Source organism: Xanthocytophaga agilis, assembly GCF_030068605.1.
Lineage (GTDB): Bacteria > Bacteroidota > Bacteroidia > Cytophagales > 172606-1 > Xanthocytophaga > Xanthocytophaga agilis.
Genome location: NZ_JASJOU010000015.1, coordinates 115,343 through 230,685 on the forward strand (window position 1 = coordinate 115,343; position 115,343 = coordinate 230,685).

The window sequence follows — 115,343 nt, forward strand, 5'->3', positions numbered from 1 at the left end:
TAGTATCATCTACCGGAACACAATATCCGATAGCACTTACCGCACTGACTGGTAATTCTGCATCGGGTACAGCCATACATGCACAACTTGACACCGGAAACTATTCTATAAAACTGGTTACAGGGTATCGTTCAGTTACCAGCAATGCCATGGTCCATATTACCTCGCCAGTAACCAATCCCTACTTTGACCCTTTTATTGAATCTGGTACAAGGGTTAAAAGAGGAAGTTCACTGACCCTAAAAACACACAATCTGGAAGGATATACAATCACACAAATACGTCTGGGCACTCTGACAACAAGAGTACCATTCGAACAAACCGGAGAGGATGAGTTGACTTTGCAGATTCCGGAAAGTTATCCAATCGGATCATACAATCGCTTTCGAATTTACTACTCAGGATCTGCATCGGCAGGAAATTATTATTCCTTTCTGCTTTATCCAATTACTATAACAGAGTAGTATGTTACAGAGTAGTCTGGTATCAAGCAGCCTGCAAATAAGAAACGTGCAGACAGAATCATTCAGGCAAAAGCAAATCATTCAGGCAAAAGCAGAAAGAGAACGCATTTTCATTCGCATTTTATTTAGAGTCAGTATCATACATCAAAGGAAAAAGAAAAGGAGATTCATTATGGAACCTCCCATCTTTAATCAAGTGAATAACCCGGCAAACTCCGATATCCCGGCAAAAGAATACTTGGAGTGAACCAAAACCTAATCACATAATTCATTTACAATTTTATGAAAAAAACAAATAACATACTAGGATTTGCCCTTTCAATGGGCCTTATGGTACTTTTTTCAGCTTGTCAGAAAGATTCAGCTGTAGTACCAGAAACTTCATTAAAACCGAATGGTACAACAGCTGTAGTTATCTCTCCAGGACAAACTAAGTCATTGGTTGGACCTAACACGAAAGGTACACTTACACTGACTACAGGCAATCTATATCAGCTGCGTAACTTCACTCAGGGGACAGTTACTGCACCAGCAGATAGCACACAATGGGCAAATGTAGCCAGCACCTATTACTACAGCTTCGCTAACAACGATGGCAGCAGTTCATCTGGTGCATATGACTTCATTTTTACAGGAAGTGCAAATGGTAACCTGACAGTAAATACAACCAATTATACACTGTATTATATTGATCAGGCATTTGACAATGTAACCTCTTTTAGTGTCAGCAGTGCAACTACTGTTTCTAGTGGGGTACTAGGTTACAATCGTACAGGTACTCCTGGCTGGTATAACTACAACATCACAACACATATAGTTACACCAGTTACCAACCGTACTATCATCATTGAAAATAATACAACCGGAACAACATATAAACTCCGTATCAACAGCATCTACAAAGATGGTTCACCGGATACTACTTTTGCCCCTACGGACTATCCGTATTACAGCATCGATTATAAACTGTTGTAATACATACTACTAATTCCTTTTGGTGATACTGACGTTCATAAATAAAATAAAAACTCTGGTCCTGCTGGGATCGGAGTTTTTTTATAACACATAGCAGAAAAACATGATACAATTTTTCACGCCCTACTCATCCTCATCCCTATTGAGATCGGGATTCAGTCTTCTCTTGCTTATAATCTTGCTAACAGCCTGTCAGAAAGACAAGGATGTATTTGTCATTCCGGTCACTGATAACAGGCAAGAACAAACCCTGGATTCTATCTTTTTATATGCCCGTGAAACATATCTCTGGAATGAGAGTTTGCCCGAGTATTCAGTATTTAATCCCAGAAAATACACCCAATACTCAGAAACACCTCTCTTTAGTTTTGAAAAAGAAATCTTCGACATTACCCAATATGCCATCAATCCGGCTACTGGTAAATCCTATGAATATGTCTCCGCTATCTCAACCCATCCCAAATATTCTTTCTTACAATCGGATAGTGAAAGCGGGAGTATGCGAATAACTTCCTCGCTAAATACATCCTCACTCAATGGAACAGAAAACGGATTTGGATTTGCATTATCCACATGGGCTGACAATGATCTTCGGATTAAGTATGTATTACCCTACTCTCCTGCAGCTGGGAAAGGACTGATACGTGGAGATCGCCTGCTTACAATCAATGAAACAAGTGTATCAACCCTATCCGATTCAGAAATACAACAAGCATTGAATCAGGATAGCATTACACTCAGGATTCAGAAAGCGAATGATACACTGTCAGTTATGCTAACGAAAACAGCCTATACAACCAGTCCGGTAATCTATTATTCAGTCATCCAGACAGAGACCAAAAAAGCTGGATATCTGGTATACCATCAGTTTACAGATCCCGCTCACTCACAATCATTTCTTGACAATGTCTTTACAACCTTTGCGTCTGCACAGATTACAGACTTGATTATCGACCTGCGTTACAATGGTGGAGGATATGTTGAAACAGCCGAATATCTGCTGAATCTAATTGCACCTTCATCGCTTACGGGAAAAATAATGTTTAGTGAACGATTTAATGCACTTCTGCAAGGTGGGAAAGCAACTATACTTTCGAATCAATCCTATCTGGATAAAAATAATCAACCCGTTTACATCAACGGACGGAGGGCTACCTATGCTGATGTCGATTTTACAGAAGCAGGCAATACCTATCTTTTTCAAAAAAAAGGTAAGCTGGAAAATATTCGTTCAGTTATCTTTATTGTCAGTGGCGCTACAGCCTCAGCCAGTGAGTTGGTCATTAATGCTTTACGTCCTTATTTAGAAGTGAAGCTGATTGGATCACAAACGTATGGAAAACCAGTAGGTTTTCTAGGTATTCATATAGGTACCTATACATTGTATATCCCCAATTTCAGTAATGTTAATGCTCAGGGTGATACCGACTATTATACAGGCTTTTCACCAGATATTGCTGCTACCGATGATGTCACACATGATTTTGGAGACATGAAAGAAGAATGTCTCGCTACAGCACTTTCTATAATAAATGGAAAACGCACTTTGTTACGGAAAAATCTTAACAAACCAATTTCTCAAAGAGAAGATATGAATAAACCGGAAAATGTGTGGAAGGGAATGATTCAAAAGCGACTACGACTGCACTGATCCGTACGCTAAAAAAATTACAAGTTAACCCCTACCCAAATTTAGAACTTTCAAACAAGTTAAAAATATATATGTCAGCTGCCCTGTTTTCAAACAGGTTTGAGATAGAAAATTTCAATTAACTATTTTTTCAATTGCTACTACTAAGGCTGTGAATTTTGGAAAATTCCAGGGCTGGTTTTTCTTCTGTGCAATTTTATTCCAAATGCAACACGGTTTTTGCTACTTTGCGCATTAAGCCAGATTAATACTGAGTCAACTGTCGACCTGACAAAACAAACCCCTATTTACCAGAAGGTAGAATATGAAAAAGTATGTTGCCTATTATCGTGTCTCTACTCAGAAGTAGGATCAGATCAGAAGCAGGATCAGAGTGGACTTGGTTTAGAAGCACAGAAAAAACCTTTGAAAAATTCTGCGAAGGAGGTCAGATTTTGGCTGAGTATACGGATAAAGAACAACAATCGTCCGGGACTTTTGAAAGCCATTGCTCATGCCAAAAGTAAAGGCGCACTGCTTGTCATTGCTAAACTGGATCGTCTTTCACGCAATGTGTATTTTATTTCTTCGCTACTAGAATCTAGAGTCCATTTTAAAGCGTGCGATCTTCCGGAAGCTGATCATTTCACTGTTCATTTATTTGCAGCTCTGGCCGAGAAGGAGCGAAAGATGATTTCAGAAAGAACAAAAGCCGCTCTGCAGAGTAAAAAGAGAAGGGATTCAAATTAGGTACTCCCGCTAACCTGAATGATCACGCCAGAAAGAAAGCTATTGAGATAATCCAGAAAAATGCTCAACTTAACAAACGGAATATCAAGGCAAAAGCAATGGCTCTGCTCCTAAAAAAGAAGCGTTATCCTACGATAGATTGTTATTCAGTTAAATGAACTTATATATAATCCGTTATGGAAAACCCTTTCAGTCTATCAATTTAAAACGACTGGTTGATGTAAAAAGCACTAATCAAATTTTCTTCATTAAATATGTTTGAAAAGTAGATTTGCCCAATTGTCACAAAATTTCTATTATCCGTAAATATTTATAAACATACAAATTGATGAAACTTCCAAAGGGAATAAAAAAATGTGTTGCTTTTATTGGTGTGAAGAAAATCACCGGAGAGCTGACTCTAGTGGGAACAGTGTTCTTTGTATGCAAATACTATGAAGGAAAGTTATTTAAGTATATTAGTACTGCGAAACATGTTATTGAAGGCATTAAGTCAGTTGGCGCTGAATATAGTATAATTCGTCTTAATCTAGTCGATGGAACAACTAGAGAGGAACCGATTCTAATTAAAAGCTGGCAATATCACTCAGATATAAATGTTGATATTGCAATATCTCCAATTGAGCTAACAAATGAAGAGGATCATCAATTTTATGTATTAGATAAAAGTCCAATCGAGCAGGTTTTAACACAGGAAATTATAAAAAATCAAATAATAGATGTTGGTGATGAAGTATTTATTATAGGATTATTTGCCAACCATCATGGGAAATCAAAAAATGTTCCTATTGTCCGGGTTGGACATATTGCCGCATTTCCTGAAGAAAGAATTCAAACACAAGAACATTTAATGGATGCTTATTTAATTGATACGCTATCTATTGGAGGATTATCGGGTTCTCCTGTATTTGCGAATTTAAATAGTAGCAGCTTTTTTTTAATGGGTTTAATTTATGGACATTATAATAGTACAATATCTGAAGATCCTAAATTAGGTAACCATACTTTAAATTTCTCAGGAGAAAAGGTTAATACTGGTATAGCAATTGTGACACCTATCGATAAGCTTATAGAACTTTTGGACCGGATTCATATTGAACTTGTTTAGTTGAAAAATGATGTATATTTAGTGAAAAACAGATATGAACAAGTTGCCTGTCTATATTTCAGAATCCGATTTTGAGAGCTATGTTCTCCCTCATTTGAGTCATAAATTAAATCATAATAGACTCAAAGTAAGCTATCATTATCTTTTCAATACGATTTTGTATGTAGTATCCGGTACATTCGCTGATCTATTACCTGATATACCTTTGGATTACGAAAGCGCAGGATAGCGGATGCCATTGGAAGCTGTACCCCCTTTACTTTTTAGCAAAGCTGCCAGCACCGTATGAGTTTTGGCCAGATCAATGTCAGAGCCTGTAGAATCAATCTGATTAACCAGGGAAAGTGTCTGATCACTCAATAAGGCATATCGATTCACTTTCCAAAGAATGATCTCATTGATCAGCTGCTGGTTAAAAAAATCGTCGCCTATTGAATCGAGTTTTCGTGTTAACTCTTTTTGATAGGTAAACTCATAGTCCTGAGCAGAAAGACTAAACTCACTGGCATATATTGTGATAGGATGTGACATGTATAGGATAGCGTACAGCTAGCTTCGATTCTGCTGTATTTCTGAAGTATGTACGAAATCAAATTTCAGGTTATTCTCATCAATGATATACCCATACAGGTATAGAAAAGGTGTAGGAATCTCTTTTTTGGCCGGTAAAGTCAACGCATCCGCATCTGGACGGGCAAATACAACATAGATGCTTAAATAGTCATCCGCCAGTTGGTAGGTAACATTATCAGTTGATAAGACCTGAGTTTTCCAGCGGGAGGATTTAGGCTTATACCCCAGGGTGAAACTTTGATTTTTAAAAGTCACATCTTTTAGACAGGTAAGCTTATACAGATCCTGGTGATAGTCTACATACTCCCAGGGCTTGAACTTTATTTCCATAATTCCCACTATCTTATCCTGGTGAGTAATGAAAATATCAGGTTTGATCTTAAGCAAATTAAAAAGAGGCAGATCAATCACTGGCTCTATCCATACTTCATATTCTTCAGGCAAGGAATTTTTAAGCTGCCGGTAAAATTCCCCCTGCACCTGTCTCTCATAGGTCACCAATCCGTTTTTAAACCGGGATTGTATGTCTTTTTGCCATATTGCAATTAATGTATTTTGAACTATTTCCATGCGGTAAACTATTTCCATAATGACAAACGGATGTCTACTGAATAAAAGATGATTAAAGGAATGTATAATTAATTAATAGCATAATTTACAGGGAGATCTGCTTTCCTGTACTTCCTTTCGAGTCATGCTTAAGATCTGATGGGTGCAGCGGCTTAAGCCTTTATAAGAGCTATTACTATGATACGCATAGGATGTTTTGCTATCACAGACATAAACCTTCTGAACTCCTGCTTCCTTACTTACTTTTGGCCTGATATGTGTAACAGTATTCTGACTAGAAGTATTCTGGCTGGCAGGTTTAGTACTACTCTGCCCCAAGGGAGCCTCTACAGCTAAACTATCATATTCTATCCTATCATAGGTAGGCTCTCTGGCTGGATCATAGATTTCCTGACACTTTGAAGGATTAGTAAGTACTTTAGCAACAGTTCTTGCTACATGATCTCTGGAAATCCAGACTGTTTTGCCTTTCCCTTGGTCTTTCAACATTGGAAATTTACTGTTGTCCCAAACTTTTAATGAAGGCCTATAACCAGTGGATATGTTGCTATCAATCTGGACAAAGATAAACAGCATTAACAGTAAAGTAAGGCTCGATAGTCACAAACTAAGGTTACAGCAAAAAAACACTCTTTTCGAAGGAAAAAACTGGAGGATTGCCGTCTGGGTATTATCCCCAGCAATCAGGTTCAACTCAACCTCTTTGATGAGGTAGCCCGAAGCAAGCAGGAAAAACTAATGCAGGCAGTGGATAAAGTTAACAATAAAATGGGGAGAGATACCGTGCGGGTAGCCAGTCAGGGCTTTCCTAAAAAAGGGACACCCTGGCTTTTAAAACGTGACTATCTGAGTAGCTGTTATACTACCCGTTGGGATCAGCTTTGGACTATTCGGATATAATCTCCAGATATAATGTTCGGATTTAACTTATTGTGAAGTTTTGTACGTTAGTTAACTCTTGGATTTTGTTCGATCCAATGATCAAGATCTGGATGAACAACATTCAGCTCAGTGGCTAATCCCTGAGCAGCTTCTTTCGATAAATCATACAGAAACATACACTTTTGTCTTCTTATCACAAAAAGCGATCCGATACAGATTGGGGTTATCAACCATAAAGTTTAGATTCATTTTATATTTTTCCATAGGATGTATATGCTATGATGTATATGCTATGATGTATGTAAGACTGGGAGAAAAACCACGAACCAAAAAGCCTGATCAATCAATCATTCCTACAAATTAGGGAGTAAAAAGGAGTATAGTGTAAGTTTTTTGAGGTGTATACTCAAAAGTATTCAAAATCAGGAAAAGGAAACTGATATAGACAAAGGATAAATCAAAGATCATTCATTCAAGGCATTTTAGTCGCAGATGGATCAATCCAATGTTAAAACTTTTTCAATAAAAGGATTAGATTGAAGTGTTTTAAAAAGGTAGAAATCAACATAGTTCACCTTTCCGTTTTCAAACTTACTGATGATAACATCATTTTTATTAACACCTCCCCAATATTTTGTGGTATGTGTAGTCATTGCATCCTCTGAATAGCCCTTGAGACGTATTGTTTCTTTGTTTTTTATCCATTTATGAGTACCAAGCACATAAATATCTATACAAAATTCTTTCTTTGAATTTCTATAAATAATATAATTCTTAACTGTAATCATGTCTCCTAATTCATAATACTCAATCACATAAATTGATTTCTTGGTTTTTAGTTCGTCTTTGATTATACCTGTAAACTTAAATCTATCTATACTGGTATCAATAGTATTGAAATCATCTGTCGGTAAAGACATTTCAAGGCCTTCCAGTCTATTTAGATAAGACATCTTAGCAGCAGTATCCTGAACGCTTGATAAGTTTTTTTTAACAGAATTTATCGTAGCTTTATTCCAACTCAGGTAAAGTATTCTTTCATCAGAAAAAATCTTTGTCCCAATAATTTTGTTTGTAAAACTTAGTAAAGACCCAATACTTATTAGCAAAGCAATAATCTTAAGTTTATTCATAATCTTATGTTTTAGAAGAAGGATTGCTTAAGTCATTTTATTCTAAGGTAGAACATGATTTTTCAACTGTCTGTAAAAAAAAATCGGTGATTTTTGTTAGTTTCAATTAACCAAAAACTCATCATGAAAAACGGATCTTTATCCAGGTATAAAATCTAATTTGTTCTCTGTCTTCGGCTTGCTCCTGAGCCAGGACCTTGTCAGGCTTCTATGCCCAAGTATTAGTATAGAGGCGAAAAAATCCAAAGAGTTTACTTATTGAACATATCAGGGAGTAGTGCCGTTTGAAACGCTGGAGGCATGCAGAGAAGGTAAGTGTAATCAGATAAAGGACTACTATCTGCAATCGGATAGTTTCCTGACGAGAAGATGGTTTCCTGACGAGAAAAAACCAACGGCAATACCGGAATAAGATTCTCTATTGAGAGATTGCGTCTTATTCCGGCATTGCCGTTGGTTTTCTATTAATGAGCAATCACAAATCGTTTGGAAGCAATTACTTTTCCATCTACCACCAATGTATAGACATATACTCCTGCCTTCGCTTCTTTGCCAGTAAACTTCACCTGCCCGGAAGTGTTGGTACTTACATCAAGGGTCTGATACAACAGGCCGTTGGGATTATAAACCTGTATGAGTGCCTTTTTGCTTTCAGCAGGCTTTTGGAAGGAAATGGTCGTCTCTGATTCAAAAGCATTTGGATAGTTGCTTAAGACCTCTGCGCTGACAGCCGCAGACGCAGGAATCAGAGTCAGCTTCCAGCTTTGACTGGCTCCGGAGTTGGCAGTCTTGCTTACAGCCCTCGTTTCATTATTTAGTAATCCAATGTCCAGGCGCTTTCCTATGGCACACTGGGGTTCCAGTTCATAAATAGTATTTCCTTTGCTGATTAATTTCCAGCGTTGGTTCAGGCCACCATTTGAAGCATAGATCTGTACAGCTGCATTGTCTGCACTACTCTGGCCTTTGACATCCAGTCGTGTGTTAGGTGCATGCTGAGGTTCCAGTTCATAGATATTATTTCCTCTGTCAATAAACTTCCAGCGTTGATTCAGACCACTGTTACTTTGATACAACTCCACTACTGTGCCATTGGCCGTGTTGACGCCTCGTACATCCAGTCGTTGGCCTAAAGCATTTTGGGGTTCGAGTTCATAGATCCCTCCTGCCACAATGCTGCCTGATGTAGCCGGAACAAAAGTAGCGGTAAGAATAGTATTGGCAGAAGGGGTAGAAATAGAATGCGCTTTAGCACCTGCATCCGACCAGGAGGAGAATACATACGTGACACCATTGACAGTTTGGGGCGAAACAGCATCCAGTTCACGCTGAATGCGGCTGGCACCCACGAACGAATAAGGAGCAGTAACCGTGCTTCCGTCCAGTCGAAGCAACAATCCAGCCGGAGAGGAAGCCAGCGTAATGGTAGAGGTGATAGGGGTAATGTCTCTGTATGTGGTAGAGCTAGCGCCTTTAGAATCCACTACAGTGAGGTAAATCCGGAAAAATACATTAGGAGAAGTCTCCATTTCTGTTGGAACGGTAAAAGCTCCCGAGGTAATGCCACCAGTAGCTTCCATGGCAGGATGTGTATGAACCGGAGGATCAACGTGATGAAGATCAATTTTCCAGGTAAACGCACTGGCGGGTAATGTGCCATCTTCTGTATCCGTACCGGTACCGGTAAAGGTAATTACATCCCCACCTGAATAGGTTTTTCCGGAAGCGGGCGAGGTAATGGTTGCTACCGGCAGCTGATTATTTAGCACGGTCAGGGTAGCTTCGCTGCTGGTAACCGTTCCTGCCGAGTTCTGTACAATCACGCTGAACTTAGCCCCATTGTCACTTAATGAGGTAGCAGGGATTGTATAGCTGGCAGAGGTAGCCCCTGTAATGTTTACTCCATTCCGTTGCCATTGATACGTTGGAGGCGGATTGCCCGAGGTAACTATGGTAAAGGTAACAGACTGTCCGGCTGATACAGTTTGGCTGGCAGGCTGTACACCGATCACAGGAATTCCGTTTCCTGTGTAATTTACTTTCCACAACACACCATTGTTGCTGGAGGTATTGGCATCATCAGAACCTCCGGGAACACCCCCTCTTGCAATAAAATACAAAGTTCCATTGTTGGCTACAGCTACTTCCAGCGGACGGTTAATACCTGTAGCAAAGGTAGCTACTGCTTTGGTAGCAGGATCAATAGTCCGGAGCCAGCCATTGCAGTAATCACCAAAAAAGTATTTCCCAGTGTAGGAAGCGGGGAAAGTAGAAGTAATAGGATTGTAGAAACCCCCAGCTGTGATGGAACAACCCTGGCTATGATTGTAGGCATAGAAAGGGTCCTGATAGTTGGCAGGAGGCGTTTGTGTAGTCCGGACGCCTTCAATGGCAGGCCAACCGTAGTTTTTGCCGGCTATGCCTTCATTAATTTCTTCCCATGCTCCTGCTCCCACCTCATTGATGAAAAGCCGTCCTGTCCCCTGCTGTACACTGATTCGGAAGGGATTTCGAAAACCCAGTGCCCAGATAGCTCGGTTTACACCTGTTGCAGTGGTATAAAAAGGATTATCATTAGGAATGCTTCCGTCCGTATTGATGCGCAGGATCTTGCCTTTCAGTGTAGTAAGGGATTGTGAGTTTGAAGTTACTGTATTTTCACCAACAGAAATAAACAACTGATCATTTCTGATAGCCAGTCCCCCTCCATTGTGATAACCTACCGAACCCAGCGGGTCTATGTCAATCAGAACCAGTTCACTGCCTGGTACCACCAGATCTCCATTAGCCGTAAAACGACTTACCCGATTGTTGCTCACTGTACTACTGGCTGGTTTATAAGTATAGTATACATACACATACTTGTTGGTACTAAAATTTGGGTCCAGCAATACCTTAAGCAATCCTCTTTCGTTCCAGTTGTCTACATTGGGAATGGTAATAAAAGGAGTAGGTAACAATACATCATTTTTAATGATTCGAATTTTTCCGTTTTTCTCAGCTAGAAAAATACGTCCGTCAGGGGCTACATCTATACCTACCGGATCAAGACCTGTCGCAATCTGAACGCCGGCGAAGTTAGTCGGAAAGCTCTGTGCCATGACCATCTGCATGGAAAGCCACAACAGGCAGCTTAGCAATATACTGTTCTTAAATGATCCTTTGGGAAGGTGTGTGTGTAAGCGATTGTTCATCTGGTTGATAGTAAAAGTGTAAAAAATAAATAATATAAAGGTTCATGGTTAAAAAATAGCTACCAAAGCCTCTTGGTCAATTCACAAAATAGAGCGGATAGCAACGATGGAATCACAAACTTATTCAAATCTGTTTCAGCATACAGTCAGATGACCTGCTGCAGAAAGTATCAGATTACATGTAATGAGAGTCACTTCTTTCTCAAATCAGATTAGCTCAACAAAAAATATAGAAGCAGTTGGTAACTTGCTAAAAGTAAGAAAAAAGAAAATGCAAAAGTAGACAGATAAATTAAAATTGTGTTTTTAAAACAATAGTACCCATCAGAGGGAAAGATTGAATATAGAAAGAAGGCTAAAATATACTCCTTTTCTGATTATTTTACATATTATGTACTACAGGATTTTCGCAACGATGAACCGAAATCCTTTATTTTAAGGCAGAGATCTTTATAGATCAGACGGCTACCTTGCTTTACTATACAACGAGAATAATGGGTGCTCCATATATATAAAACCAAACTATCCTGTTTACCTACCTGAGAGATAATCCTTCCGCTAGGATAGAACACCTTCCAGTAGAGCGGACGATTCCAAGATAATGCGGTTGTAGTTTTCTAGTATGTCTTTCTGATCAATTTGCCTGATTGGTGGAATACTATCAGATTTGTAGCGGGGTGGGACAAATGACATGGAAAAACTGGTTTGTACTGTTTCCACAGTAGTTCCTACAAAATGACCTACTGCTAAATTAAGCAGCTCCTGTGGATGAATGACTGTTCGTTCCTGAAGGGAATGACTAACCGAGCTTCCCTGCGAACCGTTTCCTTTCTGACCCATCAAAAAGCCTCTGGGACGATTATCACTTGAGCTTTCTGAGCGAATAACCCGTTCTTCTTTGCCAAACAAACGTGATACATATTCGGCCGTATGCAGATTGGCCACTCTGCCAAAAAACTGATTGTTCAGATTGGAAATCAGTACCTCTGCTTCATTTTGCCCATACTGCTTACGCATCTGGGAAAAGTCCTGCGCCATGTAAATGGTAGCTACTTTATTGGAGCGGGCAGTGGCGGGCAGCTGATCCAGATGCGGAATATAGAGGGTAGGCGCTTCATCCAATAGGACATAACTATGCCGTTTGCCTTGCTGATTCATTAGCTTGAGGGCGACTGTAACCAGACAGGAAATAACAGGCGAGAAGGTTTCACTAAGGGTTGGCGAGGTGCCAATACACAATACCTTCGGTGACTTTGGATCGTTTAAATCCAGGCTCACTTCATCGCCACTGAGCACATAACAGATTTCAGGGGTATTGATCCTACCCAGTCCGAGCTGAAGGGTAGATACCATACCTGCTGTCTGGTTGGATGCCTTCATTTCCACAGCCGTCAGAATCGAACGGATCATGGAAGCGCATTCAAAGTCAGTAGCCAGCTTTTCAAGTAATACCGTATAGTCTTTGTATACAATCAAGTTCACCGCATGCGGAATCGTGCAATAGCGTGGATAATATTTTTTCAGATACCAGATCGTCGCTGTCAGAAGCGACTGGGCAGAACGAGACCAGAAGTCGGGTTTGGCAATCGTTTCTGGTAAAAGGTTATTGATAATCGAGAGAGCATACTCAGAGGCGTAGGAAGCTACCGGAATATACGCCGGATTGAGTGGATTGATCCGGTGGGTGCGTTGCATATCTTCAAAGTTTACAATCCAAAATGATAGTTTATCTTCCTGGTTTGCTTGCTGATTTGTATTCTGATACTGGCTGTAGGCAAAATTAGTCAGAGTGGGAAACTTAAAATCATAAAGAATGCCACAATACCCTTTCTGGGCGGCCTGCGCTAATATAGGTTCAGCAACTGAGTGAGATTTGCCACTGCCTGCTCCCCCGATAACAAGCGTTCCCCGAAAAGGATTGACAATATTCACCCAGCTTCCTGCTCTACCGTGTAAGTCCTTTCCCTGAAAGTGAAACGAATAGGCATTTTCATTTTTTTTGTGATCATTCTTTAAAACGGATCTGCTGACAGGCTGTCTCCGCATCCACTGCCCAGTGAAATACCCACCCAAAGCGATCATACTCATTGACAGTGGGAAGCTTATCCTAAAGTAGGGATTGTAATGAAGACTGCAGAGCACACAAGCGCCAAGGATAAAGAAGGCAACCAAGAACAGTTTTCTCCATACAGACTTTTTTCTGCGAACTTTTTCGTTTTTCCTGCCCTGCTGATCCTGTAGCCTTATAGGACGCATGGCAAAAGCGAGTGGATAGAGAATACAAAACAGGGCTCTAACTGGCAAACCAGCCTTGGCAAACAGCTTTAATCCCATTAAGTATAATTTCGAATCCGATGGGATTAATCCCAAAAAGAAATACTCTGCTGTACAAAAACCAGCCAGTAAAATAAGCAGAAAGTAAAACTGAAGTTGCTGGGAATGAGATTGCATCTTTTAGCGGATTTGGTAAGTAAATAAATACTATACAATCAGCTCAAAAAATACATCCGGGTAAATACCTGTTTCTACGTATTTTCCTACTCTTTATCAGGTATTATCAGGTTTTGAGTACCCACTCCGTTCTTCATCCCACTTACTCACCTTTTTACTCAATCATTAGTCTGCTTACTCACTAATCTACTCAATCACTGGTCTACTCAATTACCATTCCAGACCTGTATCCTGCTCGGGAGTTAGGAAAGTCTTCTTTTTCTTTTGTTTTGGTTTTCTTGTATTCCACTCCTGATCCAAAGAAAAATCAGATTCACTCATTCCACTCAGAAACTTTTGTAATGTAGCGACACTGGATAGAATCTTATCACTTTTGATCTCTGCTGAAATGATCTCTGCTGAGATGTCTTTCTGATAACGCTCTCGACCCGTTTGATGACGCTTTTGACCCGTTCCCTTTTCCTGCTGTTTGCTTTCTTTTGACATGTGTCTACTATAGGTAGGCTCCTGAGTAGCTTGTTCGGCAAACGATTTGCGGGTATAAGATCTTTTCTGGCTTTGTGCAATCTCTTCTGCGTTTGCCTTCTGACTTAATCTCTGCTCAAAATCTACGGGCACATGTCCCTGCTGCAAAAGCGTTTGTTTTAATGCTTCCAGATTCTTGTAAAACTTCCATTTATGCTCATGTTCTGCATAGGCTTTTCTGATTGCATGTGAGGGAAGATCCAGTTCGGAAAGGCTCACCCCGTGTTGTTTTAAATAATCGGATCGCAGATTGACTATCTGACGGTGCAGCTTTTGTTCAGCCTTGCTATCAAAGTGGTAGTCTCTGAGCTTTTTAAACTCGGCATATAAATCCTTTCGGTCGAGTCCACTGTAGGGATCAGCGGGACGAATACCTTTTTCAAGCGTAGATTCCAGTGTTTTCAGATTGCGATAAAACCTGCGGTCAAAGTCCTGTTCTTTGCCCATCAGGGCAATGCGTCCTGCGGAAAGATACCCATCCAGTCCATGTTTTTTACTGAACGCCTCTACCCTTTCCTGTAGTTTTGCCTGTTTGTAAGCATCTTTGGAAAAATGCGTCTGTCTGGTATAGTCATACATACGCTGAAAATCTTCAGCGTTTCTTTTCTGCCAGGCTTTGATTGAAAAACGAGTCCTGCTACCAGTCGGACTCAGTGTCACTTTTTGCTGTGAGTCCCTTCGGGAAACGATAATATGAATATGGGTCTGATCTCCCTGTTTTTTCTGACCGGATCTGGCGCTTCCTTCCCGGACTTCTTTATCCCTGCCACTGTACTGTCTTTCCCTGTGTATCACACCAAACCAGACAAGGTCCTTACTTTGCAGCTTCTGACCGTTTTTGAGTGTAAACTCACTGGCATAGTTTTCCATCACCTGACGCGTATACGCTTTGAGTTTCTGAGCATCACTGCCAATGTGAGCGAGCTCATCCTGGCTGGGAGAAATCACAAGAGAGTAAAACTTGGCATCCTCTTTTCCCAGCCCCTTTACATTGGTATCTATTCTTTCAATAACTTCTTTTTTGGAAAGATTCTCTCTATCCATACTAAAGTATTGTCCGTTTTTACTGTACTCTTGTCCTGATCCACATACTGTAGCGATTTCATGTTCTTTATACTCGTCTTGCTTATACTCATGATCCATATAGGTAACAAGACGCTCACTTGATCCCTTGTTATCATACACAGCTCCTGTTTTACTGACGGCTTTACCTGTTAGGTGATTACCTGATTGCGCTTTAAGCACCTTACTTATCATAGTATAAAGTCATAATTTACTATTTCACTTACATCGTATCCGGTTTTAGACTGTTCTCATCTGGCCTTGCACATCAGGTTTCCTTTACATGGTTTTCTTCTATTTTGTTTTCTTCTATTTTGTTTCCTGCTTTTACCTGTATTTTAGCTAGCATCTGATTTACCTGAGTGTTGACAAAATCAGCATTGGCAGCTTTGATATTTTGTATTTCCTCTTCAGGCAAGTCCGAAATATGGAGCATGGTAGAAACCGAAACGGTTACCAGTCCCTGTATCTTATAGACAAGCAGATACAACTGCTTAAGCTGGTCTACCAGCTCACTAAGTGATTGTTGAGTTTGCTCAAGTGAGAACTCCATCTGTTCGATTGATCTTCCCTGTGAGAATACTTCCTTAAACATAGGCAGCATGTACTGCTGCTCCTGTTTTTGCAGAAACGAAAAAATATGATTTCGTAACCGGACTACTTCTTTGGAAAGCTCTTCACTATGAATTTGTTCCGATGGGTTTAGTCCGTTTTTGACAAAGTAGAGCATTGCATTCTCGGCATACTCTTTCAGCGTTTTCATGCCCAGCTCGCGGGCATGTTGTTTACAGCGTTGGAGTACGGCCGCATTCACATTGACAGTTTTAAGAATGTATTCCCCTTGCTTTCTTTGAGCGAATTCTACAGACTGGCCGGGCTGTTTTTCTATATTACTGACCTCTGATTTTATCTGATTCATTCGCTTTCTTTTCTCACCTGTCCTTCTGGCCGGGCGCTTGGGAGTGATAGGTCTGTTGGAGTGTTTCATTTGCCTATTTCATTTAAGTTATTTCCTATGTAATGGAGTTGTTTCCTGTGTAATGGGGCTTTTTCCTATGTAAAAAACTGGTTTTCAAAAACTTATCTGCATATTAGTCCTTACCCAATAACTATGTTATTGTCTGCCAGTTTGTTAGCTTTACTAACAGCGGGCCTCTTGCTAAAACTGCGCGTAAGGTCACACAACATCGATACAACAAAAACATGCTCAATAACCGCAGACAATCGTTTACTGTATTTGTTTGTTTCATTTTTGTTGTGTGTTTGTTGTTTGAATGCATTTGCCGTTAACTGATTTGGTTTTTGTTGCATATTTGTTGTATTTTAGTTGGATAGCTATAATTTTCATACTCTTAACTGATTCTATACAGATGGACTCGATCACTAAAGATGATATCATTTCCGCATTTGCGCTCAAAAGAAAGGGTAAGCTCAATCTACTCTATCTGTATTTTAAGGATCAGTATTTTCACAAGGGATTATCTGCAGAGCTAATCGCGAGAAAGCTTTCTGAAGCACTGAATTTACCCATCACTCCTACCCATATCTATGACATTCACAGAAGATATGTTCCAGCTACTTCAGTTCAGGATAATAAGGCCCTGGAACTGAATCTTGATCAGCTCAAAGCGCTGATCCGGCAACAGGTGCTCTCTGAGCTCAGACAGGAGCAAATAAGCCAACAGCCCATCGACCTGATGAATGCTGACTCCTCTCCTGCCCTTTCCGATTCTGAAACTACTACCGCACAAACTCACAAGCGATCCCTTACCTACGTTAATCAGGAAGATGAACCAAAAAAAAATCCGTATATCGATTTGATGAAAGGTTTATAAAAAGTACTTATCCTCAGCCAGACTCTGTAGACATCCTTTACTGAGGCTACTCGCCTGCTTAAAACAATGTGTTAACGGCCTATCGCTTCTAAGTAACATTGGTGAACCTATACTACGTTTTTAGTGAACCTACACTACTTTTTAAGAAAATACTACTGCTACCGGCTCATAAAGGGTCAGAATTCGTAGAAATAAGTAGAGAACTCCTCGAAATTGAGTATTTCATTTTCTTCTCTTTCCCTGCACCTTCGCCTCTAGGTATTTACCTAAAGAGCAACTAATCCATTGATTCTAGTTCATTAAACAGACTCGTTTAATGGATTTGTTTAATGGATCTTTTTAATGGATTAACTACAAACCATTTCTGATGAAAAAGCTTATTCTGATCACCCAGTCAAAAGGTGGAAGCGGAAAAAGTATTCTGACCTATTTGCTGGCAGAGAAGTATCCGCAAGCGGCTATTTTTGATATGGACGATGCCACCCGTACGACAAGCATTCAGCTAGCCTACCGTAGTCCGGTACTTGCCACCTTTCTTAATTCAAATAAAGTCATTGATCGCGGGCTTTTTAACTCCTTTCTGGAAGCGCTTACCTATGCCGAGAATGAGCTGTTCATTGCCGATCTGGGCGCTTCGGTTTCTGAGCAGTTGCCGTATTACTTTAGTGAAGTCGCTGAGTATCTCCCCTCAGTGCTCGAAGAGCTGGGTATTGAAATCGAGATATTTGCCATTGTGGGTGGAGCTAATATTTTTACTCCCACCATGTCTTACCTGGAAGAACTATGCGAGTCAATCCGAAAAAAATTTCCGATTCGGGTATACCAGAATGAGTATTATGAATTTTCTCAGGCCCAAAACACGACATTGGATACCTTTATCCGACTTCATAAGCTTAAAAGCCAATCTTTTACCATTTCCAGAGACAAAAACGAGTCCACGCAAAACCGTATCCGGGAGGTACTCAAATCCGGTCAGGGTCTGGCAAATGCGAGTGCTTTCTCAAGAATGTATTTTATATCAGCTTTGAAAACAATTCAACTATGAAAATAATGCTGGGTAGATTACCCGGTTGGATGGTACCTCCTCTTTTGCATTTTCTCTTTTCTATTTTCTCTTTTCTATTTTCTCTTTTCTATTTTCTCTTTTGTATCTTCTCTTTTGTATCTTCTCTTCCTGTTATGCAAAATATTCACATACCAGACTCTAGTCCGATAACCCATACTTCGGTAACAGAAGCACCTATACTTTCAGATCAGCAGAAAAGAGACTTCTGTGCCTTGCTACTCAGCATATATGGGATTCAGATTGATCCGTGCAATGAACTTTTACCGGTATATTACCTTGCCTATTCTTCCTCTGCGCTAGCCAAAGATTCTATTGGAAAAAGTATTCAATCGCTTTCTGAATCTGTATCCAGGTTTGATTCGCAGCTAAGCCATCAGGTAAAGAAGATCCAGACTAACTCGTATGTATTCTCTTGCGCAAAAGATGCTTTTTGGTTTGGCTTTGGCAAATGGGGAATTCCGGCGAGTTTGTTTATAATACTCACTTTTGTAGCCTCGGCCTATGTCTATATTCAGAATCGGAATCACAAACAGGCAGCTACCATTGCCATGTTACTTAACAGATATGGCAATATCGCTGTGTTTGATACTCTTTCAGGTACTGCCCAGATTAAACAGGAGCCCTCTCCTAAGGGATCAGTAGAGTATATCGAACTTATTCCGGTGAAAGATTTCTCATCTGTTAAGGTAGGTAAAAACGCAGTGGTTGATTTAAAGGCTAAAACGATTAAAATTCCTCTGCGTTTTTATCCGGGTGTGGATACACCTTAACTCATACCTCTTACCTACTATCCTTTAACTGATATGTTTTAACAGCTATTCATTCCCTAGCTGATAAGTCACTGATATAGCGTATACTCTTTCCTGGAATGGACTCATAAGCAGGCTTTCGACGATTCTCTCATAGTACATGAAAAATCTTCTTACCTGATGAGTAAGCGTATATTCTTTTGTCTGAACCGAACCAGGTGGAATCCGAATAGCCATTATAGGATGTCAAAGTATGCTTTCTTTTTACAAAGCTAGATGATACTACTATGAGAAAACCGTCGAAACAATAGAGGCAGTTCGATTAGCTCCATAAGCGAAACAGCGGTACAAATACATGTTTGTACCGCTTTCCTGTTTTGTGGGAAACCCAATATAATAATCCTTCTGTGTATCTAGTTGCACAATACATAACATACAGCTAGCTGTACACCAGTTTGAAACAAGCTCCTGCAAGCCGATTCTGCAAGCCGATTTTAGAAGCATTCTTCCATCTTTTATGCAAAATCTTTTGACTTTAACAAATCAAAAATTCATAACACACTCTAATTATAAAAGTCGCAGTGGGATCAGCTACGATCTGTAATGCACATGGTCTCACATAGACGTTTCGACCCATAGACGGGTCGATATATTTCGCCAACTGAAACTTCGCTCTCGGCTTGCTTCAATGCCAGAGCCGATGTTATGAAGCAGATCTTCTTCATTCATGTAGCAGGTGGCAATCTGCGCTTCGGTAAACTATTGTATCAGAGATGATTATTTATCGGAGATGATTGTTTAGTAGAGATGATCCGTTTTTCATGGTGGCTTTTTGGTTAATTGAAACTAATGGATCATATACGATCAGCCATCATATACGATTTATTAATCACCGATTTTTTCTACTTCCCTATCATATCCTGTAAAAGGTCATATACCGTAGAAGGTCACTTTACTGAAATTTTAGCCTTTGGATAAGGTCACTAAAATATTTCTCTCCCCAAATGGTAAGCACACTTTCATCTTTTATAAACCGTACAATATCTTCCCGGATTGACGCATAGGAGACGCTGGTAATCTTAGCTTGCAGTAATGCCAAAACCTGTTCCTGCGTGATGGTATCTGTTTCCCAGTCGCCTGTATCTTTTGCCCTGAGTGCAAAATGACGCAGATCCAGTGGGACACCTTTTTTGATGTACCATTCCAAATCATACCAATCCCGTCCTTTGACACGGTTTTGCCACTTCCTAAACAACAAAGCATGCATTTTACCGGCAAACAGACTCGGCAAATCAAAACATTTAACATAGAAGGAAAAAGGCTTCACCAGCAGCTTCTCCTCTGTTGAAAATCCCAGTGGAGGCTGGCGATCTGCTTCAATTTTAATGGTCACCGTTCTGTTGGTCGGTTTTAATCCTGCCTGTTTTACAATTTCTTCCAGTACGAGTTCTTTCCATATTGTTTCTGTTTTAAGGAAGGCCGATTCAACAGTGGTTTGTTGCTTTTTATCTTTTTCCCGGATACTGACCCTCATTCCTATGGCTTGAAACTCGGTAATGATCGCTTGAAAATAAGGTTCAAAAGAAAAATCCGGATTGGCCTGTAGCAGTGAAAAGTCCATGTCTTCTGAAAAACGGTCTAGTCCATAAAATATGCGTAGTGCCGTCCCCCCATAAAAAGCCGCTTTTTCAAAAAAATCGGTACGTGACAACCCAGCCAGTGTGACTTCCTGCATAATCTCGCGTAGCGCCGAAAGGGTTTGTTCAGTATCCTGCGGCTTGTATTGAGCTATCCATTCCTTTATCATATCCCTTAGTCTAACTTGTGTATTTATTCTAAATTTATTCTAACTTACTGCCCTATACATCTTCCTATACATCTATTAGTATGTTTTATGTTTATTCTGTCATAGGGCTTTGAGCGCCTTAACCAGCATATGTATACTGTTGCTTTTGGGGGCATCATCTGCCCATGAGAGTATGACTTTTTTATCAAGCTTCTTCAACTTGTCGTAATCTATCCGAAGATCATCCAGCAAAAAATCCATTACCTGCCTGGAGCTACGTAGAGAAATCCCTGATGTAGTAACGATCTTATCACAAAGCGCCTTTTCGGGACTTGCCAGCAGCGCCACCTGGTTAGGTTGTAATTCAACACTTCGCAGCCCAAAGCTGTAATAGGGAGAAGGAATATGCTGATAACTAAATCTGCCTTTGGGTGTTTTATAGGTTTTTGAGGCTTTCAGTGTCACAGAGCTTATTTCATAGACACGTTCAGGAATTAGCTCCCAGTACGATAAAGCAGATTCGAGAGAAACATAACTGGGTCCGTACAGGTGATTAGCTATCAGGAAAGGGTGTGGTCCTGGCAGTTCTGCGTTTGCTCCAGGTATGTAAAGGCCTTTCTTTAGCGAGATCAACAGGCCAGCTTTTATCAATTCACTGATCTTATCGTTTGGCCGCTTATACTCTTTAAGCATTTCCAGCATGAGCTGCCTGGAAAATGGAGCATTGGTAAACTGTCTGGCTTTTCTAGTAAAATCCATTATGTTAAATATTCTGGCAATAATCGGAAATATTCCGATTTAAATCAATTTTTTTAACATGGCATATTGTTGTATTTTTAATTCATAGTATTGCTGGTTTGGTTTTGTGTATTGATTAGACTTATCTCCTGAATGGAAGTAAGGGCATTGTGAAAGTGAACAGAATCCGATTATTTCTGAAAAGCGGCTGGTACTCCCATCAAACTAAAAAGTGATTCAAAGTACGGTTACTACTTAATGTTCACATAGCTCCATGTGAACATAGCTCCGGCAGATGACATAAAATCAAAAAATATTTTTTCAAACTTGAAATCAACCCAAAAAATAGTGTCTATTTTCCCTGAGACTGGTAGGGACTATTTCCAAAAAAGCTAAATGAAGCTCTCAAAGATGGCAGAGAGGAAAAAAAATTGTATCTTTTAGCAGAGAAATATCTTTTGCAAATATTCAAAAAAGCCTTACCATTGGCAGATGCAGTAGAGAATCTTTCAGCAAAAGCCTATATCCTGCAGGGGCTGGCCCGAAATTACTTTTTAAAAAAGCAACTTCTCTTCGCTGTTGCTACAGCTGAGCTTTTCATATAAAATTGTACTAATACAGATTGGGATCTTTCGTTAACCTATATTCTCAATCAGATAAGATAAATCAGATAAGATAAATCAGATAAGATTTACGTATGCAAATTAAGCAGTGGAAGTTAAATAATTGACCCTAAACTTTTTGTATTATTGAAAATAGAATTATGTCAATGTCTGGTGAAGCAAATGTGGAAGGAAGAACTTCAATGTGGAATAACGCCAAAACTTATTAAACAATAAGTTAGATTAAAGACTAAAATATAGATTTTACTTTTTATTGTTTAATGGTGCATTCCAACAGGAATGTGGAGCTTTCTCTTACTTTCTAACAAATACTCCCCCTTTGTGCATAGTAAGCATAGATAAAATTCATAACAAAGGCAGATAAGTAAACCTGCCTTTGTTATAAAGAGCTAATTTTTACTTTCAGAAAATCCTTTCCGGATAGTCTAGTTTTAATTACTCTGATTGAATTACTCAAATGGTAGCATCTGCTAGTACATACTGAAAAATCAGCTCCAATGGTAGAATTCAACCAAGATCGTATCCTATCTTTTTTGCATACATAGACAGAATTTTTTCCAGCCACTCATTTTTATCTCTGTATCGTTCCTGTAAAGATACTTCATCGATCATCTCGAGGTATTTGGCTTGAAGAGTTGTTGTAAACTTAATCCTAGGTGCGTCTTCTTTCTTTCGTTTTGCCTTTCTATTTTTCTGATTTAATTTACTTGTATTCAGCATCTTACCACCTTTTCCATACGCATTATACTCTTCATCCGTATAATATTCCTTACCCTCACTATACTCATTATCCGTATATACTTTACCAGTAGATGCAAATGCGTTTTCTTTCTCCACTCTTTCTTTCTCCACTCTTTCTTTCGCGCTTTCACCACTATCCGGCGACTGACTTAACTGACTAGTCACACTTTCCTCTGGTATTACTTTTTCAGGCTGCTCTCGCCTATCCTCTCTCTCAATCTTAGTAACAGCTATCATTGACTGCTCAACCGGCTTAGACTCTGATTGCTCTGCCTCTACCGGTTGCGAATCCCTTACCAGTTGAGCTTCTGCTATCAGTTCAGCTTGTGTTACCGATTCAACACCTGTTACCAGCTTAGCCTCCTTTACAAGCGTAGAAGCTTGTGAACTATCACTTTGAGTACTATCTACCGTGCCAGAAATCTGTGTTTGTTCACTCTGCTCAGCAACCTCTGGCTCAGCATCACCCGGCTCAGCATCTAAGAGTGCGTGCAGATTTATCTCCTGCCGCATGATCGGTTTACGCGTGAGTGTTCGTTTGGAGGGATTGCTCATGGGAAGTTACATTTAGGATCTGTAGTATATTTTTAGCCAGTTGATCGTAGTCCAGTGCAGGTTTACTTTCTGCCGCCCATTCAAAGATGGTCATTCCTTCATTCTGGGATTCAGGCACTGTAACAGCTGTTCGTATCAGTGGACGGAGCACCTTATCGGGAAAGGTAGCTTCCAGATCTTCCAGATTCAGTTTACCAAGTTTTGTCTGCATGATGGCCGAGGACTTACAGACAATGAATCCCATAAAGTTCAGATTCGGATTTACCTTCTTGCGGATATCCAGTAGGGTCTGTATCATCTTTTCAATTCCTTTCATATCAAAACTTTCCAGAATCAGCGGACAAATAACCTGATCGGCGGCTACCAGTGCATTTACAGTAAGCGCTTCCAGAGAAGGTGGGCAATCCAGAATCACAAAGTCATACTGATCGCGGATAGCATCCAGGTAATCATTGAGAAACGTATGGGATAAATGCTTGGATCCAATCTCACGCTGCTTGTCAAACATCTCATCAGAAGCAGGCAAGATATCAATGCCACGGCTTTGCAGAATGATATCCTGAATTGGAAATTCACCGAGCATCATCCGGCCTACATGTTTAAGGTTTCCTTTATTGGAGAAACCAAAGTTCATCGTAGAATTGGCCTGGGGATCCATATCAATAAACAAAATTTTATATCCCATTCTTTGCAGGGAAACCGCCAGCGATACTGCGCTTGTTGTCTTTCCAACTCCTCCTTTATTGAAAGCAAATGCAATTGTATGAGCCATATATTTAATGTAATTTACCAATTTTCAATAAAGAAAAGAACAATAGTAATATTATGCAAATTTTATTATAATTATCTTACATTACTCAAAACAAAAAAGTAAATATTACATATATAAACAGCTGAAAATAAGCAAAATAATATACACATTATACGTACAAAACTTACAACACACATTATACCCTATATTAACCTTAGAAGTATTACACACGCGACACATATAAGTACTACAATACGTATTGTAAGGACCAAGAGCATAAGAAGTTTAACACTTACCATCCTGTTAAAGAGTATGAAAAATATAATAAGTGCGATACGTTTAAAACTGATAAATAGTACAAAGCGTATAATACGGAGTGAGTGTATAGTACTTCCGATAAGTATTTGACGCATTAGAAGTAGGAGACAGGTAAAGTGTATGAGTAGTATAAGAAGTAGAATATGTATATAACGTATCAACCCTACCAGGTGTAATCAACATATGAAGTGTAAAAACAGTTTGTTACGTTAGAGAAGGTTCAGACACATTATATAGTCGAAGCGTCTGGCTCGTACAAAGCGTCTGGCTCGTACAAAGCGTTTAATCTTTCCCAGCGGTCTAAGAAAGATATTCTTTCACAAACGTAAAAAGAATCCAAAACATACCAGGAGTACAAACTGTATAAGAAGTATCAAATGTCAGGTACGGCTCAACTATCAAAGGCCTCATCGGAATACCTAAAATCCGGCAGGGAAGGCTCTTTATAATTCAAGATAGATCAGCTATCTAAGCTGTATAGCATAAAACTGTTTCATAGCCTATTTAGTACCGATACCTGGGTAGAGATATATTCGGGTAGAGAGATATTTTGATAGAGATACCTGATTGGCAAGAGCGATACAATCAATAAAAGTGATACAATAAAAAAGATGAAAAGCGCGCCTGCAATAACATTAGCTCAATCAGTAAAGCGTTGCTACCAAAGAAGATCACATGAGAGTTTATCTCATAGAGTAAATCTACCATGTGATCTCATAAAACAATATACCGTATGCTATTGGTAGATGGTCAGTTGGATAAGCTTTTTTTACTATAACAGCTACTTTTAACAGAATCCTGCCATAAACAGTTGCTTAACCGAATCAGTTGCTTAACCGAATCAGTTGCTTTTAACCAGGTAGAACTGGTTTCCATCAAGTACTTTAATAAATCCATTGCTAAAAAAGATTTCCTCCATATACTGCTCCAAATCATGGGCATACCCACGTCGTTTCTGGGCATCCTGATACATAAGCAGTACTTCCTGCTCTTTGTAGGTAATGGTTGCCGATGGGGAAGGAGAGGAGGATTGCCTGGAGTTCTTCTTTTTGGTGGCAGGTTCTACTTGTTCAGGTAGTGGCAGAGAAGGATTGACCGAATCCAGGTATGCCTGGTAGAGACTTTTATCCTTTAGGCGGTTGAGAATATATCCTCCATCGAGTTTTTTGTTTGACTTTTTGGACGAGTTTTCTGCAGCGGTATGTTTGAGTACGAATGCCACATATTCCTCTTCAACTTCATTGGCCGTGATTAGCTTTACCACCGTTGCCAGATTAACATTGTAGGATTTAAGCTGCTTTTCCAGGAGCGTAGGAAGGTTATAGCGATCTGAGGCTTTCTTAAGTGGTTTAAAGGTTAATTCAACGACAGTCTTACCCTTTTTATGTTCTTCAAATTCAAATGCGCTCAGCGTATTCTCAAGGGCTTTCTGATGGCGAAGCAGAAAATCGCGTTTAAAGACTTTATACTCTTCGTATTTTTCTTCCTTGCCAAAGAACATCCCACGTATGTTATCAAGTGTATCCCGAAAGTGAATACCGGCATCGATACAGGATTTGATCATGATATAAAAACGCATGGCTCCTGAGGTTTTCAAAGAAAAAAGTTCAAAGAGCTCAACAGTGGTAAAATTCCCTTTCATCTGGATCAGATACGGTTTGATTTCTTCTGAGAACTTGGCCTCAATGAAATCATTCCCATCCAGATAGTCGATAAAGGAGATAGCCGAAATAAGACGAAACCCTTCCTTACCATTAACCAGACGATTGATTTCCACTGAGTCAAACTTGCGTTTAAGTTCACGGCACGCTTGTTTGATTCGTGGATAGCGCTCCCCGCTGTGGTAGGGGATAACATCTTTCACAGCAATGCGGCACACAGGTAATTCTTCTATATTCCAGGGCAAATGGGCAAACATCAACAGAAAAATCTTCATTTCGGATTCTTCCAGATACGGAAAGCGCGCCCAGACAATGTTATTGTGCATCCGGACTGCCGGATTTTTCTGCTCCTGAAAGATGGATAATTGTGCCATAGGGGTTTGTTTGGTTTAAAAATACATACAAGGTGAGTAGTATCCAAATAAATCTCACCTGAATTTTCCAGCTGCGGCTGTTTGCCTCACCTATCGGTCGGCTGTTTACCTCACCTAACAGCCGACCGGATGCTAACATCTGATAGATAGCACGCTCACAGTTTGGACAAGAAGCAGGAAAGCTATCTGATCCAGCAAAAAACCGGCTGTTTATCTCACCTAACAGCTACGTTGTCGGCAAGCAAAAGCAGCAGTCAAAGCCTGCAGAGGACATTTTTACAAAAAAAGTCGGCTGTTTACCTCACTTATCACCATCACAAATCAAAGGTAGCAAAGCAATTTAGCAGCCTTTAGCTAGTTTACCTACCAGCTTCGGCTGTTTGTCTCACCTATCGGGAATAGATAGCGTATCTAAACCGGCTGTTTATCTCACCTATAAAGCAGCTCGGTCAGCAAAACGGCTGTTTTACTCACCTACCGGCTGTTTGCCTCACGTAAGTGGCTGTTTATCTCACCTAAAGCGGCTATTTACCTTACCTATCAAGGTGTAAAGCGGCTGTTTATCTCACTTACAGCGGCTGTTTGCCTCACCTGAACAGTGTTTATAGCATTGATTTTCAACGGGTTATGCTGCCTTAATTTATTAATTTAATATTTAATTCAGTAAATTCAGCTAAGGGTTTTAAAAGAGTTTAGTAAAAAAAAGAAAAGAAAAAGCAGGTTCAATCAAAAAGCGACTATGCCGAAGGTGAGTAAAACAGCCGGCCGATAGGTGAGGCAAACAGCCGCCAGCCAGACTCTTTTCAGAGCCCACAAAGGGTATTTGTACAAGTTAGCATAGCTATTTTAGCAATCTATCCTGCTGACTGGCAGTTGTGGACTGGCAACAAACGAAGGGTCTAAGCCTGATGCAAACCAATTTCAGGCTATAGAAAGGAAGCTTGTGGCATATATGGCTACGGATCTGAACGGAAAGAGATTATCAAGCGTAAAGCCAAAAGAACAAGTATAGTGTAAGTAAATGAGGTTCTTACAGCAGGGTAGGGGGCTGGCAACTTGTGACAGAGTTGAAAAAAGAAAGTTGCCTGCTTGGCAGATTGACGAATAAAAGACATTAGGCTAAAAAGATTTAATAATAAAAAGATTGAATAACTAGAAACAGAAATAAGTTTGAGTGATTGGTTTACTAATCGGATAGGCATACAGCAAAGATGTATGCTGCTGGTATACAAAGCTGATCAGGCAAAAGCACAGTAAGAGCTTGAATGAGAGCTTACATGAACCAGGGCAAAAATGAACGGAAATGGCAAAAGAGGAAATACTCAATCCTATGTATTTGTCTACCTAATTATGTGCATTTTAATTATGTGTATTACCGAGTGGTAAAGTGTAAAAGAAACCATTTGCGACTCGGCGGACTGTTAAGGCGACTGGTTTGAAGTGGAAACGGCGTCCCAATAATGGCATACTTTATTAACTTGTAGATTGTAGTGACCGAAATACCATTTCTATATTTAGTCAATAATGGCAGACTTTATTATCTTGGAATTAGAAATTGCAGTGCTCGAAATACCATTTCTATATTTAGCTAGAAGAATAAGTATATTTATATACTAAATATACTTATAGTAAAAAAGTTATATTTATATATATTATATTGATTAATATAACAAATTGACTTACAGTATATAAAAATATATTTGATGTTGAAGAAAGTAAGATAAGGGGATTACAAGAACAGCGTTTACTTGGCATAGCAAGATAAATAAGGAAATCAGTAAGCCGTCAGAGGGAGGTAAGCTACCAATATTGACTAGTGAACGTCTGACAATCAAGGTTTGTACTAAGCGTTTAAACAAAGTCACCTTATTTGTGTTGTCTTTGAGCCGTTATACCAGAAAGGACAACCAGGTAGCTTTTTGTATATACAAAAAGCTACCTGGTTGTCGTAGAGCAATGGAAAAGGGTAGACGTATGCGAAGAGTAAACTACAGGAAAAAAGTATTTTTCTACTGTCACCATTCACAATTCTGGGCTGGTATTCACAGATGAAAAATGAGCTGGAACACCCTATGCCCGAGCACACCAGATGTTCTTTTTACAAGGCTCAACCCCGTCTTTCTGGTGCAAAAGTTATGCATTGAACCGATATCCGATCTAGAACTGGTATCCCAGTGTGAGTCGGAAGGAGCGAGGCATTCCTGCCCAAAAAATCCCACGGCCGTACCCGCCGGTATAATACCGGATATTGGTCAGGTTGTTGCCATTCAAGCCCAGACTGATAGCCTTAATTTTATACGAAAGGCCAGCATCCAGTGTGGTAAAACCAGGCAGTACAAAACCTTCGGTGAAGGTATTTCGCTTGCTCACATGTTGCAAACCTGTATTGAGGCTCAGCCCGTTCAGCGGCCCATTTGTAAAACTGTATTTCACCCAGGCATTGGCTGTGTGATTGGGTGCCATCGGATACAAGGAGCCTTCAGGAGCCCCAAACTCGCCCCCTTTCTGGTTTTTGGTCTGGTTGTAGGCATAGGAAGTGATCAGGCTGAGCTGAGTAGTCAAATTGCCCTGCAGGGTAACTTCTACCCCCTTACTGCGTGCCTTCCCATCTGAGCGCTGCCGTAACCCGTTCGGATCGGTTGGATCAGGGACAAGGATATTTTTCTTGTCCAGATGATAAAAGGCAATGGTAGGAACAAGTTTACCGCCCAGCAACTCCGCCTTAGCTCCGATTTCATACTGCACGCCCCGTTCAGGATCGAAGGGACCGCCTGCATTGTTCAAATTAGAGTATTGGGGTTGAAAGCCTTCACTGTAACTGGCATAAAGCGAAAGCATATTCACAGGCTGGTAAACCAGTCCGAGCCGGGGTAGTACTACAGTAGCCGTTGACGCATCCCGACCGGAGTAGGCAGCATCAAAGTCATCGGTTGAAGAGTTTTTATAGTGGTAGGTGTCATAGCGAAGCCCCAGCAAGGCTTTCAATCCCCTGGCCAGGCTGATCTGGTCCTGCACATACCCACCCAATAACCATGTATTTTCAGTGGTATATCCACCAAAGCTTTGATTGGCTTGCGAGCGATCAACAGGATAATCCCGACTGAAGTTCGGGTTATAAATACTCAGAGAGGGAGCCCTCCAGGATCCGTAGTAGTAGGTCCGGCCCATATTGGCCAGATCCGTTCCGGCAATGAGCAGGTGTTCGAATGGTCCTGTCTGCAGCCGTGCCTGGACATAGAGGTTGGCCTGGAAGCTGAATAATGGCTTTTGTTTAAAATACTGGTAACTGCGGTTAATGAGCGAATCCACCCCTGCGATAACTAACTCCCCAAATCCACTGGTAATATCCTGTTGCTCCTGATCGGAATGTACTGAACGAGCCATCGCGTGCAGACTTAGCAGGGAAGAGAACTGGTGAGAGAATCGTAGCTGAGCCGATAGGCCCCTGGTTTTGCTGAAGTCGTTTTCATTGTGGCGTGTCCAGCGGATGGGCAGTGCATTCAGGTTATAGGTGCCATCAGCCTGCTGGGGAGCAAGCAATCCACGTTCAAAGCCTACCGTGCGGCGGTCATTATACAGGTTTATTTCCAGTGTAGCCTGGGTGCGGTCAGAGAACTGGTAGCGTAGGGAGGGAGCCAGGAACAGATGGCGGATGTGTTGCACACGGCTGAGGGCATCACTGTTTTCATAGCCGGCAATCAAGCGGTAAAAGAGTTTGGGTGAAAGCGGTCCGGTTGCGTCTGCCATCAGTCGAAACTGGTTGTAGGTGCCGTAGGAGGCTGAAAGTTCGTAGCGTCGGGTGGTTAAGGGCTGTTTTGTAACGATGTTGATAATACCACCCGGACTGGCATTGCTGAACAGGGAGGAGGCAGGTCCTTTGATGGCCTCTATTTTCTCTACGTTGAACAGCTGACCCGGCTGGTCAAACTGGTAAAGGGCTCCCCGTACACCGTTGTAGGCAAAATTACCGTCATTGGAGCGGAAGCCCCGCATTGTATAATCCTGATAAACCGAAAACAGGTTCATTCCGGCTACATTGCGAATGGCTTCATTGATGGTAAAAGCCTGCTGATCACGCAGTACCTGCTGTGGGATAACCTGGATCGACTGAGGTATTTCCAAAATGGGTGTAGCTGTACGAGTGGCCAGATTGGTCACCTCGTTGCGGTAAGCCACATACCCATTTACCACTATTTCGTTGAGTTGCTGACTGGTTTCTTTCAGCGTAATTTCTACCTTAGTAATTTCACCGGCGCGGACAGTTACTGTCTGACTGGCAGGTTCAAACCCAACAAGCCGTGCCTGAATGGTCTGCTGACCTATAGCAATCTTGGCAAAACGAAACGAGCCTGTCTGATCCGTTTGCTCACTTAAGCCCAGGGCGGGTAAGAATACACCCACATAGGATGCAGGTTGGCCATCGGCGCTACGGACTTTGCCTATAAGGGTGCCTGTTTCCAGGATACGGGTTTGCGCATAAAGAGACAAATAGCTGTTAATCAGTAAAAACAGGAGTAGTAATTTTTTCATACCGAATGAGTAGGTGGTTATTTAAAATTAATCTAATTAAAGACGAAAATACAAGCGCGCATTGACAATCAAAATATTTTTAGAATTATTCTATATAAGGTTTTTGTAGTGATCATCAGTGCAGGATCAGCATATGGGAAAAGAGTAAGCTGAGTGAGGACGAGAGTATGAGGACAAGAGTACGTTTTCGTGAGCTAATCGATTGCGATTTGGTAGGGTTACTAACCAGACAGGACTAGGGGAGAGGGACGACCAGCGTAGATCTTGTCAGGAGCTTAGAGGGTGAAAAGTGTTTTGGTGATTAAACTTTACTCAATTACGAATAAACCTACGCATAAGGGAGTGAGTACTTGCGAGAGCTTTGAGAGAAATTGCAAGAGGGCAAACCTTTTCTGTTTACAGCGTTTTGTTCACAGCATTTTGTATTAGTTGTGGCCCGGTGGGGATAGTGTGAAGGTAGGAGGGAGGGTTTGCTGTCCGCTTTTTTTGGACTATCCGGTAATTGTAGCTCTAAATACAACAGGAATAAAATCCATATCACAAGCCTTTAGAAAGCTTTTTGAAGGAAGTTTTTCTGATTTTATCTGTTGTCACAAATCCTGGGTATGCAGGAGCACTTGAGTCTGGTGTCATATAAGCCTGTAAGCTCTGAGCTAAAACGTTGTGATAGAAACAGCTCAGTCTTCTTTCTTTTTTCGGGTACCTCTGGCTGCTCCACGTTTGGGTTGGTAGTTGGTCAGTTGTATATGCTCATATTTTGACCCATGAATCCGTTTGTATTCGCGGATTATCTGGTTAATGACTTCCTTTTCAAACCTGCGATCAAACCAGGCAATTTGTTTAATGAAATAATCCAGGTCAGCATCCAGCTCTACCGTCAGGCGAACCGTATCGATCTGATGCTGGTCGCCTATGGAATGATTTTTATCCTCTTTTGCCAGAATTTTTTCTATAGGGGTGGCAGATTCATCTTTCTGGGTTGAGGTGCTTTGTTTTTTTGCCATATAACAGATTGGGTTTAGTTAGACAAATATGTGAAATAAAGTTTAAAAATAAAAGAATTCAAATATGTTTAATATGCTAAATATGCCTCCCGTGAAGTAAGCAATCAAAAAGGAAAAGAAGGAAAACGGGAGGGTTGATTATCAAAACTGGGAAGCATATTTACTGTTTAATATGCTTAATATGTTTATTTATGGACGAAAAATGAATCTTCAATCTTGTATTGTCCTATTAGAGCCGTACAAGAAAAATATCTGAGCTATACACGAAACATTAGACTATGGTATTAATTTTTTAAACACAAGAGATTTTTATGGAGCGGGTCATAATGAGCTGTTGGTAGGTAAAGCCGTTAAAGGAAGGCGGGATCAGGCTTTTATCAGCGTAAAATTCGAAGCTATCTTTCATAACGGTCAGCCGTTGGGAATGGATCTGCGTCCGATTGCTATCAAAAATTTTATCAACTACTCTCTGACCCGTCTGGGTATCCAGACCATTGATCTGTATCAGCCCAGCCGGATGGATGGCAACGTACCGGTTGAAGACATCATTGGACAGTTTCTCCAACCGATTTCTACAAATTCTTATGCTAAATCCATGAAAAAAGATTGGCAAAACAAGCTCAGCAATTGGCACAAGCTCAAACTAAAATCAAAGACTTAATCCTTCAGAATCAGGCATTTAACACAGCTATTGACCTGACCGAAGAACAACTTAACGTTTCCATCCGAAAAAGTCTGGTACCAAACGGATCTGTGAGCTCAGTAACCCGCCTGAGTGAGCAATATCCATTAATCAGTGTGGAAAAGCTCTGTGGATGCTCTCACAGAGACGTTTGGTCTGACTCGTCAGGCGTGATTGAGCCAAGACGGTACGAAGCCAATTGGCGTCAGGAAAAAGAAACCATGCAGGATTGTCTGGTTTTGGAGCAAATTCAGCTGATTCGCCAACACTTACCCAAATGACATCGCAGTAGATGGCACTGCCAAACTGTATTTCATGTTGAAGGATTTTCTGTAGTGCACCAAATTGAACTCGGAAGGGACAAATTGTATACCTTGCTAAGAAACAATCAACTGCTCAAACAACGAATCCGCCGAAAAGTAAAAACTCTCTTTGCGCAATCACCTACTCCCATCCACATTTTTACCAGTATCCGAATCTAACTGCTAATTTACTAGTTTTCCATTTAAAGTACAGTCAAACTCATAGGTGCCATCGAGCAAAGTGATCTTGTTTTACTGGTCACCCAAACCAACGCGCCGCATTTTGATGGGGGCATGTACAGCAGCAACCTGAAATAGCATATCTCCTGGCTGATTATCTATCCGTTGTGGAATCTTCCTCAAGACAGATTATCAAAAATAGTCTAGTTTCAAAACAAAACCCCACCCTATTATAGACACTATAACACGAAGCACTACAATAGTGATCTGATACAAGTTTCTCCGCGTTTGCTTCCCCACCTTTGTATTGTCAATCAGAAACAAGTTTAAAACATAAAAAAATGAAAAAGAAAATTGTAGTACTCGGCGCCACAGGCACTATCGGAAGTAAAATTTCAGAAATTCTCCTGAGCGAAGGTCATCAGGTAACTTTGATTGCCCGACACACCGACAAACTGGAAAAATACCGCAGCTTGGGTGCTCAGATCGTTGCAGGTGATATTACTGATACCGAAATACTCGCCAAGGCATTCAAAGATGCCGATAGCGCCTTTGTGTTAGTACCCGATAATGTGAAAGCCGAAAACACAAGAGTCTACCAGAGAAGTGTAACCAGGACGCTAATCAAAGCCATTGAACGGTCAGGAATCCGCCACATCGTTAATATGAGTAGCGTAGGGTCGCATATGCATGAAGGCAATGGCATGATGGGTGGCACCGCCGAGCAGGAAGTGCGGCTGAATCAACTCGAAGGTGTGAATGTGTTGCACATCCGTTCGGCTTATTTTATGGAAAACATATTACGGACCATCGGTCTGGTCAAGAAAATGGGTATCAACGGGTCAGCCGCCGATGGTGACTACGCCATTCCAATGGTAGCCACCCAAGATGTAGCCCAGGTTGCATCCATTCATTTGGCGAATCTTGACTTCACAGGAAAAAGTGTACATGCCGTGATGGGACCTAGAAATTACACCCTCCGCGAGATAACTAGCATTGTGGGAAAAGCTGTTGGCAATCCGGATTTGCCTTATGTGCAACTCCCGGTTGAACAGGCCAGACAAGCGTTTTTAAACAATGGCTTTTCGGAAGACTTTGCCCAAAACCTGATCGATATGGCATCCGCGATCCAAACCGGATTCATGAACTATCAGAAAAGAGATGAGTCTACGACCACGCCAACCACCGCTGAAGAGTTTGCTAATCAGATATATGCCCCTGCTTACCAGAAACAATAAACCAAACCTATTCATCTATCACCTATCCAACACTTGAAAACACAACAATGAAATTATTCGAGAAAACCCACCCAGGCAATCTAACGCTTAAAAACCGAATGGTGATCTCAGCCATGACCCAAAGCCGGGGCAATTGAATAAAATACAAGAAAACAAGCGGCGTTTCTGCGCTGCACTTATCAAGGCTGCACTTATCAAACCGTTTCATTCTTAAAAACAAACCAACATGAACACACTATCAAAATCATATTTTCTTCTAAGTTTATTCATACTCCTTTTTTCAGCTACTCAGGCACAGAACATTCCGGACAGCACCATGCGAAAGATCAAAAATTTTCGGGCAGTGTATGAAACCATGGGTAAAGTATATCCGCCCGATAGCACAGTCAGTGTTGATGCAACAGAAATTGCCGGTGTTAAGACTTACTGGTTTAATCAAAATTTACTCAATCAAAACCACCTGATTATTTACCTGCACGGTGGTGTCTATACATATGGCAACATCCATGCATACCAAGCTATGGTAAGCCGTTTGGCCAAGGAATTCCATTTGCCAATTCTGTATGTAGAGTATTCTTTATCGCCTGAGCATCAGTTTCCTACAGCCAACAATGAAATTCTGGGCGTTTATCGCCAGATTCAAAAGAAATACCCCAACCATGAAATCACCCTTATTGGAGACAGTGCAGGAGGCGGTTTGGCAGTGTCTCTGGTAAAGGATGCCATAAAAGCAAGCCTGCCATTGCCGTCTTCTTTAGCTCTGATTTCTCCGTGGATAGATTTGGAGTGTACTAATAAATCGTATGAAACCAAGCAGGCCGTTGACCCGATTCTGAGTAAGAAATTCCTATACGATCATGCGTTGTTATATGCGCCCAATAAAATCAAAGAAGCTGACCCAAGTGAAATAAAGTTCACGAAATTCCCTCCTGTTCTGTTGCTGGTAGGTACCGATGAAGTGTTGAATGATGATTCCAAAAACTTCTATGCGGCTATCAAACCCATCCAAAAAAACGCAAAACTGAAGGAGTTTGACGGGCAAAAGCACGTTTGGGTGTTTTCACACATTGCTTCGAAAGCATCTATGGAAGCAGTTTCCGATATAAAGAAGTTTATTAATGCATTCTAATTGAAGAATATCAGCATCTTTAGACAAAAGCGTTAGACTTTGTCCGTGTTCTGGCAAAGTCTAACGCTTTTTAGTATGATGTATCATCAGTTTATGCTTATCGGGCAAATTCCTCATAATCTGAACTGAGTGTAAGAAAGATAGAAGCAGAAAGATGGAAAGACATAAATATTCTATTGAATTGTTGATATCCAAGTTGTATCTGAATTTTACAAATGGCATTTATATACCTTGTTCATTTCATATAGGTTAGCACACACAAACTTGTTTTTCAGGAAATAGCTGTAAAACGAAATCCGCTTGTTGGTATGTAAACGTATGTATAAAGTGAATTTATGAACAGAGTGAAGATATTAAATAGCATGACTCATAACATTTATTTGTAGCATTCATAGATAACATAGTTATTATATAACACTTATCCAGGTAATTTCTTGACTAAACACTATCGAAAGCATTGTCTATACTAGTTCAGGTAATACCCTGATTGTCAACTAGTCATTGTCACTTAACTGATAAGTTTCTATCTATAGTACCTTAGTGGAAAATCCAATCATTCTGCATCGTAAAATCTTAACCCGCTTTCAAAGTCAGTTGCATGAAATGATGTCACTGAATGAAGAAATATATCTGGCTGCATCCCCTCATCTAATTGGTATACTTGCAAGCTGCATTGAAATGATCAAAGCTTTTCCACATCCTAGCCCAAAAGACAAAGAAAATGCCCTAAACAAACTCAGCTTAATTCATAAGAACATAGTTGAATTTGACCCACATAAAGCATTTACTCAGAGAGTATATCCTACAGATGAGGCTCCGCCAGCTGGTTCACCTGTAGCTAATTCCTATAGGGAATGGAAGCAAATCGTTTCCCAAGCGGAGAAGACCATTCATTTATATCTGATGATTTTAGTATAGCCATCCCCAGAAACCAGTCACAAAAAGCAATAACAACGAAAGGGAGATAAATATGATTAGGTTATTTATACTTAACATAAACAAAATTATATAACAAAATCAGTTCTGAACAGGTGAACCTCAAATAATGTACAGTAGAACATCTTACATAATCGAAGATCTAAACCGACTGCTCTTATTAAAATACATCATCCGGAGATACTCTAGAAAAAAGAGAAGCCAGCTTCTAAAAAGAAAGGGCAGACTGATGTTAGTTAAATAAAAAATCCGGTACTGGTTACCGGATTTTTTATATCTAAGGGAAGTGATTATTTTTCAATCCAACTTAGTTTATAGCCACATTTTAGCATGCATACAACCCTTAAAAAAACATTCTGGTGGATAGGTGTTTCTATCGGTGCGCTGATTCTTTTCATTGGTTGGGTATTTGTATGTGCGTTTTTATTAACCTTAGTTCATGGACCGTATTATCAAACACTCTATGACATTCTTTTAAGTGGGTATACCTATGAGCAGTTTGGTGGTTTTTTCTGTTCAGACGGCTATTTAACTGCCAGAGACATACTACTTTTTCTTTTAAGTCCTGTTATCTTTCCATTTCTACTATTTTTCTCGTACAAAACCAGTCCTTACACAGGATGGAAAGTATGTGTATTATACGGAGTATTACTAGTAATTGGTTTTTTAATGGGATTGACCGTACGAACTAAGTATCTGATATCCTTATCGGTATATCATAATTTCGTCTCTATTTTTAAGGAAAATATTTGTTCTATATTAAAAGGTATTGTGTTCTTATCAATCCGCTTCAAAAAGTCATATTCACCATGAAAATTCATATGTAACCAAGTAATAATCGATCCACTTCGAATAATATCGAGTAAGTTCTGTTTTTTATCTTCACTTTCACAATGAGGTTCTCGTTACATTTGGACAATAAAGGGCGGTTTTCAAAGAATTAGTTTCTTAGAGTTATTCATTTACCTCTGTACTATGAAAACCTCAATATGATTTATTGTTACAAGAAGCTGATGGCGGTACAGCAGCTTCTTGTATGCACTTGATGAAGTACAGCCACTCTGATGAAGCCGTACTAGGGGGTATCTTCCAGAAAATCAGAAAAAGCGCCACACTTATGCTATAGTAGGTTATTTATCAGTTACTTACGAGGGGAATTTTGTATTTAAGCTCTTATTCTGGCTTGTAACTTAGTAAATTTCTGAGTTCTTCTTCGAAAGCTTCTCGCGTTATAGTCTCCATGAAGCAATATTTATTTTCGATAAGACTATTCTTGCAAAGAAAGACATCATGTCTGTAATTGGAAAAAGAGAAAAAAAAGCGATAAGAGTTTATGCACCCTGGATAAAACCTGTAGTAAAACAGGTAATTCAGACTCAAGCATGGCAAACTCCATACCTCTTTCCTATGGATTCCGCAAATGAATTCCGCAAATGGTCATAACTTAGTATATTCCAGACGCTTTTTGTAGAGTAAGTCTTCTGTTAATGTCTACTCGTGCACACCTGTGGACAGTATACCTATTACATTTACTTGACGCATAAAAAGATTACTTAAGCACAACTAACCCTATGCGTAAAGCTATTACAAAGTAACTGTGGCTCTTTTTCTGTATCTGTGCGACGAACCAGTACTGCTAGAGAAGGTACTTTTTTTAGTAAGAATACACAATAAGGCTAGTTCATTGTCCGAATATGATACATTAGAATAACCATTGCCTTCCCTATGGCAATCAGCTACATCCCAGAATGACTACTTTAGCTAATGGACACATAAATGTCTTTCAGTTTTACTCATTCTCTGCAACCAGCAGCAACTCCTGTCTGCTCTTTATACAGGTTAATAAAAGCTTCCAATATTCTGGACTGAACTACATTATTTCTGTAGATCAGGACTGTGGTCATTGTCCCTAATTCCTTATTCAATGAAAACGTTTTGATATTCCTTCCTGCATAGTAACTAGTGAGAATTTCCTCAGGCAGTATGCTGATACCAAGGCCAGCCTCTACAAAGTTAATAATGCCGTCTATGGAATTGACAATGATTGGTTTATATTGTACAATACCTTTACCACTAAGCCAGGACTCCAACCGAGCCCGGAATATACATCCTTGGTCAAAAACAATGATTTTCGGGAAAGTATGCTGATTCAAAACAGCTGAAAGAGAAGCTGTATTCGACGGTCCGAGTATGACCAATTGCTCTTCTCTGATCAGTTGCTGCTGCAAACCGGACACGCTGATCGGGCCGGAAACAAAAGCAGCATCGACCCTGTAATCCAGCACATCCTGAATAAGTACAGAGCGCATAGCGGATTTAAACTCCAAGTCAATATGCGGATAGGCAGCACCGAAATCAGTAAGTATCTGGGGTACTTTAAGGGCCATAGTTGTTTCAATACATCCGATTTTCAGCAAGCCAGTCAAAACCTGTGTACTTTTAATATTGCTTTTGGCTTCGTCAAGCAGATTTGCAATTTGTTTGGAATAGTGCATAAGCACCTCGCCTGCAGGGGTAAGCAATACTTTCCTGGCATTGCGCACAAACAGAGTAGCCCCAAACTCCTCTTCAAGATTCTTCACGCGGGCTGTAACATTCGATTGTACAGTAAACATAGCTTCTGCAGCCTTTGTAAAGCTGTTGTAAGAGGCAACTGCCTCAAATAGTTTCAGATCATTTGTATTCATAAATCATAAATAGTGATTAAACTCATCATAATTAATCGTTTTTAATAATCAAATATCTGAAATACTTTTGAATCATCAAAAAAGAAAAATCATGGAAAAAAGCATAGCCTTGTTAGTGAGCCTTATTCTATCAGGGACATATCTAACGGGATATGCACAAATAGTAGATCATTTAAATCAGAAAAGTATGAAAACTAATTCAGTTCATTTCCACACTACTAGTGTCAATGGGATCAACATCTTTTATCGTGAGGCAGGTCTTCTGGGTGCTCCGGTTATCCTTTTATTGCATGGCTATCCGACCTCGTCGCATATGTTCCGAAATCTGATACCGATGCTGGCTGCCCACTATCATGTGATTGCACCTGATCTACCCGGCTTTGGCTACTCCGATATGCCAGATCGTAAACAATTTATCTATTCATTCGATAACCTGACCAAGACCATGCAGGGATTTATTGATAAACTAGAACTTAAACGTTTTGCTCTATACGTATTTGATTATGGTGCGCCAACAGGTTATAGACTGGCCATCGCAAATCCGGAAAAGATCACTGGCATCATCTCCCAGAATGGTAATGCGTATAAGGAAGGACTAAGTGAGGGCTGGAGTGAGATCCGGAAATACTGGCAAAATCCAACTCAGGAAAACAGGGAAGCATTAAGGAAATTTACTGCTTTAAAAATCACCCGCTGGCAGTATGAGGAAGGCGTAGATGACAAATCGCTTATCGCACCAGAAACGTACACCTTAGATCAGCATTTTTTGGACCGGCCGGGAAATGTAGAGATTCAGCTCGACCTCTTAAGCGATTACCGCAACAACGTTGACTTATATCCAACGTTTCATACCTACTTCAAAGTCCATCAGCCTCGACTACTAGCAGTCTGGGGAAACAAGGATCCTTATTTTCTGCCCCAAGGAGCACAAGCATACAAAAGGGACATTCCTGGAGCCGAAGTAAAATTTTACAATACTGGTCATTTCGCTCTTGAAACCCATTTAAAAGAGATAGGTGCAGACATCCTGGCTTTTATGGAAGCCTTGCCAAAATAAGGCCATTATGCACAATAAAGCTCTTTGCTGATATCGGTTTAACTAGTTAAGTATAACTATATAAGAAGTGAAAATTTTGGGTAGAAATTGCAGTATGTTTACTATCAGATACTTGTATTGCATTTCTTTCCCGAAAATCAGGTTTTATGCTTCAAAGTACTACTTATTCAGTTAGAAACTGCCGTTTTTAGTCAGGTTGTAAGAAGAACCTCATTAACGAGTATGGAAATAGACATAGATTATGTAAATATAGATTATTTTTCTACACGCAAGTTATAGCACTTTTGTACGATCTTTTAATTTAACCTAATAAATAAAATTTTACGAGGTAATTTTTATCCTACATTGTAAGAATGACTAATGGCCAGTTTATGAAAGCGGGTTCAAAACATTTTCCTAAATCGCACAGAAAACAACAAATTATCACAACAACAGATACTGTTTTAAAAGAAGTAGGCGCCACTGATTTCACGGTTGACCAGATAGTTGACCGCAGTGGCGTGGCCGAAGGTATCAGTTATAAATACTATAAAAGTAAAGACGATATCCTTGCCGAAGTGAGCGTTAAAGCCTTGGAGCTGTTATTAGATTATTTCAAAACTGCTCTCCAGAAAGAGAAGAATTTACCGGAGGCCACAAAAGGATTAATCATGGCCTACTATCACTATTATTTAGATCATCCCAGATACTTTGAGCTTATTCTTTATATGGAAAGACCTGACTTCAATAGCAGCATCAGGAACTATTTAGTGATAAGCAGGGAATTAAGAGACTTTTTCACAAAACATATAGAGAACTGCCAGGCCGCAAATGTAATTAAAAAAGACGTAGATGCGACCTATTGTACGTATATGATATGGGGAAGCTTATGAGATTAATGAATTTTATTGAATCAAAGCAGGTCTTTATTGAAGACATCGAAAAGATAAAGAGAAAGCAACTATTTGAAGCATATGCTGAAACAGTGATGGTTGGATTGAGGGCATAATTTTTTTGTGCATAAAATGACTGACAGTCATTTTATGCAGTTATGTACATGGCACATAAGCTCAAACCTGAAACACAACAGAAAAGTAAAGCCAGGTAAGTACTTGCCCTATGATAGTTTAACTTATTAATAAGTGCTTTTTTGACTTAACTATTTAAGAATCAGACAATAAAGCAAAATGAATAATATAAACTAATTAGGCTTAAGTACTTATCTAGTTACAAGTAAGCAAAAGAAGAATACCGGTTAACTACTTTCATCTTAAGTGATTGGTTTAACCAACTGTCCACCGCGATCATTCATTGATTTTGCAAAAGAACATGAAAAGGAATTTTTGAATTTACAATAAACGAGGAAATCAGAGGGATTTTATGAATTGTACTCTCTGATGGAGGCTGTTAATCAACAAATTTTGTCCTCTAATAACTGACACTCAAAACCCATATTGTTGATCAGTTTGATAATAGCGGATATATTAATTTGCAATCCTTCTACTCTTAAAATATTATGCTGACATGGAAACAAGTGTATTTTTTCATATTCTACATCATAATTAATTTTCAAATCAGGAAAAAAATCTTTTAGCTTCCTTACTACATGGTTATTTTCAGTATCACTTTCAATGTTTGTTATTAAAACTTCTACTAAACTCTCATTCACCACAGCTCCAGTTAAATTGCCTTCATAAACAGCATGCGTTACTGATGGCTTCATGCTATTGTTTTCACCACAGGCAAATACACTCATAATGGTATCTTTTTGAAATGGACTCACTTTGATATGCCCTTGCTTACTGTATTTACAACCTGGCAAGATGGACATTAAAAAAGGTTTCTTAATGAGTGAAGAGGCATAAAGGGTATTAAAACCTTTTTTAAAACTATCTGTAACAAATACCTGCTTCATTTTTTCTTTTTCATATTCTATTTCCATAATCGGATTAGCCTCGGCCATAATAGGTGTTACTATCATTTCAACACTCTGCTTGCTTATCTTTATAGCTTTTTCTTCTGTACAATTTGCCTTGCCACTCGTAAGTAGACCTGTTTATTATTATACCTAAATGCATTTAGGTATGCTATCCACTACAATTTGTTCTTGTTTTGCGGACTTTTGCATTAAGATCAAAATGATTTCTATTTTCTGTTCAACAATAGATCATTATTGGTCAGCGTTAAGCAATCTTTCAATCAAAGGAAACATCTCTTTTTCAGTTCTGATTTTTTCTGGTCGTATTGATCTCATTTTTTGTCACTCTGCTATTTTAGCCACTTTACTATTTTAGCCACTCTGCTATGCTGACTTGCTTTATGTACTTTGATTGTCTTACAGTGAAAAAAGTTTATATAGTTGTTGACTTATGATGAATTCAACTCCGTTTTATGGTACTCTTTTAAAACATGTGATCAAATAAAATGGATGATTTTCGGTCACTTCTGTAATATGGGTTAATCCATACTTTCCAAACTCCTTTTGAACTGAAGTTTCGTCATAGAAAAAGATTTTAACTCCACCAAACTGTTCATAACGATCTTTACTCAGATACGTACCCTGACCATATGAATGCGCTTTCTTAGATATTGCTGTAAAGACCATATACCCACTGTCAGATAATTGCTTGTAGCAATCCTTAATAAATTTAGTTCTTTCATTTTCGTCTAGAAGATGAATTAAAGCATGGCTAAAAATACCTTCATAACGATCACTGTCAAAAGGCATATCGGTTACAGAACCATGGTAAATTTTCATGGTTGAGCCAAAATGCTTTTCAGCCAGCTCGATTGCTGTTTTTGAGATCTCGATACCTGTAACCTCCATTGTTTTGATCAGAAAGGCCTGTGCGTTTCGGCCATATCCTATTCCGGGGATGAGTACCTTTTTCACTCCTTTGTCAACAAACATCTCGGCTGTCAACAAAGCTGAGTGAGTAGGATCAAAGCCCCACATTTCCTGCTTGTCTTTAAATGCCTCTTCCCAAAATTCTCTCATTCTATTCTCTATTTTGCTTTGAAGAAATGCCCTGATATAGTAAGATAAACTCTGATATGGCAAGATCTATTAATGAACTGATCTCCATTTTAAAAGAAGTGACTCTGTTTTTTTTTGATTCGAAAACAACTTTATTGACAAAAATGAGTTTTGGAAAGTTGTGTCCAGGTATTTTAATTCAACTTCTTTTTAGCTCATGGATTGATTCTAAAAGTTATCAGAAACCGTTTTCATTAGTGATGGACGGAACTGTAGTGTAATGAGTTGCTTCCTTATTTTTTTCAGGGCCTTTTATCAATATATAAATAAACAAAGCACTCATAAATCCCACACCAATCCACATCGCTTGTTGCCAGCCGCTTACAAAAGACTCACGGGCAATACGAATAACAATTTCAGCCTTTGTTCCTGTACTCGGAGCAACTGCCTGTGCATGTGCCAGTCCTTCTTTTACTCTAGTAATCAATTCCTTTGGAAACCCAGACAGCTTTTCACCAATGGCTACCCTGTATTGCGCACTTACCAATGGTCCCAAAAGGGCTACCCCTAAAGCTGTTCCCAATTCTCGTGTAATATCATTTAAAGCAGAGGCCACGCCTTGCCGATCCGCCGGCAATGAAGAAGTAATGGCTTCTGTAGATGGTGTCATCGAAAACCCCATTCCTAAGCCCATTACAAGCATACCTGGCAGAATGGATACATAACCGCCTTCGACAGAAACCAACTGCCCCATTAATAGCGCACCTATTGCTCCCAACGCGATTCCAAAAGCAATTGTATATCGGCTACCCACTTTTAGTACCAATTTGGGGGCTAAAGCTGAGCTAAGCATCATTAACACAGCCATAGGCATCATCCCTATTGTGGATCGTAAGCCTGACCAACCCAGTACACCTTGAAAGAAAGGAAACAACACGATGAATATGCCTGCCTGTACACCAAAAACAGTTAACAAGGTGATAGAGCCACCTGACAAATTACGTTTACCAAACAAACGTACATCCAATAGTGCACCCTGATAACCAAGTTCCCAAATGATAAATCCAATGACAGCGAGGATTCCAATAAAAAGACTTGAAAGTACCAAAGGGGCAGTCCAGCCAAGCCCTGGTGCTTCATGTAAACCATATACCAGAAACGCAATAGCTATAACAGATAATAGCGAACCCACAATGTCAAATCTATGCTCCGATTTTTCTATTGAATCAGGTATAAAACGTATTGTCATGATAATGGATATCACCCCCAATACAACAGGCAGTAAAAACAGCCACCTCCAGCTTGCAACATCGACCAGCAGGGCAGACAGGTACATACCCAAAATTCCACCGCCACCAGCCACGCCGGTCCAGATACCTATTGCTTTGGAGCGTTCTTCGCTGGGAAAAGTTGAGGTAATTACAGCTAATGTTATAGGCATAATCAAGGCAGCTCCAATACCTGTCATTAAACGAGCTAGTAACATAATAGCAACATTTGTGGCTATTGCTGACAACATACTGGCAGCTCCGAATATAACAAGCCCCATTAGTAACATCTTCTTCCTTCCCAAACGGTCGCCAACCGCGCTCAATGGCAATAGTAATGCTGCCAGTGTAAGAGCATATATATTGATGATCCAAAGTACAGTGCTCTGGGAGATGTCAAATTCTAAAGCAAGCATAGGTTGTGCAACGTTTAGTCCGCTCACAGAAGCAATAACAGCCATTAACGCTATACACACTGAAATGAGTATTTTTTTTAAATTAACAGGAGTTGTTTGACTGAGAAGCACCTGCTGCTTACTTTCTATTATTGTATGGTTTATTGTAGGTTTCATTGTTATCCTGATTTTTTATTTTAAAGCTTACTTCTTAAAGCGTTTATGATGAATCAATCTTCTTTTTAAGTTCATTTTAAACTATTTAGTTCAATAAAAAATGAACCAATAAGGCAAAAAAATCATTTTTTATCTTCCCATTTTTTAATTGCAATCATCAACTCTTTGTAAATAAAATCTAAAAATTCAGTAACCTGTTTCAGGTCATGGTTAAATGTCTGCGTTTTGGGGTCTCTAACTTCCAATATTTCCTTTAATATGCTGTTGAGTTCATCAAACTTTTCAAAATTGTCTTTAGTCATACTCGTCCAGTTATTCATCTTACAACGGAAATACCTCTTCTTATCACCTAATTTGGTAATATATTCAACATGATTTGTCATCATCAGTCTGTTCAAAGCTGTACTTGTTCCACCTTTGCTAAGGTGCAAGGTCTCCATAATTTCTTCAAAGGTTAATTCAACTTTATCTGCCACTAAAAAAAGCCCCCACACTCGGCATTCTGCTGGAGGTAGTCCATATTTTTCATTCAGGACGCCAAACCGCTCAATTAACTCTTTTTGTTTTTCGGTTAAAACCATAGTTTTAGTTACTCTTCTTAAGTATGATGTAAAAGTAACAGGGTTTTTACAGTTCAGCAAATAATGAACTAACTTTTTTTATTTTTTGTGTAAAATCAAATTCACTTCACACAAATAACAAGTTGTAAGTTCCTAACAAACCTAAAAGAGGTTGGCAAGCCAACCTCTTTTTTCATCAGACAGATACATTTTACCAGGCGATTTCACCCGTCTGGGGATTTGTTTCTTCACTGAAAAATTTACCTGTCGGTCCATCCTGGTCAATCAATGCATATTTAATAATTCTGTTGGCGGCAATATCTACTTCACCGCCATTGAAGAATGTAAAATCAGTCTTTGTCAGTCCTGGACAAACCGCATTTACTTTAAAATTTGTATTACGCAACTCATATGCTAACTGTACCGTGTACATATTCAATGCCGCTTTGGATATGGCATAAACGCCGTATTTGGCATAATTATAGGCAGGCCATTGTGGATCACTTTGTAAGGATAGAGATCCTACACTGGTACTCACATTAACGATTCTTGGTTGTGAAGCATTCCGTAATAAATCTATAAACGTCTGTGTGACACTTGCTACCCCGATTACATTGGTTGTAAGTGCATCCAGATATTGACTGGTTGTGGCCTCAAGAACAGTATATGGACTACTTCCTCCATTGATACCCGCATTATTAATGAGAATGTCAAGTACCTGTGTTTTTATACCCATTTCTTTTCGTGCATTCCGGATGGATGTATCATCGGTGACATCTAATTGTATTGCCTGAGCATGGATTAATCCTTCTTCATGCAATTTCTTTACAGCTTCTAAACCATTTTCTAATTTTCGGCTGCCGATAAATACAGAAAAACCTTTCTGTAAAAATTGTCTGGCTGTTTCAAAGCCAATACCCTTGTTAGCGCCTGTGATTAATACTGTTTTCATATTTTATAATTGTTACGTTTTCCATGCAAAATTGAGGGATTCAACTGCCTAATTTTTTACCAAATGGTAAAAAGTAAATTACCGGATGTTTTTTCGTATTCTGCTTAAGGATTGTTGTGTTATTCCCAAGTAGGAGGCAATATAGGAGAGAGGAACACGATTGATAATTGAGGGATAATTTTCCAGGAACTCTAAATATCTTGTAGTAGCGTCTTGCGATATGACAGGACCTTTCCTGGATTTTTGGTACATACATAGTTGTACCATCTTACCTTTAATGTTATCCCATCCAACTATAGTATGAGAGAGTTCCTCCCAATCTCTTTTGGAAAAGACAATGAGACTGCAATCTGTAACAGCTTGAAGATACTCAGCAGAAGAAGTATTTGCCTCAAAGTTAACATAGTCACAGACTAAGCTGTTTTCACTAATAAAACAACGTGTAATTTCTTCACCCTTGTTATTATAGTAACAACCCCGAATAACACCATCAAAAATAAATCCAACCTGTTTCGGAATTTTTCCAGCTTCCGAAAAATAGTTATCTTTATCTATTTTTAGTGTTTTTCCTTTATTTTCGATAAGTTCAATTTGTTGCTTGTTAAGGCTTCCAAATTTGAGAATATATTGAATCAGCTCTTCCATGAAAACAGATTGAAATACTATTGTTCTCCTTTACTATTGTTTTCTTATATGATTATACATCCAGTTCATGTTTAGGGATAGGTATGTGTTATAACTTGATGGTGGTCATACAACTTTAATTTTTTATTTAGTTCACTCCCTTCCACTTATTGAATGATAGTTATTGAATGATAACACTCATACCTCCATCAGCCATTACGATAGATCCTACCATGAAACTAGCCCTGTCAGAAGCTAAAAATGCAACGACTTCTGCGATTTCTTCAGGTTGGGCAGCTCTTTTAATTGGAGCACGCTTACCATGATCAGCTAAAAATTTGCGTCCATCGGGATTATGCTCATTGATAAGATTTGTGATAACATCTCCCACACCGACAGCGTTTACTCTAATATTATGTTCGATACTTTCTACAGCCATCGTTCTGGTCAGTTGAGCCAATGCCCCTTTGGAACTTGCATATGCGGCTATTGTTGGGAAAGTATAAAAGCAAGCATAAGATCCGATGTTGACAATAGACCCTGTTTTGTTAGATATCATCACTTTAAGTGCTTCCCGCGAGTGAAGAAATGCACCCGTTGTGTTGGTATTCATCACCATATTCCACTCTTCCAATGTAGTATCCACTGTAAGCTTGTTAATAATACGCCCTGCATTATTGATCAGAATGTCCAACTGACCAAATTTTTCTATTGCAAATGCTACTACATTGATCGCTGTCTCCTCAAGAGTTACATCCCCAACAAAAGGCACTATATTTTCATAATCCTTTCCGAGATCTTTAACATCATCGTTGTAATCTTCAGCTATAACTTTTGCACCCATCTGATGGAACAAAATAGCAATTGCTTTACCAATGCCACTGGCTGCACCCGTAACGATAACTACTTTGTCTTTAAATTCTAAGTTTCTATTTTCCATACGTTTGTTGTTTAAAATTTCTCAATACGAAATTGAGTCATTAAACACAGATGTTATTTATCAAATGGTAAAAAATAAGTGATGCAAAATACCTTATGCAAAATACCTTTGATCATCCCGCTGTTGAAATCAAGGAAGCTATTAATAAAACTAGCATCATCTTTAGCTTACACCATAAGCCAGAGACTGGTCCTAAAGCTTGTCCTCCACTCTAATCTAAGACTTGGTAAATCACGATGTATTCTTTCACCACTTTTGGGAAAAATCCTATTTTTCGTGCTTGATTCGTTGCTGCAAGTCCCAACGGATAAGACTATGCACTAATGAATTTCGAGCGGTATTGGCTTAGAGAACTGCTTTGTGGTAGACTCAGTTGTAGAAGACAATAATATAGTATTTTCCCACTACTACTTGCCCTTCTTTTGTAGACTTGTCTAGGATAGATGGTATAATAAAAAGAAAACAAAAGGGGTAGAACTAAATAATTATAAAGGCAAAAATTATAAAGGTAAAAGTAAGGCACTTATGGGTAACTCTAAACAGTTACCCATAAGTACATCAGTAACATAGACATAGACCAGCAATGTTATGGAATAGCAATAAGTTCAGATACTTAAAACGCATTACCCTTATCCTATTCCTAAAACTTTTATACTGTGATCTAATTCTATGGAGAGATTCGATAGTTTATTGAATAATGGTACTCATACCTCCATCAGCCATTACGATAGATCCCACCATGAAGCTGGCTCGATCGGAGGCAAGAAAAGAGACAATTTCGGCAATTTCCATTGGATCAGCGGCCCGTTTAATCGGAGCAAGCTTACCATGCTCAGCTAAGAATTCGCGTCCATCCTCTCTTAGTTCATTAATCAGGTTAGTAACCACATCACCCACACCAATTGCGTTAACACGAATACCATGCTCTATGTTTTCCACAGCAGCTGTTCTGGTTAGTTGAGCCAATGCCCCTTTTGATGCAGTATAAGCAGATATTGTTGGGAATACGAAAAAACTAGCATACGAAGCGATATTAACAATTGCGCCTGTTTTGTTCGGGATCATTGCTTTTAAAGCTTCCTTTGTATGAAGGAAAGCACCCGTCACATTCGTGTCCATGATCAACTGCCACTCTTCAAGGGTGGTTTCTGTAACTAGTTTGTTAACAATACGTCCAGCATTATTTACTAGAATGTCAAGCTTACCGAATCTCTCCAGAGCAAGTTGAACTACCTTTTTTGCACTCTGCTCTTGTGTTACATCAGCCTGAAGAGGAACAATACCTGTGTATTCTTCTGCAAGTTTGTGGACATCTGCCTTATAATCCTCAGCGATCACTTTTACACCACGTGAGTGAAGCAAAACGGCAGTAGCTTTGCCGATTCCATTTGCAGCGCCTGTGACAATTGCCACTTTACCCTCAAGCTCATTTGTTACAAAGTTGTTTTTCATGGTTTGTTAACATTTAGGTTAAAGAACTTTATTTAACTATTAATTCATTTATTTATGAACTGAAAAAACCATTTTTCAAATATAGTTAGTTTTATTGGTTCATAAAATTATGAACAAGATATATTTTAAGGATACTCAGAAAAAAGACTTATTTTCCTCACTTTTATAAACCAACCTTTTAATAATTAACTACTTACATACAGCCCTTTGACAGTCTGAACCAATGTGAAAATTTTTTCTATGCAGATGAAAGCCTAAAGAGGACCGTCTTTAAATCCATGAAAGAAATCTAACCTGACTGTCAACTATTCTGATCCATTAACTGTGCGAATGAAAAAGTATTTAACCGTTGCAGAATACTTTTTAAATGTAAAATAGGTTAAATCAATTCAATGAAGCATTTATTTTTCGAACTACTTATTCTTCTCAGAAGCAACAACGGAGATCTCAACCGATGCGCCCATCACCAGTTCTTTGACAGCAATGCAGGTCCGAGCAGGGAACGGAGCATGAAAGTATTGCTGATAGACCTTATTAAATTCCTCATATTGCTTTATATCTGTTAGATATACCGTCGTACTTACTACCTGTTCAAGAGTAAGGCCTGCCTCTTTAAGTACAGACTCTACATTTTCAATACTTTGACGGACTTCCAATGAAAAGTTACTATTGGGTAATTCTTTTTTGTGAGAAAGGCCAATCTGTCCGGAAACAAAAACCAGTCCATTCTGAACAACATAGGAACTAAAAGCTGGTTTGGTACGGTTTGACACCTGCGCGAAAGAAGGATAAAAAACAAAGGTAGTAAAAACCAGTAGTATTACTTTAATTACTGTAATCATAGTAGAAGCTTGTAAAAACAGATATTAGATATTTTAATCAGATTAGGGACTCTGGTTAAATGTCAGACCAGAAATAAGTTCAGACCAGAAATAAGTTCAGATCAGAAATAGGTTAAGAGTCAGGAGTAGCATTGGGTATTGATACTGAGAACGAACTGAAAAGCGTAAACAGCTTTTATGCAAAATCAGGAAATAGTGTTCTGTGCTTGCAATAACACTACAATCCATGTTTACTGAGCAGGTAACAAAGCGAGGCCATGGCTGCGGTTCCAAGTTGAAGCTCACGACGATTAATCTTGTCAAACGTATCAGCAGCCGTGTGGTGAATATCAAAAAAACGCTGATCATCACAATCAAGACTGATTAGTGCCTTGGCAATTCCTTTCAGAGGTGCAATGTCTATTCCCCGCTGGTTTGGCCTGATCCGCTCAACCTGATAGGGTTTAAACAACATATCCCACATACAGATACGTTCCGCTACTTCATCTGAGGCATCAATCCGGAAGCCTTTAGGTGTGAAACCACCTGCATCTGATTCAATGGCTGCCAGTTGCTTTTCCGGGCTCAGCTTTGCCAACTCTGCGTATTTGACTCCTCCACTGGCACCATTTTCTTCATTGACATAGAGTACGGCGCGAACAGTCCTTTCCGGGTGCAAGCCTTTCATAATTCGCATTACTTCAATTGTTTGAACAATCCCGGTTCCATCATCGCTGGCACCTTCTGCCAGATCCCAGGAGTCAATGTGTGCGCCAACTGTTAGTATTTCCGTTGGATAGCTTCTGCCATTGATCTGGCCAATCACATTAAAGGATTGAATATCGGGCAGCTGCTGACAGTTCATTTCCAGTTCAACCAGCAGGTTGGGTGTAGTCTGTAAGGCCTGGCTCAGTTTGTCGGCACTATTAGTACTGAGAGCAGCGGCAGGAATTTTTTTTATTTTTTCCTCATAACTTACTGCTCCTGTATGCGGCAAGTCATCTTTTGCCAATGTGAGCGAGCGGACTAATGTGCCAACGGCTCCACGTTTTGCTGCGGCAATGGCTCCCTTACTGCGTTGATCAACAGCTTCAAGGTACGAATCAAACACTTCCACATGAGATGGATTCATGGGCCGGTTAAAAAAGACAATCTTACCCTTAATCTGCTGTTCCGAAAGTGCAGCCAGTTCCGCCCAGGACTTGATTTCAACCACCCTGGCCCTCAGTTTTCCATGAGTAGCTACCGAACCACCCAAAGCGCAAACATCAAGACGGATGGCCTTACCTTCAGTTGTTATCAGACGGGCCTTCTCTTTTACTCCTCTTACCCAGTGTGGCACTGTCACTGCCTGTAAATAGACACTGTCCAGCCCCAGTTGTTCCAGAAGCGATTTTATCCATACTACCGCCTGGGCTTCCTGGTTAGATCCACTCAATCGCCCCCCAATTTTGTGGGTTAAGTAGCGCAGGTTATCATAACTCTGATGGGTGGTTAAAGCGCTTTCATATATTTTTTGAATAACAGTGGAATCCTCTACTCGAGCATTCTGCTGGGCCAGAGTAAGCTTACGCTGAGCCAGGGCTGTGTTTGTAATGATATCTACTAAAGTAAAAGCAGCCAATAACAGTATTCTAAAAGGGTTTTTAGTATAAAGACACATGAGGATAAATGCTTTTATTTTGGAATCATAGTATAAAAGAGGTCCTATAAAAGGCATAGAAGGCATAAATGGCACTGTTGCAACTCCATTCTAACATAAGCTGAAAGGTCATTGACCAGTACCCAATGTGCTGTAGGTGATAGGAATCCAAACGAATTGGGAACCTTCCGTTCTTAAATGACCGATTCCCGGATAAGAAATATGTGCTACAGCCACCAGGTAACCTTGTCTGGCCGCCTCATCGTAAGCTCTTTTACGTTGAAGCGCGGCCTTTTTAGGGTCTACATCAAAAGCAATGGTTACCGAGGGATTGGCAAATTGAATAGCGGCTGCATGCATGATATCCCCCCAAAAAACCAGTTTCTGCCCTTTGCTCTCTAAGACATAGAAAGTGTGGCCAGGAGTGTGCCCGGGAGAAGCAACTGGGGTAATGCCGGGAAACAATTCAGCCCCATAGCCAAAGGTCTTTACTTTACCCGCTTTCAGGTATGGACCTACTTTGACTTCCGCTTCATGAAACCATTTTTGCAGACGTTCGGGCGCTTTGGCTTTACTTTCTTCACCCAACCAGAAATCCACTTCCGGCTGGCTAATGTAAAGGGTGGCATTGGGGAAGACCATTCTATTTTCTTCCATTAATCCTCCGGTATGGTCTGTATGAATATGGGTAACGAGTATAGCGTCGATTTGTTCCGGCGTGTACCCACTCCTTTTAATACTTTCCGATAAATGCCCCAGAGTGGGTCCGTAGAGTTCGGCCGTACCTGCATCAACCAGAATCAGTTTACCATTAAGTTTGATCAGGTAGGCATTCACAGAGGCTTCAATCGGATTTGTCTCATAATTATGTTTGAGTAACAGATCAATTTCACCTGGCTGAGTATTGGTTAAAACCTTATGCAGGTCTAAGGGAACAGTCCCATCGGAAAGCGCGATGACTTCAACATCTCCGATTTGTAGCCGATAATACCCTGGTTGGGCTAGTGTTACCGGGTTTGAACGTTGGGCGAGTACATCCAGGTCGCTGCTTAAATACAGAAAGGCCGTGCAACTTATTTTGAATAGAGATCTGACAAAAGTTTTCATGGGATTAAGGATCAGAAGATTTTAAAATCTGCTCAGAAAGTAATTTATTTCCTTTCAGAGCAATGGGTTATTTTAATCGAATAGTGATGCAATCGAATAGTGATGCAAACGTATAGCAAAGCTTACATTGATACAATTACGTACTTACTTATCATATAGGGATAAAATTAGCCCTATATGATAAGTAAGTACATTCTTATAGCTAAATTTGCGCTGACTAAATTAATCTGTATGCAAGAGCGGAAAATACCCAAAGACCTCACCTGTGGCATGTCTATGATCATGGATATTATTGGTGGTAAATGGAAACCCTGCCTGATCTTTAATATCAGTCAGGGCTATCGAAGACCCAGCCAATTGCAACGTCTCAATCCAAAAGCAACCCGACGGGTTCTCAACCAGCAACTCAAAGAGCTTGAAGAGCACGGTGTCCTTCGGCGGGTAGTATATGCTGAACTACCGTTAAAGGTAGAGTATTTCCTAACCGAGATTGGAGAGTCTTTAATGCCAGTAATCCGGACGATGGATAACTGGGGATCGCAGTATTTAAAGGATCCCTATCATCTGCCTATGGTAAGAGAAATGGCTTCTTAATATGGTTAATTTTACTTAATTTAGTTCTCCTAAGCGAAGCAGTTAAGCGAAGTAGTAAAAATGTAAATATGTAATAACCCAGCTTTGCCTGTCATCTCTCAAAGAAGACAAATAGGTAGTTTGTCTCATTGCAGGGTATTATGAAGTAGATAGTCCCCATTGAGTTGTATTATTAGGAAAAGGCTGACTTTTTCCTGCATCTCTACCTGTAGGCTCACTGCTCAACCTGGTCATAATCTTTACTTTTCTAGCGGGAATGTTGGCGGTCCTATTTTGGGCCATTATCTGGCAAAACAGAGAAAGAAAAAACAAAATTTACAGCGATTACCATCATGTTTGGATTCAGAACATCATCTGTTAATGGATTGTTTATAATGTTTCTGTTTATGGGTTTAGTAAAGTTTTTAGAATTCAGTTTAGTTTGCCTATGGCCACCTCCGATAAAGTAGCAAACCAACTAAACGGATTTGAACTGACCTGGCTTTATTTTGGATATTCCTATTCACTTGCCCTGACGATTGGCCTGATTCAACTAATAGGCGCTATCGTTGTACTTTACAAAAGAAGCAGTTTATTAGGGCTATTTTTCCTGTTGCCAACCATTATTATTATTACACTCAGCATTTTATAAATTTAAATCTGCTTTTGACAAGACTGTTATTGAAGGCCTATACTAGCCTGAATGTCAAACGCATGGATACATTGGTAGGACTCTGCTAGGTGGATAGTACCTCTTTTACTATAATTCATTTAATTTTGGTTATTTTAAAAGATCCATAATGGCTTATTATAAAGATGTGATTGATCAGAGTTCTCAAAAAGAATTCGATACACCACCTGTTTTAGATTACCAGCTCAGAAAACATTTTTTTTCATTACCTCCGTGGGCAGAAAATATAGTATCGGGGTTAAGCTCATCAGTCAATAAAGTTGGATTTATCCTCCAGTTAGGCTATTTTAAAGCAACTGGCCGCTTTTTTAAACCTATTACTTTTCGCAAAGGAGATATTAGTTTTATTACTCAACGTATCTTACAGGTAGGATCAGTCCAAATAAGAGACTATGCGGATGCTACCCGAAGGCGTCATCAGGAAGAGATTTTACGTCAGTGTCATGTTTTGCCTTTTACAGGAGAGGCTCGCCTGCTTTGTGAACAGGAGGCTCTGCAACTAGTCAGCCACTTACAAAAGCGACAACTAGTGTTTGCTGCCTTGGCTTCCTTTATCCGGGAACACCGCATTCAACTTCCTTCTTATACCACATTCGCTATTATCATTAATCAGGCATATAGCATCTTACGCAATAATCTTTTAACAGTAGTAGATCAACAATTAACGCCACAACTCAGGAAAAGTCTGGATGAATTACTAGAAAAACAAGCTGATTTACAACAAGAAACAACGAAAACGAGTCCTTACCGGTTAACCCGATTAAAAAATAATCCGGAACTAATTAGACAAAAAGCCGTTCGGGAAAACGTAGTCCATTTTCTCTATCTCAAAAAGCTTTACCTGGAGATTTTACCTATCCTTAATCTGCTTACGATTGGAGATAATTTAGTAGAAGAGTATGCCCGCTATGTTAAAAGAAGCCATAGCTATCAAGTCAAAGAATGGAATGATAGATATCTGCTTTTAATCTGCTTTGTCAAATCGGAGTATTTTCATCTTACCGATCTTCTCACCGAGACGTTTCGGACTTTGGTAGAGCAGAATATCAATCAATGTGAAAAAGCCTATAAAGAAGAACGACTTCTAACCCATGAAAGAAGCCTGACTCAACTAGATACTATCCTGGCCAGTTACCTGAGCACAGGAAAAAGTATTCAACTCTTACAGGATATTTTATTCAATTTTACCCTGACCGAAACGGAGAAACTAGCTCATTTTTCTCATATTTTACAAAACCCGGAAACAAGCTCTTTTCTTGCATCGCTCCCTCAGGTCCTAGAGCTTTATCAGCAGACCAAAGGCCAAATCAAAAATGAAGATTATTATCAGCATATCACTCAGGGATCACAACGTCTGCAGCTAAAAGTTTCTGACCTTGTCAGACACTTACAGTGGGAAGCAGCTCAGTCAGAAACCCATTTACTGGAGGCGGTTGAATTCTTTCAGAAAAGCAATGGACAAATCACGCCAAAAGCCCCAACCGGGTTTCTTAAATCATCCGAGCGGAAAGCAGTGATTGATCAGGAAGGGAAAATAAAAGTAAGCCTATACAAATCACTCTTATTTCGCCATCTGCATCGAGCACTTAGGGCCGGATTCATAACCCTTCCTCACTCTCATCTTCATAAATCAATTAACAATTACTTGATTCCCTTTCAGGAGTGGCAATCAAATAAGCAAACCCTTCTGCAGCGGGCAAATCTAAGAACAATGGAGTGTTGGTCTACTGTAAAACAGGATTTGCAAACTCAACTAGCGGCTCAGTATGAACATACCTTTTCCCGTATCAGCAATGGAGAGAATCTATGGGTTGTCAAACGAAAGGATGACACCTTACGTTTCCGTATTCCTACTCAAAAGCAGGAAAAAGAGGAAGTAGATCTATATCCCAAAGATCGGTTAATCTCTATTTACGAAGCGCTTGTCACCATTAATCGAAGCTGTCACTTCTTAAAAGATTTTCGCTCCTACAAGCCTGATTCTGAGAAGTCTACTTTAAATGAACGTTTGGTGATGGCTGCTATCATTGCCTATGGCTGCAATCTTTCTTTAAGTAGAATTGCAAAATCTTCCAAAGACATTAACCAGAGTAGTCTGGAAACCATGGTGAATACCTATTTTTTTAAGGAAAATCTGGTCAAAGCCAATGATCATGTCAGTGCATTAATCGAAAAGCTTGGCATCAGTCGCTTGTTTAGAAAGCAGTCCGATAAAGTGCATACTTCTAGTGATGGACAAAAATACAGTGTGGCGCTGGATTCTATTCATGCCAATTATTCGTATAAATACTTTGGAAAAGAGAAAGGAGTAACGATCTATAGCTTTATTAATGAAAGTCATAACATATTTTCATCAACTGTATTTTCTGCAAAAAATAAAGAGGCATGGTATATTTTTGATGGATTAATGCACAATGAGGTGGTACAATCCGATTTCCATTCTACCGATACCGATGGGGCAACTACTCCAATCTTTGCTCTTTCGTATTTGTTAGGAATCCTGTTTCAACCCCGTATAAAAGGTTTTAGCAAACTCAATTTTTATGGGCTGGAATCTCTATCTGTTGAGGATCACAGACAGTACCTGATTAAAGAAGGGATGGATATTAATCTGTCACTGATTGAGAAACAATGGGATGAAATCTTACGACTGGCTGTGAGTATAAAACTAAAATACACTAAACCTTCACAGGTATTGAAAAGACTGACCTCCTCTGCCTTACAAAATCCTTTGTACAGTGCCTTAAACGAGTTAGGAAAGGTAATTCGTAGCCTATACCTGCTTGAGTATATGGATGATGAAAACCTTCGTCAGCGAGTAGATGGGCAATTAAATAAAATTGAAAGCATACATGCCCTGGCTAGTGCGGTTAGTTATGGGACTAATGGTATTCTCCCACATGCCAGTTTACAGGACTTACAAATAGCCGACCAATGTAAACGCTTAGTGATGAATGTAGTGATCTGTTGGAACTACCTGTATCTGACCAAACAGTTAATCAAAGCATCTTCACAAGAACGCAAGCAACTGGAAGAGGCTATCGGTCATAGTTCAACCGTTGCCTGGAAGCACTTCAATTTTCAGGGTGAATTTAATTTTATAGAGACTATGCCACGAGAAGCCTTCGAAGAAGAACTCAGAAATTTACTAAGTTACAAGCCAGAATAAGAGCTTAAATACAAAATTCCCCTCGTAAGTAGTTGTGTGATAGCATATTGTAAGATACTTGTGGCGCTTTTTCTGATTTCCTGGGAGTTACCCCTACTAGGGGTTATTATATTTTGGAATTAATTTCCATCACCACACGGCCGTCGATTTGTCCGGCTTTCATGCGTTCAAAGATCTGATTAATGTTTTCCAATTTATCTACTGAATAATGAGGTTTTATCAGTCCTTCAGCCGCAAAGTCAAGACTTTCTAACAAATCCATTCGGGTACCTACAATGGAACCACGAATGGTTTTCCGAGACAATACGATATCAAAAATATTTAAATTAAAGTCTCCCGGAGGTAAACCCACTAATGACATAGTCCCCCGACGACGCAACATAGCTACTCCTTGAGCAAAGGCCATGCGTGAAACCGCTGTAACCAATACCCCTTGTGCCCCTTTTATTTCTTTCATAATTTTCTCTGTTGGATCTTCCACCGCAGCATTCACGACTAGTTCGGCTCCTAACGTTTTGGCTAAGGTTAGTTTATCTTCGGAAATATCTACTGCCGCTACATGCATTCCCATAGCCTTAGCATATTGCACCGCCATATGTCCCAATCCTCCGATACCGGAAATTACTACCCATTCTCCTGGTTTTACTTCCGTTTCCTTTAGTCCTTTGTATACAGTCACACCGGCACAAAGTACAGGAGCAGCCTCTAGAAAAGAAAGCCTATCCGGAATATGTCCTACATATCTTGGATCAGCTACCACATATTCGGCATAGCCTCCGTTCACCGAATAGCCGGTATTTTGTTGAGACTCACACAAAGTTTCCCAACCAGTCATGCAGTGCGGACAATGGCCGCATGTGGTATATAACCAAGGCACCCCTACCCTATCTCCTTCTCTTACTTGGCTTACCCCGGCACCCACAGCTACTACCCGACCTACACCTTCATGACCTGGTATCAAGGGTAAATGTGCTTTTACAGGCCAGTCTCCATCTACTGCATGTAAATCAGTATGACAAACACCGGAAGCTGCTATTTGTACCAATATTTGTCCGGCTTTTACTTCCGGCACAGCTACTTCTTCAATTTGTAATGGTTTCCCGTATTGACGAGCTACGGCGGCTTTCATTAGTTTAGTCATATTATCTAAAAGAAATAAGGTATGATCGTAAGAATTATTTATATCCAGATCTTGCTCTTGTCAAGTATTTATTAAAAAGTCAATAGCCATGGGTTTACATGGAATACAGTTAAAGGAAGGCTATTTAAAATTCATTTTTACAACGACAGTTAAGCAAGGTCTCCAAACAGAAATCAAAAATGGGCGATAGGAGTCCGATAAAGAATTGCATCAATCAACTTTTTTCATGATAGATATCATGGGTAGGCTAGAGAGGAATTGATATTTTTATAAAGGTAAATTACTCCTATACATTTAAATATTAATTGCCGTGAAAGCTCACAATCAATCTCTTCTCACTTCAATTCACCTTGGTGAACCAGCTCCGTACTTTCAAGCAGAAAGTCAGTTAGGTAGGGTGAGGTACTCCCTATTCTTAGGACCAACAAGTAGTAATTCTTAGTTGAAAACGGATTCTATCTTCATTGGATAAAATCGCGAAGCGGGTGTGCTTCGATCAATGCCTTGATGGTATTTGTGATAATTGTATCTTTCAAAGAATCCTTCTAGTCCTTGATACAATTGCCAGCCATCTTCTGGAGGAGTCAGGTAAAGATACTCGTATTTTACCGTTCTCCATAACCGTTCAATGTAAACATTATCAATGGCTCAATCCCAGATCAAGCTTGGTTGAGGTTTTCCTTTCCCATCCATAGAAATTTGAATGCTTTCATTTTTCAGATACTCAACCCATTTTTTGCAAGTAAATTGACTACCCTGGTCATCGGAGCGTCATGCTCCATTTGATAATTTGACATTTTCCATAACAGACAATAGCCATCTGTAAGGTTTCAATAACCCAATCGGCCTGCATACTATTGGAAATATCCCAACCAACCACAAAACGAGAATATACATCCAGAATTGCTACCAGATACATAAACCCCTTACTCATCGGCAGATACGTTATGTCTATTTGCCAAACCTGATTCTTTTCTGTTATGGACAGGTTCTTAAGTAAATACGGATAAATATATTCCGCTTTTCCTATTTTACTTAGATTAGGTTTAGGATAAATAGCCAAAATCCCCATTTCTCGTAAAAGCCTTCTTACTCGTTTATGATTAACTACATATCCTTCGGATCGCAGATAATCCTGCATTTGCAAAACGCCCTCGGTTGGAAAGTTTAAATACCGCTCATCCAATAATCGCATTAACCTGCGACAGAGCCTGCATCTGGGTTCGCTAAATTTTCGCTTGTTTCTGTCGCTGCCTGGTAGTATAGTCCACTTCGATGAAAATCCAGCCAAGAAGCTTCAAGAGTGCACATTGAGCCCGTATGCTAAGTTGATTTTCTGGTTCTATCATAGCTTTACGCTCGATTAGTGAAGCTTTTTCAAGCTTTTTTTTAGAAACTCATTCTCCAGTTCCAATCTTCCAATTCGGGCATATAATGGATCGGGATCAACCTTTTCTTCCGAGTCCTGCTCTGACTCTTTCTCAAAAACAGAGGTGGCTTTTTCCAAAAACGCTTGCTTCCAACCTGCTACGAGCGTGGCATTGGATAATTCTGCTAAAGTGTGTTTGTCTTTAATGGCTTCCAAGGCAACTTTTGCCTTAAAACTGGCGGTGTATTTTTTGCGTTTTCCTTTCATTTGATCACTAGTTTAGTCTTTATTTTTCATCTTAACTAGTGGCCCTAAATCTGGGGAGTAGCACATAACAGCCTCTCCCTGTGCAACCAAAAGAGAAGTTGTTAAACAAAACAACGGATGATGTGTTCTGCATAGAATACGCTGAGTAGAAGCAAGCTTAGGCTGGAAAATCATTACCTATTTTTAAACCCCTTGTTCATTTTACTCAGAAAAGCCAGAAGTGATACTGGAGAATAATGCCAAAAATATACAGCATCAGTGTAAGTAAAACCAGATGAATGGCGTAGTGAATCAAGGAGGTTAGAAAGGTGAAGTATAAAAAACGAGAATAACGGATTTGGTGTACTACCGTTTGATAAGGCAATCATACTAAAGGTAAGTATGAAGTAGAGGTACTGTTTTTTTGCTTAAGAAAAACCCAAAGTTGACTTTTATCAATTAAACGAATTCGTTTTAATATTGCCGGTTTTATAATTTTGCCTTTTACTCAATCATCCTGGCATATAGTATGCAGTTATCATTATCTACCCTTTTCTTCTTGATTTTTACTCAGATAATCTATCAGAAAGACTCTTATCCTACTCAGTCAAAGATACAAGAGCAATTAAATACACTTTCAACTGATACGGCCAGAATATCCTACCTTCATACTATTGCAAAACAATATCCCATGGAGCTCAGCTCTAAAAAGGAGAAGGAAATCATTTCCTTTTTGGCTTTTAAAGCCATGGAATTAAGTAATCATATTCACTCAGTAAAACATACCTTTTTGGCACTTAATCTTATGCAGCGAAGTTTGATTACCTACCAGCAGTATAAAAAGGCACAACAATATGGATTAAAAATACTGGATTTGACCAAAAAAGTGAGAGATCCTGAACTAAAGGCACAGATGTTCAATTCCGTTGCTATTAGTTATTTCTATCAAAATGACTGGAAAAACTATTTTGAATATCAGTTTAAAGCATTGAGATTGTTTGAATCACTGAGAATGACTAGCGATGTTGCAAAAGTATATTCGGCTTTAGGAAAAGCCTCTTATTATACTAATGATCCCAAAGAAGGTGTACATTATAACCATAAAGCATTAGACTATTATCTTTCCAAAGGGGATAATGAAAAGGTGGCAGATGTATATAATGATATGGGCACGTTGTTTATGAGCCAGGAGGGGGGATCTGACTCTGCTATTTATTATTTAAATAAGTCAATTCAATACGCGCGAAAAGGAACAGATCATAATCTACTCACAACTCCTCAGTTTAATCTGGCAGGAATATATGTTGAGCAAAAAAAATACAAACAAGCTCTGGAACTGGTGCAAAGCGCACTCGAAACAGCCCGAAAAGCTGAGAATATGAACTCGTTTACATTGTATTCAGTCGGGTTGAGTTATGTTTATACAGAAATGCATCAGTACAAGGAGGCAGAAGAGGTATTGCAGAATGCGTTAAAAACCAGTCAGGTAGAAGGTACACCCTATTTGAAAATCCAGATATACAAAGCTCTGAATGAATTATATACCCAAAGTGGAGATGCTGAACGTAATGTAGAAATACTTCATAAATACATAGCTCTGCGTGATTCAGTATTTAACGAAGAAAAAGCTGAGGCTATCTCACAGATGAAGGTTGAATATGAAACAGAAAAGAAAGAAGCGCAAATTCATATTCTGGAAGATAGTGTACGTACCCGAAACTGGCTCATGGGTATCTCTGCTCTGGCAGGGTTGCTGGCATTCGGACTTTTCTGGGGGTATTGGCGGGCTTTCCGGTTGCAGAAGCAATTGCGCCTTCAGCAACAGCAATCATTTGAGCAGCAGCAAGAAAATATGAAGCTTGAACAACAGGCACTTCAGGCTCAGAAAGACCTCGCAGAACAGAAAAACCTGACCTTACAGACCGAAATGGAAGCCAAACAACGAGAACTTACTACAGCTACGATGTTTATTCAACAGAAAAATGAACTGCTGGAGTCGCTGCAGCAGCAGATCCGGGAGGTGTCCGTAAATGAAACCAACCATAAACAAATCCATCAGATCAGCCAGACTATTCGCCGAAATATGAATTTTGATGATGACTGGGATAAGATTAAAATTCACTTTGAAGGAGTGCATCCCGATTTTTTTGAAAAGCTGGCAACTACCAGCCTCACCGATCACGAATTGCGCCACTGTGCCTATATCAAAATGAAATTTAATCCCAAAGAGATTGCCAGCCTGCTCAATATTGATGTCAACAGCGTCCGTGTATCACGGTATCGCATTAAAAAGAAGCTGGGCCTTGATGCCGAACAAGATCTTCCTGACTATATAAGTTCTATCTGATCAGAAGATAGTTTTAAGTTGTTAGTCCCGTAATAGTACAATCTATTACGGGACTATTTTTTTTATGGGCGAGGTCATGTCGTGAGTGTTTCATATAGCTTGGTATAAGGCTGTTTTATAAAAAACTATCCTGAAAAATAAAGTTGTGTTTTGTGTGCTTTTCCTGATTATACATCCATATGCTCCTGTGAACCTCTTCTATGTTATAATGAAAATTGTATTTATGTCCCTTACTTTTGTATTTAGCTAAGAAAAAAAACCTTGTATATGTTTTGTAACGCTGTTTTTGATACAACTTTAGCCTTTTCAGGAATACATTCGCAAAGAAATCATTACACGATTTTCTAAACTTTTCAACCAACTTATTTTATTCAATTATGAGAGCACTCGTTATTGTAATCGTTTCTTTGTTTATCTCTGTTCAATCATTTGGTCAATTGGGAGGTGTCTTGAAAAAAGCCAAAGATAAAGCTGCCAGTGAAGCAACATCCATGGATGGAAAAGGCGTTCAACCTGATGCTTGTATCAGCAATGTGGAAGGACGATTGAAGTCCATTAATGATTCTTATTATCCCAAGTTTCAGAAAGATGCCAAAGGATATCTGGGTAGTCCAAGTGCATTATGGTTTGCCCGAAAGGATTTTGAAGCTGCCCGCTATTTTTATACAGGTGGCAAACAAGGATATGGCAGACCCGGTGCAGTAACATGCGATCAGGGCCCTGCTACGATTGATCCTCGTTACAAAGCTTTGAAAGATAAAATGGATGCGGCAGAAGCCAAGGTAAAGGAAATGGAAAAAGCGAAAGGCTATGAGTTTGTAGGAGTGAAAGACAATAATATCCTTTACAAAGATATTAAAACCGGAAAAGAATTGTCTGCTGACGAATCTGGAAATATTTAGTGATAACAATAGGATCTCTTTTCGGATGGGTAGTCTGAGAAGAGATCTTCTTTATTTAATTCTCTGTTCTGGTTTAAGTTCCCCAATCGATATCTTTCCCCAGAAACAATCGGCTTTCCTTAATAAAACAGAGTCATTCCAGACGTTTCAAACTTTTGTCATTTTGTGACTCTATTCAACCATTATGAACTCACTGATTTCTTTTTTATTGATCTCTTTCAATCCCTGCTGGGGCCCTCAGCTGATAAGGTGAACCGACTCAATGTAAACCTTGAAAATGCAGAAAAGAGACTCAAAACAATTGAGGGCACGTACTATGTCCGTTTCCAAAAGGATTCTTCTTTTTTGACTCAAACCGGAGCAGTATGGTTTGCCCGTAAAGACATTGAATCGGCTCGTTATTATGCTACCGGAGGGAGAGAAGGCTATGCCGTTTCTGATCGGGTGCAGGATGATGCCGGATTAAACCGGTTTGATCCAAGAGTGAAGAAGTTGTTACAAGAAATAACAGACGTGGAAAGTAAGGTAAAGGAAATGGAAAAAGCGAAAGGCTATGAGTTTGTAGCCGTTCGTGATAACAACATCATTTACAAAGACACCGAAACCGGAAAAGAATTGTCTGCTAAAGAATCGTCTCAGATCTGATTCTCTTTTTTCCGTAAACCCAATGTGTCATTATAAAGAAAAGTATGAGTGTGCTTGCACCAACACCTTTATCAAAAAACCTGAAACAGAAATACAGAACTGAACTTCAGTACAATTCAGAGAAAGTTTTTCGGGAAGAGTATATACGTACAACCAATCTGGAATACCAGATTATACTCAAGCATGGATATAACGGTGTAAAGATGTTTCTGCAGAAGATACATACGGATGATTATTTGCGAGAAGGAAATGGCGAGTATTTTTCGTGGGGAGAATTGCCTGCGGATTGTCCCTGGTATCAGTTTAATGACTTAGAGCTTTTATCGTTTATTGACCGGAATTTTAGCAGTATTCATACTCGGATTCCTGATTTACTAGCCGCCATGAAGCAGCGGTGTATCTACATTGTTGCTGAAAAACTAAGGGATCAGTGGTATCTGCATTACCTCTTTACCCGTCAGTTATACGATGGTCGGGAGTATTATTTCATCTACACTGGTGGGCCACCAAACCCTGCTCCTACTCCCAGCCAGGAGTTGCAAAAATATGACTGGTACATTCCGGCTGATCTGAGAACCTTATATGCCATACATGATGGATTTGGGGCTGTTTCTGATCGTTTTAGTATACTTAGCAGTAATAAACTGAAAGTGCTGGCTAGCTTAATGGACCCTATCTGTAAAGATCAGAATGATTGGCCGGAAAAATACTCGTTTGAAAATCTAATGGTGTTTTTTCCTTATATGGATGGCAATAGCAGGTGTTTTTACTGGTGTGATAAAACAGTTGATGAAATAGGTACGATTTACTGGGATCATGAAACCTGGGATATTACTTCTCCTATTCCACTTTTTGAATGTATGAATCGGGAGCTGGCTAAAATGGATGAAGAATAGTACAAATAGCAATACCAATACTTCTTAAGTTAAAACATCTATATGGAAATTACTCCTGTCACTGAACAGTTACATCTTCAAATACAACAAGCTGAAGCTGCACAGCAATATCTGTCTCTGACATCCTACATTACAGAACTTCAGAAACAACCTGTTCTTTCTCCAGAAGATGTGGTGAACCTGAATGCGCTACAACAGCAACTGGCATTTTCTCCCCCAGAACAAAGGTATATTTGGTTATATCTTGGAAAATACTTTACTGAAAAAGATAATGCGTATGCTGAAACACTTTTGAAGAAGTCTGCTGCTGCAACTATTCAGACATTTGGAGAAAAAAGTTTTGATACTGGCATTCGTATTATTGATCTGGCTGAGTTTTATGCAAAAGTGAACATGTTGCCAGAAGCGATACAAGCCTACCGGATGGGTATTTTCATTCTGCAGGATACCAATGCCAATGGAGTCAGTGATTACAGTATTCCTGCTCATAGCCTGCAACTGGCTCAGTTGTATCTGCAAACAGAGGATTTTAAGAACTATGAGACAACCTTGAAAGCCATTATTCTATGGTTTAAACAGCTACTGGAAAAAGAACCAGGTACAGCCACTCTTATAAAAGAACGTATGGCAGAAGCTCAACTCAAACTAGCGGATTACTATCTGTCACATACACAGGAAACCGAGCCTGCATTGGAACTTTACCGACACTTGAAAGCCGGGTATCTGGAACGGGAAGGAGACACTATTCTGCAACCCATGTGTGATAATCGGATGGGTATTATCTATGAAAAATCCCGGCAATGGGAGCAAGCTGTTGCCCACTACCAAACCGCCCGTCAGGCATTGATGCGGTTGTTTGGTGAATCACATGGCGATATTGCCTGGGTAGATGAACGCATTGCCACTTGTCGACAAAATCAATAAGTACTCTATGGCACAAACCCGTGATGAACGTATGGCTGCTATTCATGCATTTGCACAAGAATGGCTTGTTACAAATCATCCACAAAATACAGAAGAAGCTTTTGAAAAGCTTCGTACACTGATACACCAGCAGTTCTATGATAATTACAGTTCATGGGATACTGAGTATGACCTGGTTGAAAGAGTGATTTGGAAGGCAATAACCTCTCATTCAAATTCCTAAAAAGAAAAGTTTATAAAAAGATTCTTTACCTGCTATGAAAAAAACAATCCTGTCCGGCCTTATTATGGCCTCTTTACTTCTTTTTACAAATTGTAAGAAAGATGATTCTCCTTCTCCTGTTGACTTATCTAATGGGTTAGTGTTTTATAGTCCACTCTATCAGAATGCAGCAGATTCTAGTCTGAATGAAAATAATGGTACTACATTTAATGGTACACAAATTATTGATCGTTTTGGGGTACAAAACCAGGCTTTTACATTCAATGGAAGTTCCAGTTATATCCGTCTTGCTAATACTAATCTGACCCAAAAGCTAACTTCAGCCAAAGCTTTTACAGTCATGGCAATTGTAAAGCCTGAGTAATCGAATTCTTATAATATTATCTCTCATGATAACAACTGGAATTATTTTGCCTATAATCTGAACATCACAGGAAGTGCAATTTATATCGGGTTACATAATGGTACATCTACAAATGTATGGGAGAAAAAACAAATTGATTTTACCAGAGACAATGGGTACATACAAATTATTTGGATACAAGATGACACAAAAAGCAAGATCTATGTAAATGGTGTCCTTGCTGGTGAACATGAGTTTTCGAATGTGGTATGGGAAGATAAAAAAGTGGATTATAGCTATATCGGAACATTCAAAAGTGCCTATGATCAAAGTTGGGGCGGATATTTTCAGGGCACTATGGATGAAGTTAGAATTTATGACAAGGTTTTAAATAATACAGAGTTAACTGCAATGTTTGCTTTGAAGTAATTTACTCAAGCCTTTGTTTTCTTACCTATACTTTACATTGATCAAACTATGATGACTTTAGAAGATAAAGATAATTTATTTGCCGCTTTTGATATTGTCAAATGGGAAACTGAGCCTTACCAGGAAGGCACCATTTCCTTTTTTAATTCCCAGCATACACCTGTTGCCAAAGGAAAATACAGGAGGATTCTTGCCTTTTCTGCACCTAATGATATTACGCTGGTTCCAGGCATTGCCACTGCTGCCGCTATTTCCGGAATGCCTGACAAGTTAAATGGAGATGAAGCCCGTGCAGTTCATTTCGCTTCTGTTATCGCAGATCGTTTACAATTAGACTTATTGGTAAAAGTAGACAATGATTACCTGGGAGTTACAGAATTTACAGTACTCCAATAGACTTTTGAAAGAGGAGCTTAATAAGAGTAACCAATCGCTGATTTACTATCAATCAAGGTCAATATTATTGAAATATGGATACATTAATCATTCGTTCATCCTCTCCCAATATATGGGAACAAGTACAAACAGCACCTCGTGGAAGTCTTTATCTTCAGTGCGAAGATGCATCACATGATTTACTATCAGCCATTGTAACCTGTTTGACCGATTTTGGTGCATCTGTTCAGAAGCTGGAACTTTCCCTGTATTTTCCTCAGGACCCTGTTTATCACGATATGGTGAATTTTGACTTTGTCACATCTTGTCCAAATCTTGAAGAACTCTCATTGAGATACTGTGAGGTTGGCGTGTCATTATTACAACATCCAAAACTAAAGCTGGAACTGGATAATTGCTGGTGGCGCACTGACGATCTGGTTGGGATTGGGGTGAGTTCTATATCTGTATTAGAAGAAATGACTATTTATGATACCAATTGGTGTAATAGGGATGAAATAAGCATAGCAAAATTAACCATTGGAGCAAAATCTTCTCTCAAGACTTTGAATTACTCACTGGATGAAGACTCCGTTGAGAACTATCCGGATGACATTGAAATAAATGGTTGTCCTTTACTTGAAAACATTCGTATTGATATTGATGCAACCTGGAGAGTAACACTAAAAGGCAATCTTCCAAAGCTTGTAAAGCATAGTTTTGGAAGCGGACGTTTTGGTAATCATGAACTTGATTTTTCACAGATAGGTGATGGAAGTGCCAGTGATCTAATTCGTATTCGTAATGGAGAGGGTCCGCTTAAAGGGATGTTTTATGTATTTCTGGGTGAAAATGGCCGCTTCCAATTGGATAAAGCAAAGCATATCGTACAGGTGTATGGAGGTAGTTGGAAAGACACTATTAATGAACAGGTTACACACGCTGTACTATTAGGAGAAGCCAGTGATGAATGGGATTCGGAAGATCTCGTGAATGAAAATTTGCTGAAGCTGAGAGACTTGCTGGATGAAGGAAACGACATAGAGCTTATTATGGACAATGAGGCTGTCGAGCATTTTGAAGACTGGTATTAATGTACCTGTTTGGACTTAACTACATCACATTAAAATTTGAATGAATATGATGACAATAGAAGATCGTAATGCCATGTTAGAGGTATTGAATATTTACCGCTGGAGTTTGATGCCCATTGAGAAAGGGATCATTTCATTCATTACCAAAGAGAATAAAAAAGTGGCAGAAGGGAACTACGAAATCATCCTTTCACATGGTCCCGAAGAAGAGTTTACAATGGCGTATGGCATTAGTATCTATACATCCATGAATGCGCCTGTTATTAAACCACTCCCTGATTGTCCTCTTGTGCACCCTGGTAGTCTGGCCGATGCTGAAGCATTTGCGTTTAAAGTGGGGGAACAGTTGCAGAAAGATTTTGTGCTGGATGTCATGCATGTGTATGTGGGTGTTTCAAATTTCCAGCTAACAGAGCCTGTTGATGTAGAAGCTTTAAATATCAGTAAAAGTCTCAGTCAGATGCTCAGGGATCTTTCACGCATCAGAAAAGACCAACAGAGTTGATTTGAAAATGCGCAACAGTAAAACTTTATTTGAAGCAAAGAATGAGTTATAAATTCAGAAAACATCTGTGTATAAGCGGGGGTGCTATGGAAGCGCAGGAATGGATAAAGGCTTCTGTTCTGGAATCAAAAGACAAAGCTGTGCTGAGCCGCTTTGTGAAGCGCTTTCCCGACCTGTCTTTTTATAAAGAAACCGAAGAGAGCTTAAATAATCTGGAAGCATCTCAAAAAATAAAGTTTCCCCAATGGTTGCGTAACCTGCTTACTACGGTTGGTTTTATTGCTCAGGATCAGCTTGAGTTCCGGGTTTCTGGTTTTGATGAGGACTATCGGTTTGGAAAGGATCGTTTGACTGGGTTTTGGTTTCTTCCCTGGTTTGTGTATGGAGAGGAACAGGAAAGAAACTGGCTGGAACTGCTTTCCTTTTACCCGATCGCCCATGAAACAGACCGCCATACATCCCGGCTTATCGTCTCACTCAGGGAAGAAGATCAGGCCGTGTATGATTATTATTACATGGATATGATGGATGCAGAACTGGATGCAGAACCGATAGAGGATTGTATACAACTGGCATTTACTTCCTATATCTCCCTATTTGATCATGTTACAGAAGTGAAGCTGGAGGATGGGACTATTATCATTGCCAGAGAGATATAAAAGCAGACTGTTTTGATTCCTGCAGCCTCTCTTTTCTGTAGATTTCGAATAAGGAGGGAACACGAATAAAGTTATGGTATCCCCTATAATTGATACCAGTTATATCAAGGACGTTATTTAACATTTATACATGTATTTTAAGAAACTGGCAGAACTAAACATAGGGCTCAAACGCTTATCGGATGCTATCCGGATAGACAATAAACTGTATCTGAGAGATGATGAGCAGGTAACCTGTATCATGGCGGAACCAGACTTTACCCATGTATGGACAAAAAAGCTGGATTTAGGGCGTCCAAGTGGTAACCATAATTTCTTTCAGTGCCTCAGAGGTTCGTCACAGGCAATTGTAACCACCAAGGAAAAGGAAGATGTGAGCTTATTGGCACTGGACCCTACAGATGGGCGGTTGTTATGGGAAGTGTCCATCTCTCCCAAAAAACTGGCCGACAAGGGAGCTCCGGTGGTATGGGAAAACAGGGTATGCATTGCTATTCAACAAAGCAAATATGTTCGGTTTGTTGTCTATCATATCCTCACTGGTGAACGGGTTGCAGAGTTGAACCTACCTGAATCGTCTGTTTCTGCTTTTGGAATATGGGCATTGCAATGTGGTTCCTGGGTTTATGGAAAAGAATGGGGGTATGAAAAAAGTACCTGCCTGTTACGATTCAATCTTGCTGATGAAAGTCCGGTGCTGGAGCAGGTATTCACGCTGCCTTTGTCTGATCTTCAAACAAATGGAACAGATCTCTACGCCTTCGCTGCTGATCCTTTCCGGATTGTATGGTATGATGGGCAGACAGCTTTATTCAAGGGAGAATGCATACCGGATAACTTTACATATGATACTATAGTACCGTATTCCCCTCATTCTCAGTTTGTATTGGTGTATTCTGAAGAAAAGCGGGCCATATGTTGTCTAAACCTACAGGAAGGCACCCTACACTGGCGCAAAGATTTTGAAGAAGACTGGGATGCAATATACTCAGGTAAGGGTACACTCAACGGATGGTATCTCACTATCCAATACAAAGGAACAGAGTTTAAACGAGCCTGCTTTTTTTGTCATTTGAATAGTGGAGAACTGGAAGAAGTACCTGAGGTCATACACTCTAGAAGCAGACTTGAACCTTTGGTTTTGACAAATGATTACTACCGCGATTACGATTTTTATGTGCCAGTGGCAGAAAAGCCCACAACTGACGACCCTATCCGTTTGCTGAAATGGGAAGATTTTGGTAAAGAGGCTGAAGAGATTGTTCTCCAAAAGACACCCTTGCAAATACAGATTGAAAACATTCAGCAGATGCTGGCAACAGTCCATAGTGAGGCTGACTATGAGGCTATCTTTGTGGCTGTTGAAACATTGTTTGGGGTACCACTTAATCCTGAAGTCAAAGAATTTATCCGGGTTAATGAGTCTGTGGATGGGTACTATCGTATAGATTCTTTCTCCAGATCGTTGGGGTCTGCTCGGACTTGTGGCGAACTTTTCGGGGAAGATATTCCATTTGCTGACAGCATGTTTCCAGCAATATTAATTGGAGGCACTCCATATGGAGATTACTTCTGGTTGGATCTGGAATGGGGTAGTGTCATTTCACTGAATCATGATGACACTTTTACTGAAGTAGCGCTCGATATTATAGAAGATAACAAGCCTACCACAGCGTCTGGCTTTACCTTAGACTTTTCCATGAAAGGAAACGGGTTCTGGCTTTCTGAGTTGCTGGCGTTTACTACGGCTGCCCGACATATGAAACCTTACCCATCTGCCGGATCTGATAAAGAAAAAGAACCATTTGAATTGGTAAAATGGGTCTGGAAAGCAAAGCGTTGGCCAATAAATACCTTACCCAACCATCGTTTTGCCCAAGCAGAGATGTTTCTTTGGGCTGTAACCCAGGATGCATTAGATAGCAACGATTGTAAAGAGAGAGTACTCGAGCTATACAATGCTGACTGTGAGGCCTTACTCACATGGCTAAATCAAGAGAATGAAAGCCTTGATCCTACACAGGCAATTACCACAGCACCTTTAAATTTAACAGACAAGTTTGTGGTTTGTGATCCTCAACGAACGGAGGACTTGTATTATCCCTGGAATAACACCAGTATGCCTATCACTCCTGGTCAGTATGCTGCCACTATTTACAAGCAGAATGGCCTGGCTCATTCCATTGCCATCTGGTTTGAAAAAGGGAAAATTGCTTCATTGAAGGAGTATCGTAATTTCTCCTCCATTGGCTTTAATGGATTCAACTTTTTTACAAAATATGTGGGCATCTTCGACAAAACGCTGGTTACTAACAGATTGCTGACCACATTGCCTGCAGAGAAATGGTCTTTGTTAGAAGAAGATACTACTGATTGGATACGTTATGATGTGCCACAGGAAAACACAGATGAAGTACCTAAAAATATGCTTGTTTTTAAAGTAAGTCCGGAAACAGGCTTCTGTGATTCCTACTGGGGTTATGGAGAAGATAGGAATCTGCTTTGTTATGTGCTCAACTTCAGAAAGGTACAACCAGAGCCGCAAAAGTAAATAGATAGGAATGAGTAGATTTTACTTTAAATACATGTATAATCTCTATGAAAACCTGTTTTGTTGCCCTTATATTCCTGAATAGTCATTTTCAGGAAAGCTTTATCCGGGATGCAATTCGGAAAACAGAAGCGACTTTTCCAATGGCACATCCCTTTAAGCGGGAAGTGTATACCAAAGTGGCTCTGTCCGCAACTATTTCGGTGGTGTTTTATGAGGTAGAGAAAACCCATGGACAGCAATCCAGCTGTGATGGGGCTATTGAATTTTTCAGAGAAGACAACTTTCTTTCCATTTTACAAAAAAGTGCCAGTGAGAAAAGTGCTTCGTTTGCCTTTTATGCCTGTATGTATGATCCAGAGGATAACTTTCTCATCACGAGTAAATATACGGAACAAGGTTTTGATGAAAGGCAGAACATCCGAGGTGATGTGACACGGATCTTTACACAAGCAGATGGCTCAGTCACGATGGAGGACCATGATGCACAAGATCCGGTAGCTATGCGGTTTCAGTTGGTCGAAAACTACCTGAATGACGAGATAGGTGTGACTCTCAAGGAACTGACTGTTGCCTGGCAAAAACGGCAAACAGCAGGAACGGTGCTTTGGGAGTGGAAATAGATGGATGCTCCAAACGTAAAAGACAAGATGGCTTTTCTGGTTTTGGTAGAGTCAATGTTTATCGACTGACCGGTACTCGGGTCATACAGCTTGGTGACTGGAAGTATGGTTAGTTTGTAAAGTGACCATACTTCCGGTCCAAGTAAAAAGTGAACAGAGTTCGGATATTTCAGGAAACTGACCATACTTCCAGTCAAACCACAAAGCGACCGGAAGTATGGTCAAAACCAAAAGCGAACAGAGTTCTGGTCAATTTCAAAAGTGATTCGATTTCTGTTCACTTTCCTTGTCGAATGTTTTCCTGATCATTCGACCCTTAATGACCATTTTGACCATAACTCGGATATTTCTTCTGTATGACCAGAATTCCGGTCATAGAACAGGACAAGATCAACTGTAACAAGGTCACTTTTATAACAATTGTTGAATAAAAACAGGACATCGATTAGCAAAAGAGGATCGTAGATAAAGATCCGAGAGAAGTTAAAATGTCAGTTGCCTGATAAACAAATGCTTCAATTTTAAGCTCAACATTCCAATATCAGAAAGTAAATTACGGGTTACTTCTATTGCTGAAGGACTCAAAAATTGCTGGTTACAGGAAAAGACAATCATCTCAAAAGTATTGGAAGCAGAGTGCAGAAACTCAAACAAGATCGGCCAGGATTTGAAACAGATTATCTATTTGACGTAACGGAAAACTAAGTGAGTTTTTGAGTCTGCTGGATACCACAACTTCTATCACAAAACGCTGAAAATAGGATGACAGCCCCCAAATACCTGATAACCGGATTACTCCTCCTTTGCCATACAATACTTTCGTGTGCCCAAAGCGAAACATTCACTTCGCTGAAACGAGTATTCAGTGATAATAGCGAATGGGCACTTGCCACTTCCAATGGAGATATTTCCATCAAGAGAGTTTTTTCTGATAATTCCCAGTGGCGGGTTAAGTGGTACAATGAAGAGTACCTGATTGAACGTATTTTTCAGGATGGTTCCGAATGGCGCATGCGTACACCAGAAGGAGTGTATCTGTTAAAGAAAGTTGTTTCGGATGGTTCGTCCTGGTCACTGTCTGGAGATTACGACAATTACACCATCCAGCGAACGTTTCAAGATGGATCTGACTGGACAGGGAGCGGTTCCAAAGGGAACTTATCTGTGCATCGTACGTTTTCAGACGGTTCTCAGTGGGATCTGAGTGATTCACTGAAGGATACTCCGGCCTTTGCCAAAATCTTTATCTCTTTTGTAGCTATTGTTTCACAATCAACCAGAAAGTAAATACAGGTATCTAAAAATTATAAATTCATAAATCTTAGAATACGATGGGTCTGTTAAAATCTACTGACAGTTATGAAATCATGCTTCTCAAGAATGCCACCAGAAAAGATGTTATGAATACTTTTCATTTTAATAGGTGGCCGATCTGGACTGAAATACAACGCACTGAGAAACAACCCTACCAGCTTGTATGGTCTGCTGATAATAAGGGCAAGACATTGATATCCCATATCCAGGACTTTATTGTAAACTTGGATTATCTGTTGGTACGTGGTGAAAATGTGTTGGAAATTGCCCCAAAAGTTCGCTCACTTTTTCAGCAACATATTTTCACAAAAGAAGAGATTCTACATTTGTGGGCACAGGCACAAACGCAGAATGAGAAAATCAAATCCATCTATCAGATTGGCGTAAGTGCCTCCTCCACATTTGACCTGGATGTCTATGCAATATTTGGGACACTAGTCAATGAGAGTGACAACGAAGTACGACTGGCCGCTGTCTGGAGTATGAGTTACATTGCCTGGCCTCAAATACAAGAGTTGGTTCACAAATATGCTGTGTCTGATTCTGATAGTGAAGTCAGAGATGTAGCTCAGGCATTGCTGCGAACTTATGAGACAGGTATAGGCTTGGGATTCTCATTATAGATGTTGACAGGGCTTATACAACCCTTAGAAAGTAATATGATCGATTTTGAACCATTCGTTCAGGTATTTGGCACTCCTTTATCTGGCACAGGTGTAGATCTGGCTTCTTTAAAGTTGAGTCAGTCTATCGAACTTCAGGAATTTGTTACAACAATAGGAAGTGGTTGTTTTTCAAATGGACTGCTCTCAATTGCTTCGCAGCGAGAACAGGTTTCTGATTTAGGAGGCTGGGAACATTGGTTACCTGCGTCCACCTATTTATTTGGAAGCACTTGTTTTGGTTTCCTATTCTGCACAAGTGGCAATGATCTGTGGCTTATTGATACACACTATGGAGAAATTATAGAATCAGACTTTTCAATAACTGATTTTATCAATGATTTAGCTCAGACAGATGCACAGGAAGACATAGTAAAGATCTCTTTATTTCGATCCTGGTATACGTTATCCGGAAGATCGGCTTCAGATGTCGTGCTTTCTCCAACTCCCGCCATACCTCTTGGAGGAAGTTGGGATATTTCTACTTTATCACCTATGCCTATGTCTTTGTATCTGCCTTTTACAGGACAGATGTTCTCCTCAGAAAGCGGGATGCCTGCAACTGTTCATAGATTACAGCAATAATGGCTGATTTGTATCCGCTTCATTGGTTTTAAGCATGGATATGTATGCGCAAGAGTCAGTGAGGAAAGATTCAATTTATACCTAACATGAGTCCTCCCAAATTTTGAGTAAAAATGCCATTGAGAAAGAAAGAACAAAGGTTACAAAGAGAGCAAAGACAACTTCAACCGCGTGTGGTGGTGTAGGTGTGTAGGGATAAAAATTCCGCGGGCCTAGCGATGGCCTGAGCGGCGAAGCTTTGGAATTTTTTGCCCTTTTTTGCTCACGCACAAATCTGGCTCACCAAACTCTCGTTTGGTGCCCTGTTTTTTGGGCAAGCAAAAAATAAAGGAGCTACAAGAAGAGTAATGGAAGTGACAATAAACAAATGACGATAGATTAATTCTCAAAAATTAACCCAAGCCCACACTTTTAAAAAGAACAGACTTGGGTTTTACTCTCATCCAATATTTGGAATGACTCATGTTTTTATTTCTGGGGGTATAGCTAACCCTTACATTTGCCCAAAATACGCATGCTACTTTTGTCTTGATTATCAGTCCCATCGTTTTATTTCCATAAAAAAGTAATCCCTTGTATATACTTTGTATACGGTGCTTTTTCGGTGTTTTCTTTTGCCAATCCTACTTTTGATGCCAGTCTGTTACCTTATCTGATGCACCTGTACAACTCCATTCCGATGTGATGCTGGTACTTCATAAAGTCAGAATATAAGGTAACAATCATTACACTTTTAAAACTTTAAAAACGGTTATGAAAAACATTTTTTTATTAAGCTTCACTTTTATCGTATTCCTGTTTACAGCTTGTAGTAAAGATGACAGTCCGACACCTGCTGCGCCAGGAGTATATGTGGTGGGCTATGAGAATCTCGATGATCAATATCACAGACAGGCTAAATTTTGGAAAGATGGTGTGGTTTCTAACCTTGCTTCCCCTGCAGACTATGCTACAGCTAACGATGTCTTTGTCAATGGTCAGGATGTTTATGTGGCAGGTTATACAGTGAGTGCGTCCCCCGTGCAGCCTGCTATTTGGAAAAATGGAAAATCAACTAAACTAAGTGTAACCAATGCAGGCATAGGAGGATCGGCAGCTCATATTTTTGTTGCAAATAATGATGTTTACGCTATCGGATTTATTTTTGATGCTAACTATGGTCAACATGCTACGCTCTGGAAAAATGGAGAGGTAAGTCTGATGCTGGAGCAAACAAACATATATTTTGAAGGTTTGGTGGTCTCGGGTTCAGATGTATATATAGGTGGAACAGAGTATGTGAACTCGCAAGGTGTTGCCACAATCTGGAAAAATGGTGTTGCTTCACGTATTGGTCCTGTTGATGGAACTACCTACACTGGTATCCATGATATTACCATTGCAGGAGCAGATCTGTATGCAGTAGGTGTGAGGACTCAGGGTGGAAGTGGTTCGGAGGCTGTGGTTTGGAAAAATGGAGTTGTAACAGGTGTATTGGCTACAGGTGCACAGCAACTGGATCTTAATGAAATTTATGTTTCAGGAACGGATGTATATGTGGCAGGATTCGTGGACGATGGAAAGCATGGTAGCGGTGTAGTTTGGAAAAACGGAGTTGCCACTGAACTTACTGATAATGCCACTCATTCTTCTGCAAATTCGATATTTGTCGTGGGAGACGACGTTTATGTAGGCGGATTTATCAGCCTGTATTATTCGGAGAATGGATCTGCTCGGACCTATAGAAGTGCCAAAGTATGGAAGAATGGGGTATTGACTAATCTTACCAACAGTACATATGATTCTGAAGCACTAGGCATCTTCGTTGTAAAGTAAGATAAACAAGTCTGAGAAAAAATCAATTCAAAAAACACAATCGAAAAACAGTAGTACGGTATGATTGTCCTTACTGAAGGAATAACCGATGCACACATGTATGGCATCTGTGTAAAATAACGTAAAATATTTACAAATGGAGGCGCCACCAGTTGGCGCCTTCTTGCCATGTAGACAAAGATGAAAGCGATACTAAATCCGTAATAAAGGTTTCTTGCAAGTGTGTTCACCATACAAGCCTATTGAATAATTATATAAAAAGCATCATGGAACACAAAGCATACCTTTTTGACTGGAATTCATTTGATCAACAGCTTGCTACTACTTTATTTTAGGCACTTAAAACAGGGGAAACAGATTTGCTGAGAGGATTTATCAATGACAATCTTGCCTCAATAGCTCTTCTCTGGGATGGTGAGCCTGCTGCACTGACTGGGAGGATTTGCTTGAGATAAAAGATCCAAACCACTATGGTGAGTTTGCCTTAACCAAGCATTATGAGCCAGATAATTATCAAGGATTGGATATAAATGGCTGGATATTCCCAATTTGTTTACAACAGCCTCCGGTTTTTTCTGGGAGAGCAGATCGGTCCTTCCGGAAATTATTTCGACCCTGGAAAATATGGTTCTTACTTTATATTACCACTAACGCTGAAGTTAAAACAGGAAGCCATACTTCGGGTGAAAGGCGATCCTTTACTTGCGGCCTTTCAGGAGCGTATACAAAACTATTTGCAGCTATTGACTGAAGCACAGAAATCTGGCTCGGGTATGTATATTACATTCTGAATAGGAGGGAAAGCTTTATTGCTATACAGGCAGGATCAAAACCAGTTTTAAAACCATTCGATAGATAAAATGAAGCAGTCTTCAAGACGTCTAATTCTACCTATGCTTGAGCCTTTCTTCTGAGTGGCTTTTTTATTTCTGCATAAATATCTTCTACAGAGACGGCTATTCTCAACTAACAACCTAGATACTTATATCCTCATTATCAGTCACATCATTTTATTGCTATAAAAAACAATGCCTTGTATATACTTTGTATACGGTGCTTTTTCGGTGTTTTCTTTTACCAAGCCTACTTTTGACATGAGTTTGTTGCCAACAACAAACTACATCACTGAAAGTTATTTTTTCAATTCGCTTCTATGAAAACAGAAAACCATTCTGAGAAAATCTACAATCTTGAAAATGCATTTGAGCAACCCGAGTTGGTCAGCGTGATCAAAATAAGCCAGACCATTCCTGAACAGATCCAGACACTTCCTCAGGTACATACACTGATTCTGAACAACATTCAATCTTCTTTCCTGCCCGACTGGCTGGGGCAGTTGAGTACTGTGCAGAAAATAAAATTCGATAGAGGTACCATGCACCTGCTTACAGCACACAATATGCAGGTGCTTTCACAAATGAAAAGCTTACAGCATATCGAGATACTTCGTGGTCCTTTACCAGTTGAAATAGCCTATCTCAAACAGGTAAAAAAGCTGCACATCCATCAATGGCAATGGGAAGAAGATCTGCACATTCCTGCTCAGATATGCGAATCACTGGTACAGATGAACAGCCTGGAATATTTGCAGATTGATTCAGGTTTTCTACCTGTTCAGGTTAAATTACTTACCCGGTTGACCTATCTGGATCTGAGTAGCCAACCAACAGCAACGGTGGATGCTATTCTGGAGCTCAATCAGCTGAAATCTCTTCATTTGCTTAAACGCCCTTTATCTGCTGACCAGGTAGAAAAGCTGAGCTTGTTTGCTGGTTTACAGGAACTGACTTTGGCAAAGTGTGGTTTGACCCAGTTTCCTCAACCACTACTTTCGCTGGATTCGCTTCACTATCTGGATTTGAGAGAAAACAAGCTGGTTTCTCTTCCTTCGCAATGCCAGTTTGATGCTTTACTTAAGTTGAATTATTTAGACTTACAGAATTGTGAACTGGAAGGCTTTCCGTTAGGTATTCTGAGTTTGAACAAACTGGAAAAGTTGGATCTGTCAGAAAACCCACAGATTCAGACTTTGCCCTGGGCAATCAATGCATTGAGTCGGTTGCAGAAGTTGAATTTGAGAAAGACAGGCTTGAGAGAGGTTCCGGACTCAATAGAAAGTTTGACTCAACTTGAAGAATTGATTTTGTCAGATAATTCACTGGAGTCAGTACCCAATTTGAAAGTGTTACCTAATCTGAAGCGAACAGAGTTGTATCAGGCATTTGTGAAAGATTACAAATTGAGAAAAGAGTATAAGCCATGTATAGCAGAGCAAATTTTAAGGTTGATAGGGGATTGTTCAGGATTGATTTTACTTGATTTGGAAGATAATATCATTGATGAGTTAGAAACTAAAATGTTACTCCAAATTGAACAACTAAGCAATATTTTCGAGCAAATTAAAGAGTCACCAGAATTAGACCGATACTTTGCTTGTCTGCAATATAGCGAAGAAGGTTTTAAAGAGGTTATTACGAGAGCACAAACATTAAGTGAATTATTGAAGAAAATAGCGAGCAAAAGCCTTCAGATAAATCCAAATGAGAAGATTCTTTTAAATATTCCACTGAAACACAAATCGTATTGGAATGATTCTGTAATTCAGGATTTGGGAAATATGATAAATAATAAATATGATACATCTTTTTGTTGTAACAATAACCTGAAAGTTACTTTGATTGATGACTTAGGCTTTCATCGTCTTTGGGAATGGATTACATATTTTCCCTTCAATACAGGTACTAGTTCTCTTGGAGTTTTTGAGATACAAAAAGATCATGTACAATTCTGGTATGAAACCCAGTTAGTTGAGCAGATTAATGCAATTATGGAGATTGCCAGCGAACTTGAAAAAGAAGCTGTGACAGGCCGTCAGTTTGCTTTTGTAGTTTATGATCAGCAAGACGATGAAGCCCACATCACATGCATGGCTGATACTGTAACATCATTGATTGAAAAAATAGCAATGGAATCAGCTCTTCCAGAAGAGAAACTAACAGCAGAGCAAATAATACTTGAACTTCCTAAACGACAAAAAGTTTTTCAAACTCCTTTAATTATTTCGTTTTTGCAACGAATGCAACAAAGAGATATTATTGACGCATCTGTATTTGTAACCTTGAAAGATAAAGATATCGGTGAAGAGGACTTAGAAGAATATTATTTCCCTGATATGTTATCAGTTGCCCAAAAGTGTCAGTTTCTCTTTGGTTGGTGTTATGATCCAAATTTTGAGATTACGGAAGCCTTTGCTGTGATTGAGATCCTGGATGCTGAAGACGAGTGAAACACAAACCCAATTGCTTTGTATGCCCAAATCCTATCCATTACCCACTATCAACGAGATTAGCCATCAGATAGATATGTTGCTACAGACTGAGCCTGTATTAACTCGTCAGCGGGTAAAAAAAGGAAAATATTTTTATCGCGAACTAGCTGCTGCTTTTCGCGAAGAGGTATCCATACATCGGCTGGATAGTTTGTTGCAACTGGTTTCGCTGGAATGTGCTGCGGGCGCCTCTGCTTCTCGTTGCAGACAATGGTTTGCCTGTATGGGTGCCCTGGCGGCTCAACCCCAAGAGGGAAGTTTATTGCCAAGCCAGCCAGTGGAAGCAGTAATCTATTTTGCATTGGCAGGCATATTTGAACAAACACTGTATGAACCCTGGCCGGCTGATATTCCTACTTTGCAAACAGCAGACCGGGTCATCTATGCCTTGATGACAGGGAAACTTGTTTCTATCGAAGAAAGCAACCTGCATGATAGTCCCTACTGGTTGGGATTGTATAAGGCGATCCGTAATCAATCTGTATCTGACACTCAAAAAGCTATTTTACAGCTCGCCGACTCCTGGTTGCATGAGTATAAACAAACTGATACACTCGATTTTGATCCTTACCGATATCCTTTTTTTGAACCAGATTGTAATGCGGCTTTAGCCCTACTACTTTATCGGGAACGAATGCGGATAGAGCTTCCTACAGAAAAATACAAACGCTTTTATGTGGCAGCCTTGTTGGCTGACTGATTCAACATACCAGATATTATTTTACTGAGTCTATTTTACGTATCAATTCCTGCAAAATCTATGAAACGTACCGAATCCTTTCAAAATCTACTTTTAATTATAGCAGCCGATGGTGTAATTACACCCACCGAAAAAGATGTCGTTGACCAGATTTCATATTCTCTGGGGATTACTGATGAAGAGTATAACTATTATGTACAGAACATCAGAAATCTATCATTTGTGATCCCTGATACCAAAGAAAAAGCTGGCAATGAGTTGTTTTCGATGATACTGGTCTGTCTGGAAAGTGGCGAACTAAATGAAGGGGAAGAGACCGCTTTGTTGGGATTTGCACAACAGGCAGGCTTTTCTGAAGAGGAATTTTATGCCATTGTAAACTATACTATTGACAAACGGAACACAGAACAACAGCAAACGACTGATGCCAACAAGCAAAGCTATGAATGGGCAGTTGCGGGTACCCGGCAGTCGGGTAAAACGGATGCGGAAATTGCCAATATCCTAGTAGCAAATGTAGTACAGCCACATAATCTTACGTATCAGTTTTCAGAGGACGAAGAAATCAACCGTGCTTTTTATGGACTGGTGTGGTCGGTATTCCATCGGTATCAGATACTTCGTCATCCAACAGGTATTGTGCTCACAACCATGCGAATGGACCTCATCAAATCAGGAGATTGCACCCTGGACGATTTGCTGGAAGATCTAATAGTGGCTGAGGAAGCAGTGGGAGACGGAAAATCCTTCAATCTCCAAACAGCACCTCTGGCTGCCCTGATTGAAGACCTAAAGCATAGTTTTCCCTTTAACAACAACTAACTAACTTGACAGACAGGTTGATTGGTAAAAGACCTATCTGGGTACACGCTCAAAATCGTATGCTTGCCATCACTCAGGAACTTATCCAGCAGCTTCAGACGCCTGCTCGTCATGATTACCGTCACATCGAATTTTATTGTGATGTGATTGGAACCTATGGAGACGCTTCAGATGCAGACGCATTGGTCACCTTCTTTCTGGAAAAGCCTTTTGCCTATAATCGGGAAAGTGTGCTTGTACCCATTGCCACACTCGGAGATGCCTCCATGGCAAAGCGTATAGCGGATGTGTGTCTGGATAGCCTGCAACTCAAAGCAGAGGTAGCGACTGAGGTGCTGCAATGTTTGGGTGCCATGCAGTATGAACCTGCAAAACCCGTGCTGATGCATTACATCACTAATTCAGATCTGCATTGGGAAGTGCAGCAAGCTTGTCTGGGACTGATGTACTTTAAAGAACTGACACCTTACAAAGAAACTATTGAACAGGAAATCAGCAAGTGCATGGGGAAGAATCTGTTTAGCGAGTTTGTGCCTATGCTGGCTTGCCGTACGGATAATTCTTCATTAAAAGATGCGCTGTATCAGCTTGGAAATACCACCGCCTCTACCGACTGTAATGCCGGACTCATACTGGGTATTGCGTTGTATGAAGACAAATCCTTGTTTAAAAGGATTCTCTGGGACTATCATTGGGAAGCAGCCAGTACAGGCACAGGTACTATCCAATGGACACTGACTGCGATGCGGTTGCTCTCTGTTTCTTTTTCGGAACTCTTTGCAGATTTGTTGGTCCTCATGGAGAATACCTGCGAAGGTACACACAACTGGAAACCCTTTCAGCTATTTCTGGATTTGCTGGAGGCGCATGTGATGTTGAGCTATCCGACTATATGGAACTACCAGCCTCACAAAAAAGCGGAAAGCTGTGTGTCGATCTGGCAATCTGTTTTTGAACCGGAATCATCCAGCCTGTCTGATCTTGCCCGAAAATACATTAGTTATGACAAGGAACTGCAATCACGCTATTTAGATCGGGTACAACACCTGAGGGAAAAAGTAAGTCTGAAAAAACAGACCGAAGAGTGGGAACGTTGGGCTGTCCTGACAAAGCTGAAGTAATCAACTGGATATCAATTCTATAAATTCTAACTAGCTTAAACAAATACATACTATGTCTGTTGAAAATAGTGTTTTGCCTCAAGATGAAGATGCCATTCGGTTTATGAATGCATTTCTGGAAGCAGAATACCAGCTAACACTCGCACAAGTACAGGAAGACCTGGATGCCGAAAGATTCAAACAGAAAGTAGAAGATGTGGACAGCCACTATTTTTCGGGCAATGTAGCTTCAGATATCCTGCGTTTTGAACAACCCGGAACACCTGGATTTGAAGATATTAAATCTCAGATACAGATCAATGCACCCCGCAGGCTTTTTCTGGTACGGGTATATCAGCACGATTCACTGGGTCTGGTGTATCGTTTTTATACAGGTACAAACCGCAAGAAAGGAATCTCCTATTTTTATTCCTATTATGTCACCCAAGTCGATCAAACGTTTAAGATTGTAGCCCGGTATATGAGTAATGATACTTCTATAGGCTGGGAGTGGAGTGCCGGAATGCGATTTACCAAAGAAGCACTTACCTTCCTGCGAGTCTATCGCCTGCTTGAGCCTCATGAAAAAAATACCGCCGATTATATCAGTGAGGCTGGAATAGATTATAAACAGGAGGTTATGCCTACCAAACCACAATCACAGATTGTAACTGCACCTCTTATTCCGGAATTTGAGCCTATTGAAACAGTCTTCGAAAGAATCCAGAATAAAGCAGGAGACCTGAACAATCTGGCAATTCAAAAAGCAGAAGAAGGCAAATTGGAAGAAGCACTGGATTATTATAACCAGGCATTGAATCTCTCATCCAATAACGCTGAAATTCTTTACAATCGGGCTATGCTTTTACAGGATATGGGAGAATGGGAAGAGGCTATGGATGACTATGATCTCTCGCTCTTTATCAATCCGGAAAACGTAGATTGTCTGGTGGCACGTGCCAGTCTAAAGGAAGATTTGGGGTATCAAGAAAAGGCACTGGAAGATCTGGCGGAGGCATTGAGACTGAAACCGGAAAATACGACAGCATTAAATAATCGAGGGTATTTGTATCGTAGCCTGGGCCGATTGGAAGAATCCCTGCAGGATTTGCACAAAGCCCACCAGATTGATCCTGAAGATACCCTGGTCATACAATCACTAGCCGAAACGTATACGGATGCCCGCCAATACGACACGGCTATTGACTGGCTGGAAAAAGCACTACAAAAAGATTCTGCCTTACAGCAAGAAATCCGAAATAATACCTTGTACGCACCATTGCTTACACACAAAAGATATCAGCAACTACTTAATTCCTAAAACCTGGCATGTCAACATGTACAATTGCTCAATTGAAAGAGAAATTACACTACTTGTCACATGTGGACAAAAATCGGAAAATATTTGGTGCTTCCCTGATTGCTTATGGTGATTTAACCAATCTTACTTCATTTAGCGGACTCCATAATAATCTAACCTGCTTACCTGAATCTATTGGTAACCTCATACATCTTAATTGTCTGTTTTTTAGCGATAACCAGCTACAAGACATTCCTGTTCAGATTGGAAACCTGATCAATCTGGAAACTCTATCTTTTTGTGGTAATCAGCTTAAAAAACTTCCTGATTCTATCGGGAATCTTATAAACCTCAAATATTTTCATGTTAGAAGAAATCAGTTGTCACTATTACCAGAATCCATCAAAAATTTACACAGTCTTGAAATATTGAATCTGCACAGCAACCAACTAGAAATGATTCCTGATGTTCTAGTTAATCTGACAAAGTTGCAGCGGCTTGAGTTGTATAACAATAAACTTTTAGCTCTTCCTGATTCTATTGGCAATCTGAGTCAACTCAAAGAACTAAGTATTTTTTGTAATAGTATCACAACCCTGCCAGAGACGATTGGTAGTTTATACAGATTAGAGGATTTGCGAATGAATAGCAACTGTATACGTCAGTTGCCTGAATCTATCTATAATCTAAAAAATCTGTATCAGTTGCAAATGTCAGGGAATCAATTGACTTTCCTTTCTGAGTCAATCGGTCGCTGGGCAAAGCTGCGTTTTTGGAATGTAAGTTATAATAGTCTTCAATAATTGCCTTTAGCAATAGGTAAGCTCTGTAAAATAGTTGAATTAAATGTATCTCAAAATCAGCTTACAACTCTCCCAGAATCTATTGGCAATCTAACCAAACTTAAAATTTTTACATTATCAGGCAATCAACTTATCTCTCTACCTGAATCTATTGGCAATTTGACCGAATTAAAAATACTTGATTTAACTGGAAATCAATTAACTTCTATTCCTGAGTCAATACATCACCTAAAGAAATTAAAAAAGCTCTACCTGTACAACAATCCACTTTCGAGCCAAATGCAGGAGCAAATCCGACACTGGTTACCAGCGTGCAGGATTTATTTATAAAAGGAAAAGACTAACCAGAAAAATAAAAAAACAATTACAAATCTATGTTGGAAGAAGCCATTGCCTTTATTAACGAATTTATTGCCAACGAATATGCTGCCTGGCAAGCCTATTATCTGGAACAGGATAATAAAATCTTTCGAGGGATACGATCTACCTTAGACCGTATGTATGGGGCTGACTTAATGCCCGAAGTAAATTATCGGTCGATAGATGAGTCATGGTTTACAGAGGGAGAAGCCAAGCTGGCACAGGTCAAACCACGCATTCTGTTTCAGATCAAGGAATATGAACATGCAGACTATGGATCTCTGTTTCGGTGTTATGTGAGTAGTTATTCTAACTGGAGTGACTCTTATTCTGCCTCCTTGTACATTGCCAAACGCGAAAATTATCGCACCAAAGAAAAGGAGTGGCGGATTATGAGCAAATACAATAACGATAGGGGAAACTGGCAGTGGCGGGGCGGCATTCGGGTTGAGCCGCTAGGTAAGTTGCTCTCGGTTCGCCAGTTTCAGCCACCTGCTGATCCTGTGGATCTGGCCGATTATGAAGCAGCACCCCTCTCGGTGGTTGCCCCGACAGAAACAAAGACAGCACCCACCCCCGTAAGCCTGGGCAGAGAAAAGGGAGAGAATCCACAACGGGATGCTTTTGTTGAAACTTTTGGTGCCATTGAAGAAAAAGTCCTCTGGGGCAAACAGTATGCAGGCACTACTTCCCAAGATCCCAACTGGTCTATTTTCCTGACCTTGTTGGGGGGTAAGTTTTATACCAGTGGCTTTTTCCAACAAGGTGCAGATCCGTTGTCTGATACATTGCCCTGGCCTGCTTTAGGGGAAGCAATCCGTTTTACTCAGGAACTAGCTCAGCTACTGACCGAAGCAGGATGTACAGCACTCAATTCAGAAGGAGACATGGCCTATTTTCCTTTTGTGTATTGTGGAGAGATGATAGATGGCTTGCCTGATTTTATTGCATTAGGTCAGTTTCTGGAAGGGGCAAAACTCAGAATGAAAAGGATACAGAAACGCAATTGCATCTTCTGGGATCAACAGGCCGATGAGGAATACAAGGAATACCTGTCGCCTCAGACCCTTGAGGCTTTTGAACAGGTGAGTCAGAAGATGAAAGCCACGCTCAAAAGCCTGGTAGAATTTTCACTTGTCTATGAGCCTGCATTCCCAGTGGTTATGGGTGGCACCTTTCAGCCAGGCATCTTTGCCGGGCTTGTGACACTGATAATCAGAAGATAGGCTTTAAATTTAGTTTTGATAACACCGTATGAAAAATAACCATCATTTAAAAAACTCGCTTTACTTTGGTTCTGAAAAAGATATAATGACTCCAGAAGAGGCAGAAAAACAGTCAGGGATTAAATCAATTGAAATTCAATACCGATGGGCTCACCAAAAAACACATCCCTTTTGCGATGTATTCGAAAAGCTGGTCTCTCATCCTACTCTGACCTCAATCAAAGTTGAAGATTTCAAGCTTTCTTCACAGACACTGGCAACTGACATCCGGTTTCTGGAGCTATTGAGTTCTGTAAAATCTCTCACTTACTTGAATATTTCAGTAGCTTCAGAGGTTCCTGAGAGCGAACCACTACTGGATATACTTGCTCGTTTGACCCAGTTACAAAACCTGAATATAAAGCTTACCAGTCGGTTTGAGTACTTTCCAACTTTTGTGAATCAACTGGAGAATCTGGGAATACTGGAAATTGAAATAAATCATTCGTTACCCGTTTCTCAGGATCTTTTTCTGCCACTTCAACAACTTAACTTCTTCAATCTGAAAATCTGGGAGTATCCCGATCCTGCTTTGGTAACGCAAGTGATAAGCAATCTGATGCAACTACCAAACTTGCAACAATGTGAGGTCTCTTCCATACATCATTCACCGTTGAATCCGGCTAAGGCTATCGCGTTTCCAGAAGATACAGGTGGTTTACCCAAAGCAATTAATCTTGAGCAGATAATCTTTCAAAACCTGAATCTGAGGCAGCTGCCTACAGCTTTAATACACTGTAAAAAACTGGAAGTATTAAAAGTCGAAGACAATAGTATTGTTGCTTTACCTGGCTATCTGCCTCAAGTCGAACACCTTACACTGAACGGCAACAAAACAATCGACCTGGATCAGATACTATCCTGCCTTAATCCGGCGACCTTGCAATCACTGAATATAGGCAGTTGTGCTGTTACGCAGCTTCCTGCCCGGATCGGTGATTTTCGGGTGTTGCAGAATATCTACCTTGGGCGCACTGCTTTGCAGAAAATTCCCGTTGAGCTGGTTTTTCTGGATAAGCTTACGGGCTTTCATGTGAATATGCCTCAAAGTGAAGTAAAGGACGGGGCCCCTTTGATAAGCCTGCTCAAATATGTAAGGCAAGACACGTACTCGGAGGAAGAAAAAAAGCGAATAGTTGCTGTTTTCTGTATGAATGAAGACTATCTGAACGATGTATCTGGTTCAGAGTTGATTCCTTTGCTAAATGTAAAAATCCCTGCCGTAGTCAGAAATACCCTTATTGTACTTGAAAAGAAAATTACCAATCCATTTGAACACTCACAAGTGTTATCCTTGGGTGGTATTTGTTTGTTTGGTACAGTCGATGGCATAAGTACCAAAGAACTAAAAGAGAAATGTAGAAAACACAATATTCAGTTAGAAAGTACACTGACAGAGAAAGCCACCCACATTCTCATTGGCAAAGGTATTACTGAAGAACAAGTACAACTCGTACTCCAATCAAAACTGCCTCTGGTGACAGGAACACAACTAAAGTCCTACCTGGAAAAGCTGGATACTCCTTTCCTGAAAGAATCCGATGAGAATACTCAAACCAATCTGACCCGTTTGCTGATCAGCGTTGAGCCCGCCAATGTTCAGTTAGCACTGGAAATGATCAATCAGGGTGGTTTGCCGGAGTCTATTTTGTACATATTGGTGTTGGTGGTTTTGCAGAAAGAGCTGGACAGCAAAGTCAAAAAGAAAGCCATGACTGTGTTGGAAAAATATGCGTCTGCTGAAATTGTTGCAGTGGTCAAATGCATCCGAATGAAGACTGACTATTTAAAAATCATTCGATTGTTGTGGAAATCACCCGAAGTTGACAAAACGTTGTTGGCCAGAACCATTCTTCAATTCCATTTTGAAGAATACTATTCCATTTGTAGCAAAGAACACCAAGATATGATACAATCTGAAACGATTTTGAAAGACTGTTTGTATCAATTGTTCATTACTAGTCCTGAAGATGCCGACTTTGCTGTGCAGTCACAGACTAAGAATACCATTTTGAACTGGTCCTGGTTGCCATTGGACAAACTCACTTCCAGCAAGGCAAGTTTGGATAAAGTGGAAGGACTAAAAATACAGATAAGCGATTTCGTAAAGAAAAAAAAACCGTTGAAATCCTTTACAGGATTGAAAGCACTGTATCTAGCTAAAAGTAATGCCTCTTTACAGGAACAGGCAAAAGCCAACCTGGAAAAGTTGCAGCAGGATTTACCTCAACTGCAAGTTATTTTTGATGAGTAGCCTGATAGGTACTAAACTCTCTGATATATCTGTAAAATGTATGTTTGCATTGCGCATAGTTCACGGCAAACTATTTTCAGGGAAAGGAATCCAGCTTGTCTGATTCATGAAGAGATTGCCTATAACTCCGATCACTTTTGGCTTTGACCTGAGTTCCGATCACTTTTTCTTTTGCGCATAACTCACGGCAAAAATAAAATCTGATCGGAATTCACGGCAAGTGTTGGCTTGCATAGAATTATGCGCAAGAAAACTTTTGTCCTGAATTCCGATCAGCTATTTTGTTCAACAACCCTTAGTATATGACTAACCAAACTGTTTCATCTGATATTGTTTCATTCATAGAGTCATATATTCAATTGGAATATGAAGCATTACTGGCTGAGTATACAGAATCCGACTTTGACAGGTATTGGAAAAAGTCCATGCAATTGAAAGTCTATGATTTGGTAACCTTGTATCATATTGGCAACAAGCGGCGTTCCCGTGCACATCCTATTTCGGAAGAATGGGTAAAGGACATATCTATTCAACCCCGATCGCTGTACTGCATTCACCACTACCAGTGTACAAAATTCGGCGATGTATTTGTGTGTTATGTGGGTCCGTTGGGAAAAGAAACCGATCCGTTTGCCTGGTATGTGGCCCGATTTCCGGAAGGGTTTCGTATTGTGGCCGAAAACACTATTGCTTCCCGTACCGGACAATGGGAAAAAGGTCCTGTCAGGGGTATGCGTATTCCCATACAGGAAACCGATGTTCCGGTTGCGGTGTATCAGTTTCAGATGCCATCGGATAGGGTTACACTGGAAAAGTATCAGGCATTTTCAGCCGTTCAAACGCCAACAGAGAATCTACCATCCATAGGAATATTTGATGAAATGGATGGCTTCTTTCTGGATCGCTATTTTTGCAGGGTGCCTGTCTTTGGGTTAGAATATATCGCTACTGGACTGATTGAAGACCTGAACTGGGAAGAAAATGACGAGCTATCTCTGAATCTGGAGTATTCAGGATATGATCTGGAGTATGAGTTGCAAGAGGCTGTAAGTAAAGCTATGGAAAAAGTGAGAGTGGATATGGGTTCGTGGGTATATGCCAGATTATGTTACCTGTCCAAAGCCTTTGCACGTGAGTGGAATAATCGCTGGCTGGGTGGGGATGGTGGAGGAAAAGAATTCTATCTGCTGATTGCGGATAAAGAAACTCAGGCTGTGTTGGGAATTCTGCGTTTTGAGATGCTGCCCGGATATCTCAGTATAGACATAAGCGAACGGTCTAATCAATTGTCCCAAAGCGATTTTTATCGTGATTTTAGAACTACGTTACTGGATGAGCCGCTTTCACTAGCCTGTTGCAGCCTGATTGTGAGTGATTACGAACAAAATAGGTTTCCCTGGGAATATGGCTGGGACGGACAGCGCCTGCAGGGTGAAAATCATTCACAGTTGAGTGAGGTATTGCCAGTATGCATGGCTATGCATACTGAGGTTTCTGTTGAAAAACGGTTAAAGGCACTGGAAACCATCTGGAACTTGACTCCTACCCATTTGTGGGAGTTTTTAACCCGGTTCCTAAAAGACCATGCTCCACAGATGCGACAGGCTGCCGCTAGGTATCTGGCACAACTTCGGGATCCACGGACAATACCAGCTTTGGAGCAATTGCTGGAAAAAGAAACAGTTGAATCGGTTCGACTGGCTGGATTGTCTGCACTTTCGCAAGTAACCAACCTGCCATCTGCATAGCACTATGGTGTCAGCAAAAAAACCTATTCTCTGGAAATATGAAACTTCAGAGCGGATGAAGACAATTCTCCATTCAGATCAAAGGATGCATCAAAATAACCTACCTCCTCTGATCCATACCAGAGCGTCAGGGTAACCTCGATTTCAGTCTGATGGGATTCCTGAATAAAACATAATTTCCAGGAGAGGTTTACGATCTCCAAAAAATCCAGATCTGCTTTGGTCCATCCGTTCAGTGGTTGCGCAGTTGATAGCATATCTGGCAGCGCTTGTCGGGCTTTGCCAAACAAGTCAAGTTCATACGCCAGCGATGAGAGTTGTGAAGCAAATGCTGCTGTCTGTTGCCAGGGATTCATATCAGGTTAGGGGTTCAGGATTTTGTTCCGAATATTCTTCCAAAATTGGTATCAATACAAAAAAAGTAAACGATCAAATAGTAACAAACATAGATTGAATAAATGTATGACAGTGTCAACTTTACTTGACTAACACAAGCTTGCCTATGAGTTATGATATTACCATTACCCTGACACAACCCAGGTTAAGAACAGACATCATGCAGATTTTACACCAGAATCCGGCTGTGCAGCAGTTCCGCTTTGTGATACATTCGTCGCATTATATGGAAATTGATCTGGAACCCTCCACAACTGATCCGGAACAGATTGCAGGTGTGTCCTTTCACATTCCCTATTCTTTTCTAAATCACGTAAATACCAATTTTGACCTGTACTTTCACTACATTTCAACTATTGCAACTCAGTTGTGTTGCCGGGCTTATGATCCACAACTGGGTTGTTATCTGGATGAACCTACTTTTCAATTAAGGAAGCCTCTTTTTAGGCAAACAGCTTTACCTCTTGGTCAACTCATTTACCAGGATGGCAAGCTACATATTGAACAGGCATACAGCCACAAACAACTAATATGGGATATCTTTTCAGGAATCTTCGTGGGCTCGCAAGCAGGTGAAAGCACCAAAGCGGATAAGTCCCCTCCGGTCGATGAGACTACTGAATTTATAATCTATGCAGATGCAAGAAAAAAAACAATACAGGTTATCGATAAAGAAACAGGAACTGTACGGCAAAATCTTGAAAAAGCAGGAGAAACTCTCCTCATAAAAGCCATATCCCGAACCCAATTCTTATCTGTCAACAAGGGCAGAGCTATCAAATGCTGGGACATGGTTACCGACCAATGCCTTCGCACATTCAAAGGGCATCTGGATACCATTTCGGATTGTTTGCTGGTACATAACCGGATTCTTTTTTCTTCTTCTCTTGGTGGCTCACTGCTTGTCTGGAACTTTATCACAGGGAAGTTACTGCTTACTATTCTCCATTCTGCCTTTAACCAATCGTGGATAGCCTTTGATACCCAGGGAAATTTTGACCATAGTGAAAACTTTTTCGGGGCTGTTCAATGGGATTTTGGAAAACAGCAATTTTCAGAGCGTCTCTGCCTGGCTGTAGATACTCGTGGCAGTTACCAGTATAAGCCTGTCATTTCAGGGCAATTTATATCAGGGTTAGTTCAGTCACAGATGAAATCTTTGCTCACTCAATCGCTAGATTGAGTAAAATATAGAATTTTCATACCTGTATATGCTTTGTAACACCTCTTAGTAGGGTGATAAAATGGCTGATGTGTATTTTTGAAACACCTGAATTCAGGTGTTTTATGGTTTATAGCCAGTAGCATTTTTGCAAATACAAAACCCTTCCGGTGTTCTGAAAGGGAACGTGTATGTATAAACTTTCGACTCATTTATAGCTATGTCTCCAAACGTTATCGAAAAAGAAAATATCATCCGTTTACTGCTTTCCGGGCAGAAAGCCAGCATTGCTTTGGGCTTGCAACTAGCTGATTCGCTGGAAGTTGATTTGCAGGATTTCAGACAGACAATCAATCTGGTTTGTAAATACCTCCAACACTACGAATTTTACTCTTTTGAGCTCAGATTAGAAAAAATAGGCCAAAGCCTTCCTCTTACACTTGAAAATAATCCTCTTTCCGACTCAGAAAAAGAACAAATTCAGTCACTATTAACCAACTGTAAGATAAACTTTTAACTGATGCACTCGACTGAGAAAGAAAACATCATTCGATTATTGCTTTCCGGGCAGGAGGCAAATATTGCCTTGGGCTTGCAATTAGCCAGGTCACAGAATATAAGTATTGCTGAATTCAAAAAAACGATTGAACATTTATACACATGGATGTACAAATACGAACCTGATCTGGAGGATTCTGATTGGGTAATCAGATTTCTGTTGAAAATCCATACAATTACAGAGATAAAACGCATAAAGGTTTCACTTCAAGAAATTCCAGACTGTATCTACCTTTGTCGGAATCTGCAATATCTTACCCTGCCAGAGAATAAAATTAGTGGGCTTCCAGCTACGATAGGGTGTTTAAGAGAATTAAGAAAAGTGAATCTTTTTAAAAATCAGCTTACCCGTTTACCTGTAGAAATCGGTAAGCTAACAAATTTGGAATCCCTGACCTTGACCTTAAATCAGTTAAAGGAACTACCTGCTGAAATCTCAAACCTTGACAAATTGCAGTTTCTATATCTTGCAGGAAATCAACTGACCACTCTTCCCTACAAAATAGGTTGTTTGGTACAATTGAGAGTACTAGGCTTGAAAGGGAATCAACTTACAAGGTTGCCTTCTGAAGTTGGCTCCTTGTCTGAATTAAAAGAACTTACTCTATCTGATAACCAATTGACTCAACTTCCGGATGAGATCCGCAATCTGAATAAACTTCAAACAGTAGAACTTAGAAACAATCCTATTCCTGATTCAGAGCAGGAGAGGATTAAATCCTTACTACCAAACTGTACAATAGCGTTTTAATTTTCATATGCATAGCAATAAAGAAAACATACTTCGCCTGTTGTTATCGGGACAGGAGGAAACTATTATTCTTGGCTTGCAGCTGACGCAGTCGCTTACAATTAATGTCTCTGACTTTTTAGACGATATAGATATTCTCTGTGAATGGTGGTTGGGAAATTGTCAACGATATGGAGTATATGACAAGTTAGTGAAAATTAGTCTGGTTAAAGAAATCATCAGGCCCAACGCACAGATTTCATGTATTCCATCTCAGATCAAGTACATGAGTAATCTCAAAGAGTTAGTTCTCTATAAAAACCAACTTCACTCATTGCCTTGTGAAATAGGAGACCTATACAACCTATCCTGGCTGGATATAAGTGAGAATCAATTGAGCCATATTCCTGAAACAATAGGAAAATTAGCGAATCTGGAAGAACTGAATTTGTCAACAAATAGGCTCCAAACTTTACCAGATACAATGATAAATCTTAACAATCTTCAAAGTCTGGATCTAAAAAACAATCCTCTTCCCGACTCAGAAAAAAACCGAATCCAGACCTTATTACCCGACTGTAAAATAAACTTTTAACTGATGCACTTGACTGAAAAAGAAAACATCATTCGTCTGTTGCTATCCGGGCAGAAAGAGAATATTCGATTGGGTTTACAATTAGTGAACTCACTTAGTATTGATATCTCTGACTTAAAATATATGATTGATATTCTGTGCAGGTGGCATGGAATACCACACTTGTCTTCTTTTGCCAATAAATTGTATCACATAGGTCAGAAAAGGATCAGTGGGGTTGACCAGAATATTACCTATTTACCTGCAGAGATTCACTATCTGGCAGAGGTAAAAGAAATGTATCTGACCTATAATACATTAAAGATTATTCCGAACGAGATAGGATATCTTATTAATCTGCTCATACTCGATCTATCAAATAACCACTTGGAGAGTCTTCCAATGGAAATAGGAAATCTAACCAATCTCTCAATACTGAATATGAGTAATAATTTTTTATCCTGTATTCCCTCTCAAATTGGAGATTTGAGAAACTTAAATGCGTTGCTTTTATTCGCAAATAGGCTGACTGCTATTCCTCAAACAATAGGAAATTTAAATTCTTTAGAAGACCTAAAATTACATTTCAACGAGCTTACATTTCTTCCCTGTGAAATCGGAAGATTAGAGAATCTGGTACTACTGAGTTTGTCTGGAAACCAGTTAATACACTTACCCCACGAAATTAAGTATCTGACACGTCTTCAGGAGTTGGATTTACGTGACAATCCCATTTCTGATTCAGAAAAAGAGACAATCAAAACTTTATTGCCTAGCTGTAAAATCCTTTTTTGAACCAAATAATGGAAACTCAATCCACCGACCAAGAAAACATACTTCGCTTATTGCTATCCGGACAAGAGAAGAATATTGTACTTGGTTTACAATTAGCAGAATCACAAAGGATAGATATCGCAGACCTCTTACAGGATATAGACATTCTCTGTGAATGGTGGTTGGGAAAAGATAAAATAAATGAGATTACAGACAAATTAGTGCAGATAGTTGGGATAGAAGAAATTGCTAAAGGAAATGCGGGATTTGATCGTATACCACCACAAATTAAATACATGCTAAATCTGAAAGAACTAAGTTTACCCTATAATCAAATCAATACTTTACCACTCGAAATTGGTACTCTGAAGAAGTTGATACGTTTGTCATTAGGTCATTCTAAATTGAGTTCTCTCCCTTCAGAAATTGGTTGTCTGGCTCAATTGAGAGAATTGAATCTGACATATAGTCAACTCCATTTCATTCCGCCAGAAATCGGACACCTTAAAAAATTACTAAAACTATTCCTATATGAGAATCATCTCACTACATTGCCCTCTGAAATATGGCAATGTAGTGAACTAAAAGAACTTCTGTTATCCTATAATAAGCTCAACACCTTACCACCAGAGATCGGCAATTTGTTTCAGTTAGAGAGTCTTGATTTATCTCACAATCAACTTCAGTCTATCCCCTTGACAATTGGCAACCTCTCACAACTTCAAAGACTTGATTTGTCCAACAATCAACTGTATTCCTTGCCAGCAGAAATCAGTAATCTAAAAAAGTTAAAACGACTCTCTTTACGCCAAAATCAATTTGTATCTCTTTTGAGAGAAATCGGGCAGTTGGAAAGTATAGAAGAATTAATCTTGGGTGATAATCAACTGTGTTCATTTCCTCAGGAAATTAGCAAACTTAATCAACTAACTCAGTTAATCATATACCATAATCAGCTTCGAACACTCCCAGAAGAAATTGGAAATTTAACTCAACTGAGACGGTTACATTTAAAGAATAACCAAATAGAGGTATTGCCAGAAGAAATAAGTCGATTAATCAATCTCGAGTATCTGGATCTTGGCAAAAATCCCATTTCCGATTCAGAGAAGGTGAAGATTAAATCCTTATTACCCAATTGTGAAATATATTTTTAACTTTTATATGAATGCGCAATCGACTGAGAAAGAAAACATCATCCGTCTGTTGTTATCTGGACAGGAAGAGAACATTACCTTAGGGTTGCAGATAGCCGAAGCACTACAGATTGATATTTCTGATCTAAAACAGGATATTGAATATGTATACAACTGGTGGCAAGGCGAAGATGGCTCCCTGTTTACAGATATGCTTTTGAAAGTAACTACCCTCAAACGACTTTATGTATCCAGGCGTACGTTAGTTAGTCTTCCTCCTCAAATCAAGTATTTTATAAGCCTTCAGGATATGGACCTGCCTTACAATGAGTTAAAGACCTTACCCTCTGAAATAGGAGAACTGACCCAACTAAATCGCCTGATACTAAGTTATAACCAACTGACTTCACTGCCAGTAGAAATTACCAAACTGACAAGGCTGGAAGCATTATTTGTAGCAGAGAATCAACTGGATTCTTTTCCCGTATTGATTAAGCAGATTACTTCACTCCGTTTTCTGCATCTGGGAAGTAATTCGTTGCAAAGTATCGGTTCTGAAATAGGCAACCTCACCAACTTAGAGGAACTGTACCTAAATTATAATACCCTAACTTCATTGCCGATGGCAATCTGCAACCTTCATAACTTACGGAAACTGAACATAGATCATAATGCGCTAGCCTCACTACCAGTGGAAATCGGCAAACTCAAAAAGTTAGAAACAGTAGAGTTAATAGGTAATCAATTAACGGAACTCCCCTCAGAAATAAGTAATCTCAACCAATTACAAAAACTTCTTTTAAAAAAGAATCCATTCTTAAACGAAGAGAAAAAAAGAATACGGAAGCTATTACTCATTGCAAACAAATTAGTTTTTCCCGAAAAACCTATGAAGATACAAAAACATCATTAAAATACGATCAATCTAAAAACTGCCGACTGTAAAGTCAGCAGTTTTTAGGGGTAACAGCCTAGTTAGTGTTGAACCAGCAATTGTTTGGTAATTATTTCATTTTCTTTTTTTATTCTAACCAAATAAAGCTCAGTACCAGGATGTGCAAAATCTATATTGATTTGATGAGCACCTGCTTCAAATTTTTTCGAGGCGACTTTTTTCACAATACGTCCGTTGGTGGTCACTAAATCAATACTTATATACTGCTCTTTTTCATTGTAAAACTCAACAGTAACATTACCATTGCTAACCGGGTTAGGATATATGTTCAACAAATTGCGCTCACTAGGAGAATCAACAAATTTCTCCTGTACAGAAAAAGTGCGGGCTGCAGTATTAGCAAACTCTATGTAGCCATTGCAGTGCATTATTTGGCTACTCCCTCCCCCACCACATCTTCCATTTGAGTAAAGAGCTGTATTGACAGCCTGATTTTCAGCTTGTAGAATAGTGCCGTTAATTTGAAGGTAATCAACTTCCACATCCCAGGTACCATTATCCGTTGTTACTTCCAACCGAACAGTTCCAGTTGCTGTAGAAGAGGCCGTATAGTTAGCAAATGCCGTAGTTAGGTTGAATGTAGAAATAACATTGCCATTGATACGTAATTGTAATTGAGCTCCAGCAGCCGTGCCACGAGCTCTAACAACAAAACTACGATTTGTACCAGGACAACTGGCAAAAGGGGCTGGCGCTGGACAACAAGCCAATGTAGGTTGTCCAGAGAAGTAGGATTTTAACCAGGTCATAGCTGGTCTATCGTTTCCATTGGCATAAATTATACCAGAGTCAGTACCTCCCGCACCTGCTTGTCCATTTCCATTAATCCAGGTAGAACCCTGGATATATCCCCACAAGGTAATACCAGCTACATGAGGATGTTCCCATGCCACGGGAATCAATCTGGAATATACATCTCTCTGTTTTGTTTCATTCGGATTCGCCGTTTGATCAAACTCGGTTATGTGAATGCTAACGCCAGTACTGTTCCAGATTTCATCAATACATGCCTTAAAGTTAGCAGCAGTTAAATTGTCTACACCATGTGCTTGCAAACCTACTCCATCAATCAGGTTTTTACGGCCATCTGTTAAGTTAGGTGCATTTTTCACGGCATTCACCATGGCAATATAAGGGGCACGGCAATTATTCCAATTCATTTCTACATTGTACTCGTTTATCAATAATGTGGAACTTGGAAAATATTTTCTGGCTAACTGGAAACACCAAATCACCCAGCCATATTGATTATTCAAATCACCAGCATTGGCAGGTTCGGCTTTGTAGCCAGCAGTAAGTGCTGCTTTTAAGTTACTCGGCATAGGAGTATTTACTGGCTCATTCAAAACATCAATCATTTTAATTCCTCCCAGTGGATTATAGTGATCAGCGCAAGCTTTAATATATGCTTGTACAGAAGCTGTCAGTGTAGCCGTACTCGCACTTGCTACCCAACCGGGTGTTTGTGCTCCCCAAACCAGGGTGTGATATTTAAACAATCCACCATTATTCTTTGCCCAGTTATAAGCCAAGTCAGAAGATGTCCAATTGTAGACACCTTTTGTCCCCTCTACTGAACCCCACTTTGAACCATTTTCACTTGTGGCTTGATTCCAGAATGAATTGTAATTAGACGGAACACTATATTGTAAAATATTACCAAAATATTTGCCTTTACACTTTGCGAGTTGGGCTTTAGCCGAATGGCCAGAAAGAAAGGAAAAGAAGGCTATCAGTAAAATATAGCAAACAGGTAAAGTTAAATTTGTTTTCATAAATAGATTTTTTTAGTCGTTAGTGAAAAAAGTTTGAAAACATCTAAGGGTTTATTCTGGATAAGGAAGAACAGTTGGTTAAAGCGATAAAATGAAAACCAATGGTATTAAATGCACACACATTTTGTTTGATCCCACAAGTCATATACTACTAGCAAAACTTTGCAGCCTGATAACAGTTGCATTGGAAAGAGAACATAAAGAGTTGCGCATCAATGTATGACCCTCCCGCTGCAATCATACGATGGATGCAGTTGGAAGAGATGGTAACTTATGGTCAGATTCTTTGTATCAGAAACTAGTCTTCAGTGGTAAAAAATGAATGAACCACATTAATAGGGATGATCTTAAGCAGATTAGTGCTTCGTTTGGTCACAGGCCATAACAATACGATACATTTTTTTATCGTATCTACTCAAAACAGTTTTTGTAAGGACGTTTTTTGAATAAAGCCTCCAAAACTAACTTTCCTTTTGAGCGTTTTTTATTTTAGAGAATTTTTCTGTAGTAAAGTTGAAAAAATACGGATTATGGTTAAAAATTTTGCATTAAACCTAGATCATAAGGAATTCGTATGTATGAACTATAATTTCCGTTTACTACACCTTGCATGAATACTTCGCAACGGTCAATGTTAGTTATTTCCATTAGCTGGTCACTCCCTGAACGTAAAATTTCCCCGTGTGAAACTTGATCTGTCCAATGTCCATTTCTTTCAGTTAGATTGGACTTTGCAGCCCAGGTTTCTGATACCTTCGTCCAGGTTCCATTTAAGTTACTTGCAGTCCATAGTTCAAAATACCTGCCTATATCTTCTACCATCATATAATATTTTCCATCCGCTTTGTTTCGGTATACATGAGGTGCTTCAAAGGTATCCGTGGCCACTATAGTAGGAGATTCCCAGCCATTCGGAAAATTAGCTATGGTAGTTCGTCTTCTTTTAATGGTCTTCGAACCATCTTGTGCAGAATAAAAACAGTAAACATAGCTATTATCAGCAATGCACCAGAAATCAATACCGTCATTAAAGCCCATTCCTTTTCCAGCTGCCCAACCACCATAATCGGAAACACTTGTATTGGTAGAATAAGTAGCTCCTAAACCAGATTGGTAGATAAGAAACCACTTGCCTTTCGCTGGAAAATTAAAAACTTGAGGCGCGCAAAAATACCCTCCTCCATTTAGAGAATTCATAAACCTGCGAGGTTCAGACTTCATATCAAACAAAGAAGGTGAATTGACATAGCCCATTTTCCATTGATTTCCGTCTGTGCCGGTGTAGAAAACATGCCACCGCCCCCCGTCATAGACCAATGAGGGATCTTTTACGGCTACAGACTCGAACGAACCTGCCGCTCCTTGTTCAAATAGTTTACCAGTTACACTCCACCGGGGATTGGGTATAGCACTTGTGGTTACGGATGGAGAAGAGTCTAAGTCGGTTGACTTATCGGCTAGTTTTATTTCTTGTTTGGTACAACTAGTAAGCACACTTAAAAGTGTCAATACACCTATACCTGAGGAGAATGCAATGTTTCTTTTCATACATTTTTTGTCTAAGATTAAAAAAATACTAAAAATGATGTATGTAACTATTGCTCGCATTACATAACTATACTTATTATAAGTATAACTATTTAATGTCGAAGTCAAATATAAGTTAAAATTCCGATAATGTGTCAATATGACATAATATTTTTTCTTTATTTTTTTCCTAATAAAACATTGATTTTACATGTTGAATCTGTCCCTTTTGTACAGAGGGGCTACCTCTTCAATATTTAGTTTTACTTAAATAGAAAAACCAATCGAGTAATAAAAGAGGTTGCCTACATTAGGTTTAAAGTCTCAGATGTGAATGAAGTAATTTTGTACCTGTATATACTTTGTAACACCTCTTTGTAATGCAATAAAAAGGTGGATATGTATCTTTGACGTATCTAAAACCACGCTTAATGCGGTTCGCTTTAAAGAATAATTTTCACAACTGCGAACCCCTCATTGCGTGAAAAGAGACACAATGCAATCAATAATTACTGGATAGTTTATTACGATGCTTTTATCTGGTCGCGACAAAGAAAACATTATTCGATTATTGCTATCAGGTCAGGAGGAAAATATCACACTTGGCTTGCAATTAGCCGAGTCTCAGAAAATAGATCTAACTGATTTTACAGAAGATATCAATATACTGGCGAAAGCAGTCAGATGTAGTTCATTTTCATTCTCACAAAAGCTATTAAAAATAGTTCAGTTGGAAGATTGTAACTTTTCTAATCCTATTCCTCTTTCCCTGATCTCTTATCTTGTCAGTCTGAAAAAACTTGGCTTGGTATTTAACCAACTGAAAACTATTCCCGAGGAGATACTAAACCTGATTCAACTCACTCATCTGAATTTAGAGAAGAATCAACTTAGTAAGTTGCCAGTTGAAATTGGAAAGTTGACTAATTTGAAAGAATTAAATCTGAGGGAAAACCCATTGACTTCATTACCAGAAGAATTTGGGAATCTAACTCAGTTAAAAACATTAAATCTGGGGAAAAATCAATTGAGTGAATTGCCACCAAGGATCTGGAATCTGAGACAGCTAAAGACACTGGAGTTATTTCAAAACCAATTACTTGAAGTACCTGACGAGATCGGAAGCCTGGCACAGTTAGATACACTTCGTTTAGAATCAAACAAGCTAACTTCTATGCCACCAGCATTCTGGACTTTAACCCAGTTGACTTTTCTGGGATTAACAGGGAACAAACTCAAGGCATTACCACCAGAAATTGGAAATTTAAAAAAGTTAAGAACATTGTATGTCGATAGTATTCAATTGACTAGTCTGCCAACAGAGCTATGGAATCTTACTCAGCTACAAATTTTAAGTCTTGGTAGAAATAAACTAGATATACTGCCTGCCGAGATTGCTAAACTCACCCGACTGGTTGATCTAGACTTACAACGAAATAAAATCAGCACACTTCCTGAAGAAATAAGCCAATTACCTATTCTTTCCAAAGTCAATCTTTGTAATAATCCTATTTCTGAATCAGAAAAAGAGCGAATTAAAATGTTGCTACCCCACTGTAAACTATATTTTTAAGCTTTTTATGCAGGTTGTCATTACTGAAAAAGAAAACGTTATTCGATTATTGCTTTCCGGGCAGAAAGAGAATATTACTCTTGGCTTACAGATAGCTAAATCTCTAAAGATAGATCTTTCAGATCTAGAAAACGATCTTTCTATTTTATTTGACTGGATAGGTAAGTATATAGCCTATTCTTTTGAGAGAAAGTTGTGGAAACTTCACCAAATCACTACACTTTATGGTTCTGACAAAAGAGCACCCCAGGTTCCTTCCCAGATTCAGTATCTGGTTAATTTATCTACACTAGCCTTACATACTCAATTGAGTTCTCTACCTGCGGAAATCGGCAAGTTGACACAATTGGAACAACTCTATTGTTCATTTAGCCAACTGGACTCTATTCCACCTGAGATTGGAAAACTCACCCGATTGTCGGTCCTGCATTTACGGGAGAATAAGTTAACATCCATTCCTGCAACCATTGGCAATTTGCGTAAAGTCGAGACTCTGCTCCTTGAAAAAAATAAGCTAACTTCTCTTCCAGCAGAAATAGGTAATATGGCACAATTAAAAGAATTGACACTACAACGCAATCAATTAACCACCCTACCCATCGAAATCGGCGACCTGACCAAGCTGGAAGACCTGCAATTATGGCAAAATAAGATTACCCACTTACCAAATGAAATAGGCAATCTGAGTAGTTTACGAAGCCTTCAATTGTCTCAAAATTTACTAACGAGAGTACCAGCACAGCTAGGCAAATTGCTTCAATTGTCATACCTCAGCCTCGAGGATAATCTGTTAACTTCACTACCAGCAGAAATAGGTAATCTCACGCAATTGTCAAGAATACATCTTGGAAAGAATCAGTTAACCACTCTGCCTATAGAAATAAGCAATCTTGCACACTTATCGCACATAAGTCTGGAATACAATCAGCTTACTTCGCTACCATCAGAGATAAGTAAACTCACACAGTTAAAATATATGAATTTATCACAGAACCAATTAACTCATCTTCCGGATCAAATAGGCAACCTGAGCAATCTTCAGGAATTGATTTTAATTAACAATCCCATGTCTGATTCGGAAAAAGAAAGAATCACATCTATGTTGCCACATTGCCAGATACGTTTCTAAGAGATGGAAAAAGAGAAAATGTCAACTAATTTTTTCCTGAACACCCAACTAACAGCGTTGATTGAGAAAGGCTTTTCCTGTATAGAATCTCATCCCTGTCACCATCTGGAATCAGGAATCCGTGAAGCCATCTATCTTGCATTAGGGGCACATCATGATCCCATTGCACATAAACGACGGAGGTTATTGGCACAGCAGGCAATAAATAAGGTAGCGCCTCTATGGTATACAACCTGGCCTCAGGATACATTGCTTATGCCTCTGTTGGATCGTTTTATCCGATACAAAGAAAGAAGAGTAGTTGAAAAAAATGAGTTCTTATACACTCAGCTTGATGAAGATTGGGAACGTATGTCTGCTTTTGCTGATAATACCTGGATTCAAGACCCTTTACATCGCAAACATCGTTTTGCAGAGTCAATGGTGGGCCTGACAGTAGTTCTTGCTACCGAGCTAGTCTTGTTTGATTCTTTTGTGACTAGTGAAGAGTCATTTCTACCCCAGAAAGATGAAGAGATTGACCTGATGGAGAATGAACTGCATTTTTATGCTGCTTTTGCATATGCCGGAGGACCTCCTTTCCCAATGCACTATTTTGGTACAGGATCTCCCGAGAAATACAAGGATTACTGGACATGGTGGCTCCAGGAAGCATTACCTTATGCCTGGAAAGAAGGAATGAATAAATAAGACTTTCTATATTTAGACACCTAAAACCAATAACCACCTTCTCTGAATATTCTAAATACTTAACAATCATTCTCCAATGAGACGAAAACGCTCGCATAGCTGGTGGGATAGCTTAAGCAAGGAGTGGAAACGCCATCTTCTTGACAATTGTGGGTATTCTGAGAAATCTGTAACTGAAGAAAACTTGTCATCAGTTATTAATCAGGTTCTTTGTATCACTCACCTACATCTCGGTGGCAACTATACAAATGCGTATATTGATACCCTGGAGCCATTACGTAGGTTAACATATCTGGAAGACTTGGATTGTTCGTTTCAGGAGTTTTCTTCTTTTGAGTCATTATCGCAGTTGCAATACCTGAAAACTATTGAGGCTAGTGATATTCACGCAAATGATTACAAGTATTTATCCGGGCTAAATAATCTGAAAATCTTTTCTGTTGCTTGTTATAGACCGGCTTCTATAGCCCCTCTGGCTCAGCTTCCTCAACTACAGCAGTTGACCTGCGAATTGAATACTCTTTTGCATGAACCTGGAAAAGGAATGGAAGAACTGGCACTATTTACCCAACTACAGAAACTTTCTTGCGGATACAACAAAGTTGTAACCTCACTACATTTTCTGAGGGAATATACCCAATTACAACAACTGAGTATACGATTGTCATTGATAGAAAAGCTCTCAGGAATTGAAGTATTGAACGGGACACTAGAACATTTGGATGCTGCGAATTCACGCTTACAAACGTTAGAAGGTATTCAAGAGTTGAAAACCTTGAAAAAACTCAATCTGAAACAATCACCTATAACATCCCTTGAACCACTTGTTCACTTGCCCCAACTAACACACCTGGATCTGGATGAAGTCAAACCGATTTCCTTTGCCTTTCTGAAAGAACTGTCCCAATTGCAAGAAGTAACACTTACTCTAATGCAGGATGTAGAACTACCAGATCTGGGGCATTTGTCATCCCTGAAATCATTAACTATTGATACAAAAGAGGACATTGTATTATCCTGGCTTGGAAAACTCACTCAACTGGAGTATCTGTCACTACCCGAAGCCTTGGTAGAAAAGTATTTTTCAGTGATCCGCGAGATGAAAACGCTCCGGAAAGTGCGATTAGGCGGTGTAATACCTTCTGGTGAAATCGAGAGAAGGCTAAAAGAAGCTTTACCTTTATATATGGTATTTTGATGTGTTTGGTTTGAATGGAATTGTTTTGAAGATCGGTTAGCTAATTACGCTGTATTTTTAATCACTCTCATGTTTTTACAATCTATCACACCTTTGCTTCCGCTTTGTCCTTTTATTGATTCGTTCTGGGTCTTTGAGAGTGACTTTGGTGTGCCCTATACCAGTAGCAGAATCATTGTGCCCAATGGTAAAGCTAAAATCATCATTCCTTATCTGAACGGATTAGTTGCAAAGGATGAATCAGGGATCCGGGAGCGAAGGGAAGGAGAAATTCACTTTGTTGGTAATTGGGATAAATCGGTGGTTATCAGTTCAACGACCCGTAAGACAGGAACCGTCATCATCGAACTTACTCCTGCCGGAGCTTATCGATTTGCTAAAATAGCCATGCAGGAGGTTTGCAACCAGATAATAAGTTTCGAGCAGTTATATGGCACATCAGGAAAAAACATTCAGGAACAAATTGGTAATACGGACTCCTTAGCAGCGAAGATTCAACAGATTCAGCAATTTCTGTTGTCTCAACTACAGACTCTCAATCAGCATCAGGTAATTGTAGACTTTTTAACTGATACAATTCTGAAATCGAAAGGACAAATTGAAATTAAGACACTCGAACAAAAAACAGGTTATTCCAAACGCTATCTGAGCCTGTTGTTTAATGAATACATCGGCATGTCGCCTAAAACACTGGCGGCTATTGTCCGGTTTCAGCAATTTTACCAATTGTGGGCCAGAACATCTTCGTCTGCTTTTTACAAAGAAGAACTGTATAAGTACTATTATGACCAGTCGCATTTTATCAAAGACTTCAAACGGTTTACGGGATATTCTCCAGTGCGTTATGCTGAAACAGACAATGAGTTTGGGCGGATTTTTTACAAAGAATAAGGCTTGGGAATGAAGCCATGTCAGCGTATTTCCCTTTTTTACAATACTACTGGTTTTGTTCTGTCCATCTTTGTGTCTGTACACTAAACCTTATTTCTGTACGAAACAATAGAGTGCCTAAACCGAAATAAGATCAGTTTTCAGCATAACGAAACAAACGTGTTTATTTTTTATCTAACTATCCTTACTCGATGAAAGCCAAACTTTTACTCCGACTCTCTGCCGGACTCAGCCTTTTCTTTGCCATTGGACATACCATTGGACATTATACCCGAAAAGATACTACCGACCCCATCAAGAAGTCCATTCTGCGCCAGATGGATGAGCAGGCATTTGACTATGGCGGTTCATTACGAAGCTTAGGGGATAATTATGAAGGGATAAGTTTGTTTCTGATTGTTATATTGGTACTGCTGACTATACTGTTGTGGCAGATTTCTGGTAATATCGAAGAGCACAAATCTCTCTGTATTTCGCTATTAATTCCCATTATGGGATGTTTTTGGGTGTTTGCTGTTTTGAGTGCTTTTTATTTCTTTATCGTGCCTGCTGTAACCTGTTTACTTGCTGGTATTCTAATTGGCTGGACATGCTTTCGGGCTTTTAACCAACAAAATATAACTGACCCTTCCATTTCTTAAAAAAATGCGGTCTATCTATCGATATGGACCGCATTTGTCAGGTTTATGAAAAGAAAATGATTATTCGTTTGTTATTCGAATCGATAGTCCTTTTTCTGTCAAAGATTCAATATGTTTTTCCCATTCTTCCAGAATCAGAGATGCCAGAGCTGTGTCCAGTCTATCACCTGATTGAAGAGTGTCCAGATGATTTTGAACAGAAGAGGCATTGGGTAGGGAGGAGAGAGAAAAGCAATGTTCAGGATTTACTACTGTATCAATCTGTATCCGGATACACAGAGGGGCTACATCATCTACCTGTAACTGATGATCTTCCCAGTAATTGGTACAATAGGCTTCGCTAAGTCCTTCATTGTCTGCGGCCTTCTGTTTCCGCTGATCGTCAGAATTAGCGGAAACAACATGCCCTCTGGCGAAGACTGTTGCTTTGTGATTTTCAGGTACTATGATTAGTATAATATCACCTGGCTGAACAGATCGGTTAGTTCCCTCTATCAACCAGCGATCGGTTCAGGTTTCTCCTTCCTGTGCCAGATAGAATAGATCATCTAAATCATAAAAGAAATCATACTTGTCTTTCAGAATGCGAATGGTCACAAAACGAATGGATTATATACCAAAGAAAGCCCTAAGGTAAAGCAAATCAGGAAACAGAACAATGGAGAAGGAAGTTTTCTTGAATGATATAGATAATTCTACCATTCTGATAGATGAATCAAAAAAATGAAGCTTTCAGATATAATTGTTGGAGAAAATCAAATAGAATTTGTTTAAAAGTCAATGATATAACGGATTCTAATCATTTAGCAACCAAGTTGTGAATTGTACTTTCGACATATATACAACCTGTTTACCATGTTATACTATCGACTTCTTTTTTTATTTATGCTAATACTGGGAGGCTCGTGTCAGTCAATCGATGAACCAGGTACATTAGTGCCTCCTACAGTAGATCAGGACCCCACCTTATCACAGATCAATGTGAGCGTTGCGGGGCACACCCGTAGCCTTCATTGCTTTACATATGGTAATCCTGAAAATCCGCCCTTATTTGTATTACATGGAAGCTATGATGAAATTCGTAGCTACCGGGTACTACAGATATTGTCTGACCGGTATTTTATAGTAATGTGGAGTCAGCGGGGGTGTGGACTCTCTGAACGGATTACAGAAGCTGAGTTTACATTTGCATCTCAGGTAGAGGAAGTGGAGCAGGTAAAGGCTCGATTTGCTCCCAATCGCCCGATTACATTATATGCTCATTCTATGGGGGGAGGAACTGCTGCTGCGTTTTCTGCCCGGCATCCTGAGCAGGTGCGTCAGCTGATACTGGGTGAGCCGATTGTGCTGCAAGGTTCAGCAATGGATAAAATATGGAAAGAACTCGTTGAGTTTGATTATACGAACAATGGTTGGAATGAGATGGCGCAAATGAATGATGTCTTACCCGCTAAAACGCACGAAGAGCTTGATTACAGAGCTTTAATGATGCTCAGGTCAAATATGACCAAATATTTTTGCGACCGAAATAATCCTCCTGCCTGGCCTGTATGGCGAATTGGGGGATTTGTAGAAATGATACGCAACAAACGAATGGGAAATGCACAGAGTGGCTTTACGTATGATTTTTCTGAAGGATTAAAGGTCTATACCAACGAAGTATTGATTTTGGGGGGAACATGTAGTGGTCTTGGGTATCGTAATCAGATTACCTACAACCAGCCATTGTTTACGAATGCAAAAGTGGTGAAGATCGAAAGTGCAGGGCATCGGTATCTGGCCGAGCAATTTGAACAGACCATACAGGCAATGAAAAGCTATTTGTATGAGTATCAGTAATTCTATGTTTTCCTGTCTAACTTCTTTCTGTCATGAAATTATATTATACATTACTTTACTATTGTGTTTTTTGTATTGTATTGAGTGTATCTGTCAGGGTACAGGCTCAGGTATATCAGTTGCCTGTACAGGCGCAGTCCAAACCTCACTTTGCCGGATTGGAAGTTAATGGCAATCCAACGCTGAAGGCTGGGGTTACTGGTGGCTGGCAACTGGCACCCAAAGGGAAACATACTCCATTGTTGATGGCTAGTTTGCGAACACCCATATTTTTAGTAAAGCATCCCGATACATTTGAAGCAGGAATAGGTATTGCAGATTATTTGACTATCCGCAACCAATGGGGCGTTACAGTGGCTTTATCCGGCACGCTGGCTACCACCCGAAACACCAATGCCCGGCTTACTACTTTGGGAACAGAGTTGGTTTTGTTGCCCGGCTATCGGGCTAATCGCTGGTATGCAGGGGCATGGTTGGGCTGGCAATATAAGCCTGTAGTTCATCTGCATCATAGCGAATATATCGAGGATACGTTTAAAGACAGATATAAAGATGGGAGTTTAGGTCAGGGACCTGTTAATGGATGGGTTGCTTTGCATGGATCAGTTATCCGGCTGGGGGCTGCAGCAGGCTATTCACTTAAATCCTATTCGTTTCATCTAAATGGCGGTTTCCAAAGCACTCCGGGTCCTTTGCACATTATTTCGTTGCCTGATGTAGGCATTCTTCCTTTTTTTGGAAGTATAAGTATTGTTCACCACTGGTAAAATACATTGTATGCTGAAGTATTCCCTCTTTCGTGACCTGTCTGTTTTTTTTCTGTTAATTTATGGGATTACCTGGCTTATCTGGTCGCCTTATTATGCTGGAGCTCTGTTTCCTTCTTCCTGGCATACAAGTCCGGTATTTCATCTGGCCGGTTCCTGGGGACCCTTACTGGCCTCTCTTCTTGCTACCTATTTTGTAAATGGAAAGGCTGGATTGCAGATACTGAGACAACGAGTGACACGAACCGGAACAGACCCCTGGCCATTGACTCTGGCTTGTTTTCTTCCCTTCGTGCTGCTTACATTCTCTATTCTTATTAGCGTAGTTGTTAATCAAACATCGTTTTCATTTCAAGGACTGGGTACATCCCGTGAAATACCTGGCCTTTCTGTGCCTGAGTTTGTAGGGATAAACATCCTGGTAATTGGATTAGGAGAAGAAATGGGGTGGAGAGGATTTGTGCTACCACGACTGCAAAGTGAGATGAGTGCCATGAAAGCAAGCATTCTTTTGTCTGTATTCTGGGCTATCTGGCACTGGCCATTGTTTTTCTATCCGTTGAGTGGTTATTACCATATGGATATTTTCGGAGTTGCAGGCTGGTTGTTCAGCCTATTGTTGGGTAGCATTCTGTTTACCTGTTTTTTTAACTCTTCCAGCGGAAGTGTACTGGTCTGTGCTGTTTTTCATGGAACGATGGACATTGCGTTTACATCCGACTTTGCCAATCCGAATCTGACCAGCTACAATGGTATGCTGATTACAATACTTGGCTTTCTTGTAACTCAGCGTTTTGGGGCTGAACACCTTGCCCGAAAAGACCGCGTTTGTCAGTATACAAGCTAGTTGTACCCAGACCTGATCAGAAGGCCGTACAGACATAGTCTGGTGTTTGGTCTTTTGATACCTATTGTGACAGATCACCAAAGTACAATCAACCAGCAGAGTATGTCATCGAACATAGTTAAGACCTGAGAGAGCAACAATCAGAATAAACAAAGCAATGCCTAGCCCAGCTACGATTCCCCACCCAATGGCCTTTTGTTGTCCCCGGATGCAAAGCCAGGATATACCTGCCAGGCTTAGTATAAGTACCGCTGCCAGCCAGTCCATAAAAATCTTAAAAAAGAAAGCGGTCCCTGCTATTAATAAAAGAATAGTAAGAAAGGCTGACAGTATAAACCTGATTAGCTGGCTAAATAATGAGTCACTGGAAGCAGACATACATCTGGTAGGATTACTACTTTATGATTAAAGACGGCAATATACTTGTAAAGCAGGGATAAGAGCAGAATTTGCGGCTTTTTTACGACTTGTATATACTTTGTATATGGTCTTTTTTTTTAAGGTAATGCAGCAGTTACATACCTTGCAGCCATTCCGGATAGAGAGGTTCTGTCTGTGAAAGGTCATTTCAGAAAAAAGATAAACCATGCGTAAGTCAGAGTTGGAGGTACTGCACAGATGGCAACTAGCCCAGGTAAGCCTGCATCTGGAAAAGGCAGGGTGGGAGGGGCGTAAAACCAACCTCTTGCTTGAAAGCGGATGGTGGGTGCCCTATGAAGCGGTTTTCGACTATTATGCTCACTCTTCTTTTCTGATTGTGTTGTATAATGCAGAAGAGGAGGCCATTGAGTTGCTGATCGAAGATCAGATTGGACGTATCAATTTTATATTTTTTCCCGGTGTGTGGTTTGAGCAGATCCTAACTACTATTGTTGCATACCAGCAACAGCTTTCCTGTGATTGTTATAAGGAATTTATAAGAGTTATACTCCTGCTTATTCCGGATGGAGTATATGTATATCAGAACGAGCAACGGCTTCGTCTGATGCCTGAAGCCTAACATCTATCTATATCATACAAACTATCTGCAATGAAAAAAAGTATTATTCTTCTGTTGTATTTTTTTACAATAATCACTTGTCAGGCTCAGTCTTCCAATGCATTTGTGAGGACAAATAACCTACTTGCTCAGAAAGATTTTTTTGCAGCCCGGGATCTCTATCATTCCAAGAAATCTTCCCTGAGCGAGGTGAATCGGCTTATTACAGAAGCCAATATCGATCATATCTTTAACCGGTTAAAATCCTCAAATCAGAAAATCGAATTGCTCTTTCAGAAGTATAACCATAGTATGTCTGATTCAGTAAAATACAAGTTATATAGTATTCGACAGATAAATCATGGGAAGCTATATGAGTACAAAGAAGCCTTTGCTGTTATAGACCAGTTACTTAACTCGTATAGCCAGTTTATGACTAACGAAGAGAAGCAGGATTTTGCCAATACCCGTCTCATATGGAAAGCGTTGTCCGGACAGCCTAAACAACAAATCCGAATTACAGAAGAAACTGCCTTAAAGATAAAAAGAGATAAGGCTGGACTGGCTACTATCCGGGTTACACATGGAAAGGACAGTTCAGCCTTTATTTTTGATACAGGGGCTAACCTGTCTACAGTAACCGAATCAATGGCCAAAAAATTTGGAATGCAGTTCCTGGAAGGTGTTATTGATGTGACTGCCATTACTGGCAACACCGTAAAATCACATATCGCCGTTTGTCCGGAAATAAATCTGGGACATATTCAGGTTCGTAATGCCGTTTTTCTGGTATTTCCGGACTCTGCACTTGCTGTACCTGCCATTCAGTATCAAATGCATGGCATTATCGGATTTCCTGTCATTGAGGCTCTGAGAGAGATACAGATCACGAAGTCTGAAGAACTCATTGTGCCTTTGAAATCTACAATATATGCCAGTCAGAACATGGCACTTGACTTTCTGACTCCGATCATCGAACTAAATGGTGATAGCTATACCTTTGATACGGGTGCAAACACTACCATTCTGTATCGAACGTATTTTTTAAAGCATCAGAAAGATATTGAGCAGAACTACAAGATACAGGAGTTACAATTTGGAGGGGCTGGTGGTACTATTCGCAAACAAGGCTATCAGATTACATTTTCACCCACTATTAATAACAAAGTTCTCAGAATGGATTCAGTACAGGTATATACAGATGTGATTAAAGCAGATGAAGGACATCTTTCAGGAAACATCGGACAGGATCTGATCCGTAGATTTGATAAGATGATAATCAGTTTTGCTTCTATGTCCATTCAGTTTAAGTAACTGTTTCCTGTTTTTATTATAAAGTTGTCTTATATACTTTTTAAAAGCTATCTGATCTGTCTATTATGACCCAACTCAAAATCTTTACCATATGTATTGGAAACGCATTTTACTATTTCTTCTTTTTTCTCAATATGGCTTTAGCACAAGCCTGCACACAAAACAACGCTTTGAAGTTGCCTATTATACATCTGTTAATGCTCCCGGACAAAAACTTATTGTGGTTTTTCCTCAGGAAGGGGCAGGATTTTTTCTGTTAGAAGAGAACCAGCATGTGCATTTGCTGAAAACAGATGACGAAGCTCATTGGCAAAACCAGAAGATACCATTACAGGATTCGCTGTTTGCAACATTGGCGTGGAAAGGGATAAGCTCTACTCCATCAGGAATCGGAATTTACAATATATTGACTCTGTACAAAAAAGATAAAACTTCCCTGGTATTTCAACGTACAGAGTCTCCAAAAGCTTTCAGAAGTCCAGCAAGTGCTTATTCCTATGGGAATGACACAGTTTATGGCTATATCTCATTTAAAAAGACAGACGCAGTTCACTATGATTTTACAACAGATATAAAAACAGGTAACTCTGAAGGAATGGGTTGCAATACAGCAGGTACGCTATTCTTTAAAAAAGGCATTGGCTACTTTGAGGATATTCTATTCGAGAACTCGCTGGGGGCTTGTCAGGCCATCTTCTGGTTTGGTGATAAAACGCTGCAGGTGTTTATGCTTTCTGATGCTTATTTCTGTGTGTGTCTTCCAGACGCTTCTCTTACAGGAGTTTATCAGCAGGAGTAGACGGAGAGACTATGCTATTAGTTGAAAGTTGTTTTGTTTATGACGTTCAGGAGCGTCTGTGAATGTCTCCCTCCTGAACGTTGATTTTAAGTAGTTCCTTTTCAAAGATGGCTACATATCGGGAGAATAAGGTAAGTCTGGATTAAGCAAAATGGGTTATAAAGTATAGTTCAGGATAAAAGCAATAAGTTTACTTAGTCGTTTTTCAACTTAATAGACAATCCTGCCTGGAGAATATATCCGTTGCCTGTTAAGGTGCGAATCGCTGTTTTTTCGCCTCCAATGGGGAATGTAAAAATAGTCCAGGGCACTCGCATGTTCTGATCATATAATTGAATTTTGCGTCGGAATACATATCCTGCTACAATAGAGAAATAAATGTTTTTGTAAATGGTATACTCTGTATATAGTTGTGCATTCCATTGCTTGAATTGTACAATCTGACTCTCATTGTATTTTCTACTCAGTCGGCTTGACGAGTTATCTACCAGAATCTGGGCTCCTAATGAAACCCGCTTGTTTAGTTGATATTCCAGTTTTGGCTTAATGGGAAACAGGCCCGACAGCGTCCATTGATCATTGATTTTCCAGTTTACTTCAAGAAACGGCATGATCACATTTCCAAAAAATTGCCGGGCATAGCCTGCCCCAAAGCCAATACTGGTTCGTTCAGAAAGAATACGTCTGAACCGAAATCCAGTGGCAAATCGGATGTCTTCCCTGCTGATATCTTTGAAGTCGGAATAAACGCCGGGTGTGATCGTTCAGGCAAATGAAAAGTTTTGTCGGATGGTACGTTGCCAGGCCATCTGAAGAGACAGTCTATGAAGAGCCTGTTGATTGACCACCGTTTTTCCCAACCACATTACCTCATACAACGGCCCTAACAGAAATCGTTTTTTTTTCCTGCAACAAAGGGCATGCGAAGTTTAACGGTTACCTGCTGAATAAATTCGGACTTTTGGTTTGAGTGAATAGGAGAGAGGGAATAGTGTATATCTGCTGGCTCAAATTCCTGAGGCCATGTCAATAGTGGTACTAGCAAGAGAAACAAGACAAGTATAGGTTTCATAAAAAGTTTTTATAATTGGATACCTGCTTATTAGTGTATAGAGGAGAGAGGAATAATTTTTCCATCCATCATCTCAATAATCCGGTCCGACTTACTGGCAAAATCGGTATCATGGGTCACTGTGATAATGGTTTTGCCATACTCTTTGCTAAGTTGCATAAACATGTCAAAGACAATGGCTGTGTTTTTACTATCCAGATTTCCTGTGGGTTCGTCTCCCATCACAATACTAGGTTCATTAATCAATGCCCGGGCAATTGCAACCCGTTGCTGCTGTCCTCCAGAAATTTTAGAAGCTGGTTTTAGTGCCTGTTCTGCCACTCCTAACATCTTAAGCTTTTCATACGCCCGGTGTTCGATTTCCTCTTCTGAATAATGACCAAGTCTGGATGCAGGGATCATCACATTTTTTAAACAGGAGAAGTCAGATAGCAGGTAGTGAAACTGAAATACAAATCCCAGATGTTTGTTTCGAAAGGCCGCCAACTCATTTTGGGTTTTGCCAGTAACCTTTTCTTCATTCAACATCAGTGTACCTTCATAATCCGTATCCATGGTAGAGAGAATATACAACAAGGTCGATTTTCCACTCCCTGACTTGCCTATGATAGATACAAACTCACCTGTCTGTACCTGAAAACTTACTTCCCGAAGTACCTGAAATGGATCGGGTGTATAGAAAAACTTTGAAATGGACTCTGCTTTTAAGGCCAGTATACGAGAGTGTATCTGACGTATAGTTGCAGATTGAGAATCGTTCATAAAATAAAGGGTGATGTCAAAGAGGATTGATGTAAGAGATCAGCCACGAATGATAGAGACTGGATCTACCTGGGAAGCTTTTCGTGCAGGAATATAACCTGCAAAAAAAGCAGTGATGATCCCAAATGAAAATCCTTGCAGATAATGCTTCAAATGAAAAGCAATGGGTAGATACAATACATTGCCCAGTCCGATATAGAACTTCGAAACCACCAGCGAAATCAACCATCCAAGACCTATTCCAAGAATTCCCCCGATAAACCCGATAAATAATGCCTGTTGAATAAAAATGGCAACAACATGTTTACCTGAAAATCCGGTTGCTTTCAGAATTGCAATCT

Annotated in this window: 110 protein-coding genes (2 of these 110 running past the window's edge); 69 read left to right on the forward strand and 41 right to left on the reverse strand. The window is 39.8% G+C overall.

What is annotated here, in order from left to right; translation table 11 throughout:
- From QNI22_RS31445 to QNI22_RS31465, 5 genes are all read left to right on the forward strand, one after another.
- A protein-coding gene (locus QNI22_RS31445; protein ID WP_314517133.1) for a hypothetical protein crosses the window boundary here: on the forward strand, positions 1 to 464 show its 3' end. The gene continues 469 nt to the left of window position 1, outside the view; 464 of the gene's 933 nt are visible here — the last part of the coding sequence; its start codon lies off the left edge, out of view; the stop codon is at positions 462 to 464.
- A gap of 282 nt (positions 465 to 746) precedes the next feature.
- A complete protein-coding gene (locus QNI22_RS31450) occupies positions 747 to 1,439 on the forward strand; it encodes a hypothetical protein (RefSeq protein ID WP_314517136.1) in 693 nt (230 codons plus the stop codon).
- Positions 1,440 to 1,605: 166 nt separating this feature from the next.
- Positions 1,606 to 3,090, forward strand: coding sequence for a S41 family peptidase (locus tag QNI22_RS31455; RefSeq protein WP_314517137.1), 1,485 nt, complete (start codon positions 1,606 to 1,608; stop codon positions 3,088 to 3,090).
- A 219-nt stretch (positions 3,091 to 3,309) separates the two neighbouring features.
- A complete protein-coding gene (locus tag QNI22_RS31460; protein ID WP_314517139.1) occupies positions 3,310 to 3,819 on the forward strand; it encodes a recombinase family protein in 510 nt (169 codons plus the stop codon).
- A 328-nt stretch (positions 3,820 to 4,147) separates the two neighbouring features.
- Positions 4,148 to 4,927: a trypsin-like serine peptidase gene (locus QNI22_RS31465; RefSeq protein WP_314517140.1), complete on the forward strand. Its 780-nt coding sequence runs from the start codon at positions 4,148 to 4,150 to the stop codon at positions 4,925 to 4,927.
- A 210-nt stretch (positions 4,928 to 5,137) separates the two neighbouring features.
- Here the strand turns inward: QNI22_RS31465 and QNI22_RS31470 are convergent, their stop codons facing one another.
- From QNI22_RS31470 to QNI22_RS31480, 3 genes are read right to left on the reverse strand one after another with little or no spacing between them, the layout of a single operon-like run.
- Positions 5,138 to 5,458 (reverse strand): hypothetical protein, encoded by a 321-nt coding sequence (locus QNI22_RS31470; protein WP_314517142.1) that lies wholly within the window; start codon positions 5,456 to 5,458, stop codon positions 5,138 to 5,140.
- An 18-nt stretch (positions 5,459 to 5,476) separates the two neighbouring features.
- Entirely contained in the window at positions 5,477 to 6,088 is a 612-nt protein-coding gene (locus QNI22_RS31475; RefSeq protein ID WP_314517143.1) for a hypothetical protein, read from the reverse strand.
- Positions 6,089 to 6,142: 54 nt separating this feature from the next.
- Positions 6,143 to 6,559, reverse strand: a complete 417-nt coding sequence (locus tag QNI22_RS31480) for a hypothetical protein (RefSeq protein ID WP_314517144.1) — start codon at positions 6,557 to 6,559, stop codon at positions 6,143 to 6,145.
- Between the two features lie 249 nt (positions 6,560 to 6,808).
- Here QNI22_RS31480 and QNI22_RS31485 point away from each other — a divergent pair, with 249 nt between their 5' ends.
- Entirely contained in the window at positions 6,809 to 6,970 is a 162-nt protein-coding gene (locus QNI22_RS31485) for a DUF4113 domain-containing protein (RefSeq protein ID WP_314517146.1), read from the forward strand.
- A 479-nt stretch (positions 6,971 to 7,449) separates the two neighbouring features.
- Here the strand turns inward: QNI22_RS31485 and QNI22_RS31490 are convergent, their stop codons facing one another.
- The 6 genes from QNI22_RS31490 to QNI22_RS31515 all read right to left on the reverse strand — a co-directional run bounded on the left by QNI22_RS31490 (position 7,450) and on the right by QNI22_RS31515 (position 16,628).
- Positions 7,450 to 8,085 carry a hypothetical protein gene (locus QNI22_RS31490; RefSeq protein ID WP_314517147.1) on the reverse strand — a complete coding sequence of 212 codons (636 nt, stop codon included), beginning with the start codon at positions 8,083 to 8,085 and terminating at the stop codon, positions 7,450 to 7,452.
- Positions 8,086 to 8,549: 464 nt separating this feature from the next.
- Positions 8,550 to 11,279: a PQQ-dependent sugar dehydrogenase gene (locus tag QNI22_RS31495; RefSeq protein WP_314517149.1), complete on the reverse strand. Its 2,730-nt coding sequence runs from the start codon at positions 11,277 to 11,279 to the stop codon at positions 8,550 to 8,552.
- Positions 11,280 to 11,837: 558 nt separating this feature from the next.
- Complete coding sequence (locus tag QNI22_RS31500; RefSeq protein WP_314517150.1) at positions 11,838 to 13,730, reverse strand: type IV secretory system conjugative DNA transfer family protein; 1,893 nt, start codon at positions 13,728 to 13,730, stop codon at positions 11,838 to 11,840.
- A gap of 210 nt (positions 13,731 to 13,940) precedes the next feature.
- On the reverse strand, positions 13,941 to 15,512 hold the full coding sequence (locus QNI22_RS31505; RefSeq protein WP_314517151.1) for a DUF5712 family protein: 1,572 nt from the start codon (positions 15,510 to 15,512) through the stop codon (positions 13,941 to 13,943).
- 73 nt (positions 15,513 to 15,585) lie between these two features.
- The gene (locus QNI22_RS31510; protein WP_314517153.1) at positions 15,586 to 16,305 is read right to left on the reverse strand and encodes a BfmA/BtgA family mobilization protein; all 720 of its coding nucleotides are present in this window, start codon (positions 16,303 to 16,305) and stop codon (positions 15,586 to 15,588) included.
- A 110-nt stretch (positions 16,306 to 16,415) separates the two neighbouring features.
- Positions 16,416 to 16,628 carry a hypothetical protein gene (locus QNI22_RS31515; protein WP_314517155.1) on the reverse strand — a complete coding sequence of 71 codons (213 nt, stop codon included), beginning with the start codon at positions 16,626 to 16,628 and terminating at the stop codon, positions 16,416 to 16,418.
- 59 nt (positions 16,629 to 16,687) lie between these two features.
- Between QNI22_RS31515 and QNI22_RS31520 the strand changes: the two genes are divergently transcribed.
- From QNI22_RS31520 to QNI22_RS31530, 3 genes are all read left to right on the forward strand, one after another.
- Positions 16,688 to 17,152: a hypothetical protein gene (locus QNI22_RS31520; protein WP_314517157.1), complete on the forward strand. Its 465-nt coding sequence runs from the start codon at positions 16,688 to 16,690 to the stop codon at positions 17,150 to 17,152.
- 367 nt (positions 17,153 to 17,519) lie between these two features.
- Positions 17,520 to 18,197 (forward strand): P-loop NTPase family protein, encoded by a 678-nt coding sequence (locus QNI22_RS31525; protein ID WP_314517158.1) that lies wholly within the window; start codon positions 17,520 to 17,522, stop codon positions 18,195 to 18,197.
- A gap of 134 nt (positions 18,198 to 18,331) precedes the next feature.
- Positions 18,332 to 18,988, forward strand: coding sequence for a hypothetical protein (locus QNI22_RS31530; RefSeq protein WP_314517161.1), 657 nt, complete (start codon positions 18,332 to 18,334; stop codon positions 18,986 to 18,988).
- A gap of 931 nt (positions 18,989 to 19,919) precedes the next feature.
- On the opposite strand, the gene QNI22_RS31535 is transcribed toward QNI22_RS31530, so the two are convergent.
- The 7 genes from QNI22_RS31535 to QNI22_RS31565 all read right to left on the reverse strand — a co-directional run bounded on the left by QNI22_RS31535 (position 19,920) and on the right by QNI22_RS31565 (position 32,048).
- A complete protein-coding gene (locus QNI22_RS31535) occupies positions 19,920 to 20,774 on the reverse strand; it encodes a nucleotidyl transferase AbiEii/AbiGii toxin family protein (RefSeq protein WP_314517163.1) in 855 nt (284 codons plus the stop codon).
- A gap of 99 nt (positions 20,775 to 20,873) precedes the next feature.
- On the reverse strand, positions 20,874 to 21,512 hold the full coding sequence (locus tag QNI22_RS31540; RefSeq protein WP_314517165.1) for a type IV toxin-antitoxin system AbiEi family antitoxin domain-containing protein: 639 nt from the start codon (positions 21,510 to 21,512) through the stop codon (positions 20,874 to 20,876).
- Positions 21,513 to 22,621: 1,109 nt separating this feature from the next.
- Complete coding sequence (locus QNI22_RS31545) at positions 22,622 to 23,410, reverse strand: hypothetical protein (RefSeq protein ID WP_314517168.1); 789 nt, start codon at positions 23,408 to 23,410, stop codon at positions 22,622 to 22,624.
- Positions 23,376 to 24,182 (reverse strand): ParA family protein, encoded by an 807-nt coding sequence (locus QNI22_RS31550; RefSeq protein WP_313989976.1) that lies wholly within the window; start codon positions 24,180 to 24,182, stop codon positions 23,376 to 23,378. The genes QNI22_RS31545 and QNI22_RS31550 overlap by 35 nt, the downstream gene beginning before the upstream one ends.
- Positions 24,183 to 25,320: 1,138 nt before the next feature.
- A complete protein-coding gene (locus QNI22_RS31555; RefSeq protein ID WP_314517171.1) occupies positions 25,321 to 26,514 on the reverse strand; it encodes a replication initiation protein in 1,194 nt (397 codons plus the stop codon).
- A gap of 2,157 nt (positions 26,515 to 28,671) precedes the next feature.
- A complete protein-coding gene (locus QNI22_RS31560; protein WP_314517174.1) occupies positions 28,672 to 31,044 on the reverse strand; it encodes a TonB-dependent siderophore receptor in 2,373 nt (790 codons plus the stop codon).
- Positions 31,045 to 31,721: 677 nt separating this feature from the next.
- Positions 31,722 to 32,048: a hypothetical protein gene (locus tag QNI22_RS31565; RefSeq protein ID WP_314517175.1), complete on the reverse strand. Its 327-nt coding sequence runs from the start codon at positions 32,046 to 32,048 to the stop codon at positions 31,722 to 31,724.
- Positions 32,049 to 32,307: 259 nt separating this feature from the next.
- On the opposite strand from QNI22_RS31565, the gene QNI22_RS31570 reads away from it, so the two are divergent.
- From QNI22_RS31570 to QNI22_RS40380, 7 genes are all read left to right on the forward strand, one after another.
- Complete coding sequence (locus QNI22_RS31570; RefSeq protein WP_314517325.1) at positions 32,308 to 32,709, forward strand: aldo/keto reductase; 402 nt, start codon at positions 32,308 to 32,310, stop codon at positions 32,707 to 32,709.
- The gene (locus QNI22_RS31575; protein WP_314517177.1) at positions 32,655 to 33,011 is read left to right on the forward strand and encodes a hypothetical protein; all 357 of its coding nucleotides are present in this window, start codon (positions 32,655 to 32,657) and stop codon (positions 33,009 to 33,011) included. The genes QNI22_RS31570 and QNI22_RS31575 overlap by 55 nt, the downstream gene beginning before the upstream one ends.
- Positions 33,012 to 33,553: 542 nt before the next feature.
- Positions 33,554 to 34,450, forward strand: a complete 897-nt coding sequence (locus tag QNI22_RS31580) for an NmrA family NAD(P)-binding protein (RefSeq protein WP_314517180.1) — start codon at positions 33,554 to 33,556, stop codon at positions 34,448 to 34,450.
- A gap of 226 nt (positions 34,451 to 34,676) precedes the next feature.
- A complete protein-coding gene (locus tag QNI22_RS31585; RefSeq protein ID WP_314517183.1) occupies positions 34,677 to 35,579 on the forward strand; it encodes an alpha/beta hydrolase fold domain-containing protein in 903 nt (300 codons plus the stop codon).
- A 540-nt stretch (positions 35,580 to 36,119) separates the two neighbouring features.
- Positions 36,120 to 36,497, forward strand: a complete 378-nt coding sequence (locus QNI22_RS31590; RefSeq protein ID WP_314517185.1) for a hypothetical protein — start codon at positions 36,120 to 36,122, stop codon at positions 36,495 to 36,497.
- Positions 36,498 to 36,845: 348 nt separating this feature from the next.
- The gene (locus QNI22_RS31595; protein ID WP_314517187.1) at positions 36,846 to 37,328 is read left to right on the forward strand and encodes a hypothetical protein; all 483 of its coding nucleotides are present in this window, start codon (positions 36,846 to 36,848) and stop codon (positions 37,326 to 37,328) included.
- Positions 37,329 to 37,769: 441 nt separating this feature from the next.
- The gene (locus tag QNI22_RS40380; RefSeq protein WP_390902210.1) at positions 37,770 to 37,958 is read left to right on the forward strand and encodes a MepB family protein; all 189 of its coding nucleotides are present in this window, start codon (positions 37,770 to 37,772) and stop codon (positions 37,956 to 37,958) included.
- 350 nt (positions 37,959 to 38,308) lie between these two features.
- Here QNI22_RS40380 and QNI22_RS31600 read toward each other — a convergent pair whose 3' ends face one another.
- Positions 38,309 to 39,202: a LysR family transcriptional regulator gene (locus tag QNI22_RS31600; RefSeq protein ID WP_314517188.1), complete on the reverse strand. Its 894-nt coding sequence runs from the start codon at positions 39,200 to 39,202 to the stop codon at positions 38,309 to 38,311.
- 91 nt (positions 39,203 to 39,293) lie between these two features.
- Between QNI22_RS31600 and QNI22_RS31605 the strand changes: the two genes are divergently transcribed.
- Complete coding sequence (locus QNI22_RS31605; protein ID WP_314004579.1) at positions 39,294 to 40,259, forward strand: alpha/beta fold hydrolase; 966 nt, start codon at positions 39,294 to 39,296, stop codon at positions 40,257 to 40,259.
- Positions 40,260 to 40,630: 371 nt separating this feature from the next.
- Positions 40,631 to 41,131 carry a TetR/AcrR family transcriptional regulator gene (locus tag QNI22_RS31610; protein WP_314004577.1) on the forward strand — a complete coding sequence of 167 codons (501 nt, stop codon included), beginning with the start codon at positions 40,631 to 40,633 and terminating at the stop codon, positions 41,129 to 41,131.
- A gap of 518 nt (positions 41,132 to 41,649) precedes the next feature.
- Here the strand turns inward: QNI22_RS31610 and QNI22_RS31615 are convergent.
- The 11 genes from QNI22_RS31615 to QNI22_RS31665 form a co-directional block, all read right to left on the reverse strand.
- Complete coding sequence (locus tag QNI22_RS31615; RefSeq protein ID WP_314517190.1) at positions 41,650 to 42,201, reverse strand: hypothetical protein; 552 nt, start codon at positions 42,199 to 42,201, stop codon at positions 41,650 to 41,652.
- A 426-nt stretch (positions 42,202 to 42,627) separates the two neighbouring features.
- Positions 42,628 to 43,236 (reverse strand): class I SAM-dependent methyltransferase, encoded by a 609-nt coding sequence (locus QNI22_RS31620; protein ID WP_314004573.1) that lies wholly within the window; start codon positions 43,234 to 43,236, stop codon positions 42,628 to 42,630.
- A 217-nt stretch (positions 43,237 to 43,453) separates the two neighbouring features.
- On the reverse strand, positions 43,454 to 45,055 hold the full coding sequence (locus tag QNI22_RS31625) for an MFS transporter (protein ID WP_314033708.1): 1,602 nt from the start codon (positions 45,053 to 45,055) through the stop codon (positions 43,454 to 43,456).
- A gap of 122 nt (positions 45,056 to 45,177) precedes the next feature.
- On the reverse strand, positions 45,178 to 45,636 hold the full coding sequence (locus QNI22_RS31630) for a GbsR/MarR family transcriptional regulator (protein ID WP_314004570.1): 459 nt from the start codon (positions 45,634 to 45,636) through the stop codon (positions 45,178 to 45,180).
- 190 nt (positions 45,637 to 45,826) lie between these two features.
- Positions 45,827 to 46,567 (reverse strand): SDR family NAD(P)-dependent oxidoreductase, encoded by a 741-nt coding sequence (locus tag QNI22_RS31635; protein WP_314004568.1) that lies wholly within the window; start codon positions 46,565 to 46,567, stop codon positions 45,827 to 45,829.
- A 78-nt stretch (positions 46,568 to 46,645) separates the two neighbouring features.
- Entirely contained in the window at positions 46,646 to 47,212 is a 567-nt protein-coding gene (locus QNI22_RS31640) for a Crp/Fnr family transcriptional regulator (RefSeq protein WP_314004566.1), read from the reverse strand.
- A 160-nt stretch (positions 47,213 to 47,372) separates the two neighbouring features.
- Positions 47,373 to 48,131: an SDR family NAD(P)-dependent oxidoreductase gene (locus QNI22_RS31645; RefSeq protein WP_314004564.1), complete on the reverse strand. Its 759-nt coding sequence runs from the start codon at positions 48,129 to 48,131 to the stop codon at positions 47,373 to 47,375.
- Between the two features lie 687 nt (positions 48,132 to 48,818).
- Entirely contained in the window at positions 48,819 to 49,583 is a 765-nt protein-coding gene (locus tag QNI22_RS31650; RefSeq protein WP_314033711.1) for an SDR family NAD(P)-dependent oxidoreductase, read from the reverse strand.
- 413 nt (positions 49,584 to 49,996) lie between these two features.
- The gene (locus QNI22_RS31655) at positions 49,997 to 50,425 is read right to left on the reverse strand and encodes a RidA family protein (protein WP_314004560.1); all 429 of its coding nucleotides are present in this window, start codon (positions 50,423 to 50,425) and stop codon (positions 49,997 to 49,999) included.
- A 217-nt stretch (positions 50,426 to 50,642) separates the two neighbouring features.
- Positions 50,643 to 52,067 carry a M28 family peptidase gene (locus QNI22_RS31660; protein WP_314004558.1) on the reverse strand — a complete coding sequence of 475 codons (1,425 nt, stop codon included), beginning with the start codon at positions 52,065 to 52,067 and terminating at the stop codon, positions 50,643 to 50,645.
- A 108-nt stretch (positions 52,068 to 52,175) separates the two neighbouring features.
- On the reverse strand, positions 52,176 to 53,153 hold the full coding sequence (locus QNI22_RS31665) for an MBL fold metallo-hydrolase (protein WP_314004557.1): 978 nt from the start codon (positions 53,151 to 53,153) through the stop codon (positions 52,176 to 52,178).
- 231 nt (positions 53,154 to 53,384) lie between these two features.
- Here QNI22_RS31665 and QNI22_RS31670 point away from each other — a divergent pair, with 231 nt between their 5' ends.
- The 3 genes from QNI22_RS31670 (at position 53,385) to QNI22_RS31680 (ending at position 57,586) form a co-directional block, all read left to right on the forward strand.
- Positions 53,385 to 53,747, forward strand: a complete 363-nt coding sequence (locus QNI22_RS31670) for a winged helix-turn-helix transcriptional regulator (RefSeq protein ID WP_314004556.1) — start codon at positions 53,385 to 53,387, stop codon at positions 53,745 to 53,747.
- Positions 53,748 to 54,174: 427 nt separating this feature from the next.
- Entirely contained in the window at positions 54,175 to 54,378 is a 204-nt protein-coding gene (locus QNI22_RS31675) for a hypothetical protein (RefSeq protein WP_314517193.1), read from the forward strand.
- Between the two features lie 148 nt (positions 54,379 to 54,526).
- Positions 54,527 to 57,586, forward strand: coding sequence for a Tn3 family transposase (locus QNI22_RS31680; RefSeq protein ID WP_314517195.1), 3,060 nt, complete (start codon positions 54,527 to 54,529; stop codon positions 57,584 to 57,586).
- Positions 57,587 to 57,692: 106 nt separating this feature from the next.
- Here the strand turns inward: QNI22_RS31680 and adhP are convergent, their stop codons facing one another.
- The 4 genes from adhP to QNI22_RS31695 form a co-directional block, all read right to left on the reverse strand.
- Positions 57,693 to 58,715 carry an alcohol dehydrogenase AdhP gene (gene adhP / locus QNI22_RS31685; RefSeq protein WP_314517197.1) on the reverse strand — a complete coding sequence of 341 codons (1,023 nt, stop codon included), beginning with the start codon at positions 58,713 to 58,715 and terminating at the stop codon, positions 57,693 to 57,695.
- Positions 58,716 to 59,165: 450 nt separating this feature from the next.
- Complete coding sequence (locus tag QNI22_RS40385; protein ID WP_419836256.1) at positions 59,166 to 59,372, reverse strand: integrase core domain-containing protein; 207 nt, start codon at positions 59,370 to 59,372, stop codon at positions 59,166 to 59,168.
- Positions 59,373 to 59,487: 115 nt separating this feature from the next.
- On the reverse strand, positions 59,488 to 59,922 hold the full coding sequence (locus tag QNI22_RS31690) for a DDE-type integrase/transposase/recombinase (RefSeq protein WP_314517199.1): 435 nt from the start codon (positions 59,920 to 59,922) through the stop codon (positions 59,488 to 59,490).
- A 168-nt stretch (positions 59,923 to 60,090) separates the two neighbouring features.
- Entirely contained in the window at positions 60,091 to 60,363 is a 273-nt protein-coding gene (locus QNI22_RS31695) for a hypothetical protein (RefSeq protein WP_314517201.1), read from the reverse strand.
- A gap of 508 nt (positions 60,364 to 60,871) precedes the next feature.
- On the opposite strand from QNI22_RS31695, the gene QNI22_RS31700 reads away from it, so the two are divergent.
- The 29 genes from QNI22_RS31700 to QNI22_RS31830 all read left to right on the forward strand — a co-directional run bounded on the left by QNI22_RS31700 (position 60,872) and on the right by QNI22_RS31830 (position 90,914).
- Complete coding sequence (locus tag QNI22_RS31700) at positions 60,872 to 62,689, forward strand: tetratricopeptide repeat protein (protein ID WP_314517204.1); 1,818 nt, start codon at positions 60,872 to 60,874, stop codon at positions 62,687 to 62,689.
- Positions 62,690 to 63,066: 377 nt separating this feature from the next.
- Positions 63,067 to 63,591 (forward strand): hypothetical protein, encoded by a 525-nt coding sequence (locus QNI22_RS31705; protein ID WP_314517206.1) that lies wholly within the window; start codon positions 63,067 to 63,069, stop codon positions 63,589 to 63,591.
- Positions 63,592 to 63,756: 165 nt separating this feature from the next.
- Positions 63,757 to 64,236, forward strand: coding sequence for a hypothetical protein (locus tag QNI22_RS31710; protein ID WP_314517207.1), 480 nt, complete (start codon positions 63,757 to 63,759; stop codon positions 64,234 to 64,236).
- 44 nt (positions 64,237 to 64,280) lie between these two features.
- A complete protein-coding gene (locus tag QNI22_RS31715) occupies positions 64,281 to 65,132 on the forward strand; it encodes a hypothetical protein (RefSeq protein ID WP_314517208.1) in 852 nt (283 codons plus the stop codon).
- Positions 65,133 to 65,174: 42 nt separating this feature from the next.
- Complete coding sequence (locus QNI22_RS31720) at positions 65,175 to 66,056, forward strand: tetratricopeptide repeat protein (RefSeq protein WP_314517209.1); 882 nt, start codon at positions 65,175 to 65,177, stop codon at positions 66,054 to 66,056.
- Positions 66,057 to 66,063: 7 nt separating this feature from the next.
- Positions 66,064 to 66,279 carry a hypothetical protein gene (locus QNI22_RS31725; protein ID WP_314517211.1) on the forward strand — a complete coding sequence of 72 codons (216 nt, stop codon included), beginning with the start codon at positions 66,064 to 66,066 and terminating at the stop codon, positions 66,277 to 66,279.
- A gap of 34 nt (positions 66,280 to 66,313) precedes the next feature.
- A complete protein-coding gene (locus QNI22_RS31730) occupies positions 66,314 to 66,643 on the forward strand; it encodes a hypothetical protein (protein WP_314517212.1) in 330 nt (109 codons plus the stop codon).
- Between the two features lie 18 nt (positions 66,644 to 66,661).
- Positions 66,662 to 67,051, forward strand: coding sequence for a LamG-like jellyroll fold domain-containing protein (locus QNI22_RS40390; RefSeq protein WP_419836257.1), 390 nt, complete (start codon positions 66,662 to 66,664; stop codon positions 67,049 to 67,051).
- Positions 67,052 to 67,099: 48 nt separating this feature from the next.
- Positions 67,100 to 67,447: a hypothetical protein gene (locus tag QNI22_RS31735; protein WP_314517214.1), complete on the forward strand. Its 348-nt coding sequence runs from the start codon at positions 67,100 to 67,102 to the stop codon at positions 67,445 to 67,447.
- Positions 67,448 to 67,521: 74 nt separating this feature from the next.
- Positions 67,522 to 68,520 (forward strand): hypothetical protein, encoded by a 999-nt coding sequence (locus QNI22_RS31740; protein WP_314517215.1) that lies wholly within the window; start codon positions 67,522 to 67,524, stop codon positions 68,518 to 68,520.
- A gap of 46 nt (positions 68,521 to 68,566) precedes the next feature.
- Entirely contained in the window at positions 68,567 to 69,025 is a 459-nt protein-coding gene (locus QNI22_RS31745) for a hypothetical protein (protein WP_314517216.1), read from the forward strand.
- A gap of 41 nt (positions 69,026 to 69,066) precedes the next feature.
- Positions 69,067 to 69,684 carry a hypothetical protein gene (locus QNI22_RS31750; protein ID WP_314517218.1) on the forward strand — a complete coding sequence of 206 codons (618 nt, stop codon included), beginning with the start codon at positions 69,067 to 69,069 and terminating at the stop codon, positions 69,682 to 69,684.
- A gap of 130 nt (positions 69,685 to 69,814) precedes the next feature.
- Entirely contained in the window at positions 69,815 to 72,235 is a 2,421-nt protein-coding gene (locus QNI22_RS31755; RefSeq protein ID WP_314517219.1) for an outer membrane protein assembly factor BamB family protein, read from the forward strand.
- 47 nt (positions 72,236 to 72,282) lie between these two features.
- Positions 72,283 to 72,858: a hypothetical protein gene (locus QNI22_RS31760; protein WP_314517220.1), complete on the forward strand. Its 576-nt coding sequence runs from the start codon at positions 72,283 to 72,285 to the stop codon at positions 72,856 to 72,858.
- Between the two features lie 762 nt (positions 72,859 to 73,620).
- Positions 73,621 to 74,145, forward strand: a complete 525-nt coding sequence (locus QNI22_RS31765) for a hypothetical protein (protein WP_314517221.1) — start codon at positions 73,621 to 73,623, stop codon at positions 74,143 to 74,145.
- A gap of 44 nt (positions 74,146 to 74,189) precedes the next feature.
- Complete coding sequence (locus QNI22_RS31770; protein WP_314517223.1) at positions 74,190 to 74,795, forward strand: HEAT repeat domain-containing protein; 606 nt, start codon at positions 74,190 to 74,192, stop codon at positions 74,793 to 74,795.
- A 36-nt stretch (positions 74,796 to 74,831) separates the two neighbouring features.
- The gene (locus tag QNI22_RS31775; protein ID WP_314517226.1) at positions 74,832 to 75,419 is read left to right on the forward strand and encodes a hypothetical protein; all 588 of its coding nucleotides are present in this window, start codon (positions 74,832 to 74,834) and stop codon (positions 75,417 to 75,419) included.
- A 753-nt stretch (positions 75,420 to 76,172) separates the two neighbouring features.
- Entirely contained in the window at positions 76,173 to 77,234 is a 1,062-nt protein-coding gene (locus tag QNI22_RS31780; protein WP_314517228.1) for a hypothetical protein, read from the forward strand.
- Positions 77,235 to 77,764: 530 nt separating this feature from the next.
- Complete coding sequence (locus QNI22_RS31785; protein ID WP_314517231.1) at positions 77,765 to 78,025, forward strand: hypothetical protein; 261 nt, start codon at positions 77,765 to 77,767, stop codon at positions 78,023 to 78,025.
- A 362-nt stretch (positions 78,026 to 78,387) separates the two neighbouring features.
- Positions 78,388 to 80,520: a leucine-rich repeat domain-containing protein gene (locus QNI22_RS31790; RefSeq protein ID WP_314517232.1), complete on the forward strand. Its 2,133-nt coding sequence runs from the start codon at positions 78,388 to 78,390 to the stop codon at positions 80,518 to 80,520.
- A 22-nt stretch (positions 80,521 to 80,542) separates the two neighbouring features.
- On the forward strand, positions 80,543 to 81,262 hold the full coding sequence (locus QNI22_RS31795) for a hypothetical protein (protein ID WP_314517234.1): 720 nt from the start codon (positions 80,543 to 80,545) through the stop codon (positions 81,260 to 81,262).
- A 60-nt stretch (positions 81,263 to 81,322) separates the two neighbouring features.
- Positions 81,323 to 82,084: a hypothetical protein gene (locus tag QNI22_RS31800; protein WP_314517235.1), complete on the forward strand. Its 762-nt coding sequence runs from the start codon at positions 81,323 to 81,325 to the stop codon at positions 82,082 to 82,084.
- 59 nt (positions 82,085 to 82,143) lie between these two features.
- Positions 82,144 to 83,205 (forward strand): hypothetical protein, encoded by a 1,062-nt coding sequence (locus tag QNI22_RS31805; RefSeq protein WP_314517237.1) that lies wholly within the window; start codon positions 82,144 to 82,146, stop codon positions 83,203 to 83,205.
- 52 nt (positions 83,206 to 83,257) lie between these two features.
- A complete protein-coding gene (locus tag QNI22_RS31810) occupies positions 83,258 to 84,505 on the forward strand; it encodes a tetratricopeptide repeat protein (protein WP_314517239.1) in 1,248 nt (415 codons plus the stop codon).
- Between the two features lie 8 nt (positions 84,506 to 84,513).
- Positions 84,514 to 85,287, forward strand: coding sequence for a leucine-rich repeat domain-containing protein (locus QNI22_RS31815; RefSeq protein WP_314517241.1), 774 nt, complete (start codon positions 84,514 to 84,516; stop codon positions 85,285 to 85,287).
- Positions 85,288 to 85,617 (forward strand): leucine-rich repeat domain-containing protein, encoded by a 330-nt coding sequence (locus tag QNI22_RS40395; RefSeq protein WP_419836252.1) that lies wholly within the window; start codon positions 85,288 to 85,290, stop codon positions 85,615 to 85,617. It abuts the gene before it with no gap.
- A gap of 44 nt (positions 85,618 to 85,661) precedes the next feature.
- Entirely contained in the window at positions 85,662 to 86,873 is a 1,212-nt protein-coding gene (locus QNI22_RS31820) for a hypothetical protein (RefSeq protein ID WP_314517243.1), read from the forward strand.
- Between the two features lie 28 nt (positions 86,874 to 86,901).
- A complete protein-coding gene (locus QNI22_RS31825; RefSeq protein WP_314517245.1) occupies positions 86,902 to 89,166 on the forward strand; it encodes a leucine-rich repeat domain-containing protein in 2,265 nt (754 codons plus the stop codon).
- Positions 89,167 to 89,468: 302 nt separating this feature from the next.
- Positions 89,469 to 90,914 (forward strand): HEAT repeat domain-containing protein, encoded by a 1,446-nt coding sequence (locus tag QNI22_RS31830; protein WP_314517248.1) that lies wholly within the window; start codon positions 89,469 to 89,471, stop codon positions 90,912 to 90,914.
- Positions 90,915 to 90,937: 23 nt separating this feature from the next.
- Here the strand turns inward: QNI22_RS31830 and QNI22_RS31835 are convergent, their stop codons facing one another.
- The gene (locus QNI22_RS31835) at positions 90,938 to 91,270 is read right to left on the reverse strand and encodes a hypothetical protein (protein WP_314517251.1); all 333 of its coding nucleotides are present in this window, start codon (positions 91,268 to 91,270) and stop codon (positions 90,938 to 90,940) included.
- A gap of 146 nt (positions 91,271 to 91,416) precedes the next feature.
- Between QNI22_RS31835 and QNI22_RS31840 the strand changes: the two genes are divergently transcribed.
- The 7 genes from QNI22_RS31840 (at position 91,417) to QNI22_RS31870 (ending at position 97,157) form a co-directional block, all read left to right on the forward strand.
- Complete coding sequence (locus QNI22_RS31840) at positions 91,417 to 92,493, forward strand: WD40 repeat domain-containing protein (protein WP_314517252.1); 1,077 nt, start codon at positions 91,417 to 91,419, stop codon at positions 92,491 to 92,493.
- Between the two features lie 199 nt (positions 92,494 to 92,692).
- Complete coding sequence (locus QNI22_RS31845) at positions 92,693 to 92,989, forward strand: hypothetical protein (protein WP_314517255.1); 297 nt, start codon at positions 92,693 to 92,695, stop codon at positions 92,987 to 92,989.
- Positions 92,990 to 92,992: 3 nt separating this feature from the next.
- On the forward strand, positions 92,993 to 93,781 hold the full coding sequence (locus QNI22_RS31850; protein ID WP_314517257.1) for a leucine-rich repeat domain-containing protein: 789 nt from the start codon (positions 92,993 to 92,995) through the stop codon (positions 93,779 to 93,781).
- A gap of 7 nt (positions 93,782 to 93,788) precedes the next feature.
- The gene (locus QNI22_RS31855; protein ID WP_314517260.1) at positions 93,789 to 94,355 is read left to right on the forward strand and encodes a leucine-rich repeat domain-containing protein; all 567 of its coding nucleotides are present in this window, start codon (positions 93,789 to 93,791) and stop codon (positions 94,353 to 94,355) included.
- A 3-nt stretch (positions 94,356 to 94,358) separates the two neighbouring features.
- Complete coding sequence (locus QNI22_RS31860; protein ID WP_314517263.1) at positions 94,359 to 95,129, forward strand: leucine-rich repeat domain-containing protein; 771 nt, start codon at positions 94,359 to 94,361, stop codon at positions 95,127 to 95,129.
- Positions 95,130 to 95,137: 8 nt separating this feature from the next.
- Positions 95,138 to 96,265, forward strand: coding sequence for a leucine-rich repeat domain-containing protein (locus tag QNI22_RS31865; RefSeq protein WP_314517266.1), 1,128 nt, complete (start codon positions 95,138 to 95,140; stop codon positions 96,263 to 96,265).
- Between the two features lie 7 nt (positions 96,266 to 96,272).
- On the forward strand, positions 96,273 to 97,157 hold the full coding sequence (locus QNI22_RS31870) for a leucine-rich repeat domain-containing protein (RefSeq protein WP_314517267.1): 885 nt from the start codon (positions 96,273 to 96,275) through the stop codon (positions 97,155 to 97,157).
- A 62-nt stretch (positions 97,158 to 97,219) separates the two neighbouring features.
- Here the strand turns inward: QNI22_RS31870 and QNI22_RS31875 are convergent, their stop codons facing one another.
- Together QNI22_RS31875 and QNI22_RS31880 are read right to left on the reverse strand one after the other, a co-directional pair.
- Complete coding sequence (locus tag QNI22_RS31875; protein ID WP_314517270.1) at positions 97,220 to 98,974, reverse strand: endo-1,4-beta-xylanase; 1,755 nt, start codon at positions 98,972 to 98,974, stop codon at positions 97,220 to 97,222.
- 534 nt (positions 98,975 to 99,508) lie between these two features.
- A complete protein-coding gene (locus tag QNI22_RS31880; protein WP_314517272.1) occupies positions 99,509 to 100,522 on the reverse strand; it encodes a non-reducing end alpha-L-arabinofuranosidase family hydrolase in 1,014 nt (337 codons plus the stop codon).
- Between the two features lie 508 nt (positions 100,523 to 101,030).
- Between QNI22_RS31880 and QNI22_RS31885 the strand changes: the two genes are divergently transcribed.
- The 6 genes from QNI22_RS31885 (at position 101,031) to QNI22_RS31910 (ending at position 106,623) form a co-directional block, all read left to right on the forward strand.
- Positions 101,031 to 102,074, forward strand: a complete 1,044-nt coding sequence (locus QNI22_RS31885) for a leucine-rich repeat domain-containing protein (protein ID WP_314517274.1) — start codon at positions 101,031 to 101,033, stop codon at positions 102,072 to 102,074.
- Positions 102,075 to 102,081: 7 nt separating this feature from the next.
- The gene (locus tag QNI22_RS31890; RefSeq protein ID WP_314517276.1) at positions 102,082 to 103,203 is read left to right on the forward strand and encodes a leucine-rich repeat domain-containing protein; all 1,122 of its coding nucleotides are present in this window, start codon (positions 102,082 to 102,084) and stop codon (positions 103,201 to 103,203) included.
- Positions 103,204 to 103,206: 3 nt separating this feature from the next.
- The gene (locus QNI22_RS31895) at positions 103,207 to 103,893 is read left to right on the forward strand and encodes an Imm5 family immunity protein (RefSeq protein ID WP_314517279.1); all 687 of its coding nucleotides are present in this window, start codon (positions 103,207 to 103,209) and stop codon (positions 103,891 to 103,893) included.
- Between the two features lie 76 nt (positions 103,894 to 103,969).
- Entirely contained in the window at positions 103,970 to 105,091 is a 1,122-nt protein-coding gene (locus QNI22_RS31900; RefSeq protein ID WP_314517281.1) for a leucine-rich repeat domain-containing protein, read from the forward strand.
- A 69-nt stretch (positions 105,092 to 105,160) separates the two neighbouring features.
- Positions 105,161 to 105,982: a helix-turn-helix domain-containing protein gene (locus QNI22_RS31905; RefSeq protein ID WP_314517283.1), complete on the forward strand. Its 822-nt coding sequence runs from the start codon at positions 105,161 to 105,163 to the stop codon at positions 105,980 to 105,982.
- A 191-nt stretch (positions 105,983 to 106,173) separates the two neighbouring features.
- Entirely contained in the window at positions 106,174 to 106,623 is a 450-nt protein-coding gene (locus QNI22_RS31910; protein ID WP_314517285.1) for an LIC_13387 family protein, read from the forward strand.
- Positions 106,624 to 106,683: 60 nt separating this feature from the next.
- On the opposite strand, the gene QNI22_RS31915 is transcribed toward QNI22_RS31910, so the two are convergent.
- Positions 106,684 to 107,121, reverse strand: a complete 438-nt coding sequence (locus QNI22_RS31915; protein WP_314517287.1) for a hypothetical protein — start codon at positions 107,119 to 107,121, stop codon at positions 106,684 to 106,686.
- A 357-nt stretch (positions 107,122 to 107,478) separates the two neighbouring features.
- Between QNI22_RS31915 and QNI22_RS31920 the strand changes: the two genes are divergently transcribed.
- The 3 genes from QNI22_RS31920 to QNI22_RS31930 are packed head-to-tail and all read left to right on the forward strand — an operon-like array spanning position 107,479 to position 110,076.
- On the forward strand, positions 107,479 to 108,462 hold the full coding sequence (locus QNI22_RS31920) for an alpha/beta hydrolase (RefSeq protein WP_314517288.1): 984 nt from the start codon (positions 107,479 to 107,481) through the stop codon (positions 108,460 to 108,462).
- A 32-nt stretch (positions 108,463 to 108,494) separates the two neighbouring features.
- Positions 108,495 to 109,229: a hypothetical protein gene (locus QNI22_RS31925; protein WP_314517289.1), complete on the forward strand. Its 735-nt coding sequence runs from the start codon at positions 108,495 to 108,497 to the stop codon at positions 109,227 to 109,229.
- 10 nt (positions 109,230 to 109,239) lie between these two features.
- Positions 109,240 to 110,076 carry a CPBP family intramembrane glutamic endopeptidase gene (locus QNI22_RS31930; protein WP_314517292.1) on the forward strand — a complete coding sequence of 279 codons (837 nt, stop codon included), beginning with the start codon at positions 109,240 to 109,242 and terminating at the stop codon, positions 110,074 to 110,076.
- A gap of 105 nt (positions 110,077 to 110,181) precedes the next feature.
- Here the strand turns inward: QNI22_RS31930 and QNI22_RS31935 are convergent, their stop codons facing one another.
- A complete protein-coding gene (locus QNI22_RS31935; RefSeq protein ID WP_314517294.1) occupies positions 110,182 to 110,454 on the reverse strand; it encodes a hypothetical protein in 273 nt (90 codons plus the stop codon).
- A gap of 208 nt (positions 110,455 to 110,662) precedes the next feature.
- Here QNI22_RS31935 and QNI22_RS31940 point away from each other — a divergent pair, with 208 nt between their 5' ends.
- The 3 genes from QNI22_RS31940 to QNI22_RS31950 all read left to right on the forward strand — a co-directional run bounded on the left by QNI22_RS31940 (position 110,663) and on the right by QNI22_RS31950 (position 113,168).
- Positions 110,663 to 111,076 carry a hypothetical protein gene (locus QNI22_RS31940; RefSeq protein ID WP_314517296.1) on the forward strand — a complete coding sequence of 138 codons (414 nt, stop codon included), beginning with the start codon at positions 110,663 to 110,665 and terminating at the stop codon, positions 111,074 to 111,076.
- A 30-nt stretch (positions 111,077 to 111,106) separates the two neighbouring features.
- Complete coding sequence (locus QNI22_RS31945; RefSeq protein ID WP_314517298.1) at positions 111,107 to 112,369, forward strand: aspartyl protease family protein; 1,263 nt, start codon at positions 111,107 to 111,109, stop codon at positions 112,367 to 112,369.
- A 91-nt stretch (positions 112,370 to 112,460) separates the two neighbouring features.
- Positions 112,461 to 113,168 (forward strand): hypothetical protein, encoded by a 708-nt coding sequence (locus QNI22_RS31950; protein ID WP_314517300.1) that lies wholly within the window; start codon positions 112,461 to 112,463, stop codon positions 113,166 to 113,168.
- A gap of 194 nt (positions 113,169 to 113,362) precedes the next feature.
- On the opposite strand, the gene QNI22_RS31955 is transcribed toward QNI22_RS31950, so the two are convergent.
- The 4 genes from QNI22_RS31955 to QNI22_RS31970 form a co-directional block, all read right to left on the reverse strand.
- Positions 113,363 to 113,929: a DUF6268 family outer membrane beta-barrel protein gene (locus QNI22_RS31955; RefSeq protein WP_314517326.1), complete on the reverse strand. Its 567-nt coding sequence runs from the start codon at positions 113,927 to 113,929 to the stop codon at positions 113,363 to 113,365.
- A 122-nt stretch (positions 113,930 to 114,051) separates the two neighbouring features.
- Entirely contained in the window at positions 114,052 to 114,240 is a 189-nt protein-coding gene (locus QNI22_RS31960; protein WP_314517302.1) for a hypothetical protein, read from the reverse strand.
- Positions 114,241 to 114,270: 30 nt separating this feature from the next.
- Entirely contained in the window at positions 114,271 to 115,002 is a 732-nt protein-coding gene (locus tag QNI22_RS31965; RefSeq protein WP_314517303.1) for an ABC transporter ATP-binding protein, read from the reverse strand.
- A 39-nt stretch (positions 115,003 to 115,041) separates the two neighbouring features.
- Positions 115,042 to 115,343 carry the end of an ABC transporter permease gene (locus tag QNI22_RS31970; RefSeq protein ID WP_314517306.1) on the reverse strand. It continues 943 nt past the right edge of the window, so 302 of the gene's 1,245 nt are visible here — the last part of the coding sequence; its start codon lies off the right edge, out of view; its stop codon occupies positions 115,042 to 115,044.

What these genes read in the sequence shown, in the direction of transcription:
- QNI22_RS31450 (WP_314517136.1), top strand. Translation starts at nt 747, where the DNA reads ATGAAAAAAACAAATAACATACTAGGATTTGCCCTTTCAATGGGCCTT.
- QNI22_RS31465 (WP_314517140.1), top strand. Translation starts at nt 4,148, where the DNA reads ATGAAACTTCCAAAGGGAATAAAAAAATGTGTTGCTTTTATTGGTGTG.
- QNI22_RS31470 (WP_314517142.1), bottom strand. Translation starts at nt 5,458, where the DNA reads ATGTCACATCCTATCACAATATATGCCAGTGAGTTTAGTCTTTCTGCT.
- QNI22_RS31475 (WP_314517143.1), bottom strand. Translation starts at nt 6,088, where the DNA reads ATGGAAATAGTTTACCGCATGGAAATAGTTCAAAATACATTAATTGCA.
- QNI22_RS31480 (WP_314517144.1), bottom strand. Translation starts at nt 6,559, where the DNA reads ATGTTGAAAGACCAAGGGAAAGGCAAAACAGTCTGGATTTCCAGAGAT.
- QNI22_RS31485 (WP_314517146.1), top strand. Translation starts at nt 6,809, where the DNA reads ATGCAGGCAGTGGATAAAGTTAACAATAAAATGGGGAGAGATACCGTG.
- QNI22_RS31490 (WP_314517147.1), bottom strand. Translation starts at nt 8,085, where the DNA reads ATGAATAAACTTAAGATTATTGCTTTGCTAATAAGTATTGGGTCTTTA.
- QNI22_RS31495 (WP_314517149.1), bottom strand. Translation starts at nt 11,279, where the DNA reads ATGAACAATCGCTTACACACACACCTTCCCAAAGGATCATTTAAGAAC.
- QNI22_RS31500 (WP_314517150.1), bottom strand. Translation starts at nt 13,730, where the DNA reads ATGCAATCTCATTCCCAGCAACTTCAGTTTTACTTTCTGCTTATTTTA.
- QNI22_RS31505 (WP_314517151.1), bottom strand. Translation starts at nt 15,512, where the DNA reads ATGATAAGTAAGGTGCTTAAAGCGCAATCAGGTAATCACCTAACAGGT.
- QNI22_RS31510 (WP_314517153.1), bottom strand. Translation starts at nt 16,305, where the DNA reads ATGAAACACTCCAACAGACCTATCACTCCCAAGCGCCCGGCCAGAAGG.
- QNI22_RS31515 (WP_314517155.1), bottom strand. Translation starts at nt 16,628, where the DNA reads ATGCAACAAAAACCAAATCAGTTAACGGCAAATGCATTCAAACAACAA.
- QNI22_RS31520 (WP_314517157.1), top strand. Translation starts at nt 16,688, where the DNA reads ATGGACTCGATCACTAAAGATGATATCATTTCCGCATTTGCGCTCAAA.
- QNI22_RS31525 (WP_314517158.1), top strand. Translation starts at nt 17,520, where the DNA reads ATGAAAAAGCTTATTCTGATCACCCAGTCAAAAGGTGGAAGCGGAAAA.
- QNI22_RS31530 (WP_314517161.1), top strand. Translation starts at nt 18,332, where the DNA reads ATGCAAAATATTCACATACCAGACTCTAGTCCGATAACCCATACTTCG.
- QNI22_RS31535 (WP_314517163.1), bottom strand. Translation starts at nt 20,774, where the DNA reads ATGATAAAGGAATGGATAGCTCAATACAAGCCGCAGGATACTGAACAA.
- QNI22_RS31540 (WP_314517165.1), bottom strand. Translation starts at nt 21,512, where the DNA reads ATGGATTTTACTAGAAAAGCCAGACAGTTTACCAATGCTCCATTTTCC.
- QNI22_RS31545 (WP_314517168.1), bottom strand. Translation starts at nt 23,410, where the DNA reads ATGAGCAATCCCTCCAAACGAACACTCACGCGTAAACCGATCATGCGG.
- QNI22_RS31550 (WP_313989976.1), bottom strand. Translation starts at nt 24,182, where the DNA reads ATGGCTCATACAATTGCATTTGCTTTCAATAAAGGAGGAGTTGGAAAG.
- QNI22_RS31555 (WP_314517171.1), bottom strand. Translation starts at nt 26,514, where the DNA reads ATGGCACAATTATCCATCTTTCAGGAGCAGAAAAATCCGGCAGTCCGG.
- QNI22_RS31560 (WP_314517174.1), bottom strand. Translation starts at nt 31,044, where the DNA reads ATGAAAAAATTACTACTCCTGTTTTTACTGATTAACAGCTATTTGTCT.
- QNI22_RS31565 (WP_314517175.1), bottom strand. Translation starts at nt 32,048, where the DNA reads ATGGCAAAAAAACAAAGCACCTCAACCCAGAAAGATGAATCTGCCACC.
- QNI22_RS31580 (WP_314517180.1), top strand. Translation starts at nt 33,554, where the DNA reads ATGAAAAAGAAAATTGTAGTACTCGGCGCCACAGGCACTATCGGAAGT.
- QNI22_RS31585 (WP_314517183.1), top strand. Translation starts at nt 34,677, where the DNA reads ATGAACACACTATCAAAATCATATTTTCTTCTAAGTTTATTCATACTC.
- QNI22_RS31595 (WP_314517187.1), top strand. Translation starts at nt 36,846, where the DNA reads ATGCATACAACCCTTAAAAAAACATTCTGGTGGATAGGTGTTTCTATC.
- QNI22_RS31600 (WP_314517188.1), bottom strand. Translation starts at nt 39,202, where the DNA reads ATGAATACAAATGATCTGAAACTATTTGAGGCAGTTGCCTCTTACAAC.
- QNI22_RS31605 (WP_314004579.1), top strand. Translation starts at nt 39,294, where the DNA reads ATGGAAAAAAGCATAGCCTTGTTAGTGAGCCTTATTCTATCAGGGACA.
- QNI22_RS31610 (WP_314004577.1), top strand. Translation starts at nt 40,631, where the DNA reads ATGAAAGCGGGTTCAAAACATTTTCCTAAATCGCACAGAAAACAACAA.
- QNI22_RS31615 (WP_314517190.1), bottom strand. Translation starts at nt 42,201, where the DNA reads ATGGCCGAGGCTAATCCGATTATGGAAATAGAATATGAAAAAGAAAAA.
- QNI22_RS31620 (WP_314004573.1), bottom strand. Translation starts at nt 43,236, where the DNA reads ATGAGAGAATTTTGGGAAGAGGCATTTAAAGACAAGCAGGAAATGTGG.
- QNI22_RS31625 (WP_314033708.1), bottom strand. Translation starts at nt 45,055, where the DNA reads ATGAAACCTACAATAAACCATACAATAATAGAAAGTAAGCAGCAGGTG.
- QNI22_RS31630 (WP_314004570.1), bottom strand. Translation starts at nt 45,636, where the DNA reads ATGGTTTTAACCGAAAAACAAAAAGAGTTAATTGAGCGGTTTGGCGTC.
- QNI22_RS31635 (WP_314004568.1), bottom strand. Translation starts at nt 46,567, where the DNA reads ATGAAAACAGTATTAATCACAGGCGCTAACAAGGGTATTGGCTTTGAA.
- QNI22_RS31640 (WP_314004566.1), bottom strand. Translation starts at nt 47,212, where the DNA reads ATGGAAGAGCTGATTCAATATATTCTCAAATTTGGAAGCCTTAACAAG.
- QNI22_RS31645 (WP_314004564.1), bottom strand. Translation starts at nt 48,131, where the DNA reads ATGGAAAATAGAAACTTAGAATTTAAAGACAAAGTAGTTATCGTTACG.
- QNI22_RS31650 (WP_314033711.1), bottom strand. Translation starts at nt 49,583, where the DNA reads ATGAAAAACAACTTTGTAACAAATGAGCTTGAGGGTAAAGTGGCAATT.
- QNI22_RS31655 (WP_314004560.1), bottom strand. Translation starts at nt 50,425, where the DNA reads ATGATTACAGTAATTAAAGTAATACTACTGGTTTTTACTACCTTTGTT.
- QNI22_RS31660 (WP_314004558.1), bottom strand. Translation starts at nt 52,067, where the DNA reads ATGTGTCTTTATACTAAAAACCCTTTTAGAATACTGTTATTGGCTGCT.
- QNI22_RS31665 (WP_314004557.1), bottom strand. Translation starts at nt 53,153, where the DNA reads ATGAAAACTTTTGTCAGATCTCTATTCAAAATAAGTTGCACGGCCTTT.
- QNI22_RS31670 (WP_314004556.1), top strand. Translation starts at nt 53,385, where the DNA reads ATGCAAGAGCGGAAAATACCCAAAGACCTCACCTGTGGCATGTCTATG.
- QNI22_RS31675 (WP_314517193.1), top strand. Translation starts at nt 54,175, where the DNA reads ATGGCCACCTCCGATAAAGTAGCAAACCAACTAAACGGATTTGAACTG.
- QNI22_RS31680 (WP_314517195.1), top strand. Translation starts at nt 54,527, where the DNA reads ATGGCTTATTATAAAGATGTGATTGATCAGAGTTCTCAAAAAGAATTC.
- adhP (WP_314517197.1), bottom strand. Translation starts at nt 58,715, where the DNA reads ATGAAAGCCGCCGTAGCTCGTCAATACGGGAAACCATTACAAATTGAA.
- QNI22_RS31690 (WP_314517199.1), bottom strand. Translation starts at nt 59,922, where the DNA reads ATGCGATTATTGGATGAGCGGTATTTAAACTTTCCAACCGAGGGCGTT.
- QNI22_RS31695 (WP_314517201.1), bottom strand. Translation starts at nt 60,363, where the DNA reads ATGAAAGGAAAACGCAAAAAATACACCGCCAGTTTTAAGGCAAAAGTT.
- QNI22_RS31700 (WP_314517204.1), top strand. Translation starts at nt 60,872, where the DNA reads ATGCAGTTATCATTATCTACCCTTTTCTTCTTGATTTTTACTCAGATA.
- QNI22_RS31705 (WP_314517206.1), top strand. Translation starts at nt 63,067, where the DNA reads ATGAGAGCACTCGTTATTGTAATCGTTTCTTTGTTTATCTCTGTTCAA.
- QNI22_RS31715 (WP_314517208.1), top strand. Translation starts at nt 64,281, where the DNA reads ATGAGTGTGCTTGCACCAACACCTTTATCAAAAAACCTGAAACAGAAA.
- QNI22_RS31720 (WP_314517209.1), top strand. Translation starts at nt 65,175, where the DNA reads ATGGAAATTACTCCTGTCACTGAACAGTTACATCTTCAAATACAACAA.
- QNI22_RS31725 (WP_314517211.1), top strand. Translation starts at nt 66,064, where the DNA reads ATGGCACAAACCCGTGATGAACGTATGGCTGCTATTCATGCATTTGCA.
- QNI22_RS31730 (WP_314517212.1), top strand. Translation starts at nt 66,314, where the DNA reads ATGAAAAAAACAATCCTGTCCGGCCTTATTATGGCCTCTTTACTTCTT.
- QNI22_RS31735 (WP_314517214.1), top strand. Translation starts at nt 67,100, where the DNA reads ATGATGACTTTAGAAGATAAAGATAATTTATTTGCCGCTTTTGATATT.
- QNI22_RS31740 (WP_314517215.1), top strand. Translation starts at nt 67,522, where the DNA reads ATGGATACATTAATCATTCGTTCATCCTCTCCCAATATATGGGAACAA.
- QNI22_RS31745 (WP_314517216.1), top strand. Translation starts at nt 68,567, where the DNA reads ATGATGACAATAGAAGATCGTAATGCCATGTTAGAGGTATTGAATATT.
- QNI22_RS31750 (WP_314517218.1), top strand. Translation starts at nt 69,067, where the DNA reads ATGAGTTATAAATTCAGAAAACATCTGTGTATAAGCGGGGGTGCTATG.
- QNI22_RS31755 (WP_314517219.1), top strand. Translation starts at nt 69,815, where the DNA reads ATGTATTTTAAGAAACTGGCAGAACTAAACATAGGGCTCAAACGCTTA.
- QNI22_RS31760 (WP_314517220.1), top strand. Translation starts at nt 72,283, where the DNA reads ATGAAAACCTGTTTTGTTGCCCTTATATTCCTGAATAGTCATTTTCAG.
- QNI22_RS31765 (WP_314517221.1), top strand. Translation starts at nt 73,621, where the DNA reads ATGACAGCCCCCAAATACCTGATAACCGGATTACTCCTCCTTTGCCAT.
- QNI22_RS31770 (WP_314517223.1), top strand. Translation starts at nt 74,190, where the DNA reads ATGGGTCTGTTAAAATCTACTGACAGTTATGAAATCATGCTTCTCAAG.
- QNI22_RS31775 (WP_314517226.1), top strand. Translation starts at nt 74,832, where the DNA reads ATGATCGATTTTGAACCATTCGTTCAGGTATTTGGCACTCCTTTATCT.
- QNI22_RS31780 (WP_314517228.1), top strand. Translation starts at nt 76,173, where the DNA reads ATGAAAAACATTTTTTTATTAAGCTTCACTTTTATCGTATTCCTGTTT.
- QNI22_RS31785 (WP_314517231.1), top strand. Translation starts at nt 77,765, where the DNA reads ATGGCTGGATATTCCCAATTTGTTTACAACAGCCTCCGGTTTTTTCTG.
- QNI22_RS31790 (WP_314517232.1), top strand. Translation starts at nt 78,388, where the DNA reads ATGAAAACAGAAAACCATTCTGAGAAAATCTACAATCTTGAAAATGCA.
- QNI22_RS31795 (WP_314517234.1), top strand. Translation starts at nt 80,543, where the DNA reads ATGCCCAAATCCTATCCATTACCCACTATCAACGAGATTAGCCATCAG.
- QNI22_RS31800 (WP_314517235.1), top strand. Translation starts at nt 81,323, where the DNA reads ATGAAACGTACCGAATCCTTTCAAAATCTACTTTTAATTATAGCAGCC.
- QNI22_RS31805 (WP_314517237.1), top strand. Translation starts at nt 82,144, where the DNA reads ATGCTTGCCATCACTCAGGAACTTATCCAGCAGCTTCAGACGCCTGCT.
- QNI22_RS31810 (WP_314517239.1), top strand. Translation starts at nt 83,258, where the DNA reads ATGTCTGTTGAAAATAGTGTTTTGCCTCAAGATGAAGATGCCATTCGG.
- QNI22_RS31815 (WP_314517241.1), top strand. Translation starts at nt 84,514, where the DNA reads ATGTCAACATGTACAATTGCTCAATTGAAAGAGAAATTACACTACTTG.
- QNI22_RS31820 (WP_314517243.1), top strand. Translation starts at nt 85,662, where the DNA reads ATGTTGGAAGAAGCCATTGCCTTTATTAACGAATTTATTGCCAACGAA.
- QNI22_RS31825 (WP_314517245.1), top strand. Translation starts at nt 86,902, where the DNA reads ATGAAAAATAACCATCATTTAAAAAACTCGCTTTACTTTGGTTCTGAA.
- QNI22_RS31830 (WP_314517248.1), top strand. Translation starts at nt 89,469, where the DNA reads ATGACTAACCAAACTGTTTCATCTGATATTGTTTCATTCATAGAGTCA.
- QNI22_RS31835 (WP_314517251.1), bottom strand. Translation starts at nt 91,270, where the DNA reads ATGAATCCCTGGCAACAGACAGCAGCATTTGCTTCACAACTCTCATCG.
- QNI22_RS31840 (WP_314517252.1), top strand. Translation starts at nt 91,417, where the DNA reads ATGAGTTATGATATTACCATTACCCTGACACAACCCAGGTTAAGAACA.
- QNI22_RS31845 (WP_314517255.1), top strand. Translation starts at nt 92,693, where the DNA reads ATGTCTCCAAACGTTATCGAAAAAGAAAATATCATCCGTTTACTGCTT.
- QNI22_RS31850 (WP_314517257.1), top strand. Translation starts at nt 92,993, where the DNA reads ATGCACTCGACTGAGAAAGAAAACATCATTCGATTATTGCTTTCCGGG.
- QNI22_RS31855 (WP_314517260.1), top strand. Translation starts at nt 93,789, where the DNA reads ATGCATAGCAATAAAGAAAACATACTTCGCCTGTTGTTATCGGGACAG.
- QNI22_RS31860 (WP_314517263.1), top strand. Translation starts at nt 94,359, where the DNA reads ATGCACTTGACTGAAAAAGAAAACATCATTCGTCTGTTGCTATCCGGG.
- QNI22_RS31865 (WP_314517266.1), top strand. Translation starts at nt 95,138, where the DNA reads ATGGAAACTCAATCCACCGACCAAGAAAACATACTTCGCTTATTGCTA.
- QNI22_RS31870 (WP_314517267.1), top strand. Translation starts at nt 96,273, where the DNA reads ATGAATGCGCAATCGACTGAGAAAGAAAACATCATCCGTCTGTTGTTA.
- QNI22_RS31875 (WP_314517270.1), bottom strand. Translation starts at nt 98,974, where the DNA reads ATGAAAACAAATTTAACTTTACCTGTTTGCTATATTTTACTGATAGCC.
- QNI22_RS31880 (WP_314517272.1), bottom strand. Translation starts at nt 100,522, where the DNA reads ATGAAAAGAAACATTGCATTCTCCTCAGGTATAGGTGTATTGACACTT.
- QNI22_RS31885 (WP_314517274.1), top strand. Translation starts at nt 101,031, where the DNA reads ATGCTTTTATCTGGTCGCGACAAAGAAAACATTATTCGATTATTGCTA.
- QNI22_RS31890 (WP_314517276.1), top strand. Translation starts at nt 102,082, where the DNA reads ATGCAGGTTGTCATTACTGAAAAAGAAAACGTTATTCGATTATTGCTT.
- QNI22_RS31895 (WP_314517279.1), top strand. Translation starts at nt 103,207, where the DNA reads ATGGAAAAAGAGAAAATGTCAACTAATTTTTTCCTGAACACCCAACTA.
- QNI22_RS31900 (WP_314517281.1), top strand. Translation starts at nt 103,970, where the DNA reads ATGAGACGAAAACGCTCGCATAGCTGGTGGGATAGCTTAAGCAAGGAG.
- QNI22_RS31905 (WP_314517283.1), top strand. Translation starts at nt 105,161, where the DNA reads ATGTTTTTACAATCTATCACACCTTTGCTTCCGCTTTGTCCTTTTATT.
- QNI22_RS31910 (WP_314517285.1), top strand. Translation starts at nt 106,174, where the DNA reads ATGAAAGCCAAACTTTTACTCCGACTCTCTGCCGGACTCAGCCTTTTC.
- QNI22_RS31920 (WP_314517288.1), top strand. Translation starts at nt 107,479, where the DNA reads ATGTTATACTATCGACTTCTTTTTTTATTTATGCTAATACTGGGAGGC.
- QNI22_RS31925 (WP_314517289.1), top strand. Translation starts at nt 108,495, where the DNA reads ATGAAATTATATTATACATTACTTTACTATTGTGTTTTTTGTATTGTA.
- QNI22_RS31930 (WP_314517292.1), top strand. Translation starts at nt 109,240, where the DNA reads ATGCTGAAGTATTCCCTCTTTCGTGACCTGTCTGTTTTTTTTCTGTTA.
- QNI22_RS31935 (WP_314517294.1), bottom strand. Translation starts at nt 110,454, where the DNA reads ATGTCTGCTTCCAGTGACTCATTATTTAGCCAGCTAATCAGGTTTATA.
- QNI22_RS31940 (WP_314517296.1), top strand. Translation starts at nt 110,663, where the DNA reads ATGCGTAAGTCAGAGTTGGAGGTACTGCACAGATGGCAACTAGCCCAG.
- QNI22_RS31945 (WP_314517298.1), top strand. Translation starts at nt 111,107, where the DNA reads ATGAAAAAAAGTATTATTCTTCTGTTGTATTTTTTTACAATAATCACT.
- QNI22_RS31950 (WP_314517300.1), top strand. Translation starts at nt 112,461, where the DNA reads ATGTATTGGAAACGCATTTTACTATTTCTTCTTTTTTCTCAATATGGC.
- QNI22_RS31960 (WP_314517302.1), bottom strand. Translation starts at nt 114,240, where the DNA reads ATGAAACCTATACTTGTCTTGTTTCTCTTGCTAGTACCACTATTGACA.
- QNI22_RS31965 (WP_314517303.1), bottom strand. Translation starts at nt 115,002, where the DNA reads ATGAACGATTCTCAATCTGCAACTATACGTCAGATACACTCTCGTATA.